Below are 115,343 nucleotides of genomic sequence, written 5' to 3'. Positions count from 1 at the left end.
TAAAGAAGGAAAGACCCTGTTTAGAACGGAGAAATTCGACAAATTGATAAGCTCCATTACCAGTATCCCGGATAGCATTTCCTTTGAAGAGAAACTGACTTCATTTTCCATTCAAGTAGATCGAACCATGGCCAATGCCTGGGTGGGCTACGAGTTCTGGTTAAACGATGAATTCAGCCATTGCGGAATCAACTCTTTTCAATTGGTCAACTTTGATGGGGAATGGAAAATTATTTATCTCATAGATACCCGTGGCAGGGCCGGATGCTTGGAAGAATAGGGAACACCATTCTCTAGATTGAAGTTTAGTTCATCTGGTAGGCTAAAGATTTAATGTCGCCAATGAGCCGATTCACATCATCAGTATCCGTTCCGTTATAGACACCCCGTATCTGTTTTTTTTGATCTACCAGAACAAAATTTGGGGTGTGAATAAAGTCTTGCAGACCACCATCGCCATAATCAACGGTAGCAAAATAGCTTTTTCTCGCTAGGTCGTAAATATGCTTTTTGTCTCCTGTGGTAATATTCCATTTGGATTTAAACACCCCATTTTTAAGCGCATATTCCTTTAAAACTGGAACACTGTCCATTTCTGGGGTAACCGACATGGATAGCAGCATAACGTCATCCTCATTTAAAAATTCCTGTTGCAGTTTTTGCATATTATTGGACATTATTGGGCATATGCTAGGACAGCGGGTGAAGAAGAAATCAGTTACATAGATTTTGTTTTTATAATTATCCTGGGTGATACGTTCCCCATCCTGATTGACCAGACTAAAGTCTGTTACCTTATGTAAAACCTTGGTGTTTTGGAGTTCTAAATCCACCAATTCGGGATTAAAATCTTGGGGACCAAAGACCGGGAGCTCCTTTTTCTGGTTAGGAAACAGGTATACCACCATCAGGGTACCAATAGCTATAACTGCTATTGGTACCTTGGATTGGTTGAGCCATTTGGAAAATTTCATAGGCTTTTGCTATAGGGTGGAGTTTTCAATTTGAATATCTGAATGAGCCCATGCTTGATCAAATTCTTGTTTGATTTTGGCCGCTTCTTCCATTTTTCCTTGTGCCTTCAAACTATTGTGCAAGCCCATTAATGACCAACCGTTTTGCCTAAGAACTTTCAAATCCTCACGATAGACTTTCTCTGCTTCCGAGTACTTTTTGGCAGCCATTAGAGTGGCTCCCAGGTTCTGACGGGTGGGAATATGCCATGCCGCTGGCTCCGTATAGGTCAAACCATCTTCAAATTTAACGGCGTTTTCCAAATGCGAAATGGCCTTGGCAGTATCCCCATTCAAAGCTGCCAACTCCCCAGCTACAACTTCATAGGCAATATTTGCTGAATTAATGGATGGATTATGGGCTGTGGCCACAATGTCCTTCAAGTCTGGGTCATTTTTAAGAGCGGCAATGGCATCCAATTCTTCTTGGGCTTCCTTGCTGTTTCCTTTACGGACAAATGCCATTCCTCGTGCATAATGTCGAATGAGGTTCAGGTGTTTGATTTCAGGATTAGGAGCTGGAATGGTCAAAATCTCGTTCCATTTGCCAAATCGCGTGTAGGCGAGTAATGGGGTAGAGGCAAAGTCTTGTAAAAAAGGAAGGTTGATTAATTCTCCTGTTGGAACTTTCTCTGCAGTTTTTTTGGCTGCGTCAATGGCAATTTCACTATCTCCCAGTAAACTTGCCGCCGACCATAGAAAATGAATGTTATGAGGATAATAACCCAGAGGATACAAACCTTGGGAATAACATTGGGAAATATAGTCTTCATCGGCCAAAATAGCAGCTTGGTTGGATTTTACCGCATCCAAATAACGCCCAACTCTAATGTATATGTGTGAAGGCATATGAACAATATGTCCTGCTGCTGGCATGAGTCCTCCCAACCTATCAGCGCTGGCAACGGCCAAATCAGGTTTTGGCAATTCCACCATGTGGATATAATAATGATGAGCTCCTGGATTGTCAGGATTTATTTCTATCGCCTTTTCCAATGCGGCCTTAGCTTCTGAAATGTTGGGTGAGGGATTCCCATTTTCGTCCCAATAATTCCAAGGTACCGTGTTCATGACCGAAGCGGCATATAGCACCTGTACTTCTGCATCTTCCGGAAATTGTTGCTGCACCTTTGCCATTTCATGCATATAGGCCATGTTGAGCTCGGCAACATCCTTGGATAAATCCTCGCTGTATCTGGCCGTTAACGCATTGATGAGAGCTTTTTCCTTTGCAGTGGCGTTGGCCGCAAATTTTTTTGCCTTGGCAAGAGCCTCATTGGTTTTTATTTTTCGTTCTTCAGGAGGAAGGGGGTCATTGATGTTAGGGCCCAATGCATATGCCTGGCCCCAATAGGTCATGGCGGATGTTGGATCCAAGCGTGACGCCTCCATGAAGGATCGGTGCGCTTCGGCATGATTGAAGGCGTATGTCAATCTTAATCCCTGGTTGAAAAAGGTTTGTGCCCGCTTATTTTGTGTTGTGATTTTGTACGTCAAATCGCCCAGGTTTTCAAAAAGAGGGGAAATTTGCTGTGTACTGTCAATTTCGTCCAGCAAGAACTTGGTTGGTGTACACTTAATAAAGCCAAAGGAAGCTTTTTGATAGTTTTCTGATGTTCCAGAAGAATTGTTTTTTGTCCATAAATGAACCATTGTTACCAATCCCAGCGCAAAAATGGCGAGACCTAATTTAGTTTTCATAGTGTTGCTGTTGTTATTGTTAAAAAGAGTCTATTCGATAACTATCCAGCCAATTTTTGTTTGGATGGACAAAGTTTATTGAACTCAACCAGGGGAAGTGTCGACAGTTTTTTGCAGCGAAAAACTGTAATTGGCTGACTTATAATGGTGTACAAGGTAAGAAATGTTCGCAAATGTTATTCCGAGAGTTGTGTAAATGGTTCTTCCCAAAGTATAATGGGTATGTTTTGTTGGAAAACTATCTTTAACCCGTCCTTATTTTGACTTCTTTTTTCTTTCCCGCCCCTTTCGTTTTTTTAAAAAATTAAAGGAGGTAGAAACGGTATGCGCCCTTAACCCATTGGAACGGGAGTAAAAGAAATACCGGAATGAGAAATTATGCAAACCCTTATTTTTACGGGTAGCCGGCCAATGGCGCCAACCCATTCCCACAGTAATGGAATTGACAGCGGATAGGTCATAATCTGAGGTATAAAATTCTTCGGAAGGGTCATGTTCTCCTTTAGGTGCAAAAAACTTGGATTCTTTTTGCGTATAGTATCTAAGGCTGGGTAGCAAGGTCCATTTGGGACTGAGCTTAATAGCGGTTTCATTATCCAAGGTAAGCCCCAGTATACCAAAATCATCCGTATATAGACCAACTTTGTTTTTTAGAATAACTCCTCCAGTGGTAAACCGGTTCCAGCGAAGGGAAACTGCCAACTTTCGCCTTTCGTCTGGAAATTGTTCAACTCCTCTTGAATTGTCTGAAAAGAAAATCCTGTGGAAGGGTGTTGCCAATAGTCCTTTTTGTAAACTAAGTGCTGAAAAAATGCCAATGGTGTTTCTTTGATCTAGCACTTGGGTGAAACCAAGGTTAAGGTTGTAGGAATCCCGTCGGTACTCATCATACCATTCCTGAAACCTAAGCTCAACCGGGTAGATTAAAAATTGGGGTTCCGACAGAAATCCATCATCGAGTCTTCCCCAACGTAAATCGTCATTAAAAATTTGGAGCTCCGCCGAATACGTTTGCATATCATTTTGGGAAGTTTTGGTGATTCCCAAATGTTTTCCGATTGAAAAGTAATCCGATTCTATGGAGCCGCTTAGCCCAGCACTTAAGGTCATTTTGCTCTTTTCCAGATAGCGCGTATATTGAAAACTAGTATAGCTGCGAGCGTCCAGGCGGGAGGCGGAAGATTTAATTCGGTCTATATTATCAGTGGAAGCTGAGGAAATAATGTCAGCACCAAGCTGAAAATTAATTCCATTTTTACCCAGTTTCTTTTTAAGATTGAAAGAGGGGCCATATACCGTCAGTCGTTCTGTTCCTTCTCCTCCAGTTACGGCAGAGTTGTCCCCATTCTGAAGATAGTGGTTGTACAATAGCTCCACTTCGGTCTCCTTTACCTTAAATTCGGATTTACCTCTATTCTGAGCTTTCGCCATCAACAGGGAAAATGCAAGGCTGCCAACAAGTAAAGTTCGTTTGTTCATCCTTTAACCCTAATTGCAGCCGCAACCCCCACTGCCTTTTTTTCCTTCAGCAGTTACGGAACCCTCCCTGATGGCATGTGCGTAATGTTGAAATTTATTGGCACTGAATCCAGTCATGGACATTTCAGGGTCGTTTATATATTGTCTTTCATAGGGTTTTAAAGCCGCGGAACAGGATCCCAAGCTTGCCAGGAGCAGGCACAAGGCGAAAATCTTAAGCAGGAATTGGTTCATATTGTAATTGCTTGGTAAAAAACACCTTGTTTTGATCATCCACGATAATACCGTGGGTTTGTGGGAGTTGATTCAAGAAGGAAAGCCCTTTGTCAACACCCATAGCATATACCGCTGTAGCCAGAGCGTCTGAAAGTTCGGCACTCGGGGAAAAGATGGAAACACTTTTGACTCCAGTTACCGGCAGACCGGTTTTAGGATTGATATTATGGGAAAATCGAACCCCATTGCACATAAAATGTTGTTCATAATCCCCTGAAGTTGCTAGGGAAGCATGGTTCAGTGGAATATGAAAAAGGGTTTGATTTCTATCATCCGGATTGGCAATACCAATCTTCCAAGCTTGTCCGCTCTCATCGGTGCCAAAAGCGGTCAAATCGCCACTGGCATCAATATAGCCTCCCTGCAACTTGTGATTTTTCCAAATCTGTTTGACCTTATCTGCGGCATATCCTTTTCCAATGGCGGCCATGCTGATGTGCATGTTTTCTTGTTCCAAACGGACAGATTGAGTGTCTGCATCCAGATGAATTTTGTCATAGCCCACTTGGTTTTTGGCTCTTTGAATATCCTTTTTACCGGGCATTGTGAATTCGGAGTTCTTAAACTGATACAGCTTTTTTAATGGACCTACCGTGATATCGAAATACCCTTGGGAAAGTTTCGAAATTTGTTGGCATCGTTTCAACAATTCCATTACCTCTGAATTTAGATGAACAGGTAATTCGGATGCCTTCGTATTGATTTTGGTAATAATGGAACCTCCTTTAAATTCCGACAACAAGTCCTCAATCCGTTGGATCTCCTTAACCCCTTCATCCAATATTCGATGTGCCTTGACTTTATCATCCGTTACCACGCCCAACTCAAAAGAACAGCCCATTAATTTTTGTTGTCTTTTGTAGCGTAGCATGCCTATGGTTTAAGGTTGGATGATAATTGAGCAATAAAATCGGAACAACTTTGGTCCAGATACTCCAAGGTTAGCGTTTCTTTGGTGTCGGCTTTTTCTAAAATGAGGGTGGGGAAGATGCCCTGAAAGTTATATTTCTCCGCCATTTCGGCATTGTATAACTGGGTGGCCTCGTCCAATTCCTTTCGTTGGGGAAAATCGATACGTTCAATGCTGATACCATGATTTTCCGCATAGGTGATAAAAGCGGCATTGCTCAGTACATTTTTTTCGAGCCGAATGCAGTTCACGCACCAATCCGAGCCTTCAAACAAGATTAGTCGATACTCACTTTCTTCTTCCCTATTTGGAGTGAAAGCAAGCAATAGAAAAACAAGCGCTACAAGTCCGAACGGAAAAAATCTTGAGGTTGCCATGGATTACGATTGAATTACTTGTCGAATATTTTTGGTTTAACAATCACTTAAAAAGACGCCAACAGCCAGCCCCCCTTCCGAAGTCTCCTTATACTTGGTATTCATGTCTTTTGCGGTTTCCCACATTGTACTGATTACTTTGTCCAAAGGTACTTTCGTATCTCTGGGGTCGGTTTCCAAAGCCAATTCCGCAGCATTTATGGCCTTGATTGCTCCCATGGAATTCCGTTCTATACACGGTATCTGCACCAGCCCTCCTATAGGATCACACGTAAGCCCTAAATGATGCTCCATGGCAATTTCGGCCGCAACCAAAACTTGTTCGGGGGTGCCCCCCAAAAGTTCGGTCAAAGCACCGGCCGCCATAGCTGAGGATACGCCAATTTCAGCTTGGCATCCGCCCATTGCAGCGGATATGGTTGCACCTTTTTTAAATATACTGCCTATCTCCCCAGCGACCAACAAAAACTTTTTAATGTGCTCAAAATTCGCCGAATGGTTTTCTATGACCATGTAGTACATCAAAACCGAGGGTATAACCCCCGCACTGCCATTGGTAGGTGCGGTGACCACCCTGCCCAAAGAGGCATTCACTTCGTTGACGCTCAAGGCAAAACAACTTACCCATTTTAAGATTTGGCGAAACCTAACCCTAGTTTTTCGAATGACTTCCAACCATTCCTGTGGGTTGGAATAGGGGAGTTCACCTTTCAATTTTTGATGCATTTCAAAAGCCCTCCGCCGTACGTTGAGCCCCCCGGGAAGCGTACCTTGGGTGTGGCACCCCAAATACATACATTCCAGCATGGTGTCCCAAATACGCTGCAATTCAGCATCTATTTCCTTAGATGTCCTCAGCGCAAGCTCATTTTCAAGTACTACTTCCGAGATGGATGCTTTTTTAGAATCGCAGTAAGACAAAAGTTCATCCCCCGTTTTAATGGGACAGGGAAATGCTTTGAACGTGGTTTTATTTTCTTTTGAATGGGCTAGATCTTCTTTTACAACAAAACCGCCACCTATGGAGTAATAGGTTTCTGAATGGCTCTGCCCGTCGTGGAGCTTTGCTTCAAATCGCATCCCATTGGCATGAAAAGGTAGAAATTCCCTTTTAAAAACAATGTCATCCGAGAAGGAAAAAGGAATTTGATGTTGATTGCCCAATTTCAGTTGCGTTGATGTTTTAATTTCTTCAACTGTTCCATCAATACTTTCAGTTGGAACAGTTTCTGGATCACTTCCCAGAAGCCCCATGATCACAGCTATGTCCGTAGCGTGTCCCTTTCCCGTCAAGGATAATGACCCATAGAGATAGACTTTAACCTCAGAAACGGCATCAAAAATCTGTTGTTCTTTTAGCTCTTGAATCCAGCGTTCTGCAGCCCTCCAAGGCCCAAGGGTATGAGAGCTGGATGGACCCACACCGATTTTAAGCATGTCAAAAACGCTAATGCATTCCACAGGCAAAATATTTTTCTCAAATATAAGAAGAGCGCAAGTACAATTTGTAGAGTTAGTGATTACTTAATGGTGAATTTGGAATCAAGCTCCAAACTCCTAACCCCAAACACCAAACATCAAACATCAAGCACCAAATTCCAACCGTCCAATACCACATACTCAATACCCTTTACCGCGTGAACTTAGTTCCGTTATGTCTGACACCTTGTCATATTCCAGCTCATGGCATAATCATTGTCACTTCTAGAGCGAGACAAAAATGAATTTTCAACAGATATAACTTTAAATAAAATGAGCAAAATTATAGGTATAGACTTGGGTACGACCAACTCCTGCGTCTCTGTAATGGAGGGAAATGAGCCTGTGGTAATCCCAAATGCTGAGGGGAAAAGAACCACCCCATCCGTCATCGCATTCGTGGAAGGCGGAGAGATTAAGGTTGGAGACCCGGCCAAGCGTCAGGCGGTAACCAATCCTCATAAAACAATTTACTCCATCAAGAGATTTATGGGAAATAAATTCTCAGAATCCAAAAAAGAGGCTGACAGAGTACCTTATAAAGTACAAAAAGGTGACAATGATACTCCAAGGGTTGACATTGATGGTCGTTTGTACACCCCACAAGAACTTTCAGCAATGATTCTTCAGAAAATGAAGAAAACAGCTGAGGATTATTTGGGACAGGATGTGACCAGGGCGGTGATTACCGTACCGGCATATTTTAATGACTCCCAACGTCAGGCTACCAAAGAAGCCGGAGAAATTGCCGGTTTGACGGTTGAACGAATCATTAATGAGCCAACTGCTGCTTCCTTGGCATACGGACTTGATAAAAAAGATACGGATCAAAAGATTGTAGTTTTCGATTTTGGTGGTGGTACGCACGATGTTTCCATCTTGGAATTGGGTGATGGTGTTTTTGAAGTATTGGCTACCGATGGAGATACCCACTTGGGAGGTGATGATGTGGATCAAAAAATCATTGACTGGTTGGCTGAAGAGTTTAAAAATGACGAAGGACTTGACTTAAGGGAAGATGCCATGGCGCTTCAACGTTTACGTGAGGCGGCTGAAAAGGCAAAGATTGAATTGTCGTCTTCCGCACAGACTGAAATCAACTTGCCTTATGTGACGGCTACAGCTTCTGGTCCCAAACACTTGGTAAGAACGTTGAGCCGAGCCAAGTTTGAGCAGTTGATTGGGGATTTGGTGAAGAGAACGATAGAGCCATGCGAAGCAGCACTAAAGGGTGCTGGACTTTCCAAAAGTGACATCGATGAAATTATTTTGGTAGGTGGGTCTACAAGAATTCCTGCTGTGCAGGAAGCCGTGGAGAAGTTCTTCGGGAAAAAACCATCCAAAGGGGTTAACCCAGATGAGGTTGTGGCCGTAGGTGCTGCTATCCAGGGAGGTGTATTGACCGGGGATGTTAAAGATGTTCTTCTTTTGGACGTTACCCCACTTTCTTTGGGTATTGAAACTATGGGAAGCGTGTTTACTAAATTGATTGAGGCAAACACCACAATCCCAACCAAAAAGTCACAGGTATTCTCTACTGCAGCTGATAATCAACCTTCGGTTGAGATTCATGTATTGCAAGGAGAGCGCCCAATGGCTGCGGATAACAAGACCATTGGTAGATTTCATCTGGATGGAATTCCACCCGCACCAAGAGGGACACCTCAAATTGAAGTAACTTTTGATATCGATGCGAACGGAATCATCAAGGTTTCTGCCACGGACAAAGCCACGAACAAATCGCAGGATATCCGAATAGAAGCTTCTTCAGGATTGACCGAGGAGGAAATCCAAAAAATGAAAGCGGAAGCGGAAGCCAATGCCGAAGCAGATAAAGCTGCCAAAGAAAAAGCGGATAAGCTGAACGAGGCTGATGGAATGATTTTCCAAACAGAAAAGCAATTGAAGGAGTTTGGGGATAAACTTTCTGATGACAAGAAAAAGCCCATCGAAGAAGCTTTGGAAGAGTTGAAGAAAGCATATGAAACCAAAGATGTAGTGGTTATTGAACCAGCTTTGGAGAAAATCAATGAAGCTTGGAAAGTGGCATCTGAAGAGATGTACAAGGCCCAAGCGGAAGCTGCCCAAGCCAATGGTGCTGCGGATGCCGCTGCTGGTGGGGATGCTGCAACAGGTGATTCTGCCGAAGGTGATAACGTTGAAGACGTAGACTTCGAAGAAGTAAAATAAGACATTAAATGTCCAAAATATAAAAGCCCGCTTTTAGCGGGCTTTTTTTGTTTGCCAGGGTATCAAGCTAGGCTGCATTCAGTTGCCGGACTTCCATCTCTTGGAGTTTCCTTAAAGCCTCAGACTTAGAGTTCACATTGAGTTTTACATAGATGTTCTGAATATGAAAATTCACGGCACTCGGGGTTACACAAAGCCTATCGGCAATCATTTTATAGGTATACCCATGGGTGAGGAACTCAATAATTTGATTTTCCTTTTTTGAAAAGCTCTCGAAGGTTTTGACCTGGAAGGAATGAATGATTTTCTTGGCCACCTCGTGCTCCAGAGCCACACCATGTTGATGCAGTTCCGCAATGGCATTGAGCAATCGGTTTTTGGCCAGGGGCTTGGTCAAAAAACCTTCCGCTCCTTTTCTAAAAGCTTCTTTTATGACTTCGAAGTCGCATTTCCCACTTATCATCAAAACCTTGGATGAGGTATTTTGTTTCTTGAAATATGAAATGCCTTCAATTCCGGAAATACCGGTCAAATGGACTTCGGATACCACAATGTCCGGTCTTGTTCGAACAGCGTTTGGAATAAATTCATTTACAGAAGTATGAATTGCTACCAATTCATACAATAACGAGTCGTTAAAATACTGTTGGTAGAGGGAGTGTAGTTTTTCGTCATTATCAATAATTACAATTTTTAAAGGTTCAGTTTTCATGGTTACTAAATTTGATTATCTGATTTTGTCATATGCCTCGTCATTTACCTTAAAATCAGGCAAAACACGTCCGGTCTGCACATCCCGCCAGAGAGAACATGGTAAACTAGAGCGTTCCGGACCTGGAACAGCAACTAACAGGTTTTACCAATATCCCATAGGGGACATGCTGATAATAATCCTAAAAAGGATTAAATCAATAGTAGTCTAGAAAAATTTAGGGGTGCTAGAAAAGTGCCTTTGTTTGGTCTGGGGGATTTGCTCTGACACTAAAATTAGTAGCTTTTTTCATGAGTCTAAGATTTGGGTTAATGTGTTATTTCAAAAATTAAATTAAGTTTTTTATTCATTCAAAAGAACAATTTGTAGTTTTTTTCGTTCAAATGCACATTTCCAATAATTGGAAACTTACATGATAATAACCCATGCAAATCTGGATAAAACAAAATAGGATGCCCTTTTGGAGCATCCTATTCTTGCTAAATTGGTCCGGTTGAAATAACACAACCCGCTTCTATGATAATTTTCGGTTCCCCCTGTTTAATTTACCATAGTTCAATAATGTTCTGTAATTGACAAAATCAGATAATCTTCAGGTAGTGGACCAATTTATACTATTGTTAATCTTCAAAGGTAGTACCCGTGTACTTGTGTGCTGAGTCCACGTTCAATGCAGCATTAAGATTTTTATCATTGTAGGCCACAACCGTATTGTCCATAGGTTGCCTTCTATACGCAATGGTTACCTGCTCAATCGTATGGTTAAGGCCTCTATTGGATACCACATAACTCTCACCCTTTTCAACATCCAGCTGTATGGCATAATCATCCCTGCTGCTGTTGATATGGCTTCCCAAGTTTACCGAAGGAGTGAGCTTATTATGGGTTACCTGGGTGGCATAGAGATCCAAGCCTCCAAAGCCATCGCGTCCTTCAGATGCAAAGAACAAAAGTGTTTCGTTATAGATATTCGGATATAGTTCGTCCTCTTTTGTGTTTACCTTAGGGCCAAGATTTTTCGATACCCCAAAACTTCCATCGGATTTGATGTCAGCGACATAGATATCATATTTTCCATAGCTTCCCCTCATATTGGACGCAAAGAACAAGCGTTTGCCGTCATCCGAAACTGTAGGGTGTTTGGCAGAGGCGTATTTGGGACATACTGCTATTTTGGTAATATTGCTCCATTTACCGTTGATGTTTTCGGCACGATAGATTTCATGTGTAAGTTCCTTTTTGGAAAACAATCCATACAACGGTTTTTGTTCAACGGATCTGCTAAAATAGGCAGTTGTACCATCCGCAGTCACCGACATCGAAGGAACGTAACCGTCTAGTGTAGATAAATGTCCATTACTATTGATGTCTTGGATGGTTCCCTTGGTGTTTTCAAATTTCATTGGGTCTTGGGCGACAATCTGTGCCATGCAAAACAAGCCAAGAAGTAAAATCAAACTGTAGGTTAATGAACGTTTCATGATGTATGGATTTGGGGGTTAATACATCACAAATTTGGAGAAAGTTTTTTGAGAATTACCTATTAATTTTTCATAGTTTTTGAATTATATCGATTAAAAACTGCATTTCATCGAATATTTTTTAATCTATTAACACTTCGATAGTGGTCAAATTACCAGTTAACGATGTTTTTGTGCATTTTAACCGATTGATTGCGAGAGCCTAATCGTATGTCTTGGAAGAAGTTGACATCAATTTGTTGATTTCCCTAAGTTCCTGCTCCGAGAGATGACGCCATTTTCCCACCGGAACGTCAAGATTCACATTCATGATTCTCACTCGTTTCAATTTTTTCACCCTGTAATCCAAATACTCGCACATTCTCCGTATCTGTCGGTTGAGACCTTGGGTAAGTATTATCTTGAACTGGTGTGAACCCATTTTTTCCACTTCACATTTTCGAGTTATGGTTCCCAATATGGGGATTCCATTTCGCATGCGCCGTATAAAGTCTGATGTAATAGGTTTATTGACGGTAACTATATATTCCTTTTCATGATTGTTTTTAGCCCTTAAGATTTTGTTCACGATGTCTCCGTCATTGGTCATGAATATGAGTCCCTCACTGGGTTTATCCAAGCGACCTACAGGAAAAATTCTTTTAGGATAGTTGATAAAGTCAATAATGTTGTCTTTTTCAACCCTGGTATCTGTGGTACAGACGATTCCAATGGGTTTGTGAAAAGCAAGGTACACGGGTTTGTCCTTAGGCTCTGATATTAATTCCCCGTCAACCCTGACTTCATCTGCAGGCTTGATTTTTGTACCCATTTCCGGAATTTTTCCGTTGATGGTCACTCTACCTTGGTCAATCAACTTATCCGCTGCGCGCCGGGAACAATACCCAACCTCACTCAAATATTTATTGATTCTTGTTTCTTTCATACATTTTCATTTTCCCTTCAAGAAACCTTATAAATTATTGGATTAAACGCCTTGGAAGCCACGATGACCGCATCCCCTATACCAAGATTTTTTACCTCGGATTCCTGGGCGATGATTTTGACCACTTCGTTATGAACTAAGACGGTAACAATATATACCACCTCATTTTTTTCAATATGAAGTACTTCCCCTTTGAATTTGAATTTACCACTTAGGTTTTGGTTTATAAAAATTTCAGATGGACTCCCTTGACGAACTACACTTCCTTCCTCCAAAACCACAACCCAATCCGATAACCGATGGATTTCCCCGATATCATGGCTGATGAGGAATGTGGTCAAGCCGTATTTGCGGTGTACCTGGAGCAGATAATCCTGCAATTTGAGCCGAATTTTTAAATCAAGAGCCGAAAGCGGTTCATCCAACAAAAGAATTTTGGGTTGCTGCACCAGGGCTCTGGCCAAAGCCACTCGCTGTTGCTGCCCCCCGGATAAGGTATCTGGTTTTCTGTCTTGAATGTTTTCTAGTTCCATGATTTGGATAAGTTCCTGGACAATTCCAGAATCCTTGTCCTTAGGTTGAGCGAATTTCAAGTTCTGCCGAACGCTCATATTGGGAAACAGGGCATAGTCCTGAAACACGTACCCAATTTCCCGATCTTGCGGTTTTAGGCAGATTTTTTCCGAAGTATCCAGCCAAGTACTATCGGCCACCATGATTTTTCCAGTTTCAGCTTGCATTAAGCCTGAGAGGATTTTCAGCGTGGTCGTCTTACCTGCTCCAGAAGGGCCATAAAGGGTAATCAATTGACCCATTGGAACCTGTAAATTCAGATCTAGAAGCATAGGGCCTTCAGGGCCATCCAACTGTTTTTGTATTTGGATGTTTATCATTTCCAAAACTTTTTAAGATGACCGCCATTGATCAAATACACCGTTAGTAGTATACCAAAGGTTATGACAAACAAGGTCAAAGAATAAAAATTGGCGCTGGCATAGTTCAGGGCCTCAACCTCATCGTAAATGGCAATGGATGCTACCTTGGTCTTTCCGGGAATGTTGCCCCCAATCATCAAGACCACCCCAAATTCTCCAACGGTGTGCGCAAAAGATAGCACTATACCGGTCAGCAGTGAAGGTTTAATATTGGGCAAAAGTACTTTGAACAAGGTTTGAAGCTTGGATTTTCCCATGAGGTAAGACGCCTCCCGAAGGGAGTTTGAAACTCCAGAAAACCCAGATTGAATGGGATGCACCATAAAGGGCAAACTGTACAGCAATGATGCCACTACCAGCCCGGGAAATGAAAATACCAATTGAATTCCCAAGGCTTCATTGAGCCAGCCTCCAAAAATGGTATTCGGGCTAAATGCAATCAAGAAGTAAAATCCCAAAACCGTAGGTGGAAGAACCAATGGCATGCTTACCAAAGTTTGGACAATGGGCTTGATTCGGGCTTTGGAATATGCCAACCAATAGGAGAGGGGTATGGAAACTGTCAACAAAGCCAGTGTAGTGACCAGGGCCAATTTAAAAGTCAATATCAGTGGTTCCCAACTCATAGTTTGGCCAACATTACTTCGTTCAGTTTGATCAATGCCGTGGCGGGGCTATTGTTTCTCAACTTCAGTTGATCTATTGCGCTGGAACTGATAATGGACGTGATTTCACCCATCTGGGTTTCCAAAACCACTTTTCCCAGCAAAGCTCCCTTATCCATGCTTTTTATGGTTCCAGTTATCCGGTTTTGCAAACTGATATGAAATGATTCACCTACCCCAATGACGACTTCTGTTTCTTTGAATAGCGTATTGATAGCCTGGCCTTTTTTAAGATAATCTGCAGATTCTGGTGTTTCCACCACAATGGCTTTAATGAAGGTCTTCGGATGTACTTCAACCGTCACAAGAGACAGCTGTCCACTAACCTCGATATCCACAATGGTTCCTTGCAAACTATTCATGTGTCGAATATCCGTATTTCTTCAAAATTTCTTGGGCTTCCTCCGTAAAAATAAATTCCAAAAACGAGAGGGAAGCACGGTCTTGAGCTGTATCATCCTCCAACATCACAATGCCCTGTTGAATGGGCGTGTAGCTATTCGTATCCAATGCTATCCAATGGCCCTGCTGTGATAAAGGAGTGCCGATTAAAGTAGATTTGGCTGTAAATCCCATTTGAGCTGCACCCGTGGACATAAACTGATTGGTCTGCGAAACGCTCTCACCGTATACTAGCTTGTCCTTGACCGAATACACCAACCCGTTATGCTCCAATACTTCCATGGCTGCCCTGCCATACGGGGCTGTTTTGGGATTGGCCAAAGCTATATGGGCAATACTATCGTTTTTAAGAAATTCCAACTTAGGGACAATTTCTTTATTGGAGGCAAACAGAACCAATTTCCCAAGCGCATAGATTTTTGGTGCAGCCTTGGCATGCCCTTTTTGATAGAGCATTTGGGGATATTTCATATCCGCGGACAGAAATACATCAAACGGAGCTCCTTCCATGATTTGGGCGGTGAGCTTTCCTGAGGAACCTACCACCAAATCGCAGGCTATTCCCGTATGTTCCGTATATTTTGCAGCGATTTCCTCTATGGAATATTGCATGTTGGACGAAACCGCAATGGTCAGTTTATCGGAATTGCCACGAGGATTGCACCCTAATCCTAGGACGAAGAGAATAGCTAGAAGTATTAAAAGATGTACTTTGTTCATATTCCATCTAAAGGTACTATAGCCGGAACAATGAAGCTCTTAATAGAGCTACAAAAATGAATTGTTACGGTTTTAAGGATAGCGATAGTGTCCTATAATCTTAAAATCGAACAGGCAATCTTCCAACACCTGCCCGCGCCCAATGTTATGAACAATTAGATATCGGCGCTCGACATGGGATTTTTTGCGGGACACAATTCCGATATGCGTGGTACCGCCACCCAGATTCCAGCAGACCACATCACCAGGCAAATAGTCCGCAGCTCGATTGGAAATAGCTAGGGAGGCTCCCTGACGTTTAAAATAGGTCATCAGATTTGGAACTCTCCGATGATCAATGTTGGTGTCTGTGGATTGCAACCCCCAAATTTTGGGATACTCCTGAAAATGCGCTTTCATATCCTGATGTACCCTTTTTTGGAGGTCAATGCCAATTTTGCGATATGCCCTTATAATGACATCCGTGCAAACCCCCTTATCACTTGGCACATCCCCGTTGGGATAAGCTATGGAAAAATAACTGGAGTCATAGGTAACCTGTTGTTCGGTGAGTTCCAAAGCTGCATCAGCCAATTCTAAGGTCTGCGTGTCTGCTTGGGAAAAAGAAAATTGACAGATGAACAGGACAAAGAGAAACATTAAAACCTTCATTGAGTACTATTCGTTCAAAGAAACCTTACTAAAAGCAGAAGGGATATGAAAATCCGCTTTGGGGGAGTCGGGGATGGTTTTGGTATACCAATTCACCTTTTTGCCTCCATGAAAATCCGCTCGGAAAACACCCATATAGCATTCATTTTGGATGCCAAAGGATTCGAGCTCTTTTCTTGAAATACTTCCCTCCACAATATAACCCCCTTCAATATCTTTAGTAGCCAGGGTAAGGGTTTTAAAGTCCCAGCCATGATCAATATTCCTTGGAAAACTTGCCTTAAAATCAAGTACTTCACCCTTTGGGGTCATTTCAGCTCCATAATATTCTGTCAACTCTTTATCCGAAGAGAAAAACAATTCCACCCTGTCCGCAGGAAGCAAGGAACGTTCGTTTACATATGTGATTTTGGTAGGGGTGGCATCCATGGTCTTGAAGTAAAAATAGAAGTGCTCAGGAGTGACCACATAATCAAAATGGGTTTGATCTTTGCCTTTAAGCTTCCATGGATCCGATAGTCCAAACAGGTAATGGTGTCTATCCCAATCGCCCAATTCGGCATCCACCAAAATCTCAGCATCATCTGTGATTGACTGAATAAAAGAAACTTCTTCCTCCTTGTAGGGCGAGCCATCTTCCCGTAAAACATCATGAAACCAAAGTTCCGGTTCCGCAGTGTATTCCTTTTGCCATGAATCCCAAGGATAAATGGTTTGGGATTTTCCTGAAACAAAACCCCAGCTGTAGGACGCTACCTTATGCTTTTTGAATATAGGGAGTATGTCCTGAAAAGTAGAATTTACAGATCGGGCCATGTATTCGGTACAGAATAGAGGCCGGTTGGCAGTGGACAAGCGTTCCACCATTTGCGCTGTGGCTTCGGCATTGGCATAGCAATGAAAATTGATGACATCTGAGTTTTCAAAGGCGAATTTGTCAATGTCACTCATCTCATTCAATTCTTTATTGACAGATGTCCAAACATCAATGCTAAGGGGTTGGGAGGGATTTACTTCTCTTGCCCATTGATACACCTTTTTCAATAGTCTTAACGAATGGATTTCTTTGTTCTCGGGTTCCAATTCCCCATAACTATTGCTATTGGGGTTGCCTGGTTCGTTATATAAATCCCAGATAATCACACGTGGGTCATCCTTAAAATGATTAAGCACACCCTTTACATAATGTTCCAATTTTTTATACTGAGTAGAATCTACCAAAACCTCATGTCCAGGACTTTGCACCCATCCAGAATTATGCACATGGGGATTGGGTTCGTGCTGTTTACCTAATTTTGGATTCGGGTCCCAAACATCATCCAGCAAAACAAACATGGTCTTAATTTGATGGCGATCCGCTATTTCAAGATATCTTTCCGCACGTTTAATAAATCCTTGGGCATCCTGTTCCCATAACAAGTCGTGCAAAAACACGCGCATGGTATTGAACCCCAAATCATGGGCCCAGGAAAGTTCTTTGTCGATTTTCAAAGTGTCAAAAGTATCATCCTGCCACATTTCCAATTGATTGATAGCAGAAGATGGGACAAAATTGGCACCGACCAGCCAAGTTTGATTCTCATACCAAGCGTTGATTCGTTCTTTTGTCCATCGCTGTGCTGTGGCATTGTTTGTTTTTTCCAGATTCTTTTGTTTTTCCTTACATGAGAGGCCTAGGCCAAATAGTATTGCAATGAGCAAAAGTGCCAATGGCCCTCTACTTGAAATTTTTGTTTCCTTGTTTTTTGAGGTCATTTTTCAAAAGGTAATTAGTACGTTTTTACTTGGTTTTAGTTTGTGTGTTCCAATACAAAGTCTACCACGGGACTATCCTCCCGCCCCAATTCATGAACCATTTGGTAGTGGTTAAGATGGTTGTATGCTTTGTATTCCATATCTGCTACTGACTTATTCTCTTCATAAAGGCTGTTGGATTGCTCAATAAAAAATTCCGTTTCATTAGTACCGACACTTATTGAAACTGGGCACTTTACAACGGACAGATCCTTGTTGATTATGCTATAATTCTCCACATCATGATCATTCAGTTGAAGCACCTCATTGAGGTAACTGTTTTTTATCGGGCCTAAATCAAAGATGCCACTGAGGCTACATATGGCACGGATGCTAGATCTTAAGGTCTCATTCATTAAATAGACCATTAACGCCAAATGTCCACCAGCGGAATGTCCCGAAAGAACAAGTTTATTGGGATTTCCATTATATCTAACAATCTGTTCCCTAATCCAGATTAACGCATTGCTGACATCCAGTAAGACGGTTTGCATATTCACTGAAGGAATTAGCCTATAATTGATTACACAGACAGTGAAATCATTTTTGACAAAGGGCTCCGCTACAAAATGATAACTCCTTTTATCCAACGCTCGCCAGTACCCTCCATGTATGAACACCAAAACAGGGGCATTTTCCACATTGGATGGGAAGATATCCATGGCTTGCAACACATCCAAGCCATATTTTTGATCCAAATGACAGCTATAGGATTTCTTGACTCTTAAGGATTCCCTTTCGTTGATATCCAAATATTTTTGATAATCTGGATGCCGTAGGCGAAGGTTGAATTGATTGGTTTTAACCATGACTGATTTTAGGAAAGGAGCTTTCTCTTGTTGTTATGACCCTTGCTTATTCATACACTTCGCTAATCTGCACTACAGGCTGTATGTTCGTATAGTTTGGAATGTCACCAACAATTTTCTCGGCATTGGGGCCAAATGAATTTTGATAGGCGGACAGTTGGTCAAAATACAAATATCCTATGGCTAAGTAAGGGATAGGTTCATCCGGTGTTCTTCCGCTAATCCCCTTATCAATGGTAAATAACTTAAGGGAATCGCCCAATACGTTGGCTACCATGGGCATGTGTTTATTGGAATAATAATCCATGTCAAAAGTTTTACCATCTCCGTTGGGGTACAGTATGGTTACTTTGGTCATCCCCTTTTTAATTTTGGAAGTTTCCTCAGGTTGGGTCCCCTGACAACTGGCAAAAAATAGAACCGCGCAGAGAATGAGAGGTAGAATTTTGTTTTTCATTTTGTTGGTATTTAATGACTTGCTTTAAAGGTAGTATTTTTATTGAGGGTTTTGGGGCATAACAAGGGATTCCCCGATGGCTTTATGCCCTCGATGCTCTAATTCATTTCCATAGGGTTTTACCAAATGTTTGGAAATCCCTTTATTTTTATCGGATAATCAAAAAACCCATGACCTAATGAAAAATTCACTGTCCTACCTCTTTTGCTTTTTCTTCCTTATCCAATATTCAATAGCCCAAGACCGAATTACCGGGGAGCCTTTTGCCACCCGTTCGGTGGTACTGGGACAAAACGGAATGGTGGCCACTAGCCATCCCTTGGCAACCCAGATAGGATTGGATATTCTTAAGAATGGCGGTAATGCCATAGACGCTGCCATTGCTGCAAATGCTGCTCTTGGATTGATGGAACCCACGGGATGCGGCATAGGAGGGGATTTGTTTGCTATTGTTTGGGATGGAAAAACCAAGAAGCTATACGGCTTGAATGCAAGTGGACGTTCACCGCAAAAACTCACCTTGGAATATTTTGAAAAACAAGGTATGGATAAAATCCCATCGCATGGACCGCTTCCTGTTAGTGTACCTGGAGCGGTTGATGGTTGGTTTGAATTGCACCAGAAGTTTGGATCAAAACCCATGACTGAAATTCTCGCGCCAGCTATTGATTATGCCGAAAAAGGTTTTCCATTGACTGAACTCATCGCGTGGTACATGCAACGCACCATTCCCTTTTTTGAATCCAAAGGGTTTCCGAATATTGAGGATACCTACAAAACCCAAAATGGAGGAAAATTACCCAACGAAGGGGAAATCTATAAAAATCCTTACTTGGCCAATACCTATCGAAAAATTGCTGAGGGGGGTAGGGATGCCTATTACAAAGGGGATATTGCCAAAACCATAGGAAAGTTCATTAAAGACCAAGGAGGCTTTCTGTCAGCCAAAGATTTGGCAGCGCACAAGTCGGAATGGGTAGAACCGGTATCCATCAATTACAGAGGATACGATGTCTGGGAGCTTCCGCCGAATGGACAAGGCATCGCTGCACTCCAAATGCTACAAATATTGAATGGTTTTGACTTTTCTAATATCGAATTTGGAAGTGCGGAACACCTTCATCTCTTTACGGAAGCCAAAAAACTGGCCTTTGAAGACCGGGCAAAGTATTATGCCGATATGGACTTTTTTGATGTTCCTGTTGAAACGTTGTTATCCGAAGAATACGCCGAGTCAAGAAGGGAACAGATAGGTAAGCGCGCCGGAACATATGCTGCCGGGGAAATCTCTGCCGGAGAGACTATTTATATGACGGTAGCAGACGATGAAGGCACCATGATATCATTGATTCAAAGCAATTACCGAGGGATGGGTTCTGGAATGGCGCCACCCAAATTGGGCTTTATGCTCCAAGATCGGGGTGAGTTGTTCAGCTTAAAACGTGGTCAGGCAAATACGTATGAGCCAGGAAAGCGACCCTTTCATACCATAATCCCCGCCTTTGTGACCAAAGATGGCAAACCCTATCTCAGTTTTGGTGTAATGGGAGGAGATTTTCAACCCATGGGCCATACGCAAATCGTTATGAACTTGGTTGATTTTGGAATGAACATCCAGGAGGCCGGTGATGCCCCAAGATGGGACCATACGGGTGGAGCAAGCCCTATGGGGGCGACCACTGAGAACACAGGGATAATACGAACAGAATCCGGGATACCGTATTCCACCACTCGAGGTTTAATGGATAAAGGCCACCGCATAGGTATTGCTCGAGGTGTCTATGGTGGCTACCAAGCCATTTTATGGGATGAAGAAAACAAAGTTTATCATGGAGCTTCCGAAAGTCGTAAAGACGGGCAGGCAGCTGGGTATTGAACAAACTTTAAAGCGGATTCTCTAAACAAATAGGGGCGTATGCCTAAAATTTTAGTAAAAGTACAGGCTTCTGTTAACTCAAATGACTTTGGACCATTTAAGAAAATAAAAAAACCGTAACCAAAGTTGCGCTTGATTGCGGAGAAAGAGGGATTTTGTTCCAACATCCCTTAATCTCCTATACTGCAAATGCAACCTTTAAGTTCAACGGAATTACCATCCTAAAAAATCAAAATCCCACACAAGCTGGGGCTTGGTGGGATTTATTTTTTCAAGCTGAACCAAAGTTGCGCTTGATTGCGGAGGAAGAGGGATTCTTTGCAAGACAGACATCCCAAAATGGAATCCAATACAAAGAAAAGCTCCTAACAGAGCCATTTTTATTTTCTATCGCAAATTGAAACCAATTTCGTTTGCTCTAAAAAATAAAAAAGCTTCACCATGGTGAAGCTTTTCTTTGCGGAGGAAGAGGGTCTTTTTTGAACTGGAAAAATCCACTGTTTTTAGGACTTTTCAAAGAATGAAAATTCCACTAACACCGAAAGGGACACTTGTTTAACTAAACTTTAACAATTGCGCCCTTTTTTCTTGTTCTTTGATTGTAAATCAAAACAATACAGTCTAAGCCTAATTGAAGAGTTCTAAAAATCGTTGGTTCCATTGGGCATTTGGTTTTTGAATTAAGAATATAGACCAGTACATAAGGCATCCAAAATCTGGGATGATAAATTAAATTGTACAATGTGGTAGATAGTTTACGGATTGAATAAGATTTTGGGTATGTAAAATGGTAGTTTTTGCTAATTACCCAATGCGCTTAATGAAGTTCCTTAAATCGAACATTTAAAGGGCTTTTTCTAGGTCCTAAGCCCCAAAATTTCCCAAATAAAGTAAGGTTGAAAGTTTCATCCATCTTTTTGATCAATATATCCATAGCCCAAAATCTCTATTGCTTTTAAGTTTGATCAACTGTATTAACTAAGCAATATTATGATGAAAAAACTAAACGTATTACTGCTCTTCCTATTTATGGGAACTGCAACCATTTCGTGGGCACAACAAGCCGTGTCCGGAGTGGTTTATGATGACCAAAATGTACCCTTGCCAGGTGCCAACATTTTGGAAAAGGGAACAAGTAACGGAGTGGTCACTGACTTTGACGGGAATTTTACCATATCGGTACAGAACGGCAATGCTGTACTGGTGGTCTCTTATATCGGATTTGACTCCAAAGAGATTCAGTTGGATGGATCTCCCAACTATTCCATTCAACTGGTGGCGTCAACCACTGGATTGGATGAGGTTGTGGTTATTGGTTATGGTACAACCACAAAGAAAGATTTAACCGGTTCTGTAGTTTCCTTGGGAAGCAAGGATGTGGTGGAACAACGAAAGACAGATGTGGCCCAAGCAATTCAAGGACGATTGGCGGGGGTAGATGTTAGAACTCTGAACAACAAACCAGGAGCGCCCCTTTCTATAAACGTTAGGGGTAACACGGCTTTGAGAAATGACAATACTGGAAACGATGGTATCAACGATGATCCCGGCAGGGATTTAGGACAGCCACTGTATGTAGTTGATGGGATCTTTTTTGATAATATTAATGCATTGAATCCGGCGGACATCCAACAAATAGATGTTCTTAAAGATGCTTCATCAACTGCCATTTACGGTTCTAGAGGTGCAAATGGAGTTGTCATTATAACAACCAAAAACGGATTTGAGGGGAAAGCAAGATTTACTTACGACGCCACCTTTGGGGTACGTAGTCCTGTAAATGTGCCAGATTTTTATGATGGGGATGAATATGTGGCATTTGTTAACGATGTTGTGCGTGCACGTGAGTTTGGAACGTTGTTTCCCGGAACTCCTACGGTAGCAGATTATGATGCCATCAACCCCGATTTAACAACAGAATTTATTGGAGATGAGGAACTGAACAATGTGGCGCAACGTAATTATACAGATTGGATAGACCTGGCACAAGAGACAGGAATCCAAACGAGCCACACGTTTGGTGTAACAGGTGGTGAAAATGGATTGATATATAACGCTTCCATAGGCTACCTTAAAGATGAGGGAGTTGTCGGTATCGAAGATTATGAACGTTATAATTTAACTGGCGCACTGACCAAGAAAATGAACGATAAGTTCAGCTTTGGAATAAAAACTTATTTGTCATTTTCAGAAAGAGAACAAGGAAGCCGTGAATTATTTAGAAGTTCTTTTAGATTGGCACCCACAGTTAATCCCTTTGAAGATGATGGTTCTATAGACCTAATTCCAGATGAGCAGGATCAAAGGTTTATTAATCCTATATACGAAATAGACGGAGCTTGGAGGGTAAATACCAAACGCTTTGATGTTATTGCCAATGTGTTCTTGGAATACAAACCATATCCATGGATGAACATTAAGACTCAGTTCTCACCAAACCTTAGCTCTACCAGAGACGGGGAATATCGAGGTCTGCTGACAAAAGCAGCAAGAAACGATCCAGGAAGAACCCGTTCTATTTACAACACTTTCACCGAAGTGGCCTATACCTGGGATAACATCGTGGATATGGAGTTTAATTTGATGGATGGGCATGATTTAAAAGCTACTTTGATTTCATCATTGTACCAAAGGGAAAGAGAAGGTAGTAATATTCAAACCCGAAATTTCAGTACTGACGATTTCTTATTCTTCAATACGGGAGAGGGTCTTGATGTTAGGGAATTTGATAGCAATTTTTTAAAGGAAAATATTGCCTCTTTTGCAGGTAGATTGAATTATTCTATCAAAGATCGCTACCTATTCACAGTGACCGGACGTTATGATGGTGCTTCCCGCTTAGCCCAAGGTAATCAATGGGATTTCTTCCCATCAGCAGCATTCGCTTGGAGAATTAGTGAAGAAAATTTTGTACAAGATGCCGATTGGTTAGATAATTTAAAATTGAGACTGAGTTATGGACGAACCGGTAACATAGAACCAGTAAATCCATATAGTTCATTCTCTTTCTTGGACGGTTCTACCTACTTGTTTGGTGATCAGGTAGTAAATGCACAGACCGTATCTGGACTTGCCAATCAGGAGTTGACTTGGGAAATTTCCAAAGAGACAAACATAGGTATCGATTTAGGGTTGTTCAACAATCGCATTGGACTTTCTGTTGATTACTACAATAAAGAAACCGATGGAAGTTTATTCCCAAGAACTTTATTTGATATTTCAGGTTTTGATAGTGCCATAGGAAATTTTGGATCTATAAGAAATCGGGGTATTGAAGTGGTATTAAACACTTTGAACATATCAAAAGGAGATTTTACGTGGAGAAGTGAATTCAACTTTGCTCGAAATAAAAATGAAATCCTTGAGCTTGACGGCGATTTGGAACAAATTCCATTTGGGCGTCACGGGGTATTGCAGGTTGGCCAGCCATCAGATGCCATTTTTGCCTATGAAAATGAGGGAATTTGGCAGTTGGATGAGGTTGCTGAAGCCGAATCTTTTGGATACTTACCAGGGCAGTTCAAATTTGTAGATCAAAACAATGATGGAGTGATCAATAATGATGATAAGACGGTTATTGGGTCTAACGCTCCCGATTGGATTGGTGGTATGACCAATACCTTTAGATATAGAAATTTGGAGGCAAGAGTACAGGTGAACACAAGACAAGGTACTTTGGGTCACTCAGAGTGGTACCAAAACTTTGCGCCTTACCAGAATGATGGTGCCAAATTCAACAAATTGAACTTGGACTATTGGACCCCAAATAACCCTAACGCTAGCAGACCTGCATTGGCCTACGGTCATCCTGGTGAATACTACTACGAGGAGTTTGATTTTGTTAAAATAGGGAACATTGGTTTTACCTACTCTTTTGAACAACCAGTTCTGGACAAACTAAAACTGAATGGATTAAATGTTTCGCTGGATATTCAAAATCCGTTCATTTTTACGGATTATGAAGGACCAGATCCTGAGACGGGTTTACAAAACTCGTATAGTAGTGCCTATTTGACCAAAGTTATTTTGCTGGGCCTAAACGTAACACTGTAAATCTTAAAAAATATTAGAAATGAAATCATTTTTAAAACTAAAATATGTGCTTCTTGGGATGCTTGCGACCTTGTTTTTGGCTTGCGAAGACTATCTTGAAGAGGAGTTCTTCTCGGATGTGACCGCAGAAAAGTTCATTGATGAAAATAATGCCGACCAATTAATTGCAGGTATTTATGCCAACCTTAGGGATATCTACAAAAGGTATGATATCAATATGTATGGTACCGATGTGTATTCTGCAAAATCAATGGTACAGGAGTTTAATAGCTTAAACGACTATTTCGGATTAAGTTCTGATAACGGAAATATTGAAGATTATTGGAGAGACAATTACGATCTAATTGCCGATGCCAACATTGCTATAAATCGTTATGAAAACCAAATTTCTTGGAATGATTCAAATCTAGGGGCTAGAGATTATGGGGTGGCGCAAGCCAGAGCCTTGAGAGCATTGGCATTTTATAATTTGGTACAGCACTTTGGGGGATTGGTTTTGGATTTGGAAGAAACCACAACCATTCGCTCAGATTATGCACGATCTTCCGAGGCTGACACCTATGCCCAGATTATCGAAGATCTTGAAGCTGCAATTCCCGGATTACTAGATGCACCAGATACTGGAAGATTTTCTAGAAGGGCAGCACAACATTTATTGGCCGATGTTTATTTGACCAGAGCATACACTTCCTTTGGAAATGCCTCTGATTTTGATACTGCGGCTTCCTTGGCGGAACAGGCTATCGGTTCCTATGATATCCGAAGCCAAACCTATGCGGAGGTATTTGATTTGGGCAACCAAGTAAATTCTGAAGTACTTTTTGCCGTACAATACGGGACACAAGGAAGTGATGCCGATCGCACAAATACCAAGCATGGCTTCGCGATGAACTCCATAGAAAATTATGCAGGGGTAGGTAGAAATAGTCAGTATGGAGCAAGTAGTAGTGGCGTAATGCCCACACCCTATTTTTATGGGTTGTTTGCGGACAATGACACAAGGGATGAGGTAACGCTGCATCGTGTGCTTTTTGCAGCTGAGGATGCTAGCTTTACTTCTGGAGATGGTCAGCCAGTTGATGATATTATTACTGGGGATACGGTAATATACTATCCCAAAAATGCGGTGGATGCAGCTGAACTTGCCGATAAACTCGATAGATATTGGGTTTACCAACCAGACCAATATCTTTTCGGACTACCTGATGATGTACCCGGTGCAGTGTACCAGTATTCATCTAACATCAACCGGATTAATTTTCCGATCTTCAAAAAATTTGATGATGTGGGTATTGACGGAGGAAGCGGTGGATCTAGGGACACCTTTGTTTTTAGAATTGCCGAGACCCATCTTATCGCAGCCGAAGCTTATTTGGGATCTGGCAATGCTGCTTCTGGACTACAGCATTTGAATGTAGTTCGGGAGAGGGCAACCGGTGATGCCAATTTCTATACTACTCTTGATATTGATACTATTTTGGATGAGCGTGCCATAGAACTGTCTGGAGAAGAGAATAGATGGGCAGTGCTTAAACGTACTGGCAAACTTGAAGAAAGAACCAATTTGTACAATCCGCAAAATGTGGATCATGGGGCATTTGACAGTAACATCCATCTTTTAAGACCAATCCCGGATAATGAATTGCTTCTGTCCGATGGCACTTTGGAACAAAATCCAGGATATTAGAATTCAGCCTGAAAAATTCTAGTTGTTTGAGTTTAGTTAATTTTTTGAGTTAGGTTGAGTTTACAAAAGGGCAGGTACAAAACCGAACCTGCCCTTTATTTTGCATAGTACCCCAACTATTTTGTAAGGCGTGCCCATTTTGGGATCCATTTTACCTATGAATCAATTCTAATTAAGATACAAGTGAAACTTATAACCATATCGTTTTGTTTGTTAATTGGTACATCCAGTCTTCTTGCACAAAGCAATGCGGCCGTGGAAAAGCAGAACGTTGATTACGTGGATCCATTTATCTGCACTGGGAGTGATCACGGCCAAACAGACCCTGCTGCTGCGGTTCCCTTTGGCATGGTAAAACCAGCCCCTGATACCTACCCTCTTGGACATTCGGGATATGATTACGATGCCATTGAAATTCTGGGTTTTTCCAATACTCGTTTTTCTGGTGTGGGTTGTAGGGGAGTAGGAGGAAACCTTAGGGTATTGCCCTATGTTGGTTCAAATTCACCATACCCGGAGCCACAACCCTTTAAAAAAGATTCGGAAAAAGCACATGCTGGATTTTATGCTGTAGAATTGGAAAATGGGATTCAATGCCAATTAACAGCATCCCGTCTAGTCGCTTTTCATAAATATACCTTTCCTGAAAGTGAAGCTTCCGGATTGACTTTGGACATGTCCAGCTCACTTTCCAAATTTTATAATGAAGTACATCAATTTCGCGCAGATGGCATATTAACTGGAGAAGTTTCCGGTGCCAATGTGTGTGATAAAGGGAAATATACTTTTTATTATGCACTATCCATCAACATGGAAAATTACAATATTGAGGAAGAAGATGGTAAACTCTCATTTTCTTTTAAAACATTTGCTGATCAAGAGGTTGAGCTTCGATGTGCTCTTTCGACGGTAAGCCCACAAAATGCCCTGCAGAACCTTCAGCATTTGGGAACCAAACAATTTGATGAAGTCAAGGAAGAGACTCGTCGGGAATGGGCTGATTTATTATCCGTTGTTGACGTGGTAGGTGAAAATGAAGAACACAAAACCTTGTTTTACACCCATCTTTACCATCTATTGCAAACCCCATTTCAAGTCCAAGACAAGGATGGTTCCTTTAAAGGCAGCGATGGTGAAACCTATTATACAAGTGGTAGAAGCCAGTATCATGGTTGGTCCATCTGGGATACTTTTAGAACCAAACTGCCCCTATTGTCACTGCTCTACCCAAAACAGTACAGCGATATAGTAAATTCTATAGGAAAGCTGTATCGTCAAGGCAAGGCGGATTGGGCCACCCAAACAGAACCCTTTATCACTGTACGGACGGAACATTCTAGCATTGTTCTTTTGGATGCCCATAAAAAAGGATTGCTGCCCATTTCTCTCAAAACCATTTATCTTCAACTTCAAGAAGAGGCAGGTCAACTACCCTTTGAAACACCAGATAATGTCTTGGAATCCTCCTATGATCTCTGGGCGTTATCGCAAATAGCCATGGAAATAGGGCAAACGAGAGATTATAGGAAGTATCGTGCACAAGCGCGTCAATATAAAAAAACATGGAAGGAAAAGTTCTTGATCATGGATGAAGCTTCTGATGTGATGCACGGGGATGGGCTTTATGAAGGTACCCTTTGGCAATACCGTTGGTTGGTTCCGTATGACATTAAGGGTATTCAGAGGCTTATGGGAGGAAAAAAGAAATTTGAGGAGCAATTGGACTATTTTTTTCAAAACGAATTATTCAATATAGGGAACCAACCAGATATACAGGTACCTTATTTATATGCTTATACCGATTCACCATGGAAAACACAGGAATTGGTAAATCGCCTGTTGACCAAAGAAACCAACAATTGGTATGGCACCCATAAGAAATGGGAAACTCCAAGTACGCGTAAAATATTTAAAGCGACACCTCATGGTTATATTAAGGAAATGGACGATGATGCAGGGACCATGTCCGCCTGGTTTGTGTGCTCTGCCTTAGGTTTATATCCTGTTTTCCCGGGGAGTACGGATTTAGTGGTAACCACCCCGCTATTTAAAAATATAATCATCAAAACAGTGGGAGAACCTTTGCAAATTATGACCAATGGACTGTCCGAAAAGAACATATTTATTAAACAGTTAAGCTGGAATGGTAGTCCCATAAATTCCAGCATTATCGACTTCAACCTGATAGCCGAAGGAGGTGTCTTACGAATTGAACTGGGGAACACGCCCCAAACCAACTGGGATTAAAATTATTAATTATGTTATGTAAACTTCGAGTTTCAAATATTACTATCTCCCTTTTGGCGAGTCTGTTTTTACTTGATGCATGTAAAGAAACTGCTTCCAAGGAGCACATGGATTCCCAAAACGTTGCCAGCAAAGAATACATCAAAAAGACTGATGACCAAGAATATGAAGTCACTGGTCATGGGGTGGTTGGTGACGGGCTTACCTTAAATACAAATGCCCTTCAAACCCTTATTGAACAAGTGGCACAGAAAGGCGGAGGAACCTTGGTATTTCCTGCAGGGGATTACCTTTCCGGCAGTTTGGAAATGAAATCAAATGTTAGCCTCTATCTTAAAAAAGACGCGGTGCTCTTGGGCAGTCCCAATCCCTACGATTATAAAGAAATTGTGATGGAAGGAAGACCAGATTCGCCCAAAAAGGACGACAATTCCCAAATGGCATTCTTGGTGGCCTACAAAGCCAATAACTTTAAAATTTACGGGCAGGGGAAGATTGATGGACAAGGGCGTGAACTGGCCTTAAGTATAGATAGTTTGCATCATACCGGGGAGCGAATCGACCCTAAATACAACTATCGCAGAATGCGACCCAATGAAACCGCTAGACCCAAGTTGTTCCGATTTTCCTCATGTAAAAATGTAGATATTCTGGATTTAAGCCTGTACAATGGTTCCTGCTGGGGACTTTCTTTTGAACTTTGCGAGAACCTAAAATTGGATAACCTAAAAGTGGTCAACAGAGCCTATTGGAACAATGACGGGATGGACATTACGGACTGTAAAAATGTGAAGGTGACCAATTGCGATGTAGATTCCGCTGATGATGGGATTTGTTTGAAATCCTACTATCCGGACCATTATAATGACAACATATATATAGCCAATTGTACGGTAAGAAGCAGTGCTAGTGCCCTTAAATTTGGAACAGCTTCCCACGGCGGATTCAAAAATGTGACCATAGAAAACATTGAGGTTTTTGACACCTTTCGTTCGGTTATTGCTATTGAAAGTGTGGATGGTGGGGTTATAGAAAATATCAAAGTGTCCAATATAGTAGCTAAAAATACGGGCAATGCCATTTTTATTCGTTTGGGACACAGAAGTGGGGAAACCCCGGGAATTGTAAAAAATGTCCATATTAAGGATATAAAGGTTGAAGTGCCTTTTGGCAGACCGGACATTGATTATGATCTAAGGGGACCGGAGGTGGATTTTTTCCATAATCCATTTCCTTCTTCCATTACCGGAATACCGGGTCATAAAGTTGAGGACGTGACCATAGAAAATGTGGAAATAAGGTTCCCCGGAAGAGCCTCCAAGGGAATGGCATATGTTCCAGTGAACAGATTAGATCAAGTGCCGGAGCAAGTAAAAAAATATCCGGAGTTTTCAATGTTTGGAGAATTACCAGCTTGGGGATTTTATGTGCGACATGCAACAGGTGTTACCTTTAAAGATGTGACTTTGACCTTGGATGACAAAGATTATCGCCCTGCCTATATCTTTGATGATGTGGAATCTTTGCAGATGGACAATATGAGCATTCCAACTGCATCGCATAAACAAATTATATTAAAGAACACCCAAGATGTGACTCAAGATGCTAATTTGGACAATTCAATTCTTAATATAGATTAGGCAAATGGGATGGGAACAGATTTTGGGATGACTAAAATGTTCCTTTTAATTGGGAATAATTATGGAGACTATCTTTTTTAAATTGCGAACAAAGCAACATTGGGGAATAGCTATAACTATGTCCACAATTGCATGTTGTTTGCTGCTAGGGTGTAAAAAGCAGGTCCAAACTTCCCAAACACAACTTGTTAGCTACGTCAATCCGTTGATCGGCACAGCGCCCGCCTCAACAGCAAGTGCCTTAAAACATGGACATGGGAAGGAGAACAACGCCCAAGTAGTGCCCTATGTTACGGTTCCATTCGGAATGACCAACTGGACACCCCAGACCAAGGCGACAGAAACCAAATGCCACGCCCCATACTATTATACTGATTCCATTATTCAGGGATTTCGGGGGAGTCATTGGCTCAGCGGTTCCTGTGTACAGGATTATGGAAGCATGACCCTCATGCCGATAGCTGGAAAGCTAAAGTGTCTTCCAGAGGAAAGAGGGTCCAAATTTTTACATGAAAATGAAAAAGCCACGCCCTATAGTTATGAGGTTAGCTTGGCGGATTACGATATAGAAGCTAAAATGACCGCCACCAAACGTAGTGGTTTGTTCCAGTTTACGTTTGGAACAACTGGGGAAGCCCATGTGGTGGTGAATCCCAATAGTGATGAGGGACAAGGATATGTGAAAGTTTTACCAGAATCCAATGAAATTATTGGGTATAATCCAGTACACCGTATATACCAGGGATGGGATGAACCGGCAGGTTTTAGTGGGTATTTTGTGGTGAAGTTTGATAGAAGTTTTAAAAGCTATGGGATTTATGACCAAGCTGAAATTTTGGAAAAGGTGGCCGAAATTTCCAACCAAAAGGACATTGGAGGTTATGCCACTTTTGATATCAGGCAAGGGGAGACGATCCAGCTTGTGGTGGGGTCTTCCTTTACCAGTATGGACCAGGCCAGAAAGAATCTGGAATATGAGACCCAACAGTTGGATTTTGAAACGGCAAAGACAAATCTAAAGGAGACATGGGAGAATCTCCTGAACAGGGTAAAGGTGGAAGGTAGGTCCGAAGCTGATAAGACCACCTTTTATACAGCCCTTTACCACAGCTATTTGCAGCCCAGGATTTTTAATGATGTTGATGGCTCTTATCCTAGTTTTGCTGGAGGAGCCCAAGTACTCAACACTGGAGGAACAGATTATTTCTCAGATTTTTCCATGTGGGATACCTACCGAGCATCCCATCCACTTTTTAACTTGCTTACGCCTTCTAAGAACGCTCAAATGATGAACAGTTTGTTTCTTAAGGCGGAACAGGGTGGTTGGCTTCCCATTTTTCCACTTTGGAACCAATATACATCTGCAATGATCGGTGATCATGTGATTGCAGCGGTGTCCGATGCGTATGTAAAGGAGGTCATTGACCTTACAGAACACCAATATAACTTCCTCCTAAAAAACGCTTTTGAACTGCCCCAAGACTTTGAGGAATACAAACAAGGGAAGGGCAGACGGGCTTTGGAGTCTTACCTTCAATATGGCTTTGTTCCTCTGGAAGATCCGGTGGCGGAATCATTTCATAAAAATGAACAGGTATCCAGAACCTTGGAATATGCCTTTGATGATTTTGCCCTGAGTCGCACCGCCAAAAAAATGGGCGATACGAAGCATACCGGTATATTAACCGAACGTGCTAAAAATTATCGCAACGTGTACAGTGCTAAGGACTCTTGTTTAAGGGGCAGATATGCCAATGGGGAATTTATTCCTGAGTTGGATAAATACGTCCGACAGTCTTATATCACAGAAGGAACACCCTATCAATATACTTGGTATGTTCCGCATGATGTAAGCGGACTAATGGAGCTTATGGGTGGCGAAGCTGGGTTTAATCGTAATTTGGACAACTTCCATAAAAAAGGGCAATACTGGCATGGCAATGAGCCTGGTCACCAAATTCCATTTCTATATAATTTTTCAGGGCAACCTTGGAAAACCCAGGAATTGGTGGATTACATTATGAAAACGGAATATAGTAATGAGGTGGGAGGTCTTAGTGGTAATGACGATGCTGGTCAAATGTCTGCATGGTACGTATTTGCGGCCATGGGCTTTTATCCGGTTTCTCCTTCGGTGCCTGAGTATGTGATTTCCGGGCCGCATTTTGATAAGATTACCATTACCCTGGACAATGGTAAGAAACTGATAATCAATGCCATGGGGGCCTCGGAGGAAAAAAAGTACATTCAATCTTTAAAAGTAAATGGTAAACCAACCTCCAAAAATTATTTGAACCATTTTGAAATGATCAATGGAGGTGTAATCGATTTTGAAATGGGAGATACCCCTAACACATCCTGGGGGATCCAAAGTGAGGATAGACCATTTTCCTTAACCAATTAGTCAAGAAAGATGGAACTTTTATTTTTCGAGGTAATGATCGGTCAAGGTTTTCCGTGTATACTCCTGATGGTCTCTCCTTAACGAATAGTCAAGCTGTTTGAGAACGGAATATATGAACATAGTTGGAATTAGTTACAGGCGTACGGTCACGGGATTTGCTTGCATACTGTCCTTTGTTATTTGCATCCTTGCTTGTGGTAAAAGAGAGGGATCTCACGCAGAGGGATTAAAAATCGCCTTTATGGCTGATGTGCATCTGCATGACATCCATGGAACATTTAGTGACACAGGTTATCGCGGGGTCCAAAATCCGGTTACTGGAAAATACAATACGATACGAACCATGGGAGCACAGTTGCGTTCCACGCGACTTTTTAACGAGAATTATTTTGCTTTTAAAGCTGCATTGGACGATGCGGCCAAGCGAGGTGTGTCCTATGTGGTGTTACCTGGTGATTTTTCCGATGATGGCCAGCCATTGAATGTTAGGGCAGTTAGGAAACTGCTGGATTTTTATACCCAACAACACGATATCAGTTTCTTTGCTATTACGGGTAACCATGATCCCGTACGGCCATTTGCCATGCCCTCAGGTAAGCTGGATTTTCTAGGAGAGGCAGGCCAGGAACAAGCTATTGTGAGTCAATTGGATTTAGCTCCCCAGAATAATTCCACACAGCTTCCGCCCATAGTAACCGCAGAGATACAAAACATGGGCTATGAGGGGATTCTGGCAGAGTTAAAGAACTTCGGATTTTCCCCTAGCGTAGACTACCATTATTGGGAAACCCCTTTTTCAGAATATGACCTAGACACTTATACGTACAACAAAGCACTGGAATCCGCAATCTTGGAAAATCGCATGTACACGGTTTACTCGGGGATTGCACTGCCGGATGCAAGTTATTTGGTTGAACCGGTAGAGGGACTTTGGCTATTGGCCTTGGATGGGAATGTTTACATTCCCAAAAAGGAACTCGCGGAGGAACCTTCAAGCCCTAACTATTATGGGAGTGCAAGCATTGGGTACAATCAGGTGCTTACACATAAAAAGCACCTGATTCCATGGGTAAAAAAGACTATGGCCTTGGCCAAAACACAGGGTAAAATGGTCATAGCTTTTAGTCATTATCCTATGATTGATTTTAACGACGACACCAGCTTGGAGTTAAGCGAGGTGTTTGGAAAAAATACATTTCAATTGCATCGGGTTCCCCAAGAATCTGTGGCGCAAGGTTTTGCCGAGGCTGGACTTAAAATTCATTTTGGCGGACATATGCATATCAACGACACCGGAGTCAGGACAACCAAGTTGGGAAATACCTTGGTGAATGTGCAGGTGCCATCCTTGGCGGCCTATAGCCCAGCCTATAAAATTGCTACCATTAAAACTAAAAATGAAATTGAAGTAGAGACCATACGAATGGATTCTGTGCAGAACTATAAAGAGCTTTTTCCTTTGTATGAGATGGAACATGCCTATTTGACGAATACCTCCACCCAAAATATTTGGAATTCCAATATTCTTTTATCAGAAACGTATAGGGACTTTACCCAATGGCATTTGAGGGAATTGGTTAGACTTCGTTTTTTGCCCCAAGACTGGCCGGATAGATTTATAAACGAGCTGTTATCTCTTAGTGGAGCGGAGTTGTTCGCTGTCTCGCAAATGGATTCGGGAACTTTTACGCAAAATGCTGCTTTGGATTTAGATGACTTGAGCCAAACTTTAACTGAGGTCATGAAGGAGAATCAATCCCTACCGTGGGATCAACTGCAATCCTGGAAAGTATTCGATTTAGTTTTTGATTTTTATAAAGTACGAAATGCGGATGAACTGGCCTTGGCCGATATTGATCAGGATCGTTTGCAACAATATGTATTGGTTTTGAATGCTTTCCAAGCCAACGAAAGTCAAGGGCCACAAAAATGGATGGGCAATTTAGGAAGGATTTTTGGAAAAATGTTGAATGGTAAACCTTCAGACCATTTTATGATAGACATGGAAAATGGTCAGGTTATACAGCTTAACGAGGAGAGGCCTCGTGATTTCAAACCTGACATCAGTTTAAATTAAGCAGCATTATTGTAGATTTATAAGGCAATGTATAAACTAAAGGCATTCATATTCAGTCTTTTAATTGGCCAGTTGCTATCTGGTCAGGACATTGTCTTTGAACATTATGGAGATGCAGATGGCTTGTCCCATAACTCGGTAAGATCCATTTTGCAAGACAAAAATGGCTTTTTGTGGTTAGGGACATTTGGTGGCGTCAATCGGTTTGATGGACACGATTTTAAAGTGTATCATGGGCAACAGGACAATCCCAACTATCTTCAGGACGATGACATTACTAAGCTTGCACTGGATAAAAAGCAAAAACTTTGGATAGGCACCAGTAAAGGACTTACCCGATTTTGTTTACGATCGGGATCTTTTCAAACATTTTTGCCAGATTCCACCAAACAAAATGGAATTAACGGAAGCAAAGTAAGAGCGGTGTTTGTAGATGACAATGATCGTGTTTGGGTTGGGACCAAGTTCAAGGGTCTTTGTTTTTATGACCAGACCAATGAACAGTTTGTCAAAATTAACATTGAGGATGTTCACCATGTTCGTGCAATTACCCAAACCAAGGATAAGAAAATATGGATCGGAACATTCAAGCATGGGCTCTATTCTTTTGATATTGATTCGGGTAACAACTTATCTAACCTAAAGAACTACCAGCTGCCCTATCCAAGTAAGACCAATGACATCAATCCTGGAGTTTATTTTATTTATGAGGATGACAAGGGGGACATTTTTGCAGGTTCCCAAGAAGGACTGAGCAAGTTGGATAAGACCAATGATATTTTTGAATTGGTGTCCCAAGAAGACCCTGATTTTTTCCGGTGCATAGCACAGGGTCCGGACAAAAAATATTGGATTGGGACCCAAAATGGAATTATCACATGTAATGCGTTGGAAGATATTGCTTTAGGTAAATATGACCGACATCTTCCGGACATGCTCAATGCCAATTCGTTGGTCAATAACTACATTTCTTCCATATTCTTTGACCAATCTGGGGTTTTATGGATAGGTACAGAAAACGGTCTAGATAAGTATGACCCTTACGGTAATCAATTCAAGCTCATTTCAGAGAGTGCATTTGCTACCCGGGTTCCACCAGTGGTGAGCAGTTTTGGAAAAACCTATGATGGGGAACTTCTAATAGGGACCCACTTTAATGGGGTTTATTTAGCTGGAGGAGAAGAAATTAAGAAAATTTTTGATGTAGAGGAACGGGTAGGGAGTATTTATTCCCTTGACCAGAAAGTCTTCTATATTGGGATGTGGGATGGCAAAGTGTTTTGCTATGATCATAGAAATCGAAGTATAAAGGAATTGCAATTGAGGTTTGAAAACGGCCCTATTTTCTCTTTCTACCAACGAGAACCGAATAAATTACTGATTGGAACCAAAGGGGAGGGGTTATGGCAGTATAACCTCTCCACCAATACATCTACCCCCATAGCTAAAGAAATCCTTGGAAATCAGGAAATCAATAAAATTGTAGGCTCCAGATATGGGTTGTTGTGGATCGCTTCGGAAAACGGGGTCTTCCGTTACGATGAAATAAATGGAGAAGTAAAACATTACGCCTATAAGGATGGAGCATCTAAGGGATTGACGAATGACAAGATAAAAGATATTTTGGTGGATTCTGATGGACGTGTTTGGGCTGCAACCCGACAAGGCCTTAACTATTATGACCCACAAAAGGATATGTTTTTGGCAAAGGAGACACCCAAGGAATTAAAGGACATTTGGGTAACGGATATGGGCATTGACTCCTTGGGTCAAATGTGGTTGAATATGAATTACAATCGCATAGCCAAATACAATTCGAAAACAGGGGATTTTCGGACATTTTTTGTAAACAACGGGGTGCGATCCAACATATACAACAAAAGAGGCTTTTTGTTTTATGATGATTCCCGTATTTATCTGGGTGGAGATAATGGGGTCATTTACTTTTCTCCCTTGGAATTGTCCGAAAACCATTCGGCTCCTTTACCATTGATAACCGAATTCAAAATTGCTCATAGGGATGTGCTACCGGGTACAGTGATCAACGGTCAAAAACTGCTCACGGAAGACTTGAATTATGGTAAAAAGATAGCACTGGACTTCGACAACCGGAATTTTTCACTCAAGTTTGCCATGCCCTCCTATGTGAGGGAACGTTCCAATCAATATGAGTATAAACTGGAAGGGTTTGACAAAGACTGGATTGCGGTCAACAGTACCTCAAGAACTGTACAGTACACCAATTTATATCCAGATGATTATGTTTTTAAGGTTAGGGCGGGTAACAGCAATGGATATTGGAGCAAAGAGAATTCATTTGACATCAGTATTTCCCCACCATTTTGGTTAACCTATCAAGCCTTGTTTGTGGTGATTTTCTTTATTTCTGTGGTTATCTTTTTTGTCCGAAGGGAGGTAAAAAACAGGCTGCGCTTGAAGCAGGAATTACTAATGGTCAAAGTAAAAAGGGAACACGATGAAAAACTGAACAATGAAAAATTGCGGTTCTTTACCAATATCTCCCATGAACTACGAACCCCTTTGACACTAATTTTGGGACCCTCCAAACAGTTATTGGAGGAAGGTGAGGAAAATGGGAATAAGTATCAATTGAAGCGTTTCAATCTAATCCATCAAAATGCAAATCGACTGTTGGGTTTGGTCAATCAAATTCTGGATTTTAGAAAGGCACAAACGGGCGAATTAAAGTTAAAGGTGACCCAAACCAATATTCTTCTTCACACGCAAAACGTGTTCGATTCCTTCCAACAATTGGCGAGCAACAAGAAGATACATTACAATTTAAGTACGGAAGAGAAGGAAATATTGGGATGGATAGACCAAGATAAATTCGACAAGGTCTTATACAATCTACTGTCCAATGCACTGAAATTCACCCCCAACTATGGTCATGTTGATGTTTTTATTGGCAAAAAGGATAGGCCAAAGGGCTGGCTGGTTGTAGAGGTAAGTGATGACGGAATAGGAATCCCTGCAGAGAGTCAGCGCAAGGTTTTCGGACGCTTTTATCAAGCTGCAAATAGCAAGGAAAATAATACGGGCACTGGAATTGGGCTGGCTTTGGTCAAATCCCTGACAGAGCTACACAAGGGAAACATAAACCTCCAAAGCGCACAGTCCAACGGGAGCGTGTTCACTTTAGAACTTCCCATTAACCGTAAATACTACAAAAAAACGGAGGTTTTCGAATATTCGTCCAAGCCCAAAGAAAAAGAATCCCTCCAGGTGGAATCTGCAAAAAAGATAATTCAGAGTACGCATCTAAAAGAAAAGATTCTGGTTATCGAGGACAATGAGGAACTCCGAAATTATATAGTGGATTACCTATCTGATTATTACAAAGTGTACAGTGCGGAAAATGGTGACAAAGGGTTGAGCTTGTGTCGTCAGATTAAGCCGATGCTCTGTGTGGCGGATGTTATGATGCCTGTTATGGACGGCCATGCCTTTTGTGTGGCGCTCAAAAATGATGAATTCATAAGTCATATCCCGGTTATTCTGCTAACCGCACTTTCTGAAAGTGAGGACAAAATCAAGGGATTTGATGTAGGGGCGGATGGTTATCTAGTAAAACCTTTTGATCCTTCGCTATTAAAATCGAGGATAGAAAACATCATTCGAACCCGATTGGAATTAAAAGCGAAATTTTCGGGAGAAGTGGAAAGTGAGGTGAGCCTTTTGACCCATTCGCCAGTAGATGAGGAATTTATGCGGAAGGTTACAGATTTGGTTCACGAAAACCTGAACAACCCGGACCTGACCACAACCTTTTTATGTAGGGAAATGGGGATGAGTTCTTCCAAGTTGTATAGAAAAATAAAGGAGTTGACAGATTTGGCTCCAAATGAATTCATTCGAACGGTTCGATTAAAAAAGTCTGCCCAACTGCTAAAGACCAAAAAATACAATGTTTCTGAAGTAACAGACTTCATTGGGTTCAATGATCCACTCTATTTCAGCAGGTGTTTTAAAAAACAGTTTGGATTTCCCCCCAGTAATCTCATTAAATAGCCAACGTATATTTGTTTTTAGGGGTGTCCCATGAGGTCTGTGTTAATCTGATTGACCTCAGGATTATGTGAAATGGCAGGTATGGTAGGCAATCTCTTAGCTTTCCATACGTAAGGCCGACTTAGTGACATTTGGACTATCTGTTTACCAACAAACACAAAGACTGTTTTGTGGAACATGTCTACAAGTAGGGATTCAAAGGGTTGAAGTTCATTTGAAAACATAGAAATTTAGGGTATGAATTCAGGTATAAATGGTGTCAATTCAGATATCGAACTCTCCAAAAGAATTAAAAATGCTGCAGAGCTATTTGAAGTAAAAGTTTTGGACCATTTAATCATTGTACCAAAAGGAAGCTACTTTAGCTTTTCCGATAATCATATTATTTGAAGATAATTGCTATGAATTACCTATATTCGGGTTTCACTAAATTTCGTAGATTTAAGAGCTCGGAACCCGACAATTTTTATGTTTGATTGTCCTATAATGATTTGACTTTCCTGATAATCACTTCCATCGAAAATTATACTTAAAAGCAACTGGCTATTTGGTCAAGTTGTTTTGTTTTTGGTCACGCTTTGGCGTGACGAAAAGGAAAAGCAAGAGGGTAACACGCTAACGCGATGTTACGTTTTTTAGTTAATTGATTTTCAATCAATTATGTGAAAACAAAATCTAACCAAAAAAAGTTTTTACTGTAAAAACCTCGGCAGGCCCAGTAAACATTGGAATTTTTTACAGTAAAAAATATTTGTTGCCACAGTTTGTATTCGTTTGGCAGATTGCTTTCATCAAGTCAAATCTGATATCGTTTATGGCTGTTTGAAAGTCTCACTTTTAGATTGAAAAAAAAGATATAAAAGGATATGGTAGGTGCGCCCTATTTCGATTTTACTTAACGCTTTTCTATCAGAACACTATAAAATCGAAACAGGATCCAAACGCAAAGTTTAGGGGTAAGAAATGGGACTTTAATTATGTGTTTCCAGATGCTACTTTTTTCTGAAAGCTCAACTTCTTTTTTAGTAACTGCATGTCCTCGCTAACTTTCCGATTTAAGATTTTTGCATAATGCTGGGTTGTACGAAGTGATTTGTGTCCTAACATCTTACTTACCGATTCAATGGAAACACCATTAGAGAGAGTTACAGTGGTTGCAAAAGTATGTCTAGCCAAATGTGTGGTCAAATGCTTTTTGATACCACTGAGGTCAGCTATTTCCTTTAAGTAGGCATTCATTTTTTGGTTGGTCAAAACTGGTAAAACCCTTTTATCAATTAATAAGGGACTATTCTCATATTTTTCGAGTATCATCATAGCTGTTGGCAAAACGGGAATATTACTTTTTGTATTTGTTTTGGCACGCTTGGTATTGATCCACAGCTCACCATCAATGCCTATCACAAAATCATTATGGGTCAGCTTTTTCACATCCGCATACGCCAACCCGGTAAAACAGCAGAAAACAAAACAATCCCTTACGTGTTCCAAGCGCTCATTTGAAAAAGGATGATCTATTAGTTGCTGAAGCTCTTCATTGGTCAAGAATTCCCGGTCAACAGTTTTCAATCTCGCCTTCCAATTGGCAAAGGGGTCTTTGGTAATCCAACCATTGGCATAGGCAATCCGAATGATCTTTTTGAAATTGACCACATACTTAATGGCAGTATTGTAACTACATTTTCTTTTTGTCTTTAAGTAATATTCGAACCCTGATATAAAGGTATGATTCACATGCTGTACTGGAATATCATTTCTTCTATGCTCTTTTTGGAGGTATTCCTTAAGATGACTCATTGCCGTGCGATAGCGTTCGGAGGTACCAGCTGCAAAATCCCTTCCCACCAAACTCTCTACTTGATTGTTGTGTTCTTGAAATATCTCTAAGAGCATTTTGTTGGGCTTATCCAATCCCAAATAGGATTCTTTTAGAGAAACTGCTGTAAGTGTTTGGCCTTGACCTTTCAATTTATCCGCATGTAAGTAAAGGTCGGTACGTATCTTGCTTAGATATGAATTCAATTGTCGTACTTCTTGGGAAAATCCCAATACCTTTCCGTATGCGGCATCCCAAATACTCGGATGTACTTTTCGACCTGAACTGAATTCAGAACGTTTTCCATCAATTGTAATTCTTACATAAATCATTGACCTGCCAACTCGGTCGGATTTGTATTTTCTAAGATAGAATAGGAGAGATACCATAAAGTGACACCGATTTTAACATTATTTGCCTTGAAATTAGAAAAAAAATATCAAATAAAAATGAATGTAAAATACTGATTAACAATATTTTAAATCATAATAGGTGCCCCTTTTTGATGAGATTTGAAAGGGCACCGAAATGGGCACTTTTTGGTATGATTTCAAATGATATCATTTGACACCCTAAAAAACAAAAAACCTGTAAATCAATAATTTACAGGTTTTAATGATGTGATATAAACAATATCAGCGGAGGAAGAGGGATTCGAACCCCCGGAGGTGTGACCCTCAACAGTTTTCAAGACTGCCGCATTCGACCACTCTGCCATTCCTCCGATATTTGCGGGCTTGCCCGCCCTTTGCCATCTTTTACCATCGCAAAGGCGGGTGCAAATATAGTAAGCTTTTTCATTTCAATAAAAACCTGAAGACTTTATTTTATTTCAGATTTACATTTCATTTATACCACTTACATTTGCCCCCATGGATCAGTGGTACCATTATGTGCTTTTGGTTGTGGTGGGTTTTGCCGTAGGCTTTATCAACACCATTGCAGGAGGTGGGTCTCTTCTGTCGCTTCCAACCCTGATTTTTCTAGGCTTGCCCCCGGCTGTGGCCAATGGAACCAATAGAGTGGCCATTGTGATACAAACGGCCATAGCCACCGCTGGATTCAAGAGTAAAGGTGTCTCGACATATCCCTTCAATATTTATCTTGGAATTTCTGCCTTTTTAGGGGCCATCCTAGGGGCTCGGATTGCTGTGGATGTGGATGGGGAGACATTCAATAAGATTTTGGCCATGGTGATGTTGGCCGTGGTTTTGATTATCATTTTCAAGCCTAAACTGAAATTGGAGGAAATGCAGGAACGGCTCACCGGAAAATACCTCTGGCTGAGCATCGTGGTCTTCTTCTTTTTTGGAATTTATGGAGGTTTTATAAACGCCGGCCTTGGTTTCCTCATGATTTTGTTCATGCATTTTGTAAACCGTATGAATCTGGTTCGAGTCAATGCCACCAAAGTGGTAGTGGTCTTTGTTTATATGCTGTCCGCCTTGGCTGTTTTTGCTTTCAATGATAAAGTAGACTGGAAAGTTGGACTTATCTTGGCTATAGGGAATGGCACAGGTGGGTGGATTTCCAGCCGTTTTTCTGTCAAAAAGGGCGATGGATTTATCAAGACTTTTTTGGTGGTAATGGTGATTATAATGGCGATAAAACTGTGGTTTTTTGGTTAATCAGCAATCAGCAATCAGCAATCAGCAATCAGCAATCAGCAATCAGCAATCAGCCGTCAGCAATGAGCAATGAGCAATGAGCAATGAGCAATGAGCAATGAGTATAGGAGTATAGCTGCGGGTTTTAAAAGAAACGAAATTGGGATTTTGTAGTTTCAATAACCAATAACAAAATACAATATGCCTGGATTTGAACTTTTTGGAGATAAGGAACGAGCGCAGGTCCAGGACGTCCTGGATTCTGGGGTGCTGATGCGCTATGGCTTTGAGGGAATGCGAAATGATCATTGGAAGGCCAAAGAGTTGGAAGTAGCCTTGGCGAAAAAAATGCGGTCAAGTCATGTGCATTTGGTGAGTAGCGGAACGGCTGCGCTGACCGTGGCTTTGGCAAGTGCAGGCATTGGGGCAGGAGATGAAGTCATTATGCCCACCTTCACTTTTGTGGCCAGTTTTGAATCGATTCTGGCATTGGGAGCAATTCCCATTTTGGTTGATGTGGATGATACTTTAACTCTGGACCCTAAAGCTGTTGAGAAAGCCATTACCCCAAAGACCAAGGTCGTTATGCCTGTGCATATGTGCGGTTCCATGGCAAATCTGGATGCACTACAAACTATCTGCGATCAGCATGGGCTGTTGTTGTTGGAAGATGCCTGCCAAGCCATCGGGGCAACCTACCATGGAAAACCATTGGGGAGCATCGGGAATTTGGGCTGCTTTTCCTTCGATTACGTGAAAACCATAACCTGTGGCGAAGGAGGTGCCATACTTACCAACAATGAAACCTATTATCAGAATGCCCATAAATACTCCGACCATGGGCATGATCATATAGGAAACGATAGGGGAGCAGAGGCGCATCCGTTTTTGGGCTATAATTATCGCATTTCAGAGCTGAATGCTGCAGTGGGATTGGCACAGTTATCCCGTTTGGATGAATTTATTGATATTCAAAAGAAAAATTACATTTTACTGCGGGAGGCGTTAAGCAAAATTGATGGCGTCCAATTCAGAACAGTGCCAGAGGGGGGCGAGGAGAATTATTCCTTCCTTAGTTTTTTCCTTCCTACAGAAGCATTGGCACTGCAAGCTCAAAAAGCCTTGGGTGATGCAGGAGTGGATGGTTGTTTTTATTGGTACAACAACAATTGGCATTACTACCGTAAATGGGAGCATTTGACGCATAAGAAATCGTTGGGCAAATTACCAAAGGATGTTCTGGAAGCTCTTCCAGATTATGAAAAGGCAGATTTCTCTTCATCCGACCATTGGGTGGGGCGTAATATTTCCTGTTTGATTAAACTGGGTTGGACAGCGGACGATGTTAAGCAGAGGGCCCAAACGATGTCCGATGAGTTACAGAAAATTCTGTAGGCACCATTCTTCGACTTTAAAAGGGTAATTCCATAACGGATTGCAATTTTTTTGGTTTTCATGTCATATTTTCAAATGGCATGTAACTAAACCAATAAAGGCTGCAATCCTAATGAACAAAGATTTAGAGCGTACCTTCCTGAACGCCTTGGACGAATCCCAAGAAAAATTACTTCGTGTTTGCTATTCATACGCGAACAATACAGAAGAAGCCAAAGACCTATTTCAGGAGGTATTGGTAAACATCTGGAGAGCCCTGCCCAATTTTAATGGAGACTCATCTCTGACTACTTGGATGTATCGGATTACCCTAAATGTGGGGCTTCGATACCGTTCCAATCTATTGCGGGATAAAAAACGGATTTCCGAGATTGGAAGCTTTTGCATTGAACAGATTGGTGGGCATCAGGAAGAGAGCGGGAGTCGACACAAATTGGAATTATTGAGGCAATGTGTTAGACATCTTAATGAAATTGATAAGGCCATCATCACCCTTTATCTAGAGGAGTTGCCCTATAAAGAGATTGGCGCCATTATGGGATTAAAGGAAAATACGATAGCCGTCCGCGTTAAACGCATCAAAACAAAACTGTTGAACTGTCTAAATGAAAAGTTATGATTGAGAACGAGTTGATCCAGATATGGCAGTCCTCGCCAAAGCACGAGCGCATTAAGTTTGAAAAATCGAAGTTGATGTTGGACGTGCAAACCAAATTGAACAGTTTTGATAGGGCTGTTAAAAGACGCGATTTCGTAGAAATTAGTGCAGCAATACTAATGACCCCTCTTTTTTTGTATCAAGTTTATAGGCAGCCCAATATATTGGCAAAAATCGGTGCGTTTTGGATAGCGGTCTATTGTGGGTACGTGATTTATAAACTTTTGAAAGTCAAAAAGACTAAGCCCAGTGAGACTAGTACTTATCTTGACTATTTAAAGGAGAGCAAGGATTATCTGGAAAAACAAAAGAAACTGCTTGAAAGTATTTTATACTGGTATATTCTTCCCGGTTTAACAGGTTGCACCATTTTTTTGATCGGCTCTTTGGATTTGCCGAATAAAACCTGGCAGGAAATTATAAAAATAAAGAAAGTATGGGTTGGCCTGTCGGCATTTACTGCTGTTGGAGTATTCACATACTGGTTAAATAAAAGAGGGGTCAAAAAAGAATTTATTCCCCGGTTGAAAAAGGTAAATGAGCTGATACGGTTAATGGAGGAAGATTAAGCCTTTACCTTGGGTCTAAAGTCCAAAGTCAAACAATTAGTAGCCGACATATTCCACAATCTCCAACCCATAACCTACCATGCCCACCCGTCTGGTCTGCGCAGAATTCGTCAATAGTCGAAGTTTAGAAATATTCAAGTCATGTAAAATTTGTGCCCCAATTCCGAAATCTTTAGTGTCCATATCTATTTTTGGAGCCTTATAAATGCCCTCAGCTTGCAGATTCTTTAATTCTGCCAACCGACCCAACAAATTCATGTACCGGTTGCCCTGGTTGATAAAGATCATCGCTCCCTTTTCTTCAGCATTTAAGGCGTCAAACATGCGTTGCAATCGCTCATCAGGGTTGTTGGTAAGGGTACCCAACATATCATTATTCACCAAAGTGGAATTGATTCTAGTAAGTACAGGCTCACCCGTTTTCCAATGTCCTTTGGTCAATGCAATATGCACTTGGTCATTGGTGGTTTGTTTATAGGCACGCAAACGGAAGTCCCCAAATCGGGTTTTAATGTCAAAGGCCTCCTTCCGCTCAATCAAGCTATCATGTTCCATGCGATAGGCAATCAGGTCCTCGATGGAAACAATTTTAAGATCAAACTTTTTGGCCACTTCTCGTAGCTCTGGCAATCTTGCCATGCTGCCATCCTCGTTCATGATTTCGACGATAACCCCAGCAGGTTTCAGGTCGGCCAAACGGGCAAAATCTATGGCTGCTTCCGTATGTCCTGTTCTGCGGAGTACCCCACCTTCCTTGGCAATTAAAGGGAAAATGTGACCAGGTCTTGCCAGATCATGTGGTTTGGTACCCTGCTCGGTCAATGCAATAATGGTTTTGGCCCGATCACCAGCTGAAATACCCGTAGTAACTCCATTTCCTCGTAAATCCACCGAAACGGTAAAAGCTGTTTCCAAGGGGTCGGAATTATGACTAACCATTTTATGCAAGCCAAGATCTTCGCAACGTCCTTCGGTCAAAGGGACACAGATAAGCCCTCTGCCATGGGTGGCCATAAAATTTACCGTTTCCGGCGTAATGAGCTCAGCAGCAGCCAAGAAATCCCCTTCATTCTCACGGTTTTCATCATCTACCACAATAATCACCTTGCCTTGTCGGATGTCCTCGATGGCTTCTTCTATGGCATTGAGTTGAATTTTTTGATTGTCTATGTTCACAAGCATTAATTAACGAATTGTCTTCAATTCTTCTTTGATATCACTCTTATAGTAGAAGACAAAAATAATATAGAAAACGGCACCAAACACATAGATCAAAAAGGGTATGACCTTGATGCTGTTTTTAACTAGACGGTATAATCTAGTATAGGTTATACCTCCTAAAATTATATAGGCAAGAGTTGCAAGTGAAAGTATTGGACTTACAATATCGAAAATTACATCGATGTATTTGAACTCTGGCAGAAAGGCTGCTATTGGAATAATAGCCATGTTCGTAATGAAAAACACAAAAGCCATTTTTGAATTCCGTTCAAATTCGCTCAATAATTTTTTACCTTCTCGGGACTTGGGGTTACTTAACTTCCCGGTCATACGCAATTCGTCTAAGGAAATCCCTCTTGCCCCCAGAATTTTAATTGCCGTGTTTCGAACCTCTGTGCCATAATTGTACTGTTCATAGCGTTGGACAATGTCCATCAATTTTTGATTGTCGTGTCCATGAAGTTTTAGATATTCAGGGGAAGATTCAATTAAAGAAGTTTCATAATCTACAGATTCCTCCTCTTGGTCTTCATCCTTTTTCTTGAACAGGTTCTTTATTCCATCCATAATATGTCCAAACCCAATCAGCCCTCTGTCCGCTGTGGCTCGTCGGGTAAGGGAAATTCCCATGGGGAGCATGATCAAGGTAGATAACCAGGCACCCAATATAGGGTGTATATTGTTCTCCTTGGAGTAGTTCCCTGCAAACACCCCAATAAAATAATAGGCCAAAAACAGGATAATGGCAATCACCATGGGCAATCCCAAACCACCCTTTCTAATAATGGCACCCAAGGGAGCTCCTACAAAAAACAGGATAATACAGGAGAATGCCAGGGCATATTTTTTATGCAGGGATAGAATATGGCTATTATAGAACTTAAAACGTTTTTGCAACTCTTCCTTTTTGCCAATAACCGTGGTCAATATACTCTTGGTGGAGGTGCGGGCAGAAGTAACAATTTGCAACTGTTGCCACTCCGGAAGGGTTTTGATAAACTCCTTAATGGTAGAAATGCTATCGTACTGGGCTTTTTTCTTTTCGGTTAGGTCAGGTTTGTCAAGCTTGGCCCTTTGCGCTTTTTGGATGCTGTCTTGTTTGGTGGGAACAGGGAAGGCCCCCATTCGAGTGATAATGTTCTTTGAAAAGGCCTCTACTTTTTCCAAATTGTTCTTTTCCAATGAATCAATATCCTTGACCAAGCGGACAACGTTTTTCATTTTGTCCGTGGTGATGTTTCCTTCCTCCTCCAAATCCTGGTTGTTCAGTTCGGAAATATCGATGTTGATGGTGTAGGTCTCAAACTTTGCTTTGGCAAAAGGATGTTTCCTTTTTTCCTCACTTCTTTTGGGTTTTATTTCTTTATAGTAGTTACCATCTTTAAGCACCAACTCAATAATATCAGAATCCTCACTACTGATCAGTTCCCCTTCTTTTGCTTTTATGACCGTGGTATTTACCGCCTGTTTGTCCTTGATGTGGATGATTACATTGTCCAGAAAGCGGTCTTGCTCCCCATATTTTCTATCCACCTTAATGTTCATACCCTCACCGGTACCCTCGAAATCGCTGAACACGCCCTCGGTTATGGCCGCAGCAGGCTTAACCTTGGCAATGTTACGCCTCAAGTTGAACATCTTTTGTTCGGATTTGGGGATGATATTGTTGGCAAAGAAAAAGGTAACCACGCCCAAAAAGAGCACAAAAACTATCAAACTGCGCATCCCCCTTTGAAGGGAAATACCGGAGGCCTTCATGGCGGCAAACTCATAGTTTTCCGCAAAGGTTCCAAAGGTGAGAATGGATGACAACAATACAGTTAGTGGGAGTACCTTGTCCACCAGCGTGGGGATAAAATAAAAAATGAACTTGGCTATGATTACCACGCCAAGTCCCTTTCCTGCTAAATCATCTATAAAAAGCCATATTCCTTGGAAGATGAATATGACAATCAGGATGCAAAAGGAGCTAAAGAAGTTATAGAGAAACCTATATAATATATACCGGTCAAGTATCTTCAATGCCTAATTTCTTATGATATAGTACCCGTCGTCCTCGAATTTTTTCGCATTAAAGGTAAACAGTGTACTTGACAATGGCTGATTGGTTTTGAAAGAATTAACGGTAATCGTTGTTTTAGTGCTGTTCTTACCGGTTTGGATAAGCTTGTAGATATGCTTGGTTCCCATGTCCACTCCCAAAAGAATGGACGCTATTTCGGTGTTGGAATCGATGGGAGTTAATTTCACGTATTGGATTTTTCTTCCGCCCACATTTTGAAGGATATCCCAGGCGTAGTTATGTCCGGAGCGATAGAAAGTCAACATTTTGGAAGGAGTAATGTTGTTGTCGTCTTCTGAAATAGCCTCAATGGTGACTTCTTCGTTTTCAGGAACAATAGTGTAAACTTTGGAACCATCACTCATCACTTGGGCGCCCAAATAATCCAAGAGATAGTTGTCACCACTTAAGGTCACGTTACCACTGGATTCCTGTTTTAGGTTGGCCTCTGAATTTTCAAGACCATATTTAAAATCAATATGAATGTTATCGTAGCTTTTGGCCTTGCCATACACCTCTTCCAAAAGCGCTTTGGCCTTGGTTGCATTCTGTGCATGGGCAAAGAAACCCATGGCAAAAAGCCCGATAAAAAGAAATAGTTTTTTGAACATTGTGCTATTTTGTTTCATTTTCTAAAAGTTGATCTAGGGCCAAGATATCAGGAACCAATACTTGTCTTGCTTTACTTCCTTCAAAAGGACCAACAATTCCTGCTGCTTCCAATTGATCTATAATCCTTCCTGCCCTGTTATAACCTAATTTTAATTTACGTTGGATCAGCGATGCGGAACCTTGCTGGGCATTAACGATGACTTCTGCAGCGTCCCGAAACATGGCATCCCTGTCTGCTATGTCATAATCAATCCCCGTGCCAGAATCCTCGCCTACATATTCTGGCAGTAGGTGGGCATCTGGATAGGCGCGTTGCGACCCAATATATTCGGTGATTTTTGCTACTTCCGGGGTGTCCACAAAAGCACACTGAAGTCGGGTCACATCATTGCCCTGAGTAAAGAGCATATCCCCACGTCCAATAAGTTGATCAGCTCCTTGGGTGTCCAAAATGGTTCTAGAGTCTATTTTAGAAGTCACCCTAAACGCAATCCGCGCCGGGAAGTTGGCTTTGATAATACCGGTGATCACATTTACAGAGGGTCTTTGGGTGGCTATGATCAAATGAATTCCAATAGCCCTTGCCAACTGGGCCAAACGGGCTATAGGAGCTTCCACTTCCTTGCCTGCCGTCATAATCAGGTCGGCAAATTCATCGATGATCAGAACAATATAGGGTAAGAACTTATGACCGTCGTTGGGATTCAGCTTGCGGGCCTTGAATTTGACATTGTATTCTTTGATATTACGCACCATGGCCGTTTTCAACAGCTCGTAGCGGTTGTCCATTTCAATACAAAGTGAATTCAGGGTATTGATCACCTTGGTGTTGTCCGTGATAATGGCGTCCTCGGAATCCGGAAGTTTAGCCAGGAAATGTCGTTCAATCTTGTTGTACAGGGTCAGTTCCACTTTCTTGGGATCCACCAGTACAAACTTAATTTCCGCTGGATGTTTTTTGTACAAGAGGGAAGTGATCACAGCATTCAAACCCACAGATTTACCCTGACCGGTGGCACCAGCCATGAGCATATGGGGCATTTTCGCCAAATCCACCACAAAAGTTTCGTTGCTGATGGTTTTTCCAAAGGCAATGGGCAATTCCATTTCGGCCTTTTGGAATTTATTGGAGGCAATTACGGAACGCATGGATACCACGGAAGCATTTTTATTAGGCACTTCAATACCGATGGTCCCTTTGCCAGGGATAGGGGCGATAATACGAATGCCCAAAGCGGCCAACGAAAGCGCAATATCATCCTCTAGATTTTTGATTTTGGAAATTCGAATCCCTGCTTCAGGCACAATTTCATATAGCGTCACGGTGGGACCTATGGTTGCCTTGATCTGAGCAATGCCAATCTTATAGTTCTTAAGTGTGCTAACGATTCGGTTCTTATTCTCCTCAAGCTCTTCTTGGTTGATGGTAATTCCAGCAGAAGCTCCATGGGGTTCCAAGAGGTCAATTATGGGAAATTTGTAATTGCCCAGTTCCAGCTTTGGGTCGAACTCCCCAAAATCCTTCACCAATTTTTCCGCCTTGATATCCTTTTCTTCTTTCTCCTCTTTTACAGTTTCTACTTTCAGGGCAATGTCGATTTCTTCCTCTTTCGGGAGGTTCACATCCAAACCGGCTTCCGGATTTAAGGAAGGAATGTCTTTTTTATGGGTATAGGTATCCACCAAAACAGGTTCTTCCTCTGTACTTAGTTCGATGCTGTTGGTATCGGCGTCCAAAACTTTTGTTGTTGATTCTTTCTTCTTAAAATCAGTTTTAAGGTTTTGTCTTTGGTTCCTAAAGAAGTTGCCTATTCCTTCCGGACTAAAATTGAACAAGCGAACCAAGATGACCATCAAGACAAAAATCAAAATCAGGAACACCCCAATTTTACCGACATAATCCTGAAGGAAATCATTCATTTCATAGCCAATGAGTCCACCTAAAAGAGGTTGCTCCATGGCGAAAAAACCAAGGGCAATGGATACCCAGATGATACCTATCAATCCCCAAATCCATTTTCCTACCAGCCCTTTGCTGTTCAATCCCAAAAAGAGATAGAGTCCGGTAACCGCCAGTAGCAGTGGAAATACAAAGGAGGCCAAACCAAAACCTTTGTACATAAAAAAATGACTTATCGCAGCACCAAACTTGTTGAGCAAATTGTTGGCTTCTGCGTTGCGGTCCCTAAACTCGGTAAGTAAACTTTGATCCTCCTGCCAAGTGAAATAATAGGACATAAAGGAGAAGAACAGGGCAATACTGAGCACAATGAGCAAACTGCCCAAAATAATCTTGTTCTGTTTGGACGGTTTAAGCGATAATTTTTTTTTGGCGGATTTAGGTTTGAATTTTGTCCTCTTCTTGGCCATGCAAATGATTAATAACGGGGCTAATTTACAAATTTACGATGCTTACCACGGAAACAGATGTTCCTATACCAATTTTGGCACATAAATAACAAGTCCAACGATGCAAGCAATAATGGATACTATCATAACGGCTCCGGCAGAGATATCTTTTATAAAACCAATTTTTGGATCTTCATTGGGTTGAATATAGTCCGATATTTTTTCCACGGCTGTATTCAAGCCTTCTACTCCCATAACCATACCAATAGATAATAACTGTGCCATCCATTCCCCAGCTGAGATTTCAAAATAAAAGCCAGCCGCGGTCATGAGGAGAGCAATTACAAATTGGATTTTAATACTGGCTTCTGTTCTTAAAAGCAGGAACAGCCCTTTAAAGGCAAAGCCAACACTTTTTATCCTATTGACAAAGAAGGGTTCCTTAGGCATCCATTAAGGCTTCTAAGGCGGCTTTATAATTGGGTTCGTCTCCGGTTTCCTGAACTTGCTCGGTGTAAATTACCTTTCCTCCTTCATCCAGAACCACAACACATCTTGACAACAAGGACTCAAAAGCAGAATCTGCAAAGGCAAGGCCATAATCCTGACCAAAAGAACCTGTTTTATAATCGGAAAGCATCTCCACATTTTCAATGCCCTCCGCTCCACAAAACCTATTTTGGGCAAATGGTAGATCCTTGGAAATACAAAGCACTTTTACGCTGTTAAGCTCAGCAGCTTCTTCATTAAACTGTCTTACGGATTGCGCGCAGGTACCTGTATCCACGCTTGGGAAAATATTTAAAACCACTTTGCTTCCTTGATAGTCCGAAAGTGTTTTGGTGGACATATCGGATTTGGTGAGCTTAAATGCTGGTGCTTGGGAATTTACTGAGGGAAGGTTTCCAACTGTATTGGCGGGATTTCCGCCTAGTGTTATTGATGCCATATGAAAAGTTTTAAGAAGGGTGAAATTACTAAATAATCCAAAGTCCGTGGCAAAAAAGGAAGCCCATTGAAAAAGTTTTTCCAATGGGCCTGTCTTATTTCGATATGTTCCTTCGTTTTTATGGCCAGGAACAGGTCAATCCCAGAGTTTTGTATCCACTTTATGGAATTAGTTAGCGTGCTTGGATAGGTATTCTGCTACACCACTTCTGTCGGCATGCATAGCTTCTTTACCACTATTCCAATTGGCAGGACAAACCTCGCCTTTTTCTTGTACATGGGTATACGCATCAATTAGTCTAATGAACTCGTCAATGTTTCTACCAAGCGGCATGTGGTTCACACTTTCGTGAAAGATGGTTCCTTCTTCATCAATCAAGTAGGTGGCTCTATAGGTTACATTATCACCTTCTACAGTGAAAACCTTGGTCTCCTCATCATATTTTTCATCAGTTATGTCCAAGATACCCAGTGTAGAGGCCAAGTTTCGATTACTATCTGCCAACAGGGGATAGGTAACACCTTCAATACCTCCATTTTTCTTTTCGGTATTCAACCAGGCAAAATGCACCTCTGCGGTGTCGCAAGAAGCACCGATGACAAGGGTATTTCTTTTTTCAAACTCTTCCACTGCATTTTGGAAAGCATGCAATTCTGTTGGACACACGAACGTGAAATCCTTGGGGTACCAGAATAGCACCACTTTTTTGTTCGATTCTTGTGCTTTTTTAAGAATGTTAAGCTTGGAAGTAATACCGGATTTGTCAATTGCATTGACTTCTAGATTTGGAAATTTTTTGCCAACTAATGTCATAATTTGTTTGATTTATGGGATGACAAATTTAGCCCTTGCATATCAAAACTTGTTCGTTTTTGAATCTTAATTTGCTGACAAAAACACGTATTTCCATTTGTGTAAAAAAGGAGGGAAATTATTGAACGAACTGAAAGAATCAAGCAAATAGAAATATGAACTCATAATGTATCAACTATATTTCTGATAATTTTTTAAACGTGTTAAGATTTAAAGGCAGCATAGGCTACATCCGTAATGCATTTAGGTAATATTGACATTAATGTAGCCGAGTTTCGACAATCTTATCTGTTCCAAAAACTTGATTTTACACCCAGTTTGTCAATACCCCATTATTTTCTTGTAATTTGATTCAAAGTTGTGCATATTTCAATTTACTGGCATAGAGCAGTTTGCGCAACTTTTTCTAAACAAACCACAACTAAAAACTAAAGAAAAACAAATCTTCAAATGCACAATCATCAAAAAAGGACTAAGAGTCAAAGTCTTATTTTAAAATTAGCTAAGGTTTCTATACTTATCATGGTTTTAGGTTTTACCGTTTCCTGTAAAGAGGAGTTCTCTGGGCCTATTACTGAGCAAATCACAATCAACGATATAACGGTTCCCGAAGGCTTTAACATAGAGAAGTTATATAGCCCCGGTGAACATGAGCAGGGATCTTGGGTGAGCGTAGCCAAAGATGATAAAGGACGTTTGTATGCTTCGGACCAATTTGGAACTATTTACAGAGTAAGCTTGCCTGGGTCAGAAAACAAAGTAGATAGCATTGTTGTTAAAGAGGTTAATATTAAAATAGGGATGGCGCAAGGTTTACTCTGGCATGAAAATACGTTGTACGCCTTGGTAAACGCAAGCAGTGAAAACGACTTAAACATTCAAAGTGGTTTTTATAAAATTACGGATACAGATAATGATGATGAATTTGACACGGTTACCGCCTTAAGATTATTTAATGGTTGGGGAGAGCATGGTCCGCACAACATAACTTTGGCACCGGACGGACAATCACTGTTTATGGTTTTAGGAAATCATACCGATATTCCAGAAGATATTGGAAGTGTGATACCCAAGAATTGGGGCGAAGATAATTTATTACCAGTGATTAAAGACCCCAGTGGTCACGCCAATGATGTAAAAGCTCCTGGTGGTTGGGTGGTTAAAACTGATTTTGAAGGTAAGGAATGGACACTTTTAAATGTTGGACTTAGAAATACGTACGATATAGCCTTTAATTCGGATGGAGAACTATTTGGGTTTGATTCTGATATGGAATACGATATGGGAATGCCCTGGTATAGGCCTATTAGACTGTGCCATTTAACAAGTGGTGGCGATTTTGGTTGGCGTACAGGAACAGGTAAGTTTGATGCTCTATTCCCGGATAACTTACCCGGTGTTGCAAATTTAGGGCAAGGATCTCCAACGGGACTTTTGGAAGGCGAAGGCTTGAAATTCCCAGAGTATTACCAGAATGGATTTTATCTTTTTGATTGGAGTTATGGTACCATGTATTTTGCAAGTTTGACCCCCAAAGGAAGTAGCTATATGGCTGAAGTTACTGAGTTTATTTCAGGAGTGCCCTTACCCTTGACCAATGGGATTGTGGGAAATGATGGAGCCATGTATTTCTTGACAGGAGGCAGGCGCTTGGAGTCCGCTTTATATAAACTATCCTATACAGGTGCGTTGAATAATGAAGTTAAGATGCCAACTCCAAACGAATTGGGTGAAAACGAAAGAAATCTTAGAAAAGAAATTGAAAAGTATCAAAGCATAAAAAATCCAAATCAAATAGATTTTCTTGTTGAAAATTTAGATCATGAGGATAGGTATATTCGATTTTCATCTAGAGTAGCTTTAGAAAATCAAGACGTTACTGTTTGGAAACACAAAGTATCTCGGGATGCAAGTGTTTTAAGAAAAATTGCCTTAGCGATTGCCATTGCCCATCAAGGTGAAGACACCGATAGAGCAATGGCATTACAAGCTTTAATAAAATTGGATTGGACAGATTTAACCTCAAATGAGAAGATAGACTTCTTAAGAGCCATAGAATTATTGCTGATCAGAAGCAGTCAAAACACTGATGAATCTTTACAAAGAGCTATTGCCACTAAATTATTACCGCATCACTTAAAAGAATCAGAACATCTTAATAAGGAAATAACAAAGTTGTTGAGTTACCTGGATACATCTGAAATTTTGGAGGCTACAATTTATAAAATGGAGAATGACACCATTACGTCCAATCTAAAATCAATTTATTTATCGGGGGATATTACCAAAAGGAGTGATCAGTATGGTAAGGACGTAGAAAACATGCTCAAAAATATGCCCAATCAGCAAAATATCAGCTATGCCAAAAGTCTAAGCGAAGTGAAATCTGGTTGGACAAAAGCACTTCGGGAGCGTTATTTTAGATGGTATAATAGAGCGTTAAAAAAGTCTGGGGGTAAACAGTATGCTAATTTTATAAAGGCCATTCAACGTAAAGCTTTGGATAATGTTCCTGATGAGGAAAGAGCGTATTTTGAATCTTTGTCAAGCGAATCCATGAATCAACAAGTAGATTTGATGAAAGATGTTAGAATGCCAGATGGTCCTGGAAAAAACTATACAGTCGCTGCGGTGGAGAAGGCGTTTACCGAAAATAAAAAGGATGCAAACTTTGCTAACGGAGAAAATTTTTATAGAGCCTCATTATGCGTTGCATGCCATAGTATAAAAGGTGTTGGAGGCAATTCAGGACCAGAGTTGACACAAATAGGAACACGTTTTTCAATTAAAGACATTGCAGAAGCTATTGTCAATCCTTCTAAAACAGTTTCAGACAGATATCGAAACACCATTTATCATTTAACTAATGGCAATACCATTAGAGGAAGGGCAGTGGAAGAAAGAGACGACGAAATTATGGTTAGTATAAATGCCTTCTCTCCCGATATGACAAGTACCATAAAAAAATCTGATATAGCTAAAGTTGAAGAATCTTCGCAATCTGCAATGCCCGCTGGTTTAATAAACAGTTTAAACGAGAAAGAACTAAGTGATTTAATGGTCTTTCTGATTGCTGGCGGAGACGAGAACAATAAAATCTACAACTAGCTTTCTGAATCACCATTGGGCGACCAAGAGGTTCTTATTTATAAAGCGTTTTACTTTGTGGTTAATTGCTTGATCTTGATTTTGAAAGCCGCAAACAACAAGGTCATAAATGGGCTTAACCAGTTGAAAATGGCAAAAGCAAAATAATCTATAACGGGAACCCCTAGTACGCCACTATGATAGGCACCACAGGTGTTCCATGGCACTAGGACGGAAGTTACCGTCCCTGAATCTTCCAATGTTCTACTTAGGTTTTCTGGTGCAAGCCCACGTTCCTCGTAGGCTTTGGCGAACATTTTCCCGGGAACCACTAGAGCTAGATATTGATCAGATGCTGTTACATTTAAGGCAAGACAGCTGCCGACGGTGCTGGCAAACAAACCAAAAGTGGTCTTGGCCATATTTAAAAGGGACTTGGTAATTCGCTGCAAAGCGCCAATACCATCCATGATTCCACCAAAAACCATAGCGCAAACAATCAACCAAATGGTGCCGAGCATTCCGGCCATTCCCTTTGATTTAAACAGCTTACTATATTTCTCTGGAGCTTCCAGTTGGGTTTCAACCGTAATGGCATTGAGTACTCCTTTGTACCCAGATTCAAACGAAAGCCCATTTCCGCCGCCAAGAGAACTCACAATACCCGGTTGAAAAATAAGGGCAAAAACCCCGCCAAGCAATGTTCCGATTAAAAGGGCCACCAATGGTGGTGTCTTTTTTATAATCAAAAAGATGACGACAATAGGAACTATGAACAGCCATCCGTTTATATTAAATCGTTCCCCGATGATCCCAAGAATTTCGGAAGCGTCTGTTGGCCCCGTGGATTCTATGGAAAAGCCAATTATGATGAAGATTAACAAGGTTACCGATATGGTAGGAATTGTGGTAAGTGCCATATATCGAATATGCGAAAAAAGCTCACCTCCGGCCATTACCGGTGCCAGATTGGTGGTATCGCTCAAAGGCGACATTTTATCTCCGAAATAGGCACCAGAAAGCACCGCTCCGGCTGTCATACCCAATGAAATGCCCAACACATCCCCAATACCAATAAGTGCGATACCTACGGTTGCTGCCGTAGTCCAACTACTTCCGGTGGCAATGGAGATAATAGCGCAAATAACCACACAGGCAGCAAGGAAAATTGTCGGATTCAGAATGTAAAGTCCGTAGTAGATCATGGCGGGGATAATTCCGCTAATCAACCAAGTACCTGCCAATGCCCCCACCATCAGGAGAATTAATAAGGCTCCTGTGGTCGATCTCACATTTTCGGCAACTTCGGCCAACATTTGTTTGTAGGAAACTTTGTTTCTAAAACCAACAATGGCAGCGACAGCTCCACCAAGCAAGAGAATAAACTGATTGGACCCCTCAATGGCACTATCACCAAAAACAAAAACGTTGTAGGCCAACATGGCCACCAAGGCGAAAACTGGAATCAGCGCTTCCCAAATGTTGAGTTCTTTATTTTCTACGATGTTTTCTGCTTCTCTAAACTTGGGTTTTTGGGCTTTTTCCGCCATGTAGTCTGGTTTTGTTAACGAGTAATATTACAACATTGCATCCTGTTCTGCAAACCATGAGGTTAAGCAGCTTTTAAACAAGCACTTTACCTGTCTGCAAAACTCCTAGCCGCTCCATGCATGCACGCATGGTCAAATAGGTTTTGTGAATATCGTTGTCCAAACCAATAGAGAAGCGAATCAATCCTTGGGATAATCCCAATGCCTCCTGTTCCTGTAAAGGGATTTCGGAAGAAGTAGAAGTGCCCGGAGCACTGAAAAGCGTTTTGTAAAACCCGAGACTCACGGCCAGGTACCCTAATTTTTCACGTTGCATCAATTCCATCAAAGCATTGGCCATGTCCAGTGAACCCACATCCAAAGTGAGTAATCCACCATATCCAAATTCAGGATTGAACTGGGAAGTCATGGTTTCATGTCCAGAATGTGATTTTAAGCCTGGATAAACCACGGTTAAACCATCTTTTTCAAATTGTTGGGCTAGATATAGCGCATTTTGGCTGTGCTTTTTGATTCTGATATGAAGTGTCCGCATGTTTTTAAGAACCGATGCAGCCCGAAGACTGTCCATGGTACTTCCCAAAAGCATGCCAGCTCCGTCATTGACATCTTTCAAACTCAAACAAAAATCTTTGGAAGCACATACGGCACCAGCTACACAATCGCTGCTTCCATTAATGAATTTAGTGAGACTATGTACAACAATATCAGCGCCCAGTTTGGCTGCACTGATGGAAAGGGGTGAAAAAGTATTGTCCACTACCAAGGGCATCCCATGTTTTTTGGTCAAAACGGACAAGGACGGCAAATCGGCAACCTCAAGCAATGGATTGCTGACTGCCTCACAATAGATCATTTTGGTCTTTGGGGTGATGGCAGCTTCAACCGAGTCCAATTTGGTGATGTCTACAAAGGAGGTAGTTATATTGAATTTCTTCAAGAAGTTCTTCAATAGGGCATAGGTGCCCCCATAAATGGTTCTGCTGCAAACAATGTGATCTCCAGCATTACACAATTGTAGGATAACGGCACTGATGGCGCCCATCCCACTGGCATAAACATTGGCTGATTCGGTACCTTCCAATTGGGCCATGGCTTCTCCCAAATACAGATTGGATGGAGAGGAGTGTCTACTGTAAAGGTAACAACCTTCCGTATTGCCCTCGAAGGTGTCGAACATCGTCTTGGCCGATAAAAAGGTATAGGTGGATGAATCGGAAATGGAAGGGTTTACCCCACCAAATTCCCCAAAATATTGAAGATCCTGAATTTTGTCTGATGCTTTGTAGCTCATTTGGTAAGTTTTGCAGTAAAAGTACCTATGGGTGGATAAAAAATCAATAAAGATTAATAATTTTAGAACATAGTTCCATTTTTATGTATATTTAAGAATATTAATCATTAATTTTCGTTATAATTTAAGATTTACGGAAAAAAGGTCGGTATGGGATTGGATGAAATTGATAAAAAACTAGTACAACTCCTTCAAGAGGATAGTAAAAAGACCACCAAGCAATATGCAGATAGCCTAAACTTGTCTAAAACCGCAGTTTATGAACGTATTCGAAGGCTGGAACGGCAAGGGGTGGTTACCGGTTACGTGGCCCTTGTGGATAAATCCAAGATCCGACGAAACTTCACCGTGCTTTGCCATATTAGATTGGCCCAACATATCAAAGAGAACGTACTTCGATTTGAACGGGAAGTTTTAAAACTGCAGGAAGTTTCAGAGTGTTTTCACGTCAGTGGGGATTATGATTACATCCTAAAGATTCATGTGGAAAATATGGAAAAGTACCGTGAATTTATGGTGACCAAACTTACCGCTATCAGCAATATTGGAAGTACCCAAAGCTCCTTTGTAATCAGCGAAGTGAAGCATAGTACAGCGATTCCTATTTAGCAAAGTTTAACGTAAATCGATGTTAAAGTGGATTCCATTTTCCCGGGATATTCCTAATTTTTTGGTCAAATCAAGAAACGAACCACAATCAAAAAACATCCTTTTACTCATGAATTCGCGTACACGGGTTTTACTCACGGTGCTTTCCACGGTCATAGGGGGGCTCTCTCTAATACTTTATACCACCATCTCACATAACATTTTGTTCAAAGGCTTAAGTTTTTGTACGTCTTCCATGCAAGAATTATTTTTTGGAAGCACGGCCTTTTTTCTTTCTGCGGTAATCGCTGGATTTATTTCGACTTTGATTGTCGTCAAGGATAATTTTTTACCCTTATTTTTAATTTCACTTTTCATTATTGGGGAGTTTCTGGTCCTTACATCCAGCGGGCACTGGCACGGTCCTGTTTGGTTTGAAACCGGACTATATCTTTCCCATATTGGTGGTCTTTGGATAGGGTGCTATGGTGCCGTTAAATTCCCTTTGGCCCCAATGTAAAATTTTTCTAAAGTGACTTTACGTAGGAGGCCATTTTTTCCCGGGTTTCCCTATTTGGGATTCTGCCTAGACCAGCTCCCATATTATCTATCATATGATGCGGTTTGGAGGTACCGGGAATAACACAGCTTACATTGGAGTTGGAGAGTATGAATTTTAAAAAGTACTGCCCCCAACTGTGAATATCCCACTCCTTGGTCCAAGCAGGAAGTTCTTTACCCCGTACAGCCCTAAAAAGAGAACCACCCTCATACGGTTGGTTAATTAAGCTGGCCACTTGGTATTTCTCAATGGTTTTGAACAAGGATTTTTCCGCATGTCTGGATCTGATGGAGTAATTGAATTGGACAAAGTCTGGACGCTCCGAAGCAATAATGCGTTCCAGGGATTCATGGGAGGAATCCACATAGTGGGTAATTCCCCAATAACGAATCTTACCCTGGGCTTTCCAATCTTTCAGCGTTTTTACATGCGTTCTCCAATCCACAAGATTATGAATTTGCATTAAGTCCATTCTTTTGACCCCCATTTTATTGAAGGAGGAATCCATTTGCCGTATTCCTGCCTGTTTTCCAGAAGTCCAAACTTTGGTGGCGTAGAACAACTCTTTTTGAAAATCAAGTTGCCCGGTTAAGTCACCAACTACTTTTTCTGAGCTTCCGTACATTGGGGAAGAATCGATTACTGAGCCTCCAAACCCGTGTAATTGGTTCAATACTTCGGTTAATAATTTGCGTTTCTCAACTGAGGTGCCCACGTCAAAAGTCTGCCAGGTACCCAAACCAACAACGGGTAATGCTTCACCTGATTTGGGTATGGGTCGAGTTCGGACTTTGTCCTTGGAGTTAAAAAATCCATAGGAGGGCTGGAGCGAAAGTCCCAATCCGGCTAACAATGACAATTTCAAGCTGTCTCTTCTACTATACATGTTCTTCATACATCTTCTTTTTTAAAGTTAAGTCATTCTCCCTAACAAGCTGCATTTTACCTAATCGGAAACCGACCAGACTCCAGATAAATGAAAGAGGAATGGTTGCCAGGGCAATGAACCCAAGACCCCAACCAAGGGAAGCCACTCCGGCAAAAAGCCACCCCACTAGTGCATCACCGCCGCGATAGATGGCAGTATCTATAAAGTTTTTGGATTTAAATTTTTCCTCAAATTCGGTTACCGTAAACAAAATTTCACGTCCTGGTCTTAGTAGCATAAAATTGCCAGCGCGATGAAGGACCAAGAGCGAAGCGATTATGGTCAAGGTCGGGTTTTGACCTAAAAAAATCAATCCAAGCCCTACCAACAGGGGCACAGAAGCCAAAACTATGGACAATCCAATCTTGCGAATGATTTTGGCGGTTAGGAAGAATTGTCCAAATATGGCAATGGCGTTGATAGTGAAATCCAACCTTGAAAAGTAGCCAAGACGGGCGGCACTGGATAATAGCTCCTTTTCCACAATATGGGCTTGCTCAAAATACAATACCGTAGATATAGAGGTATATAGCAGCACAAAGCCTACTATGCCCAAAAGGTATGGAGATTTGGCAATGTATCGTATGCCTTCAAAAAGCTGGGAAGAGGTTAGTCTAGGTGGGTTGGTCTTAACGGCCCTTTTGGTTTTGTGGGGCTGAAGTTTTAGAATGAAATGAATACAACAGACCGCCATCAACAAAAAACAAGCAGAAACCAATAAGAGGATTCCGATGGAAAAGTTGCTCCCGACCACGTTGGCGATAACCGGCCCCACTAGCGCGCCTAGACTTCCTCCAGAAGCAATAATACCAAAAAAACGTTTGGAGGACGCGCCGTCAAATACATCGGCCATAAAACTCCAGAAAAGGGACACAACAAATAAATTGAAAACACTAAGCCAAATAAAAAAAGCCGCAGCCATTCCTCTTGAGGAGCCAAACAAAGTGAATAGGAAATAGAACACTATAATGTTGACAATGCAGAACCCATAGGAATACAGCAACAGCTTACTAATAGAAAACCTGCTCACCGCCCATCCAAAAACAGGAACGACCATCAACATGGCCACGAAAGTTCCGGTAAACAACCATTGCATGTTTATAGCCCCGTTTAAGATGCCCATTTCGTCCCGGAGGGGACGGAGGATAAAATAACCACAGAGTAAACAGAAGAAGTAAAATGCGCATAATGCCACAAGTCTTTTTTCCTGAAGTCCGTGCGAATTGTCTTTGTGCAATTTATAAGGTCTAAATAAATGGTTCATCCAGTATCCTAATTGGAATACCAAGATGTGAACGCTATTGGGATTAGGCTATGCGATAAATAAATTAGTGTGACAGATTTATAAATCCTTAAGAAGAAACCTGTTCCTTTTGAAATTTTGTTGGAGTGGAACCAGTAGCTTTTTTGAAAGCGGAGTTGAAGGCAGAGAGCGTATTAAATCCACAATCATATGCGATACTGGCTATCTTGGTATGCTTGTAATCGGGGTGGATAAGTCTATCTTTAACCGCCTCCACTCTATAAGAGTTGAGGAAATCCGGAAATCCCATTCCTATCACCTTATTGACCACATAGGAAACCAAGTAGGGTTGCATGCTGGTGGCTTTGGCCACCTTAGTCATTGTACAATCAGGATCAAGGTATAGTTTTTCGAATTGCATAGTTTTTTTGAGTCGGTCGGCCAGTACACCTAGTTCCTCTGCCGATAGTTTAGGGCCACCATTTTTATGGGGGGTCACATGCTGTAGGATCTTTGGATTTTTGAACAATACAAATGCCAAGAAATAGATGAAAGGTAAATACAGCAGGGGACCCAAGAGGTACGGGGTAATCCCTAAGATATAATTGGAAAAATAAAGAAACTGGAGGGTAGCAGTACCCAGTATCAAGGTGATAAGCCAAATTTTGGCTCCCTTGGTTGGTTGGACACGTAACGGTTTTTTTCTAAGAAATATTCCCAGAAGAACCAAGCCACCCAATGCATAAATCATTTGATGGAATAGCAATGCCGAGTAACCACCAACATACCAAAACCCATCTCTGGTTAAAAAGTTGATAAAAAGCAAGAGGAGCAGGCCAGGAACAAAATGAAACCAATTCCAATGGGACCATTTTTTTTGAAAAAGAAAGTGCCAGACATACAATAGGAGCGCAGGGCCGGTAAGGGCATGGGCTGCAAACCCCAAGTTAATAAACCAGATAGGACTGGTATCCAGATAGACCCAAAGTATGGATTTGGTCAATCTTATGGTGATGGCAAAAAAGAAAAGAGACAGCAACAGGTTCCTAAAATCCCATTTGCGTTCCAACAAGCTGTAAACGGAAAGAAACAGGCTTTGCACAGCACCCATCCCTGCCACAAATAGCTCAAGTTCATTTTGTAATCTAAGCGTACGCATAAAACAAAAACCCTTGAATTTAAACAATTTTTGTGGCGTGGATCACCCCTTTAACACAACATTGTCAGAATACCCATGTGGGCTAAATCAAATCGGAAAAAGAAAAGGCTTTTCAAAGAAACATTGTTATTTTTGTACTCATTATCAAAACGAATTAAATCCCTAATAAATAGATATGAATCAATACGATGTGGCCGTTATTGGCTCTGGACCTGGAGGCTATGTGGCGGCAATTCGCTGCGCACAATTGGGAATGAAAACCGCAATCATTGAGAAATACGCAACCTTGGGCGGAACCTGTCTCAATGTTGGCTGTATTCCCTCCAAGGCCCTATTGGATTCTTCCCATCATTACGAAGATGCTGTCAAACATTTTGAAGAGCACGGTATTGATATCCCGGGTGAAGTAAAGGTAAACATTGAGCAAATGATTGCCCGTAAGCAAGGTGTGGTTGACCAAACCACTAAAGGCGTCCAATTTTTGATGGATAAAAACAAAATCGATGTGTATCAAGGCTTAGGGAGTTTTAAGGATGCTACCCATATCAATATTGATTCTGAAGGTGGTAAAACTGAGACGATTGAGGCTAAGCACACCATTATTGCCACAGGCTCCAAACCGTCTACTTTACCCTTTATCAAATTGGACAAGGAGCGAATAATTACTTCCACGGAAGCTCTAGAACTAAAAGAAATTCCAAAGCACATGATTGTGATAGGCGGTGGTGTTATTGGATTGGAATTGGGTCAAGTGTATAAGCGTTTGGGTGCTGAGGTAAGTGTTGTGGAATTCATGGACCGAATCATTCCTGGCATGGATGGCGGACTTTCCAAAGAGCTTATGAAGTCCTTGAAAAAGCAAAAGATGAAATTCCATTTGTCCCACAAAGTGAAATCTGTGGAACGCAAAGGAGATGAAGTGATTGTCAAAGCAGATGACAAGAAAGGACAGGAGGTCACTTTTACTGGGGATTACTGTCTGGTCTCTGTAGGAAGAAGACCTTATACGGATGGACTTAACACTGAAGCCGCAGGGGTGAAATTGGATGACCGCGGTAGGGTAGAGGTCAATGAACATCTACAAACTAATGTGTCCAACATCTATGCTATTGGCGATGTGGTACGTGGTGCCATGTTGGCCCATAAGGCAGAGGAGGAAGGAACTTTGGTAGCGGAATATTTGGCTGGTCAAAAACCACATATCAATTACAATCTGATTCCTGGTGTGGTTTATACCTGGCCAGAAGTAGCTGCGGTGGGTCAGACGGAGGAGCAGCTCAAGGAAGCGGGAGTTGACTATAAAGTTGGCCAATTTCCAATGAGGGCATTGGGAAGAGCAAGGGCAAGTATGGATATTGATGGATTTGTGAAAATTCTAGCTGATAAAGCCACAGATGAAGTTCTTGGAGTACACATGATTGGAGCGCGCTGTGCCGATTTGATTACCGAAGGAGTAACTGCCATGGAGTTTAGAGCATCAGCAGAAGATATGGCACGAATGAGCCATGCGCATCCTACCTATGCCGAAGCGGTCAAGGAAGCTGCGTTGGCGGCCACGGAAAACAGGCCTATTCATATTTAAAATAGAAAGTCGCTTATTTGGCGGTTTTAAGAACCCGGTTCAAAAACAGTTTCAATTTCATTGAAGCTTCTTTGAGCACGGGTTTTCCATTTTGGTAAAGCTCAAGGCCCTTCACTTTTAGGACGGAAACACCATTGGACCATTGGGACTTGATCTCGGCCTCATGCTTATTGTAAGCCAAGGCGAGATAAGTACATACGAACATAAACACTATGGCTCCGGAAATTACGACTACTGGACTGAAGCTGTATTTGAAAAAACGATAAAGCCCCATACCTGTAAAACTTCCGTAAAGGATAATGAAGTGAATTACATAAATGGAAAGGGTGCTGGCACCAATTTTTAAAATTGTAGGGTTGGTCAGGAATTTTCGAATGATCATGAAAATGGCAAAGACCACAAATACATCCCCTAGCCGAATAAAGAGATAATTGTTGGATTGAATCATGTGGAACAATTCAATTCCGGTGAGTTGGAAGAGGGATACAAATCCGGAAGAAGAATAAAAAATCAAAGCTGAACCCACTATTGCCGCCATGGAAATCGCAACAGGATATAGGTACTTAAAATCCTTGAACCGTGTAAACAGCACCGCCAAAAAACCACCTACCGTAGCATAGCCCAACCATGGGATTATGGTAAATACGGAACCATTGGCCTTGGTAAAATAATTGGCCAATATTTCTGGCAAAAAGCCAAAAGACCACTGCTTGTAAACGGGCTCAAACAAAAATAAAACCAAAGTTATTCCCAACAATAATACTGGAAACACATAAGATTTTCTTTTAACAGCAAAGAGATAGACTCCTATTACCGCCAAAATGGAAAGACCAATACAGTGCAGAACATCCACCAGATAAAAGGAACCATAGATATTTCCGCTTAATAAACCAACAAAGTTGGTACGGAGTAAATAGCCAATGAGCAACAATTGCAAACCACGACGAATCCCTTTTTTAACCCTCGGATTATCAAACCCTTTTTGGGGAACCCTGATGAGCAGGTATGTAAAGATAAATCCAGATACGGTAAAGAATACGGGGGCAGTAATTCCACGGAAATAAAGCCAGGTTTTAAAAACCATATTTTCCCTGTCCCTGAAAACGGGATCTAAGAGGCCATCAATGAAGTGTCCTTGTAGCATCATCAAAATGGCCCAGGCCCTAATGGCATCAATAAAAAACAATCTGGTGGACTTGGCATTCATTGACAAACAATTTCCCTATATACTTGCCTAACAGCTAGTTTGGATGTTCAACGCGTCAAAATTAGACAAAATACTCGCATGGAATGGCCTTTTGGGGTATTTTAGCGAAACAAACAAAGTTTTTTCCCTATGGCTACAATTTTGGCATTTGCCGGAAGTAATTCTTCCACGTCCGTCAATTATAAGTTGGTACAACATACCACATCATTGATTGAAGGGCATCAGATTCAATTGTTGGACATGACCAGATATCCGTTTCCCATGTTTAGTGAGGACGAGGAGAAACAAAAAGGGTATTCCAATTCTCTGGTAGAGCTAAAGAATGATATCCAACAGGCAAATGGCCTTGTTCTTTCCGTAAACGAACACAATAGTAATCCCTCTGCTTACTTTAAGAATGTATTGGATTGGCTATCCAGATTGGAGCGTAAATTCTTGGACAATACCAAGGTTCTATTAATGTCGGCCTCTCCTGGCGGACGCGGAGGTATTGGCGCTTTGGGGGTTACCGAAGCCCTGTTACCCAGATTTGGCGCTGAGATAGTGGGTACCTTCTCCTTACCTTCATTTCACCAGAATTATGGAGAAGGTGGAATAATGGATGCCGAACTGAGGGAAGCGCACCAAAAGGCGCTGACCCAATTTCTGGATTCACTTAAGTAAAATCTTTTGCGAAAGCAACGCTCTTTTTCTGTTTCCTCCCCTGAATATTTCAAGACCGCGCTATTGGAATGGTCTAAAACCTTTACTAATGTGGTTTGGCTGGATAGCAATAATCACGTGGATGCATATGGAAAATACGATGCAATTTTGGCAATTACTGCACAGACCGATGAGTCTAATGAAATGCTTCAAAACACCGATGAAGTATCGAATTATATCGACAAAGAGAAAGATTGGTTGTTTGGCTATTTTTCATACGATTTAAAAAACCAATGGGAAGACCTGGATTCCAACAATCATGACGGGCTAGTATTTCCATTGCTCCATTTCTTCCGGCCCGAAAAAATCGTGACTATAAATGGGAATCAAGTTAAGTTGCTGTATCTGGAAAGTCGCGACTCGGAGATGGAAACAGATTTTGCTGAAATACAAGAGTTGTCCCAAAAAAGAACTATTTCTGAGCTCCATCAATCTGTTCGAATAAAACTGCGTATCCATAAGGATGCATATTTTGAAAAGGCCAACAGGTTTTTAGAACATATTCATCGTGGAGATATTTACGAGGCCAATTTTTGTCAGGAATTTTATGCGGAAAATACCGAAATAGACCCATGGGATACCTATAGAAACCTCAACCAAATTTCTTCGCCTCCCTTTGCGGCATTTTTAAGGTTGGACGATAAATATCTTCTTTGTGCTTCCCCAGAACGCTACTTGCGCAGGGAAGGGGAGAAGGTGATATCCCAACCCATAAAGGGCACGGCACCAAGGAGCACTGATCCGAAGGAAGACCACGAACTGAGAAAGCAACTGCAGCAAGACCCTAAGGAGCGGACAGAGAATATCATGATAACCGATTTGGTGCGGAATGATTTGTCAAAAAGCGCATTAAAGGGCAGTGTGAAGGTAGAGGAGTTGTGTGGGGTTTATGCTTTTAAGCAGGTACATCAGATGATTTCGACCATAACCGCCCAAGTGCCCAAAAGGTTGAATTCTATGCAACTAATCAAAGACACATTTCCTATGGGAAGCATGACGGGAGCTCCAAAAGTTTCTGCCATGAAAATCATTGAGAAACAGGAAGAGACCAAGCGTGGATTGTATAGCGGTGCCGTGGGTTATTTTGATCCCAATGGGGATTTTGACTTTAACGTGGTCATCCGCAGTATTCTCTATAACCATACCTCTAAATATGTTTCTTTTTCCGTGGGGAGTGCCATCACCTCTAAATCGGATGTGGAAAAGGAATACCAAGAATGTCTGCTAAAGGCCAAGGCCATGCGCAGTGTACTGGAGGGAAGCTGAGGTTTATTGCTACTTTTGCCAAATGCAAGCTCAATTTGAGACCCATATTCAGAATCATTTTCCCTTTTTAAAGGAGGGTAAAGTGCTTGTGGCTTGTAGCGGAGGCTTGGATAGTGTTGTTCTGGCACACTTATGCAATCAAGCTGGTATGTACATTGCCTTGGCGCATTGCAATTTTAAGCTTCGTGGGGACGAGAGCGACGGGGACGAGGAATTTGTTAGGGAATTGGCTGAAACCTTAGAGGTAGAGGTGCATAAAAAGTCTTTCGACACGGTTAAATATGCAGAAGAGAACAGAGGTTCCATCCAAATGGCCGCCAGAAAACTTCGCTATGACTGGTTTGAAGAGCTGATGGAAGCCCATGGATTCCAATATGTATTAACGGCACATCACGCTGATGATGCCTTGGAGACTTTTCTAATCAACCTATCCAGAGGAACAGGTATAGATGGACTTTCTGGGATTCAAGCACAAAACGGGAATGTTATTAGGCCGTTGCTTCCATTTTCTAGACAGGCAATCCTGGATTTCGCCCAAAAAGAGCATTTGGAATGGCGGGAGGATAGTAGCAATGAAGACACCAAATACCTTCGGAATAAAATCCGGCACCAACTGGTACCTAAATTGAAGGAACTGCATCCTACGTTTCTTCAGAACTTTGGCGTAACCCAAGAACATTTAAATCATTCGAGAAACCTGATTTCAAACTATATAGATTCGGTCAGAGCGGATTTGTTCGAAGAACGGGATGATGAGATTCGAATTAATATTGAAAATATGTTGCAGCTTCGTCCTTTGGAGAGTCATTTATATGAACTATTCAAAGAATACGGATTCGTTGTATGGGAAGATACCAAGGCATTGTCAATGGCTTCAAGCGGGAAGGAATTGCATTCCAAAACACATAGATTATTAAAGGATCGGTCACACTTGATTCTTTCCAAAAATGGAAACGCGGTCAACCAAAAATACTGGATTGTAAATCAGAAAAGTTTGGTCAAATTTCCTGTTCCCTTGAAATTTGAACATGCAGATTCCATTGAAAATTCTTCTCCCCAGGTGATTTTTGTTGATAAGGAAAAGTTAAACTATCCGTTATTATTAAGGAAATGGGAAAAAGGCGACTATTTTTATCCTTTTGGAATGCAAGGCAAAAAAAAGCTGTCCAAATTCTTCAAGGACGAGAAAATGGACGTTTTTTCCAAGGAAAAACAATGGTTGCTCTGTTCAGGCGATGCCATTGTGTGGGTTTTGGGCAAAAGGCTTGATGAAAGGTTTAAGGTGGAAACCACGACCCAACAGATACTTAAAATTTCGCTTCTTGTATGAGAAAGTTAGTACTACTCTTAGGTTTGTTTGCGTTGAGCTCTTGGCTTTATGGGCAGACGGATAAAGAACCGGCACTTTGGTCGCATACGGTTAACAAAATATCCGATACCGAATACGATCTTGTTTTTGAGGGGATAATCATGGACGGTTGGCATGTGTACTCCCAATACACGGCCGAAGGAGGTTCATTACCCAGCGAATTCACTTTTGAGAAGGCCGGAGTAGACTATGAGTTGGTAGGCGAGACCCAAGAAAGTGAAACGATAAAAGAGTACAGCGACATTTTTGAAGTTGAGGAAACCTTCTTTAAAAAAGAGGCCATTTTTACCCAGCGTATTAAACTTTTGAACCCTGAGGTTCGCCAAATTTCGGTGAATCTGTTCTATCAAATTTGTAAAGAGGTCTGCATACCTATGGACGAACTCTTCCAGGTTTCCTTGGATGGAAATGGTTTTGTGGCTTCGGAACAACAAATTGATGAGGAAAGTTTGGCTATGAGTGCCAACTTGAAGTTGGATTTAAAGAACAAGGAGTTATTGAACCAGGGTGGGTTGACCCAGGCCAAGAAAAAGTCAGGATTGTGGATGGTTTTCGGATTGGGATTCCTGGGAGGTCTGATTGCCTTGCTGACCCCTTGCGTTTTCCCCATGATTCCATTGACGGTATCTTTTTTTACCAAACAATCGCAACAAAAGGCCAAAGGCATAACCAATGCCATGCTCTATGGTTTTTTCATTGTGTTGATTTACTTTTTGTTGAGTCTCCCATTTCATTTGTTTGATTCTATTGACTCACAAATTCTGAATACCATAGCTACCAATATCTGGCTGAATGTGTTCTTTTTTGCCATATTCGTCTTTTTTGCCTTCTCGTTTTTTGGCTATTACGAACTGACCTTGCCGAGTTCTTGGGCCAATAAAATGGATGCTGCCTCGTCCAAAGTAGGAGGGGGATTGGGAATTTTCTTTATGGCATTAACCCTGGCCATTGTTTCGTTCTCCTGTACGGGACCCATTTTGGGCGGATTATTGGGTAGTACCACCTTGGCAGAAGGTGATGTAGCGGTAAACTTATCCGCTGGAATGGTAGGTTTTGGCTTGGCCTTGGCTTTACCTTTTGGCTTGTTTGCCTTGTTTCCCGCTTGGCTGAATTCGTTGCCAAAATCAGGAGGATGGATGACCACCGTGAAAGTAGTGTTGGGCTTTTTGGAATTGGCTTTGGCGTTTAAATTTTTATCCAATGCTGATTTGGTGGGGAATTGGGGCATCTTCAAACGCGAGATATTCCTTGGTATATGGATATTGATTTTCGTTCTGATGGCGCTCTACCTGTTTGGCATTTTCCGCTTCCCGCATGATGGCCCCAAGCAAAAATTATCCATCGGCAGAAAATTGGTAGGTGTGCTCAGTACCACCTTTGCTACCTATCTGATATTGGGTTTGCTCAATATGACCAGTCTAAAGTTGTTGAGTGGTTTCCCACCACCTGACTTTTATACCTTGAGTACGTCAGAAAGCAATTGCCCCCTGGGCTTGGATTGTTTTAAGGACTTTGATGAAGGCGTGGCCTATGCGCAAGCAGTAAACAAGCCCATTTTGTTGGATTTTACGGGGTGGGCCTGCGTAAATTGTAGAAAGATGGAAGAAAATGTATGGAGTGATCCAAGCATTTATCCCATGCTCAAAGATGAATATGTTTTGATATCACTTTATGTGGACGATCGCAAGGAACTTCCAGAAAACCAAAAGTTCGATTTCCAATATGAATCTGGACGTATTAAAGAGATTAATACGGTAGGGCAAAAATGGGGGACATTTCAGACCATCAACTTTAATGCTGCTTCCCAGCCGTATTATGTACTACTATCCCCTAATTTGGAAATCCTAAACGATGCTGTCCAATATGTGGATGTGGAGGAATATGGACAATGGCTAAAATCTGGTCTTGCCACCTACCAGTTGTCCATGAATAAATAGTTATTCTTACTTCCATTTTTTAGGCTTTTTGGAAAATAGCGTACCTTAGGGTAACTATTTCAATTAACCAAAGCCCCAGTGAAGAAACTTAAAAAAGTACTTTTAGTACTAGCTGGCCTTGTACTTATTGTGGCTATAGGCGTCTTCGTATTTGTACAAAGTCTAAAACCGGACTATGATGGAAAAATATCTCTATCCGGTATTTCCAATGAGGTAAATGTCTATTTTGACGATTACGGAATTCCCCATATTTATGCCAATAATGAAAGAGATGCCACCAAGGCTTTGGGTTATGTCCATGCCCAGGACAGACTATGGCAAATGGAGCTGTTGCGTCGTGTTGCCAAAGGCAAACTCTCCGAAGTCTTTGGAGCCGATTTGGTAGAAACGGATAAGTTCTTTCTTTCCTTAGGGATTGATGATAATTCGGTACAAGCGGTTTCCGAAATGGATCTGGAAAGTGAGGCGGTGATTTTGGCACAGGCCTATCTGGAAGGTGTAAATCAATTTATTGAAGAAGGCCCAACCCCCATTGAATTTTACCTTACTGGGTTGGAGAAAAAACCCTTTGAGCTTAATGACATTATGGATGCCATGGGGTATATGGCCTTCAGTTTTGCCATGGCACACAAAACAGATCCGCTTCTAACCGACATCAAAAATGAATTGGGCGAGAAATACATCCAAGATTTGGCCGTGTACTCGGATACCACCACAACATGGATAAAGAATTACAGAAACACCAAAGTTGACAGTTTGGATTTGGATATTACCGCTGGAGTGTTCCAAGCCCTGAACAAACTACCTGTTCCTCAATTTGAGGGAAGTAACAGTTGGGTGATATCCCCCAGCAAGACGAAGACGGGGAAGGTGATTTTGGCCAATGACCCACATATTTCGTATGCCCAGCCTTCGGTCTGGTATGAGGTCCACATAAGTACTCCAACCTACGAGAAGTATGGATATCACCTGGCTGGAGGGCCGTTTCCAATGCTTGCCCATGACAGAAATGTGGCGTACGGTCTTACGATGTTTGAAAATGATGATATCGATTTTTATCTGGAGCAAACCAATCCTGCGGACACTACACAATACAAAACTGAAAATGGCTGGGAGAACTATGAATATATCACCAAGGAAATCAAGGTAAAGGATGCCGAACCGATAAGTTTTACCGTTAGAAAAACCAGACACGGACCATTGGTAAATAACGTTGCTAAACAAATTAAGGGAGATACTCCCATTGCCATGTCATGGATTTATACCCAGAATAAAAATAAGGTGCTGGATGCGGTATATGAAATGAGCCATGCCAGCAATCTGGAGGAATTTGAAGGTGCGTTGCCCAAAATCCACGCGCCAGGTTTGAACGTGATGTATGGTGATGCGGAAGGAAATGTTGCCTGGTGGGCCACCGCACAACTGTATCAAATGCCGGATAGTGTCTCTACCAAGATGGTTATGGATGGTGCTTCGGGCAAAGACGAACCTGTCCGTTATTTGGATTTTTCCGAGAATCCGTCTGCCATTAATCCGCCATGGAATTATGTGTATTCTGCCAACAACCAACCGGACTCCATTGCAGGCATGCTTTATCCGGGGTACTACCTACCGGAGAACAGGGCCTTGCGCATTGTTCAATTGTTGGAAAGTAAAAATGATTGGGACAGAGAATCTACCTCACAAATGATTTTGGACGCTACCTCTTTGGTGAACCCTGCATTGGTGGCAGAATTGATTAAGCTACTGGATGTTTCCCATTTAAATGAGGAGCAATTGGTCCAGGTGGATGCACTTCGAAATTGGGACGGAACCTATACTTTGGATGGAACCAACCCCACTTTATACCATAGATGCGAGTATTTTATGGTAAAGAATACTTTTTTGGACGAGTTGGGAGAAGAGAAATTCAAACAATTTATTGGTACCCATGTATTCAAGCGGCAAATTGCTTTTGGCGCCCAAATGAAAACTGGAATTTGGTGGGACAATATCCTAACTGAGGATAAAGTGGAGACCAGAGAAGAAATAGTACTTCAATCTTTTGCAGAAGCTTGGCAGTCCTTGGTTGATGATTTCGGGCCTGATGCTTCCCAATGGACTTGGGATAAAGTGCACACTTTGGAACATCCCCATCCCATTGGTCAGGTGGAATCACTACGGAGTTTTTTCAATGTGGGTCCCTTCCCGGTCAACGGTACAAGGGAAGTGATAAATAATATGAGCTTTACTTATGACGGTACTGGATTCCATAAGGTAAATGTGGGTCCGTCCACACGCCGTGTTGTCGATTTTTCAGACATTGAGAATAGCATGAGTATACTTCCCACAGGACAATCTGGAAATCCTTTCAGTAAGCATTATAAAGATCAGGCAGAAATGTTTGTGGAAGGGAAATTCAGAAAAATGATGATGAACAAAGAAGAAATTCAAAACAATTCACCTTCCCAATTGGTTTTTTACCCAAACTAGCTTAGGACTATTAAACATTCCTTGTTAAAAATTGTTAAATCGCAAGTAAAATTTTTGTTATTTAACCAGAATGATAAAATTCTATGAATTTTTAACAAAAATTTAAAAATTATCACATTATGTGGTACTTTAGGTCAAGCTAATTCAATTAAACAAACGAACCTCACACATCAATCAAATAGTAGGATGCTTAAATTTTATCGGAAGCCATTAAGGGCATTGTTTGTCCTTGGTTTAGTTGTGTCTGCGCACGGCCAAGAGTCGCATGAAGTTGCGTATTATAATCAATTTGACAAAGAGGTGGGTATAGAGAACACCGGTCTATACCAAGGTGAAATCCACGCGGTTAAGTACAGGACCATAAATGAGAATACCCAATACTTCAAAAACAGGGATTTTCTTAAAGGGGATGTATGTTACGAAGGGCAGTGCTACTATGGTTTAGATCTTAAATATGATGTTTTTGAAGATCAGGTACTGCTTAAACTGATTAGCACAGCAGGTGGGGGCACCTTACAGCTTTTCAAAGATAAAGTGGAAAGTTTTACCATAGCCGGAGTGGATTTTGTCAAGCTCGAACGGAACCAGGTCCAAGGGCTAAACCTTTACGGGTTTTATGCAGTGGCCTATAAAGGACCTTTATACACCCTTTATACCAAATACACCAAGAAAAGTTTTGACCGAAAAGATCGAAGTGCCATCTACTATGAATTCTTGGATGGGCAAAGTGAACAAGTCCTTCTCTATCAGGGCAAATACCATATCGTTAATACCAAAAAGGATAATATTTTGGTGTTCCCACAATTGAAAAAGGATATAGATAGATTTTACAATCTAGCTAGGGGACTCAGGAAATCAGATCCAGACGGTTTTCAGGTAAGTCTTTTAAAACGTTTGGAAATCTTATTGTCCCAACCTAAAAACACTTCCAAGTAATGAAGAAAATATTGATAGCGTTTATGCTTCTTGTAGGCATACAGCATGCGTTGGCCCAAGAAGAAATACCTAGGATTTCAATTTCCTTTACCAATGTGGATGTTTTGGACGCTCTGCAATCCATTGAGAGCAAAACAGCATATAGATTTTACTATCTGGATGCTTGGTTGGAGAATATTAAGGTAAGCGGTAGTTATCAAGATACCCAGGTGAGCTTGATCTTGGATGACCTGTTTAAAAATACCGTCCTTAATTTTTATATAACCGAAGACAATAGAATTTTCCTTCTTCAGAACAATCAGATCTATGAATCACTTCCCGAAGATTTTTTTGGAAAGAAAGATGCTGTAGCGGATGACGGACCCAGCTATGATGACATCCAAGATTTGGGGCCTTTGTTTGTCAATGCAGAGGACTCCGGTGTATCCAGGGGAATGCAGGTGGTTAAAATTGGGAAGGAGAATCGAAACAACAGAAAAAGGGCGTTTACCTTAAATGGAAAAGTAACCAATGCCAGAACAGGGCAACCCATTCCGGATTTGGCCATTATTGTGGAGGGCAAAGATCTGGGAACATCCACCAATGCAAATGGTAATTATAGCCTGGAACTTCCTGTAGGTGAAAACATCATCCGAACACAAGGCCTCGGAATCCAGGATTCCAGAACCAAAGTAATCCTGTACAGCAATGGTGTTTATAACTTTGACCTCAATGAAAGCGTGGAAGCATTGGATGAGGTTGTGGTTCAGGGTAATTTGGATAGAAATGTGGAAACCGCGATTACGGGAGTTACCCTTATTGAGGTTGAAAAAATCAAAAATATCCCCTTGGTATTGGGTGAACGAGACATCTTAAAGGCTGCCATTACCCTTCCCGGAATAACAACCGCTGGAGAAGGAGCCGCCGGATACAATGTTAGAGGGGGGAGAACAGACCAAAACCTGATTCTTTTGGATAATGGGGTCATTTATAATCCTTCCCACTTCTTTGGGATTTTTTCGGCCATAAACCCTTTTTCCACGGGGTCAGCAGAGATTTACAAGGGAAATATCCCAGCAGAATTTGGGGGAAGACTCTCCTCCGTATTCGATATCACTACCAAAGATGGAAATACGGAAAAATTCTCGGGGGAAGCATCCATAGGACCGGTGACCAGCAATATTGTGTTGGAAACACCAGTGGTAAAAGATAAGTCAGCTTTATTGATCGGTGGTCGGGCTACATATTCAGATTGGATTTTGAAAGCCCTGGATGACGAGCAACTGAACAACAGTACGGCTTCCTTTTTTGATGTGGTGGCCAAGTATAACCACACCATAGACGATAAAAACGAGATCAAGGCAACAGGGTACTTTAGCCGGGATGAATTTAGTATTACGTCTGATTCCATTTTTGATTATAGCAATCGACTAGTGTCTTTAAAATGGGATCATAAATTTAGCGAGAAAACTACCGGAAGTCTCATCGCGTCAAACAGTGAGTATCGATTTGGCATTGAGTTTGACGGGGAATCCAACGACGATTTTGACTTGGGATACAAGAATAATGAGACCGAGATCAAATTGAAGATGAAATACCTGCATAGTGATAAGCACAAGTTCGATTTTGGCTTGTCGAGCAAACTCTATGTGGTGGACCCGGGAGATATTGTGCCCTTGGGAGGCGATTCGGAAGTTACCTCCTTGACCATACCCCAAGAAAAGGGATTGGAATCGGCCGTATTTGCTTCTGATAGTTATGAGGTGAATGATAAGTTACTGATAGATATTGGGCTCCGCTATTCCTTTTATGCTGCTTTGGGAGCATCGTCGCAGCGCATTTATCAAGAAAACGGACCAAAGAACAGTGGTACGTTGGTAGAGACACAGGATTTTGATAAGAATGAGGTTATTGAAACTTACGGAGGACCTGAGGCCAGGGTTTCTGCAAGGTATTTTCTTGCTCCTGATTTTTCTATAAAGGCCAGTGTCAACAATGCTTACCAATACATACATACCCTTTCCAGCAACACCACGGTTTCACCTACGGATACTTGGAAGCTTTCAGATTTGAACATCAAACCACAAGAGGCCTACCAAGGCTCTTTGGGTTTGTACAAGAATTTTGGAGGAAACACCTTTGAGTTGAGTTTGGAAGGTTATTATAAGAAACAGACCAATCTATTGGATTATAAGGTTGGGGCACAGTTGTTATTGAACGAAGCCATAGAAACCGAGGTAATCCAGGGAGACGGGAAGGCCTATGGGGTAGAGTTTTTGATCAAGAAAAATGAAGGGAAACTCAACGGATGGTTAGGATATACCTACTCCCGGTCCTTTGTAAAACTAGATAGCCCCTTTGCAGAAGAAAGGGTGAACAATGGTGAGTTTTTTCCATCCAATTTTGACAAGCCCCATGACATTAGCCTTGTAGCCAATTATAAGTTTACCCGAAGGTTCAGTGCTTCGGCTAATTTCGTATATCAGACGGGTAGACCGGTAACTTTCCCTATTGGGAGCTTTTCTTTTAACAATTCCGAATTTGTCTTTTACAGCGATAGGAACAAATTTAGGATTCCGGATTATTACAGACTCGATTTGAGTTTCAATATGGAGGGTAATCACAAGATCAAGAAATTTGCCCATAGCTTCTGGAGTTTTTCCATTTATAATGTTCTGGGAAGAAACAATCCCTATTCCGTGTTTTTTGTAACGGAAGATGGAGATATCAAGGCATATCAAAGCTCGATATTTTCGATTCCTGTACCGACAATTACATACAATTTCAAGTTTTAACAGGTGCAACTGGCTCAAAAAGACATAGTAATGGTATTGGTCTTCACGGCGGCATTGGCTTCTTCGTGTGTTGAGCCTTTTGAAGTGGATTCCGGTGAGTTTTTGAGCGCTTTGGTAATAGATGCCACCATAACGGATGAAATGGGACGACAGGCCATCTACCTTTCCAACACCTACGGTTTTGAGGAAGAACCTGAAACGGTATCAGGAGCATCTGTCAAAGTCATTGAGAATGAAACCAATGAAATTCTCTTCGTTGAAACAAACCCTGGCGAATATAGGTCGCAGCAGGAATTTGCCGCGCAGCCAGGAAGCAGTTATGCATTAAAGATCACCACCGGGGATGGTTCGGCCTATAGTTCACAAAGTGCTTCCTTGCCACAAGCGGTGGCATTGGATAGCGTTTATGCCGACAGAATTACCAGTGACTTGGGAGAAGACGGTATTGCAATTTTTGTGGATAGTTTTGATGCCACTGGCAATTCCCAAAACTTCCGCTACGAATTCCAAGAGACCTATAAAATTATAGCCCCAGAGTGGAATGATTTTGACCTTTTGAGTACCGGTATTGAATGCGGGGTTGATGTTATTCCCAAAATTGTACAAAATCGGATATGCTTTGCAAGCGATAGATCTACTGATATTATTTTGACGAATACGACAAATTTGAATGAAAACAGGGTGCAAAGGTTCATGGTACGTTTTATGGATCGAAACAATTATATCATATCCCATCGCTATAGTATAGAGGTCACTCAATATACCCAATCCAATGATGCCGCTTCCTATTTCAGTTCATTGGACCAGTTCTCCAGTACCGAAAGTATTTTTTCCGAAAGTCAACCTGGGTTTTTGGTTGGAAATGTTTTTTCGGAGGAAAACCAAGATGAAAAGGTGCTAGGTTATTTTGAGGTGAGTGCAGTTTCCAAAAAGAGGATTTTCTTCAACTACGATGATTTTTATCCTGGAGAAGACTTGCCAGATTATGTTAATCCATGCATGGAAATTGCGCCTAAATTAATAAGCCAGGGTGGTGCACGTTGTATTTTAAGTGCTATGGTAGAGGCCAATCAGGTTAGTTACCTAAATATTAATGACGACCCTCCGTTTGAAGAAGGCCCCTATCTGGTAGTACCACGGGAATGTGGGGACTGTACCGTTTTAGGAAGCAACCAAACCCCGGAATTTTGGACGGAATGATTAATATGAAAAAGAAAATTATCAAGATAGGATTATATATACTGGCTATGGCTTTTATGCCGATATCTAGCTGCATTGAACCCATTGATGTAACTTTTGAGGATTTTGAAAGTGCCATAGTTGTGGAAGCCACAATAACAGATAAAATGGAGGTTCAACGGGTCTTTCTTACGCGTACCTTTGAGTTTGAGGATGACGGCCCGTCAGCGGAACCTAACGCAACAGTCAGTATCAATGGCGGCGGGAACACCTTTTTGTTTGAAGAAAGTTCTCCCGGGGTTTATTTGTCCCAGCAGGCCTTTGCGGCCCAACCCAATACTCCATACCTATTATCCATACAGACCCAGGACGGAAGGTCATATAATTCCACAGAAATGACACTTACCCAGGCCACCCAGATTGATGAAATAAGGGCGGAAAGAATTACCAATGATTTTGGGGAGGAAGGCGTAGGGATTTTTGTGGATAGTTTTGACCCTACAGGGAATTCTGTGAATTACCGGTATCAATATGAGGAAACCTATAAAATAATAGCCCCTTTTTGGACCCCAAATGACTTGGAGAAAGTTCCAGCAAATGAAGCAGAGGTTTTTTGTGAAGTACGATTGATTCCAGATACGGTTTCGGAGGAGACCTGTTTTACTACTGATTTTTCAAATGCCATAATTCAAACCAACACAAGTGACCTGAACGAAGATAGGGTTAGTAACTATATGGTACGATTCATTAACCGGAACAACTACATAATTTCACACAGGTATAGCATCTTGGTTAGGCAGTTTGTCCAGTCCAATTCAGCCTTTGAATTTTACGAGACACTTAATGAATTTTCAGGAAGCGATAGCTTCTTTTCCCAGACCCAACCCGGTTTCTTGGAAGGAAACATCAGCTCAACTACAAATACGGAGGAAAAAGTATTGGGCTACTTTGATGTGGCCACCGTACAGGAACAGCGACTATTTTTTAATTATGCGGATTTGTTCCCCGGTGAAGACTTGCCTCCTTACATTGATCCTTGTGCAACATCATCACCGCCCTTAGCAGTAGGTGTACCCCCAAGATGTGTACTAAGCACCCAGGTTGAAGAAAACTTGGTTCGATATGTAGGGAATAACGATAGCCCTGAGCAAACGGAAGGACCTTACACCATTGTGCCTACGGTATGTGGAGATTGTTTGGAATTGGGAAAGGTTGCCGTACCGGAATTTTGGATTGAAGATTAACTGGATAAGCAAGAAATGAAGAGCGTTTTGTCTCATATAAAATATTTTTTTGCCGTAAGCTTTTCGGCCTTAATCCTGTATGGTTGTATAGAGCCTTTTGATGGTGAATTTGTAGATTTTCAAAGCGCATTGGTCATAGAGGCCACCATTACCAATGAGTTAAGGAATCAGCAGGTAATACTTTCAAGAACCTATGAATTTGAAGCTGATGGACCCATAGCGGAGTCCAATGCCACGGTGAGGTTGATGGCCAATGGAAACACCATCGCGTTTCAAGATTCTGGTGACGGGGTCTATATTTCCGAAGAGGCATTCGCGGCCCAGGCCGGGGTTGAGTACCAACTGGATATCACCACCGATGACGGAAGAACCTACGGTTCCCGTATGACCCAACTGACTGCTACCACATCGTTGGACGAGGTTAAGGCAGAACGAATAACCAACGATTTTGGCGAAGACGGGATGGGTATTTTTGTGGATAGTTATGATTCTACCGGAAGTTCTAAAAACTACCGCTACGAGTACATAGAGACCTATCGGGTAATAGCTCCTACTTGGTCCCCAATTTCACTTATAGGTGATGCAGCAGGTGGATGTAATGTGATTAAGGTTCCCAATACCACGGATGAGGAAATCTGCTACGCAACGGACTTTTCCAATGAAATAATTCTTACTTCCACCGAGGATTTGGAAGAGGATAGGGTGAGCAACTTTATGGTTCGGTTTATTAGTAGGGACAATTATATTATTTCGCACAGGTACAGTATCTTGGTAAGGCAATATGTGCAATCCAATGCTGCTTATACTTTTTTTGAGACACTGAATGAGCTTTCCGGATCGGAAAGTTTGTTTTCACAAACCCAACCCGGATTTTTGGAGGGCAATGTGTTTTCAAAAGAAACGGAGGAGGAAACAGTCATTGGATTTTTTGACGTGGTCTCGGTAGATGAAAAAAGATTGTTTTTTAATTTCAATGATTTTTACCCAGGAGAACCACTACCTCCTTATGTAGAAAACTGTAGACCAAGCGCTCCCCCGTTGGTTTCACAAGGAGGAACCTGCGTATTACGGCCCATTATTGAAAGTGGTTTGGGAGTTTATGTAGCAGACAATAGTCCACCTGCTTTGGGTGAAGGGCCTTTTCAAATTGCTCCCAGGATTTGTGGGGATTGCAGGGAATTGGGAACCACGGAATTACCTGATTTTTGGATAGAATGATGATTGGAAAACCTGTATATATAACCCCTTGTATAGTCTTATTGATGCTTCCAAATTACGGATGCATAGAGGAGTTCAATGCAGAGTTTATAGATTTTGAGAGCACCTTGGTCATAGAGGCCACCATTACTGATGAGTTTAAGCCTCAGGAGGTACTATTGTCAAGAACCTATAGGATTCAGGATGAGGAAATCGAAATGGAATCTGGTGCAACTGTTTCCGTGATTTCAAGTGATGGACAGGAGTTCCCTTTTCAAGAGCAGGACCAGGGAACGTACGTTTCAAATACCTCCTTTGCTGCCTTACCTCAACTAACATATCAATTGGCAGTTGAAACCCAAGATGGGAAATCTTATAGTTCCACGGCTATGGGTTTGCCAGAAGTGGCAAAGTTGGACAGTGTTTATGCCAAACGTTTTACCAATGACCTTGGGGAGGACGGAATGGGAATTTTTGTTAATGCCTCGGTTGCAGCTGGTACGGCATCTGGATTTTACAGATATGAATATGAGGAAACCTACAAGATAATAGCCCCATTTTGGGATCCAGTGGAATTGGAAGTTGTGGAGAGTACTCCGCCAAACATAATAAAGGTACCAAGATCACTGGATGAAAGGATATGCTATGCAACCTTTGATTCCAACAGAATAATTCTTGCGGACACCGAAGATCTTGATGGGGACAATGCAGAAAACATATTGGTTCGGTTTATTCCAAGCAATGACTATATCATCAGTCACAGATACAGCATTTTGGTTAGGCAATACTCTTTATCTATACAAGCACATGCTTTCTTTGAAACGCTAAATGAGTTTTCAACGAATGAAAGTTTGTTTTCCGAATCGCAACCTGGATTTTTGGAAGGCAATGTCTTTTCCGAAAATAGCAGCAATGAAAAAGTTTTAGGTTATTTTGATGTGGTAAATGTGGATGAAAAAAGAATCTTTTTTAACTATTCGGATTTTTATCCCATGGAAGATTTACCTCCTTATGTAGATCCTTGTCAGTTCAATACTCCGACTATTGGCTTGATTGATTTGGTGAGGTGGGATTGGGTGAAATATATAGATGACAATTACATTGGTTCGGGCTTGGGGTCGGGACCTTATATAACTGTCCCTCAGGTATGTGGGGACTGCACAGTACTAGGTACTTCAGAAGTGCCAGATTTTTGGATTGAATAAAATATTATTATGAAATACAATATCATCACATTGTTGTTAAGCGTATTTGCGTTATCTGGTTTTGCCCAAACCTCAAACTCAACAGTTCAAGGAGAAAGGTTGAAAAACGTTCCCCAAGAAAAAGTGTTTGTGCAAACCAACGAATCACTTTTATTCTCAGGTGAATACTTACGCTATAAAATATACTGTTTGGAAACTCAAGGGAGGCAACTCACCAATATTAGTAAAATAGCCTATGTGGCCTTGGTGGATCATGATGGCGAGTTGGTATTCACCCATAAGATTAGGCTTGATGATGGTGCGGGATATGGAGACTTTTTTGTCCCGACCTCAATCCCGACGGGCAGTTATAAACTATTGGGTTACTCCCAATGGATGCAGAATTTTGGTACAGATTCTTACTTTCAATCCGATGTCCATATCATTAATCCTTACCAGCCAGTTCCGGAATCTTATTTGGATGTAGTACCTGATTCATCCCAGCATGTCATGATGGTTCAAACTCCAAAGGTTATGGCCGAAACAATTACAAGTACTGAGGATGCGGTCAAGGTTACTTTGGACAAAAGTGAGTTTGGACTCCGGGAGAAATTGATTATACGTGTCGATGCGGGTAACACCGAAACAAAAAAAGGGAATTATTCTATTTCTGTTAGAAAACAGGAAGATTTTCCTGTCCCGCAAAAAATGAGTGCGGTGGAATTTGTGAAACGCTATTTGAATGGAGGTTCCAATACAGGTGTAAATTCCCAAAAAGTGAATTTACCGGAACTTAGAGGAGAAGTAGTTTCAGGAACCATCATTAACAAAGAAACCAAGGAACCTGCAGAAGATGTGAGGGTTTCCATTTCACTGCCAGGGGATAGGTATCTATTTAAAGTTGCGTCAACAAATGAAACCGGTAAGTTTAGATTCCTTTTTGACCAGGAGTACAGCAACGTAACTGCGGCTTTGCAGATTTTGGCTGATAATTGGGATGTTTACGAAATCGTGATGGATGAGGCACCGAAAAAGTACTCTGGAATTCAAGTTGATGATTTCAAGATTTCCAAAGCCATGGAAGATTACATTCTTCAAAAAAGTATCCAGAATCAGATAGAAAATGGTTTTAGGGAGGTGAAATCCGATTCCGTTATTCCTGCCAGCCATGAACCACCTTACTATCGCAAGTTTACTGTGAACTACAACTTGGATGATTACACCCGCTTCAATACTATAGAGGAGACCATTGTTGAGGTTGTGGATCAATTATCCGTTAGGAGACTCCAGAATGGTGACCGTGCTTTTGAAATCAGGCCAGAAGAGGGGTTTACGGACTTGGCACTTTTGCCCATGGTATTTGTGGACGGACTTTTCATCAAAAAACACGAGGATTTCATGGACTACAGTGCCAAAAAGATCCATAGTATTGAATTTTCCCGTGACAAGGTGATATTGGGTCCACATGTATTTCAAGGGGTGCTTCATTTTAAAACTATTGAAGGGGGCTTTTATAATGACTTTTTTACACCTCACATTGTCAATGTTGATTTGTTCAAGCCCCAGGTCCGCAAAGACCACTTCAAGCAAGCATATAATACCAGCGATTTGCAGAACCGTGTTCCGGACTTTAGACACCAACTTTTATGGGAGCCGGAATTGGATTTATCCCAGGGTTCTGAAGAGATTGTTATATACACTTCTGATGTCCCGGGAACCTATCAGTTGATCCTAGAGGGCTTTTCGTCAATTGGAAACCCGGTATCCGTCAAACGGGAGTTCACAGTTAAGTAGGTCCTTTCTATTTTGTAGGCATAGAGCAACAAAAGCTCTGATAGAGAACTATGCTTATAAAAATATTCGGCAGCGCCATATTTGGGGTAGAGGCCCAAACCATTATTGTAGAAGTCAATGTAGATCAAGGAGTAGGGTATCATTTGGTAGGTTTACCAGATAACGCCATTAAGGAAAGCAATTATCGTATTGCAGCCGCATTGCAAAACAATGGTTATCGCATACCCGGAAAGAAAATTACCATAAACATGGCCCCGGCAGATTTGCGTAAAGAAGGTTCAGCGTATGACCTTACTCTGGCATTGGGAATCCTTGTGGCTTCCAGCCAGATCAAAGCAACTGATATTGACGAGTACCTCATAATGGGCGAGTTGTCCCTGGACGGCACGGTTAATCCTATAAAAGGAGCACTTCCTATTGCCATTAAAGCCAAGGAAGAAGGTTTTAAAGGATTTATCCTACCCAATGAAAACGCCAAGGAGGCAGCCGTTGTGGACGGTTTGGAGGTTTATGGGGTTAGCAGTATCCAGGAGGTTATAGATCATTTCCATTCCGGAAAATGTTTAAAGCAAACGGAATTGGATCCGCAAAAGGAGTTTTATCAAAATTTGGATTATCCTGAATATGATTTTTCTGATGTTAAAGGGCAGGAAAGTATCAAACGTTGTATGGAGATTGCGGCCGCAGGAGGGCACAACATTATATTGATTGGACCTCCGGGTTCTGGAAAAACAATGTTAGCCAAAAGACTACCTTCAATTTTGCCTCCCATGACCCTTCAAGAAGCATTGGAAACCACCAAAATACATAGTGTTGTGGGCAAAGTAAAAAATTCTGGTTTGATGAGCCATAGACCCTTTCGAAATCCGCATCATACCATAAGCAGTGCAGCTTTGGTAGGAGGAGGGAGCTACCCCCAACCGGGAGAGATTTCCCTTTCGCACAATGGGGTACTTTTTTTGGATGAACTACCAGAATTTGAACGAAGGGTACTCGAAGTAATGCGACAACCCATGGAAGATAGAGAGGTTACCATTGCACGGGCTAAATTCACGGTAACCTACCCCAGCAGTTTTATGTTAGTGGCAAGTATGAACCCAAGCCCTGGAGGTTATTTCAATGATCCAGATGCTCCGGTGGTTTCATCTCCTATGGAAATGCAGCGTTATTTGGGAAAAATATCGGGCCCCTTGCTGGACAGGATTGATATTCATATTGAGGTTGCCCCGGTTCCTTTTGAAAAGCTGACGAACGACCAAAAAGCGGAGAGCAGTTTGGAAATTAGACGTCGGGTTATGAACGCTCGGGACATTCAGACAATGAGGTTCCAAAATTTGGAAACGGTGCACTACAATGCCCAAATGAATACGAAACAAATTAGGCAACATTGCATGTTGACCCTGGAAACCAAAGAGCTGTTGCGGAGTGCTATGGAGCGCTTAAACCTTTCAGCTCGCGCGTATGACCGTATTCTTAAGGTGGCTCGAACCATAGCAGATTTAGAGGGGAATATTGAAATCTCTTCCAGTCATATCTCTGAAGCCATTCAATATAGAAGCCTTGACCGTGAAGGATGGTTGGGGTAAACCTACTTATAGGTTTTTAGTAAAAAGGTTCTGTGATATTTTTTTAATAAGGCTATGGAGAGGTATAACTGTAATGGTTCTGCCCCAAGCTTTTTTTTGAATTTATGAGTTGACTTGTTGAGATAATCAGATATACTATAGAATGTATCAACTCCCTCTTCTTTAAGCAAATCATAGGTTGCATGCCTTAGATAAGGAGCAAGGTTTTTTCCTCTGTAATTCTGAAAAGTGTACATGTTGAGAAGATAGGCCTCGTTTTTTTTCAGTTTCATTTTTTTACCCTTGAAAACAAAATCCCTTTGTTCCGCACAGTGAAAAGCTGCTATTTGATTATTATGTTTTAGACCTATTAATTTGGTGCCTTTAAATTTTCGTATAGACCCCCTTTTCATAGATTTTACTTCCTCGTCGGATAAGAAACTAATCGTGTATTTTTCTTTATCATCATTTATCTGAGGAGACTTATATGCATTGAAATCTTCCTGTACCCAATAATATGGTGCAAAGTCCAAGCCCAATCTGGACATAAAATTCTGCAACATATGCAGAAATAAGCCATGCCTAATATTTGAGAACAGCAACTTATATTTGTAATACTTGCCACTTTCCTTGGTGTCCATTTAAGTCAATTCATTTAAGGTTCTACCGTATATGCCTTTAGTACCTAGTTGCAGATGCTGACGTAGTTCAGATGGAGGCATTATTTTTCTTTCATTGGCTTGGGCAAGGGTATGGATTCTTTGGATTAAATCCTTGTTCGAAGCCAGTTTGGTACGCTTGGTATCATACCAGATATTATCTTCAATTCCCACACGAACACCACCATCCATAGCTATTCCAATAGAGTTCATCTTCAACTGGGCGTTTCCAATTCCCGCCAAACTCCAATAGGATTGCTCCGGTAAATCATTTATCATAATACCCGCATTTAATAGATTTGCCTGGGCACAGGCTATATTGCCAAGAATTAGATTGAAGTAATAAGGAGGTTTGATCAAACCTTTTTTCGCTAGATATTTTGCGTAATTTATCATGCCTATATCGAAAGCTTCGAGTTCTGGAACAATTCCCTTGTCCAACATCTCTTTGGCAAGTTTTTGTATCATTTCTGGGGAATTGGTACTTGCGGTGGCATTAAAATTCAATGAACTAAGAGTCAAGCTTCCCATATCCGGTTTAAGAGAATCCTCTAAAAACAAAGGTTCCGAGCGTTTCTCAAATTCAGAAAAATTCCGGCCACTTAGGGAAACACAAATCACCAACTCTGGATTGTATTTTCTAATGCCTTCTATGATTTGACCATATATTTCCTTTTTATAGGTGGGTACTCCGGTTTTTGCATCACGGGCATGCAGATGCACCATTGTGATTCCCAGTTCTGAAGCTTCGAGAACCTGATCAACTATTTCGGGTACTACCACAGGAACATGCGGGGTCATTTCCTTGGTAGGAATCATTCCGGTTGGTGTAAAATTTATCACTAAGTTTCTATCCATAGCTTTTATATATGTGGATTCTTATAAATATAGAGGGTGATTAGAAAATGACATAGAAAATCGGTTGGCCGTTGATTTTTTGGGATATATAGCGTTTTTGGGCCTAAAAAATTAATACTATTCCATAATGGAAACACCTCTTGACTCATCATCGTGCTGTTTAAGAGCAACCTAATCAAGCTACTAGATTATGAATGAAAAGAACTGGCTGTATAGTGCGATTTCCTTTTAAGCAAAGCCAATATATTTTACCGTATATAATTGATTTTAAACGATTTCTTTATTTAGGCACTATAATCTTGATTACTTTCAACAGCTACAATGGATAATTAACCTTAATCAACCTTTGCCAAAATGAGCACGAAAGTTTGTGTAATTGGAGCTGGCCCTTCCGGATTGGTCGCAGTAAAAGAGCTGTTGAAGCAAAATATTGAAGTAGTATGCTATGAAGCCGAAGATAGTTTTGGCGGAGCTTTTAGGGACATAGATAAAGGAGGTAGATCCTATGATTCCTTGGAGCTTACAGTTTCCAATTATTTTATGGCCTATTCTGATTTCATGCCTGATCCCAAGGAAGAAAGAAGGTTTTGGAAGGTGTCGGAATATCGGGAGTATTTAAAAGACTACATCCAGCATTTTAGTTTAGAGAAATACCTGCACTACGCCCATAAGGTACTTAGCACTGATATTCAAGGAAATTCGGTTGTTGTTGAAGTGGAGCATCACGGTGAAGTCCGTAAAGAAAAATTCGACCATATAGTAATTTGTACAGGGAGCAATTTCATTCCCTACTCCCCAATGTTCAAAGGTCAATCCGATTTTGAAGGCGAGATTGTTCATTCTAGTGAATATAAGAATGGCGATTCGTTTAAGGATAAAAAAGTAGTCTGTATTGGAATAGGTGAATCTGGAGCGGATATCATACATGAAATTTCACAAACAACCTCGTGTAGGGTGCTAGTAAGGGAATTTCCAAACATTGTTCCTAGATGGTCTGCCGGATACACCAGTGATTCCTATACTTCGCACAGTCTAAATTCCATGGGAAAGAAAGGCGTGGATCATTTCATGAAATTCATGGCATGGAAGTATCTGAAGTTTGGAAAAAATATTGGATCCACGGAAAGACTGGTGCAACAATGGGTTTATGATAGAAAATCCTTCATGGGTAAGTTCCTAACCAAGAGTGACGTATTCCTTCAAGATATCCTTGATGGACGATTGGAAATAACTCGGGACGAAATAGATTATTTAACCAAGAATAGCATAGTCACCAAAGGTGGTGAGACCATCGAAGCTGATGTTCTTGTGTTGAATACAGGCTATGAAACAAAATTTGAGTATGTGAAGGAGGGCATGGACTTTGAAAACCCAAGAAATCTCTACAAGCATATGATACATCCAAAACATGGATTGCGGATAAGCTTGATCGGTTGGGCTAGACCTACTCAGGGAGGACTTCCCGCATGTTCGGAAATACAAGCCCGTTATATAGCCTTGCTGCTATCAGGAAACAAAAAACTTCCGGATGCTGTAAAGATGAAGGATAGTATAGAAAGGGATAGGCGTTTCAATGAAAAGTTTTTCTCAGATAGCGTGAACATCAAGTCATTGGTCAACTATCATGACTTTATGAACGACATGTCCAAATTGGTAGGCTGTAGGCCCAAGTACTTTAACATTAGGGATCTTAAGTTTTCTACAAAACTGTTTTTCGGATCACATTTGCCTGCTTTTTATAGACTTAATGATCCAGCTTATGCCAGTACGGCTAAAAAAACGATAAAACTTCTACCCACAGCATACTCGGCCAAAAGAAGTTCCATCATGTTGTTGATTTTGTTTAGCCATAAACCCTTTGAACAGCTTTCAAGGTTATTTTCCAGAACTTTTGGAGTCGGTCATTCCAAAACTTCGGATCAAGCTATGATGTAGCATCGCTATTCATAATCTACTTTTTTAAACAGCTGTAGGTCAATGCTCTAAAAAAAGAGCTAAAAAAATCTTTTTCTTCTAAAGAATAAGTTAAATCCTACATCAATCCTATTTTCTGACAAGAATAGGCCGTAATTTTGCGCCCGTTTTAAGAAAATTGAGCTATGCAGTGTGTGGAATTGAATCCCGTGGGCAACTTTGATCCTTGGGACCAAAAAATGATAGATGAACTTCTCCATAATGATGTCAGGGAATCTCTTGGTGATCGATTGGTATTCGAAAATGAGACCGTGAAGTTATGGGACATACGATTGGAACCCGGCGAAAGACTTCCTTTTAGAAAGCACAACGTCAATTACAATTGGGTTTGCGTTACGGGAGGACTGGCTCTTACCCGTCATGGTAATGGTAAAATTAGTATGGTCAAGTTAGAACCAGGGGATACCGAATATTGGGAGTTCAGGGGAAAAAACTACACCAATGATCTTGAAAACATTGGAGATAGAACCATTGCCATCAATGTGTTGGAATACAAAGAGATCAATACAGACTGGAAGCCTGCTTATTCAAACTAGATAACTTTGATGTTGGCCTTTAGTCCATCAATGATTCCCAGGATATTTTGAACCGTATCCTCCAAATAGTACTTAATGGCCAAGTGTGGTATCCGTATCGTAGTAAATCCATTTTTAAAGGAATGCATGGCTTCCTCTAGGTCGCTAATGGCCTGTTCATGAGTTATTGTGTCGTAATCCTTATCGATTTCAATATTCAGTTTTACTCGGGATATCGCTAAGTCCACTGATTTTTTTCCATCCCACCATTCCAACATCGGATGGGCGCCTGCTTCTTTTAAAGCATAGAAAAGATGAATAGCTTCAACGGGGGTATTGTTGTTTAAGATAATTTTCTTGATAAGTTTGGAATGACGCTCGCATAGCGCAACACCTAGGGATTCGGTGGACGCTAAATGCTGCTCATGTCCAATTTCTTTACCACAGTCTTTACAGATCATGAGTATCGGTTAAGTTTAGGTCAATTATTTGATTTGGGATTATTATAACTTCAAGATTTTTATAATCGTATACAAAATCGATGTAAAACATGCCATTTTTAGATGAAATGCATTTTTTTGGATGAAATGCATCTTTCTGATGAATTCTACTTATTTTGAAAACCAATAATCAAACCCGTTTATGTTCAAAAAAATAGGACCTGGAATACTTGTTGCGGCGGCCTTTGTGGGCCCCGGAACCATTACGGTGTGTACCCTTGCTGGGGTGCATTTCGGCTACAGCATGCTTTGGGCGGTACTGGTATCGGTGATAGCTACCATAATTTTACAGGAAATGTCCGGTAGAATTGGCGTGTTTACCCAAAAGGGACTTATGGATGTGGTAAAGGAGCAAATAGGGATCAAATGGGTAAAGCATTTGGTAATTGCCCTGGTTTTGTTGGCCATTTTGGTTGGAAATGCAGCGTATGAAGCTGGAAACATTGGTGGAGCCACCCTGGGCCTGGAGGGACTTTTTGGTCCTTCACGGTTTTATCCTCTGCTTATTGGTGCCATGGCTTTTGTTCTGCTCTGGTTTAGCGGTTACAAAACGTTGGAAAAAGTGTTTGCGGGACTTGTAGGATTCATGGGGTTGTGTTTTTTAATAGCAGCAATCTTGACCAAGCCTTCCCTTTTGGACATTGGTAAGAATTTGTTCGTCCCCAACCTGCCCGAGGGGGGCATTTTGACTGTGGTAGCCCTTGTGGGGACTACGGTTGTGCCCTATAATCTGTTCCTTCATGCATCGTTGGTCAAGGAGAAATGGAAATCAAAAGATGAGTTGAAAGCGGTTAAATGGGATACTGTGATTTCCATAGGTTTGGGCGGTTTGGTTTCCATGGCCATTCTAATAACCGCAGCCTCGGCTCCTTTGGAGGATGTTAGAAATGCAATGGATTTGGCTGTTGGGCTGGAACCACTCTTTGGGAAAAGTGCTATTTACTTCATTGCTTGTGGGCTTTTGGCCGCGGGAGTCACTTCTGCAATTACAGCTCCATTGGCGGCAGCATTTGTAGCTAACAGCTGTTTGGGTTGGAAGGGTATGCAGGATAAAAGATTCAAAATGGTTTGGATGGTCATTCTCTTTTTGGGGGTATTCTTCTTGTCCTTTGATATCAAACCCATTCAGGTTATTCAATTTGCGCAAGTTGCAAACGGAATGGTGTTACCTATAATGGCAATCTTGCTGCTTTGGATAGTAAATAGAACATCCGTAATGGGAAAGCATACGAACAGCCTCTTCCAAAACATTATTGGGTTTGCGATCATTACTTTTTCTATTTTTTTGGGTGCTAAAAGTATCATGAAAGTTATTGGACTGGTATAAATGAAAAATTGGGCAATAGATATTAACTGTGATGTGGGTGAAGGTGTGGGAAATGAAGCCATGATTTTTCCCTTGATAAGCTCATGTAATGTTGCTTGCGGAGGTCATGCTGGGGATATTAGCACTATGACCCAAGTTGTAAAACTTGCCAAAAGACATGGAATAAAGGTAGGTGCGCATCCCTCATACCCAGATAAGGCCAATTTTGGAAGGGTGGCCATGACCATTTCGGATGAAGAGCTTTATAAAAGTATATTAAATCAACTTCAGGATTTTGAAAAAATTCTGCGTCAAGAATCTGTTAAACTTAAGCATATCAAAGCGCACGGAGCGTTATACAACGAATCGGCAAAAAATGAACGAGTGGCCCGTTTGTTTTTGGATGTGATAAAAGCATATGGGGTAAAAGTTCCTTTATATGCTCCATTTGGCTCTGTTATGGCCAGCATTGCCCAGAAGAGTGGCTACGAAGTACACTATGAGGCCTTTGGGGACAGGAGTTATAATTTGGACCTAAGCCTAGTGTCCAGAACATTACCGAATGCAGTGATTCAGGACCCAACCAAGGTACTGGAACAAGTGCTTCCCATCATAAAAAAGAGCAAAATTGTGACAATATCTGGAGAAACCGCAGATATAGAGGCCCAAACCATTTGCATTCACGGTGACACCCCTTCAGCTTTTCAAATATTAACGTATCTTTCACAACAATTGCCCCAACACGGGGTGGAAATACAAAAGTGAAAAAACTCCCCATCAGTATAAAACCGTTTGGACAAAGGGCTATCCTTATTGAATGGCCAAGCGAGGTAAGCGAATCCGTATTAGGGGAAATTCTGGAATTTGTGGATTGTTTTAAAAGTATGGAACTTCCAGGGTGGGAAATGTCTATTGCTTACAACTCCTTGACCATGGTGAATTCCATCGCGGATGTGGATTTTGAATCCGTTGAAAAACAGATTTTGGATTGCCAGAATGGCCAAAAAAAGATTAAAAAAAAACGGGGTCGATTTTTATGGAAGATACCAGTCTGTTATGACTCCGATTTGGGTATTGATTTGGATGAAGTATCCACGGTTTTAGGAATTTCCCAAACTCAACTGATAACACTTCACACGGCCCAAGAGTATATTGTATATGGTTTAGGATTTCTTCCGGGTTTTATGTACTTGGGCGGTTTGCCAGAGGAATTGGAAATCCCAAGAAGAAAAGAACCCCGTTTGCATGTGGCCCAAGGCTCCGTGGGATTGGCGGGCAAACAGACCGGAATTTATCCACAGGATTCGCCAGGGGGTTGGAACATTATTGGGAGCTGCCCCACACCAATTTTCAATCCGAAGGCGGAAGAGCCATGTTTTGTTAGCGTGGGAGATAAAATCAAGTTTAAGGAAATTTCCAGAGCTGAATACAATCTGAAAAAAATAGAAGCCGAAGTGGGTATTTTCAAACCTGAAAAAATAGCGTTGGATGATTAAGGTGCTCAAATCAGGTTTCTTTATGACGGTTCAGGATGTGGGCCGGTTTGGCTACAGAGATATTGGTGTTCCAGTTTCTGGTGTCATGGACAACGATTCAGCGGCAAAAGCCAACAAATTATTAGATAATCCCAAGGAGGCTGCCCTCTTGGAAATAACAATGACAGGGCCCACTTTGCAATTCGAGGCTCCCACATATATCTGTCTTTCCGGAGCTTTTTTGTCACCTACACTCAACAACGAACCTATAGGTAACTATCAGGTGATTCAGGTCACCAAAGGTGATATCTTATCCTATGGCAGGCTGGAAAAGGGGTTTCGCTCCTATTTAGCTATAAAAGGTGGGATTCAAACAGATATAGTAATGGGCAGTAGATCTCAATACCATCCGGTTACACCCAATAAATGTCTAAAGGATGGCAGCTCAGTCGCTTATGAAGAAACAGTTTCATTCGAACCTGCAATTTCAGGGCTGAAGGTAGATAGGAAATTTGAAGAAGAAACCCTGGAAGTTTATAAGGGCCCTGAATTCTCTATTTTGTCAGATGCCCAGTTGGGTTCTTTATTTGGGAAATCATTTTCCATTTCGGAAAAAAATAACCGCATGGCCTATCAGTTGGGAGAATTGATTCAAGGTCATAAACATTCCATGCTCACTTCAGGAACCATGCCTGGGACGGTGCAGTTTACTCCTGCTGGAAGATTGATTATCTTAATGAAAGATGGACAAACCACGGGGGGTTATCCAAGAATTTTGCAATTGTCCGAGGATTCCATTTGTCAGTTGGCCCAGAAAAAATTTGGGGACACCATTTCATTTAAACTACTATAAAGTTTATTTCGAATTTGGTTTTTTATCACAAATTTTTGTACTCTTGAACTGTGAAAGCAAAAAATCTAATTAATAGCGTCGTCATTATTATTCCAGCCATGGAGTGATACAGATGTCCTATTGATTTAGAAAAAGCCTGTATCCAATAAAAGATACAGGCTTTTTTTATGGTCCAAAAAAGAAATGGATATGGGATTTTAAATCAACTTAAAGTGTTGATTTCCATAGAGATAAAGGTATATTATTTTAAATGGATTTAGAAGGTGTAAAACTGTTAAAAATATAGGGTTTCTGAAACATCTATCTTTGAATGATATAGTAAATTCAACAAGATTCCCGATCTGAAAGAAAATTAATAATGGAATTGAACAAACATAGTAAGAACGTTACCCAAAATCCTTCGCAACCGGCTTCACAGGCCATGTTGTATGCCACAGGTTTAAAGGAGGAGGATATGAAAAAGGCGCAAATTGCCATTGGTAGTACGGGCTACGATGGTAATCCCTGCAACATGCACTTGAACAGTATAGCACAGGAAATAAAAAAGCATGTTATCGAGACAGGACAAGTGGGATTGACGTTCGGTACTATTGGAGTATCCGATGGTATCTCCATGGGAACTCCGGGCATGAAATATTCGTTGGCTTCCAGGGATATCATTGCAGATTCAATGGAAACTGTCATGAACGGTATGTCCTATGATGCATTGATCGGTGTTGTTGGATGTGATAAAAACATGCCTGGGGCAATTATAGCTATGCTGCGGCTTAATAGACCCTCCATTATGGTATATGGTGGTAGTGTTGCTTCAGGAAACTATAAAGGTCGAAAGCTGAATATTGTATCTGCATTTGAAGCTTTGGGACAGAAAATTGCCGGGGAAATTGATGAAGCTGAATATAAGGAAATCATCAAAAGAGCAATTCCCGGGGCAGGTGCCTGTGGGGGTATGTACACGGCAAATACTATGGCGTCATCCATAGAATGCATGGGAATGTCCTTACCCTATAATTCATCTATTCCAGCAGTCAATCCCAACAAACTTTCGGAGGCGGAACGAACTGCCCAAACCATAAAAAATCTTTTGGAACTCGATTTAAAACCAAAAGATATCGTTACAAAAAAATCTATTGAAAATGCAATCACCTTGGTCAACGCCCTGGGAGGATCCACCAATGCGGTATTGCATTATTTGGCCATTGCATATGCTGCTGATATTGATTTTACTTTGGAGGATTTCCAACGGATAAGCGATAGAACACCACTTATTGGGGATCTAAAGCCTTCAGGAAAATACCTAATGGAAGATGTCCATGGTATTGGTGGAACCCCAAAAATCATGAAGTACTTGTTGGAACAAGGCTTTTTGCATGGGGACTGTATGACGGTAACCGGTAAGACCTTGGCTGAAAACCTGGAAGATGTTGAAGCCATGGAATTTGAGGAGCAAGACTTGTTGTACAGCGTGGACAAGGCTTTGAAATCTTCAGGAAACTTACAAATACTAAAAGGAAATTTGGCAGAAGAAGGCGCTGTAGCAAAGATATCCGGGAAAGAGGGCTTAAAGTTTGAAGGAAAAGCTGTGGTGTATGATAGTGAACCCGAAGCCAATGAAGGTATATCAAAAGGTGAAGTGGAAAAAGGAAATGTAGTCGTTATTCGCTATGTAGGACCCAAAGGAGGACCAGGGATGCCCGAAATGCTAAAACCAACATCCATGATCATGGGTGCAGGTTTGGGAAAATCGGTGGCATTGATTACCGATGGCCGTTTTTCTGGAGGAACCCATGGTTTTGTAGTGGGTCACGTCACCCCAGAAGCCCAAGAGGGAGGGGCCATTGCTCTTGTGAAGACAGGTGATCTAATTACCATTAGCGCCTTGGACAATTCCATTACCTTGAATATTTCAGATGAGGAAATGGAAAGTAGAAGAGCCAAATGGCAAGCTCCACCGTTAAAATTTACCAAAGGAATATTGTACAAGTACGCAAGATCTGTTGCATCAGCTTCCGAGGGATGCGTTACGGATAAATATTAAAAAAATTTTCATTTCTGCCAATGCAGGAATCTCATCATTCAAAGTTGACATTATGAGCACGGAAACTTTAAAAAAGAAAGAAAACAAAACAACCAAGGCCATACGCATAAGTGGAGCCGAGGCCATTATACATTGTCTTTTGGCAGAAGGGGTAGATTTGATTTATGGATACCCTGGAGGTGCAATCATGCCGGTGTATGACGAGCTTTATAAATTTCAGGATAAACTGACCCATATTCTTACCAGGCATGAACAGGGAGCTACACATGCGGCTCAAGGGTATGCAAGAGTTACCGGTAAGGTTGGTGTAGCGATGGCTACATCTGGCCCTGGAGCAACAAATCTAGTTACTGGTATAGCTGATGCTCAAATTGATTCCACACCAATGGTATGTATAACGGGGCAAGTACCCAGACATTTGTTGGGATCTGACGCGTTTCAAGAAACTGACATTGTAGGTATCTCAACTCCAGTTACGAAGTGGAATTATCAAGTGACCAAAGCCAGTGAGATTCCTGAGATTATGGCCAAGGCTTTCTATATAGCTCGGTCGGGTAGGCCAGGTCCGGTGTTGGTGGATATCACCAAAAACGCGCAATTTGATGAACTGGATTTTGTGTATGAAAAATGTACAGGGGTCCGCAGTTACAAACCGGTGCACAAACCGGATTTAAAAGCTATTGAGGCTGCCGCGGAAATGATCAACAGTGCAAAAAAGCCCTATATCGTATTTGGACAAGGGGTTATTTTAGGCCATGCAGAGGAAGAATTAAAGGCTTTGGTCGAAAAAGCTGGAATTCCCGCAGCTTGGACTGTACTGGGACTTTCCGCAATGGACACCGACCATCCGCTGAATGTGGGTATGGTGGGTATGCACGGAAATTATGGCCCCAATGTATTGACCAATGAATGCGATGTGCTTATTGCAATAGGAATGCGTTTTGACGATAGGGTTACAGGCAGTTTGGACACCTATGCCAAACAAGCCAAGGTGATACACTTTGAAATAGATCCTGCCGAAATCAACAAAAATGTAAATGCAGATATAGCGGTTTTAGGTAACGCCAAGCAAACGCTGGATTTGTTGCTACCGCTTATCAATAAAAATGAGCACAAAGAATGGTTGGCGGAATTTGATAAAAAATATCAGATTGAATACGATACCGTTATCAAAAAAGATATAGAACCTACCAAAGAAGGTCTTACCATGGGTGAGGTCATTGAGCAAATCAACAAGGCCTCTGGCCATAAAGCCGTGGTGGTCACCGACGTGGGACAGCATCAAATGATTGCTTGCAGGTACGCTAAATTCAAGCAGTCCAAAAGTAATGTCACCTCCGGTGGTCTTGGAACCATGGGTTTTGCGTTGCCAGCTGCCATTGGAGCCAAAATGGGCGCCATGGACCGTGAGGTGGTGGCCATTATTGGGGATGGAGGATACCAGATGACCATTCAGGAACTCGGTGTGATCTTTCAACATAATGTTCCGGTAAAGATTGTGGTATTGAACAATGATCACTTGGGAATGGTTCGCCAGTGGCAAGAACTTTTCTTTGAAAGTAGATATGCATCAACGGTGATGACCAATCCGGATTTTGTGAAGATTGCGGAAGGTTACCACATCAAATCCAGAAGGGTTACGGAGCGTTCGGACTTAAAAGATGCTGTTGAGGAAATGATTACATCCAAAGACCCATATTTCTTGGAGGTTAGAGTAGAGAAGGAAGACAACGTATTTCCAATGATTCCATCCGGAGCCTCAGTATCAGATATTCGATTAAAGTAACATGAACCAAGCTAATATCGTGGATACACCCAATGTGTATGCTGCCTTACTGAGCAAATCTGATGAAATTGGATTCACCATGCCATCAGATATGTATATAGGTACATTTCTAAAGACCTTGGTGGCTTCCAAACCTGCAGGGCGCTTCTTGGAACTGGGAACAGGTATGGGATTGTCCTTGGCATGGATGCTGGAAGGAATGGATAATGCATCCAAGTTGATCAGCATAGACAACGATATGGACCTCATTCAAATTGCTATGGGCTTTTTCGGTAATGATGATCGTCTCCAATTAGTTTGTGCGGATGGTGAAGATTGGATAGCTCAAAATCAGGAAGAAAAGTTCGATTTGGTCTTTGCTGATGCTTGGCCTGGAAAATATAGCCTTTTAGAAGAGACGTTGGGTTTAATCAAGGTAGGAGGGTTCTAAGTTATTGATGATATGACAGAGCAACCCAATTGGCCAGAAGGACATTCAGCGTATGTATCCTCTCTGGTTGAACAATTAGAAACAAGACAAGATTTTACAATTACTAAAATGGACTGGTCAACGGGAGTGATCGTTGCAGTTAAAATAAAATAAGCATGGAAAAACAATGGTATACCATTTCGGTTTATTCGGAAAATAACGTAGGACTATTGAATAGAATATCTGGAATATTCTTAAAGAGACACATTAACATAGAGAGTTTAAATGTCTCTAAATCAGAAATTGAAAACGTTTCAAAATTCACCATTGTGATTTTTTCAACTGAAGATTGGGCACGCAAAATTGTGGGTCAGATTGAAAAGCAAATTGAAGTGATCAAGGCCTATTATCATACTGATGATGACACCATATTTCAAGAATCTGCTTTGTTCAAAATAGCTTCGGACTTATTGTTTGACGAGCGCCAAATCCAGAACATCATCAAAGAGAGCAACTCGCAAATTGTAACTGTGGCGCGCGACTTTTTTGTTTTGGCAAAAACGGGACGAAGACACGAAATTGATGAAATGCATGATGCCCTGGAGCCTTACGGAATTATGCAATTTGTCCGTTCCGGAAGGATTGCTGTAACCAAGGCAACAATGCCTATTACCAAAATTTTAGAAGAATTTCAAAATCAATAAATAGCATTAAATAAAAACCAAAAATGACAAATTACTTTAATACGCTGTCCCTTCGCGATCAATTGACCCAATTGGGAAAATGTAGGTTTATGGAAGCCAGCGAGTTTGTAGATGGCGTTACCGCGCTAAAAGGAAAAAAGATTGTAATCGTAGGTTGCGGTGCCCAAGGCTTGAACCAAGGCCTGAACATGCGCGATTCCGGATTGGACATCTCCTACACCCTTAGAGAGGCCGCCATTAAGGAACAAAGACAGTCGTACAAAAATGCTACGGAAAACAACTTCAACGTTGGTACCTACGAGGAGTTGATTCCTGTTGCTGATTTGGTAATCAACTTGACACCGGACAAGCAGCACACCAGCGTTGTTAGTGCCGTAATGCCATTAATGAAGCAGGGAGCTACCTTGTCTTACTCCCATGGCTTTAATATTGTAGAAGAAGGGATGCAAATCCGTGAGGACCTTACTGTGATCATGGTGGCGCCAAAAAGCCCGGGTTCAGAAGTGCGGGAAGAATACAAAAGAGGTTTTGGTGTGCCAACCCTAATTGCCGTCCACCCGGAAAATGACCCCGAAGGTAAGGGATTGGAGCAGGCCAAAGCGTATGCCGCAGGAACAGGAGGACACAGAGCTGGGGTTTTGGAATCTTCTTTTGTGGCCGAAGTAAAATCGGATTTAATGGGAGAACAGACCATTCTTTGTGGTTTGCTGCAGACCGGTTCCATTTTGTCTTTTAATAAAATGTTGGAAAAGGGTGTTGATGCAGGTTATGCCTCAAAGCTTATTCAATACGGATGGGAAACCATTACCGAAGGATTAAAACATGGCGGAGTTACCAATATGATGGATCGTTTGTCCAATCCTGCCAAGATCAAGGCTTACGATCTTGCCGAAGAATTAAAGGATATTATGCGTCCCTTGTTCCAAAAACATCAAGATGATATTATGAATGGTCATTTCTCCAAAACCATGATGGAAGATTGGGCCAATGGGGATAAAAATCTGTTGACATGGAGAGCTGCCACAGGAGAAACGGCTTTTGAAAAGACTCCTGCTGGGGATGTTGAGATTTCCGAGCAAGAATACTACGATAATGGTGTGTTGATGGTCGCCTTTGTAAAATCTGGGGTGGAGCTGGCCTACGAGACCATGACTGAATCCGGAATCATTGGAGAATCTGCTTATTACGAGTCCTTGCACGAGACGCCTTTGATTGCAAACACCATCGCCAGAAAGAAATTGTTTGAGATGAACCGTGTTATATCTGATACTGCTGAGTATGGTTGCTATCTGTTTGATCACGCTTGTAAGCCGCTTTTGGAGGATTTCATGAAAACAGTTGATATTGACGTTATCGGAACCCATTACGGAGCAGATAAGGACAATGGGGTGGACAATGTGAAGCTTATTGCGGTTAACAAAGCACTTCGTGAGCATCCCGTGGAGATTGTGGGAACAAGGTTAAGAGAATCTATGACCGCAATGAAACCTATCGTTTAAATTGTAGACTTCCATTTAGGAAGTAAAATGGTGTTTTTCCATGAAAAGCAACACAACATCAAGCATAAAAAAGGGGGCGCAACATGTGCCCCCTTATTTTCCTCAGCTAAAGGATATTCAGCAGGCAGCCAAGGTTATTGCGCAAGTGGCTGACGAAACTCCTTTGCAAAAGAGTATTCGGTATTCCAAGCAATTGGAGGCCAATGTATGGTTGAAGCGCGAGGACTTGCAACGGGTTCGTAGTTATAAAATTCGGGGCGCTTTCAATAAAATCAATTCGCTTTCCCCTGAATCCCTGAAACAAGGAGTGGTCTGTGCCAGTGCTGGGAATCATGCCCAAGGGGTAGCTTTTGCCTGTAACCACTTGGGGGTAGAGGGGACTATTTTTATGCCCGTGGTTACTCCAAAACAAAAGATTGACCAAACTAAGATGTTTGGAGGTGACCGTGTGCAAGTGGTTTTGGAGGGGGATACCTTTGATGATTCGTACAAGGCTTCCAAGATTTTTTGTGAGGAAGAAGGAAAAACTTTTGTTCATCCTTTTGATGACCCAAAAACCATTGAAGGACAGGCCACTATTGGATTGGAACTTTTACACCAAGCTCAAGAACCTATTGATTACGTCTTTGTGGCTGTTGGTGGGGGTGGATTGGCATCTGGTTTATGTGCCACGTTCAAGGAACTGTCGCCCAACACCAAAATTATTGGTATTGAACCAGCAGGGGCACCTTCCATGAAAAAATCCATGGAAAAGGGAGAGCTGGTGGAACTTTCACAGATTGACAAGTTTGTGGATGGGGCTGCAGTGCAAAAAGTAGGCGCATTCACCTTTCCCATCTGCTGCAATCACTTATTTAAAATGGAAACTGTTCCCGAAGGGAAGGTCTGCCAAACCATTTTGGAACTCTATAACCGGGATGCCATTGTAGTAGAACCTGCCGGAGCCTTGACCATAGCAGCACTGGATGATTTCAAGGACGAAATAAAAGGTAAAAATGTGGTCTGTATTATCAGTGGTAGTAACAACGACATCACTCGTACTGCCGAAATTAAGGAAAGAGCTTTGCTCTATGGAAATCTCAAACATTATTTCATTGTGCGTTTTCCTCAGCGACCGGGGTCTTTAAAAGAATTCGTAGTGGATATTTTGGGTCCTAATGACGATATTACCCATTTTGAATATTCGAAAAAGTCCAGCCGGGAAAATGCACCGGCTGTTGTGGGTATTGAATTAAAGTCTCCCGAAGATTTGGAACCCTTGATTTCTAGAATGAAGGACAATAATTTCTACGGAGATTATTTGAATAACAAGCCAGATTTGTTCCAATATTTGGTTTGATTCCATCACAATTGAAACTTCTTTTTTTAAATAGGCCTTACTTAAACGTTTTCGTTGTTATCCCTTGATAAATAAGGTCTTTACAAAGTTTTTTTGTATTAGCTTTGTCATTTGCTAGACTAAAAAGCAGCACAACCTAATACTAAAATCTAGGATATGCCATCTAAGACAACCATACCGGAAGCATTGCAGATTACCTCACAAATTCATCAAAAAATATTTTTGGTGGATGGGGAATTACGTGAATGGAAAGGAGAAAATACAGAAGTGATTTCTACCATATCCTCAACCGAGGAATATGCCCATACCGTTTTGGGAAGTATCCCAAATATGGGAGAAGCAGAGGCGCTCGAAGCATTGGATGCGGCCATTGGAGCATTTGACCAAGGACAGGGACTTTGGCCTACCATGAAGGTGAAAGACCGAATAGAGTGTATGGAATCCTTCGTTAAAAAGATGGAGGAAAAGCGGGAAGAAGTGGTTAAACTGTTGATGTGGGAAATAGGGAAATCTATGCCTGATTCTTATAAAGAATTTGACCGAACAGTGGAGTATATTTATGATACCATTGAGGACTATAAGCAACTAGATCGCAATTCTGCCAAGTTTTCCAAACACGATGGGGTTTATGCCCATATCCGAAGAGGGCCGCTCGGGGTGGTGCTTTGTTTAGGGCCATATAATTATCCATTAAATGAAACTTTTGCCCTGTTGATTCCCGCCATTATCATGGGGAACACTACCATCTTTAAACCTGCCAAGCATGGGGTGCTTTTGATTACTCTGCTTTTGGAGGCTTTCCAAAGCAGTTTCCCCAAAGGTGTGGTGAATATTTTATTTGGTAGGGGCAGGGCAGTAGCGGCACCAATCATGAAAACTGGAAAGGTGGATGTGTTGGCATTGATTGGAAATAGTAAATCGGCCAATGCATTGCAAGACCAGCATCCAAAAAGCAACCGTCTACGACTGGTACTGGGATTGGAAGCCAAAAATCCAGCTATTATCCTTCCAGATGCCGATTTGGACCTCACCATAAACGAATGCATAGCAGGAACCCTTTCCTTTAACGGACAGCGTTGTACCGCCTTAAAAGTGGTATATGTGCATGAGGATGTAAAGGATGAATTTTTAAAACGTTTCTCGGAAAAAGTGGATGCCTTAAAGTTTGGTAATCCATGGGATGAGGGAGTTAAGTTAACTCCATTACCAGAACCCGGTAAACCAGACTATATCCAAGAGTTGTTGGATGATGCCAAGGCCAAGGGAGCTAAGGTAAAGAACAAAAAGGGCGGAAGACGCTCCGACAACTATATCTGGCCTGCGGTACTTTATCCTGTGACCAAGGATATGCGGGTATATGAGGAAGAACAGTTTGGCCCGATAATTCCGGTGGTGTCCTTTACCGATATTGAAGAGCCTTTAGATGACATGGCTGAGTCCAACTACGGGCAACAGGTAAGTTTATTTGGGAAGGATGTTTATACGCTATCTCCGCTGATTGATACCTTGGCCAATTTGGTTTGCCGAGTGAACTTGAATAGTTCATGCCAGCGTGGGCCGGATGTTTATCCTTTTACGGGGCGAAAAGATTCAGCACAGTCTACCTTAAGCGTACATGATGCTTTACGTTCCTTCTCAGTACGGACGTTCGTTGCTTTTAAGGACAACGATTTAAACAACGAAACCATTGAACAACTACTTGAAGCTAAAGTGAGCAATTTTTTGAGTACGGATTATATCCTTTAAGTCTTATCTGCTTGTTGGGATTTTTGGATTCCTCTTGGTGTGTAAAATAGCAAGGATTACAATTCGTTTTTGGTCAGTGCCAGTTATGAAATAAATGGCGTACGGAAACCTCTTGACCAATGCCATTCGCAGTTCTTTGTGCCGTTTTTGGAACTGATATGGATTTTGGGCTATAAGATTTACTTTTTCCTGAACGGATTGCCTGAACCTATTTCCCAATTCTTCACTGATGGAGGCGTACCAGTTTTGAGCACTTTTAAAGTCTTTATGTGCATCAAGGATTAGCTTAATGGCATATACCATGTTTTAATCCTTGCTCGAAGTTTCCCAGTCCATAAGGTCATCTGGGTTATTCAGGTAGATTTCAAGTCTTTCATTAAGAAGATTAAGATTCTCTTCTGAAATTTGATAGTTATTTTCGATGACTTTATCTAAGGTTTGCTCAAGTATATCCATGGCTTTCTCATTTTGTATAGTGATTAGCTTCTGAATAAAATTGTATTTGCGCAAATCGATGTCCATAAGCAATTGTTCCTTTCTAGAATAAAGATACGTTTTTGATTCCATAACTTATTTTAGGTATGTATGACTTAGAATTAGTGGAAAAGCCTTGGAAATTTCCAAGGCTTTTTTTGGTTGGTTAAGTTGGGTTTGCGGCTATTCTTGAACTAGAACCATATCGCATTTATAGTGAGACAACAGAATCTCCTTTTCAGGAATTCTGGCTACCCCAAAAATTTGGATAGTTTTGTCCTCAAAATTGAGTGTACACCAACCATAGTCATCATCTGAATCCATGCTTACTCCATTGGATTGATATGCCCCAAAGTCAGCTCTTTCCCAAGTTATATCACCTTCATGTGGATGGTAACGGTAGTAACCTATGCTAGTTTCTTGATTCCATGTTGCTGTTTGGGTACACGGATTAATGGTAATGTATAGAACCTCAGTGACATCAAGCTCATAATTGGACCAGAAACTTATCAGTTTAAGAACGTTAGGCTGTCCTTCTACATCTTCAACGGTGCATCCGAAGTTTGAAATTGTACTGGTACCATTAAATTGATAATTTGTTCGTTCTACATTATAAGTGCCAGTCCATTCTGATGCGATAAAGGGGCCAAGATTGTCATCGCAATCAGAGTTATTCAAAACATTACCTTCAAAATCTACACAGTTTTCAACAATTATAGAGGAATGTGGGTCTCCTAAACCATCCCCATCGGCATCTGCATAAACCGTAACACCTAATTTGTTTATTTGTGAGTTATCATCAGTGCAATCCGAATTATCCATAACGTAACCCGTAGGAATATTCACCCCTGAGCACTGGGTAATGGAATTGTTGTGGTCACCATAACCATCTTCATCTTCATCACGATATAATGTAACCATCTCACAATCTGAGGTTATGTTTCCATTAGTATCATCTGGGTCATCATCATTTTCAACATACCCGTCCAATTCATCACAGGTGTTTTGGCAATTGTTTGAATCGCCTTCTCCATCATTATCAGAATCTTTACATAAGTTCTTTTTATCAGCTTCTGGGCATTGTTCTGTTGGAGGGGTGGTGATGGCATCTTTACCACAGGAACTGACAGTGAAAAGAATATAAATAAGCACTAAAAGACAATAAATAAAAGGTCGAAAGGCTGAAGCTTTTAGCTTAAAAGGTTTTGGGTCAGAATTTTTCATACTAGCGTTTTTTTATTTAGCTAGTTTGAAAATAGTAAGGTGATGGTTCTTGGAAGGGGCTCAATTGACGGATGGCCCTTTTGAGTTGACGGATAGGTTGTTAGACTTGAGAGATGAGATTTTAGAGGTAAGATGTAGCATGCTGGATGCTGGGTGGTCGATGTTTAGATTATTTGGATTGTTAGATGTTAGATGTTGGATGCCGGGTGGTCGATGGTTAGATTATTGGATTGTTAGCTAACTAGTCTTGATTCCTGACTCTTGATTCTTTGTTATCAGTGTCTATTATAAAATTTGCACTGGAACTTGAATTTTGTGTTTGACTTTGCCTCGCTATGAAAAACAAAAAAGCCCCAGGATTCCCCAAGGCTCATAGAGTTTATGTGGTTGCTTATCTAAATGTTCGAGGCAAGCCAATCACCAACTTCGCTGGTCTTATAAGATTTTCCGCCATCGGCTAAATCTTCGGTGACAATCCCTTCTGCCAAAGATTTGTTCACCACATCCCGAATAGTCTGGGCTTCGTCCGTCAAATTCAAATCCTCAAATAACATAGCTGCAGAAAGCACCGTGGCTAGCGGATTGGCAATGTCTTTACCTGCTGCTTGCGGATAGGATCCATGAATGGGTTCGTAAAGGGAAACTTTGCTTCCTACGGAAGAAGAGGGCATCAATCCCATAGATCCAGAAATTACCGAAGCTTCATCCGTAAGAATGTCCCCGAATAGATTGGCGGTAATGATTACGTCGTAGCCTTTGGGCCATTGAATTAATCGCATGGCAACGGCATCCACAAATTCATAGGTGACCTCCACATCCGGATATTCTTTTTCCAAAGCCTGTACGGTTTCTCTCCACAATCTGGAGGCTTCCAAAACATTGGCTTTGTCCACGCAACATAGCTTTTTGCCCCGTTTTAGGGCCATTTCAAAACCTTTGCGCGCTAAGCGCTCCACTTCAAAACGTTGGTAGGTCATGGTGTCGAAAGCAGTATCTCCATCGTCCTTTCTTCCTCTTTCACCAAAATAAACACCTCCTGTTAGTTCGCGAAGGATAATCAAATCTGTTCCTTCAATTCGATCTCGTTTTAGGGGAGATTTGTCGATTAGGGAAGGGAAAGTGAACGTGGGTCTGACATTGGCAAATAATCCCAGTTTTTGACGCATTTTCAACAAGCCCTGCTCTGGACGGACTTTGGCCGAAGGGTCGTTGTCAAAACGTGGATGGCCAATGGCTCCAAACAAAACGGCATCTGCATTGGCGCAAACTTCATGGGTTTCATCGGGATAAGGTACTCCAACAGCATCTATGGCCGCCGCTCCTGTTAGGGCAGGAGTCCAGCTAATTTCATGGTTGAATTTCTTGGCTACAGCATTGGATACTTTAACGGCCTGGTCAATTACTTCGGGGCCTATTCCATCTCCAGCTAAAAGGGCAATGTTCAGTTTCATATGTTGATTCTCGGTTTTCAGTTATCGGTTATCAGTTGTTAGAGATGAGATTTCAGATATCACAGTTGCTGTTTTGTAGCTGTATGAATAGTCTTGAATCTTGTTTCTCTTAATCTTGAATCTATTTTAAAAGAGGTTAAGCATTTTTTCTGTGGCTTTTATGGCTGATACTGTTTGATCAGAGTCCAATCCTCGAGTCGTGAAATCCTTTTCTTCGGTTTGCCAGGTAATTATGGTCTCACAAAGGGCATCAGAATTACTTCCCGGGGGGATACGCACAGCGTAATCGACTAATTTAGGCAAAGCCACCTTTTCTTTTTGATAAATTTTCTTGAGAGCGTTTATAAAAGCGTCGAACTGTCCATCTCCTTGGGCGTTTTCCTCATAGGTTTTTCCATCAATTTCAATGGAAAGGGTAGTGGAGGGTTTGAGTCCTTTGGAATGGGTCAGCACATACGATTTTACAATCACCCGCTTTGGATGCAATTCTGAATCCAGCACATCGGAAATGATAAAGGGTAGATCTTCCTTGGTTACCCGCTCCTTTTTATCTCCAAGCTCAATAATCCGCTCTGTTACTTTTTTTAACTCCTCATCATTTAAGGTAAGGCCCAACTCTTGCAAATTCTTTTGAATGTTGGCTTTTCCAGATGTTTTTCCTAAGGCATACTTGCGTTTCCTACCAAATCGCTCTGGTAGTAAATCATTAAAGTAAAGATTCTTTTTACTATCTCCATCTGCGTGTATTCCAGCAGTTTGTGTAAAAACATTATCTCCCACAATAGGTTTGTTGTAAGGGATACCAAAACCTGTAAAAGCAGAGACCAGTTTACTCACCTTGTACAAGGAAGATTCCTTGACTCCAATAGTGATTTTAGGCATAAAATCGTTAATGACTGCAACCACACTGGCTAGTGGAGCATTTCCTGCACGTTCACCCATTCCGTTAACGGTAAGGTGCAACCCATGACATCCGGCTTTTAAGGCTTCCATCACATTGGCTACACTCAAATCATAATCATTGTGTCCGTGAAAATCGAAATGGGAATTGGGATATTTCTTAATGATTTGATGGATGAAGCTAAATGCCTCCTGATGGGTCAATATTCCCAAGGTATCCGGCAGCAATATGCGTTTGACCGGTTGTTGCGTCAAAAAATCCAGAAATTCAAACACATAATCTGGCGAGTTGCGCATCCCATTGCTCCAATCCTCCAAGTATACATTGGTGGTAATGCCCATGGATTCAGCTTGGGCTATAACCTCGGCTATTTCCTTGAAATGTTCTTCAGGGGTTTTCTTGAGTTGGTGGGTCAGATGGTTCAAAGAGCCTTTGGTCAGTAAATTTTGAACCTTGGCTCCCGACTGTTCCATCCAATTGAGGGAAACACCTTTGTCCACAAAGGTCAAAACTTCCACTCGGTCTAAATGACCTTCAGTTTCTGCCCATTCCGTGATGTTCTTTACAGCTGTAAACTCCCCATCAGAAACCCGTGCGGATGCCACTTCAATACGGTCTACCTGTAGTTCTTCCAATAACAATTTGGCCAAGGTCAGTTTCTCCGATGAAGAAAAAGAAACCCCAGAGGTCTGTTCACCATCCCTAAGGGTGGTATCCATTATTTCGACGCTCCGCTGTGCCATAGGTTCTCTCTTAAGTGTTGTTAAAGCGGAGTATTCTGGGCAAATTTCTCAATATTGGTTTTGATGTTCAACAAAAAGTCAATATCATCAAACCCATTGAGCATATTCTCTTTTTTATAATCGTTTATGGCGAAGCTCTCCTGTTCTCCAGTTTCCAATAAGGTAATGGTTTGCTCGGGAAGGTTGATTTCCAATGCTGTATCAGGGTTAGCCTCTATGACCTTAAAGATTTTATCCAAAAACTCTGGACTCACCTGTACTGGAAGGACCCCAATGTTTAAACAGTTGTTTCTGAAAATATCAGCAAAGAAGCTGGATACCACACAACGGAATCCGTAATCGTAAACAGCCCAAGCGGCATGTTCTCTGGAGGATCCAGAACCGAAATTCTTTCCGCCTACCAAAATTTTTCCGCTATAAATGGGATTGTTAAGCACAAAATGCTCCTTAGGGGTATCATCGGAGTTAAACCTCCAGTCCCTAAAGAGATTATCTCCAAAACCTTTTCGCTCAGTAGCTTTAAGAAAACGAGCTGGAATGATTTGGTCCGTGTCCACATTTTCTATAGGAAGTGGAACTGCGGAACTTTTAAGTATGTTGAATTTATCGTAAGCCATTTTTTTCAATTAACAATGATCAATAATCAGTATACGGATTGGTTATGCTTCTTGTAATTCCATTAATTCTCTTGGGTCGGTTACTTTTCCAGTAACTGCTGCCGCGGCTGCCACCAAAGGACTCGCCAAAAGGGTACGTGCACCTGGCCCTTGTCTTCCTTCAAAGTTTCGGTTGGAAGTACTCACCGCATATTTCCCAGCGGGGATTTTATCATCATTCATGGCCAAGCAGGCAGAACAGCCAGGTTCCCGCAATTCAAATCCAGCTTCATGCAAAATATCCAGAATACCTTCTTCCTTAATGGCCTCTTCAACGCGATGCGACCCAGGAACCAGCCATGCGGTAACATTGTCCGCTTTTCTCCTTCCCTTGATAATGGAAGCGAAGGCTCTGAAATCCTCAATTCTACCGTTGGTACAACTTCCAAGAAAAACAAAATCGATTGGCTTGCCAATCATGGCATCCCCTTCATTGAAAGCCATGTACTCCAAGGACTTTTTGTAGGTAGCGGCACCGCCTTCAACGGCCTCGGCTTGGGGAATATCTTTTTGGATACCCATTCCCATACCGGGATTGGTTCCGTACGTAATCATAGGTTCTATTTCCGAAGCATTAAAGGAAATTTCCTTGTCAAAGCTTGCACCCTCATCGGTGTGCAATTGCTCCCAGTATGCCATGGCTTTGTTCCAAGCTTCGCCTTTTGGGGCATATTCCAGCCCTTGAATGTAATTGAAAGTCTTTTGGTCCGGAGCGATCATACCGCCTCGAGCTCCCATTTCTATACTTAGGTTGCACACGGTCATACGTCCTTCCATGGACATGTTTCGGAAAACTTCACCTGAATATTCCACAAAGTAGCCTGTGGCCCCGGAAGTGGTCAATTTGGATATGATGAACAGGGCAACATCTTTGGGCGTCACAGCTCTGTTCAATTCCCCATCAATGTTGATGCGCATGCTTTTCGGCTTTGGCTGCATAATACACTGCGTGGACAGGACCATCTCAACCTCACTGGTTCCAATTCCAAAAGCAATGGCGCCAAAAGCGCCGTGTGTGGAAGTATGGGAGTCCCCGCAAACAATTGTTGCTCCAGGAACAGTAATTCCGTTTTCCGGACCTATCACGTGAACAATACCATTTTTCTCATGTCCAAGGCCCCAATAAGGAATGTTATGGGCTTTGGAATTTTCCTCCAGAGCTTTAAGCTGGTTGGCCGAAAGCTTATCCTTAACGGGCAAGTGTTGGTTGATGGTCGGTGTATTGTGATCCGCAGTTGCAAAAGTGCGCTCAGGGTAAAGCACTTTGATGCCTCTGTTTTTAAGTCCAAGGAATGCCACAGGACTAGTGACCTCATGAACCAAATGTCTATCTATAAAAAGTACATCGGGACCATTTTCAATATGTTGAACCACATGGGAATCCCAAACCTTATCAAATAGTGTTTTACTCATCGTTGCATTCAATAATTAATAAGCTGGTAAATTTAAAATATGAAAAGCAAAAGCTTCATTTTTAGTTTGGAAAATTACGATGTTCAAGGCAAGTTTTTGCTATGGAAACTGATGGATTGCGTGTGTTTTTCGATTTAAAACAAAAACAATCCTGAATGTTAACTGGGAAGTACATAACATCAGAATGTTCTTTCAAAACCAAAGGGTAAAGGGTGTTCCCGAACTTGTTTTACCTGTCAACCCAAGATTTAAATCTGCCTAGGTATTGGCACTGAACATCTTAGCTGTAAGCTTCTGAATTTTAACACGTTTGCCTTTATTTTAACATTGTTGTAACGCTATTGGAACGATGAGGTTTCTACCTTGGGAGTCAACCTAGAAAGTTTATTCATTAACTCATCAAAAACGAACAAATGAAAAAAAGTTACACGGCCATTTCGGCCATGATTCTCATCGCTGCATTCTGTATTTCCACAAGTAGCTATGCCCAGCTTACCTTTCTGCCCAGAGGTAGTCAAATGGCAAAAGTTTCTCAGCGTATTGGAACTACGGATGTCACTATTGTTTACTCTAGACCCAGTGTGAACGATAGGGAAATTTGGGGCGCACTGGTCCCTTATGGCATGAACAATTTGGGATTCGGAACGGCTACCGAATCACCATGGAGGGCAGGTGCCAATGAAAACACTATTTTCAAGACCAACCATGATTTGACCATTGGAGGTAAAACACTTCCAGCTGGCAAGTATGGTTTACACATGATTGTCAACGAAGACAATTCGGCAACTGTGATTTTTTCAAAAAACCATGGGGCTTGGGGAAGTTATTTTTACGAGCCGGGAGACGATGCCCTTCGTGTGGATGTTACCACCAAGGAGATTGCGCATGTGGAACAGCTCACTTTTAATTTTGATGAAGTTGATGCCACTTCTGCAGTAGCTTCCCTTAGCTGGGAGAAAAAACAAATCCCATTTAAGGTAGAAACCAATGTAACCGAAAATGTTTTGGCTCGGATTCGTCAGGAATTGCAGACCAACCCAGGATTTAGTCGTCAAAGCTGGGAGCAAGCGGCCAATTTTGCCCAAAACAACGGAGGTGATTTGGACGAGGCCCTAGGCTGGGTTGATGCCGCAATTGCGGGACAGTTTTTCAGCCAAAAGAATTTCAATAATTTGAGTATTAAATCCCAGATTTTGGCCAAGCAAGGAAAAACTGCTGAGGCGGAAGCCCTAATGCAGGAAGCCTTACCGCTGGGAACGGTTTTCCAAGTACATGGCTATGGAAGACAGCTTATTGGACAAGGCAACACGGATAAAGCGCTTGAAGTATTTAAATGGAATGCCAAGAACCACAAAGGTACATGGCCAGTGCATTATGGATTGGCCAGAGGATATTCCGCTTTAGGGGATAATAAGTCTACTGTTAAGCATCTAAAGTTAGCATTGGAGAATGCGCCCGCCCAGGTAAACCGCGATCGCGTTCAAGCCAACTTGGATAAAGCTGAAAAAGGGGAAGGAATTAACTAAACCAATTTACTTAGGGAATTAAATTAGGAAAATGCCTAGCGAAAGCTGGGCATTTTTTTTAGCTGATATACCCCCAAATATCTTTCCCTTTGGACATCATGGTGTAGGCCGACCGAATGGGAAGATTTTCAGGTTTCTCCAATCTGGGGTCATCTTTTAAAAGTTGAATGGCGTGATATCTGGCGGTTTGCAATATCTGGTTGTCCTTTACGATGTCCGCTATCTTCAAATTGAGCAGCCCACTTTGTTGGGTACCCATCAAATCACCAGGACCACGGAGTTTCAGGTCCACTTCTGCAATTTCAAATCCATCATTGGTGCGGGTCATGGTTTGCAAACGGGTTTTGGCATCTTCGGATAGTTTATGGCCCGTCATCAGAACACAAAAGCTTTGTTCTGCGCCACGGCCTACGCGTCCACGAAGCTGATGCAGTTGTGAAAGTCCAAAGCGTTCGGCACTTTCAATGATCATCACGGAGGCATTGGGGACATTTACCCCCACCTCAATAACGGTAGTAGCTACCATAATGTGGGTCTCACCACGAACAAATCTTTCCATTTCATAATCCTTGTCCGCCGGTTTCATTTTTCCATGAACGATGGAAATTTGGTAATCGGGAAGCGGAAAGTCACGGACAATGCTCTCATAGCCGTCCATCAAATCCTTGTAATCCAAAGCTTCGGATTCCTGAATTAGGGGATAAACTATGTAAACTTGCCTTCCCTTCCTGATTTCATCTTTAAGGAACCCAAAAACTTTTAATCTGTTATTGTCAAATCGATGAACCGTTTTGATGGCCTTTCTTCCGGTAGGTAGCTCATCAATTACGGAGACATCCAGGTCCCCATAAAGACTCATGGCCAAGGTTCTAGGTATGGGTGTAGCTGTCATCACCAGAATGTGGGGAGGGGTTTCATTTTTATGCCACAATTTGGAGCGTTGTGCCACCCCAAATCGGTGTTGTTCATCAATAATGGCCAGCCCAAGGTCTTTAAATTGTACTTTATCTTCCAAAACAGCATGGGTGCCCACCAAAATATTGAGATTCCCATTTTCCAATTGGTTGTGCAACAAAGTACGTTCTGATTTTTTTGTGGATCCCGTCAACAGGGCAATCTTCACCTCCATTTTGCCCAACAATTCCTTTAAGCCGTTGTAATGCTGCTGGGCCAAAATCTCGGTAGGAGCCATTAAGCAAGCCTGATACCCATTGTCTATGGCCAACAGCATACACATGAGGGCCACAATGGTTTTTCCAGAGCCTACATCCCCTTGAAGCAAACGGTTCATCTGGGCATTGCTGCCCAAATCGTTCCTGATTTCCTTGATGACTTTTTTCTGTGCATTGGTCAACTCAAAAGGAAGATGGTGCTCAAAAAAAGTATTGAATTTTGTCCCTACTTGATCAAAGGGTAAACCTTTAATCTTTTGCTTCCTGATTAGTTTTTTGGTAATCAGTTGGAGTTGCACAAAAAACAATTCCTCAAATTTGAGTCGAAATTGGGCCTTGACCAACAATTCCTGACTTTTTGGAAAGTGAATGTTCAAAAGCGCTTCGCTCTTTGAAATCAAGCGGAGTTCATCTAAGATACTGGGGGAGAGTGACTCCGCAAACTGTCCTTTGGACTCTAACAACAATTGTTGCTGCATTTTACTGACCACCCTATTGGTGATTCCCTTGGCGCTTAATTTTTCTGTGGAAGGGTAAATGGGCTGCATGGCTACCTTTAGACCTTGCTGATGCTCCGCAAGCAATTCCATTTCAGGATGGGGCATGGAAAAAGAACTCCCGTACCTATTGATTCTTCCAAAGACCACATAAGGCTCATTCAATTTCAGATTGTCCCTTATCCATTTTTGCATTCGGAACCATACCAGTTCCATCTCGCCCGTATCATCTACAAATTTGGCCACAAGACGTTTGCCCCGCTTTTGTTCCACGGTTTTTATATGGACTATTTTCCCCACCACTTGTACATCCGCACCACTGGCATGGAGCTGGGCAATTTTGTAGTACTGGGTTTTGTCCAGATATCGATTGGGAAAAAGGTGTAATAAGTCCCTGTAGGTTTCAATGCCCAATTCTGTCCGAAGGGTCTCGGCTCTGTTGGGGCCAACTCCTTTCAGATAGGGGATGGGAGTTTGGAGAAAATTGGGATTCATCAAACTAAAATATGTAATTTGGAAAGACTTTTGTGATACTGTTGCCATGAAGCTTGCCCCTGTGCTTATTTTTTTTCTTTTGACCCAACTCCTTTCCTCCCAAATTCAGGATAAAGTGGATTTTGTTAGGGGACAAATTTTGGTGCAGGCTGACTTCGAACAAGCAAAAATCCAAGGAAGTGTTGACTACTATTTTAAAATTTTAAAACCAGTAGATTCCATCTTCTTGGATGCCAAGGAAATGAAGTTCGAACAAGTGCAGTTGAATGGTAAGCCAATCAACTATAAAACCGATGGTCAACATTTCGTGGTAAAAAAACAGTTTAGAAAGGATGACCATCATTTAAAATTTAACTACAGTGCATTTCCCAAACAGACAGTCTATTTTATTGGAGATGGAGACACTGACAAAAAGCAAATGTGGACACAAGGACAAGGAAAATACACCAGTCATTGGTTACCGAGTTTGGATGACATGAATGACAAGATTGAATTTGATCTGACTATAGTCGCCGATCAAAGCCAGACGGTAATTTCCAATGGGGAATTGGAGGAGATTGTCCCACAGGATGGTATCAATGTTTGGAGATTTGATATGGAACAACCCATGAGCAGCTACCTCGTGGCATTTGCCATGGGTAACTTTGAAAAGGAAATACTGCACTCTAAAAAAGGAATTCCCATTGAACTCTATTACGAACCTAAGGACAGCCTTTGCGTTGAACCTACCTACAGACATACCCAACGGATGTTTGATTTTTTGGCGGATGAAATTGGAGTACCATACCCTTGGCAGAACTACAAGCAGATTCCCGTACAGGATTTTTTATATGCGGGGATGGAGAATACTGGTGCCACCATTTTTTCCAACACCTTTATGGTGGATTCCACCGCTTTTATAGACAAGAACTTTGTCAATGTGAATGCCCACGAATTGGCTCACCAATGGTTTGGGAATCTGGTTACCGAACAGAGTGGCTCCCATCACTGGCTTCATGAAGGTTTTGCCACCTTTTATGCCTACTTGGCTGAAAAAGACATTTTTGGAGAGGATTACTTTTATTGGAGATTGTTGGAGACGGCGAAAGCTTTGGATAATTTTTCCGGGGATGGCCACGGAGAGGCACTTACCAATGCTAGTGCTGGCAGCCTTACTTTTTACGAAAAAGGAGCATGGGCCTTAGTTATACTTCGGGATAGGGTAGGAGACATGGCTTTTAGGGAGGGGATACAAAACTACCTGACCAAGTTCGCATTTCAGAATGTGA

At 41.6% G+C, this 115,343-nt stretch carries 89 protein-coding genes, 1 tRNA gene and 1 pseudogene (2 of these 91 only partly in view); 47 read left to right on the top strand and 44 right to left on the bottom strand.

What is annotated here, in order from left to right:
* Nucleotides 1-280 carry the 3' portion of a nuclear transport factor 2 family protein gene (locus FGG15_RS04240; RefSeq protein WP_138833546.1) on the top strand. It extends 203 nt beyond the left edge of the window, so 280 of the gene's 483 nt are visible here — the last part of the coding sequence; its start codon lies off the left edge, out of view; it ends in the stop codon at nt 278-280.
* Nucleotides 281-305: 25 nt separating this feature from the next.
* Here FGG15_RS04240 and FGG15_RS04235 read toward each other — a convergent pair whose 3' ends face one another.
* The 7 genes from FGG15_RS04235 to FGG15_RS04205 all read right to left on the bottom strand — a co-directional run bounded on the left by FGG15_RS04235 (nt 306) and on the right by FGG15_RS04205 (nt 7,217).
* Nucleotides 306-974 carry an SCO family protein gene (locus tag FGG15_RS04235; protein WP_138833544.1) on the bottom strand — a complete coding sequence of 223 codons (669 nt, stop codon included), beginning with the start codon at nt 972-974 and terminating at the stop codon, nt 306-308.
* Nucleotides 975-983: 9 nt separating this feature from the next.
* The gene (locus FGG15_RS04230; protein WP_138833542.1) at nt 984-2,714 is read right to left on the bottom strand and encodes a tetratricopeptide repeat protein; all 1,731 of its coding nucleotides are present in this window, start codon (nt 2,712-2,714) and stop codon (nt 984-986) included.
* Between the two features lie 255 nt (nt 2,715-2,969).
* Nucleotides 2,970-4,193: a DUF3570 domain-containing protein gene (locus FGG15_RS04225; RefSeq protein WP_138833540.1), complete on the bottom strand. Its 1,224-nt coding sequence runs from the start codon at nt 4,191-4,193 to the stop codon at nt 2,970-2,972.
* A 9-nt stretch (nt 4,194-4,202) separates the two neighbouring features.
* Complete coding sequence (locus FGG15_RS04220) at nt 4,203-4,427, bottom strand: DUF4266 domain-containing protein (RefSeq protein ID WP_161991919.1); 225 nt, start codon at nt 4,425-4,427, stop codon at nt 4,203-4,205.
* Nucleotides 4,408-5,340: an FAD:protein FMN transferase gene (locus tag FGG15_RS04215; protein WP_138833536.1), complete on the bottom strand. Its 933-nt coding sequence runs from the start codon at nt 5,338-5,340 to the stop codon at nt 4,408-4,410. The genes FGG15_RS04220 and FGG15_RS04215 overlap by 20 nt, the downstream gene beginning before the upstream one ends.
* A 2-nt stretch (nt 5,341-5,342) precedes the next feature.
* Nucleotides 5,343-5,756 (bottom strand): thioredoxin fold domain-containing protein, encoded by a 414-nt coding sequence (locus FGG15_RS04210; RefSeq protein ID WP_138833534.1) that lies wholly within the window; start codon nt 5,754-5,756, stop codon nt 5,343-5,345.
* Between the two features lie 36 nt (nt 5,757-5,792).
* Nucleotides 5,793-7,217, bottom strand: coding sequence for an L-serine ammonia-lyase (locus FGG15_RS04205; protein WP_138833532.1), 1,425 nt, complete (start codon nt 7,215-7,217; stop codon nt 5,793-5,795).
* 291 nt (nt 7,218-7,508) lie between these two features.
* Here FGG15_RS04205 and dnaK point away from each other — a divergent pair, with 291 nt between their 5' ends.
* Nucleotides 7,509-9,425, top strand: a complete 1,917-nt coding sequence (gene dnaK, locus FGG15_RS04200) for a molecular chaperone DnaK (RefSeq protein WP_138833530.1) — start codon at nt 7,509-7,511, stop codon at nt 9,423-9,425.
* A gap of 67 nt (nt 9,426-9,492) precedes the next feature.
* On the opposite strand, the gene FGG15_RS04195 is transcribed toward dnaK, so the two are convergent.
* From FGG15_RS04195 to FGG15_RS04145, 11 genes are all read right to left on the bottom strand, one after another.
* The gene (locus FGG15_RS04195) at nt 9,493-10,137 is read right to left on the bottom strand and encodes a response regulator transcription factor (RefSeq protein ID WP_138833528.1); all 645 of its coding nucleotides are present in this window, start codon (nt 10,135-10,137) and stop codon (nt 9,493-9,495) included.
* 620 nt (nt 10,138-10,757) lie between these two features.
* Complete coding sequence (locus FGG15_RS04190; protein WP_138833526.1) at nt 10,758-11,618, bottom strand: TolB-like translocation protein; 861 nt, start codon at nt 11,616-11,618, stop codon at nt 10,758-10,760.
* 202 nt (nt 11,619-11,820) lie between these two features.
* A complete protein-coding gene (rluF, locus tag FGG15_RS04185; protein WP_138833524.1) occupies nt 11,821-12,543 on the bottom strand; it encodes a 23S rRNA pseudouridine(2604) synthase RluF in 723 nt (240 codons plus the stop codon).
* Between the two features lie 17 nt (nt 12,544-12,560).
* The gene (locus FGG15_RS04180; protein WP_138833522.1) at nt 12,561-13,436 is read right to left on the bottom strand and encodes a sulfate/molybdate ABC transporter ATP-binding protein; all 876 of its coding nucleotides are present in this window, start codon (nt 13,434-13,436) and stop codon (nt 12,561-12,563) included.
* The gene (modB, locus tag FGG15_RS04175; RefSeq protein WP_138833519.1) at nt 13,433-14,104 is read right to left on the bottom strand and encodes a molybdate ABC transporter permease subunit; all 672 of its coding nucleotides are present in this window, start codon (nt 14,102-14,104) and stop codon (nt 13,433-13,435) included. The genes FGG15_RS04180 and modB overlap by 4 nt, the downstream gene beginning before the upstream one ends.
* Nucleotides 14,101-14,505 (bottom strand): TOBE domain-containing protein, encoded by a 405-nt coding sequence (locus tag FGG15_RS04170; protein ID WP_138833517.1) that lies wholly within the window; start codon nt 14,503-14,505, stop codon nt 14,101-14,103. Before FGG15_RS04170 ends, modB begins: the two co-directional genes overlap by 4 nt.
* Entirely contained in the window at nt 14,498-15,265 is a 768-nt protein-coding gene (modA, locus tag FGG15_RS04165) for a molybdate ABC transporter substrate-binding protein (protein ID WP_138833515.1), read from the bottom strand. The genes FGG15_RS04170 and modA overlap by 8 nt, the downstream gene beginning before the upstream one ends.
* Before the next feature lie 72 nt (nt 15,266-15,337).
* A complete protein-coding gene (locus FGG15_RS04160; protein ID WP_138833513.1) occupies nt 15,338-15,916 on the bottom strand; it encodes a DUF1287 domain-containing protein in 579 nt (192 codons plus the stop codon).
* Between the two features lie 6 nt (nt 15,917-15,922).
* Nucleotides 15,923-17,671 (bottom strand): sugar-binding protein, encoded by a 1,749-nt coding sequence (locus tag FGG15_RS04155; protein WP_138833511.1) that lies wholly within the window; start codon nt 17,669-17,671, stop codon nt 15,923-15,925.
* Between the two features lie 35 nt (nt 17,672-17,706).
* Nucleotides 17,707-18,519: an alpha/beta hydrolase gene (locus FGG15_RS04150; protein ID WP_138833509.1), complete on the bottom strand. Its 813-nt coding sequence runs from the start codon at nt 18,517-18,519 to the stop codon at nt 17,707-17,709.
* Between the two features lie 46 nt (nt 18,520-18,565).
* Nucleotides 18,566-18,976 (bottom strand): EthD family reductase, encoded by a 411-nt coding sequence (locus FGG15_RS04145; RefSeq protein WP_138833506.1) that lies wholly within the window; start codon nt 18,974-18,976, stop codon nt 18,566-18,568.
* 178 nt (nt 18,977-19,154) lie between these two features.
* On the opposite strand from FGG15_RS04145, the gene ggt reads away from it, so the two are divergent.
* The 9 genes from ggt (at nt 19,155) to FGG15_RS04100 (ending at nt 39,382) form a co-directional block, all read left to right on the top strand.
* Nucleotides 19,155-20,852 carry a gamma-glutamyltransferase gene (ggt, locus tag FGG15_RS04140; RefSeq protein ID WP_138833504.1) on the top strand — a complete coding sequence of 566 codons (1,698 nt, stop codon included), beginning with the start codon at nt 19,155-19,157 and terminating at the stop codon, nt 20,850-20,852.
* 990 nt (nt 20,853-21,842) lie between these two features.
* Nucleotides 21,843-24,905: a SusC/RagA family TonB-linked outer membrane protein gene (locus FGG15_RS04135; RefSeq protein WP_138833502.1), complete on the top strand. Its 3,063-nt coding sequence runs from the start codon at nt 21,843-21,845 to the stop codon at nt 24,903-24,905.
* A gap of 19 nt (nt 24,906-24,924) precedes the next feature.
* On the top strand, nt 24,925-26,592 hold the full coding sequence (locus FGG15_RS04130) for a RagB/SusD family nutrient uptake outer membrane protein (protein WP_138833500.1): 1,668 nt from the start codon (nt 24,925-24,927) through the stop codon (nt 26,590-26,592).
* A 255-nt stretch (nt 26,593-26,847) separates the two neighbouring features.
* The gene (locus FGG15_RS04125) at nt 26,848-28,839 is read left to right on the top strand and encodes a glycoside hydrolase domain-containing protein (RefSeq protein ID WP_138833498.1); all 1,992 of its coding nucleotides are present in this window, start codon (nt 26,848-26,850) and stop codon (nt 28,837-28,839) included.
* Nucleotides 28,840-28,850: 11 nt separating this feature from the next.
* Nucleotides 28,851-30,479: a glycoside hydrolase family 28 protein gene (locus tag FGG15_RS04120; protein WP_237561740.1), complete on the top strand. Its 1,629-nt coding sequence runs from the start codon at nt 28,851-28,853 to the stop codon at nt 30,477-30,479.
* 118 nt (nt 30,480-30,597) lie between these two features.
* Nucleotides 30,598-32,883 carry a GH92 family glycosyl hydrolase gene (locus FGG15_RS04115; protein WP_138833496.1) on the top strand — a complete coding sequence of 762 codons (2,286 nt, stop codon included), beginning with the start codon at nt 30,598-30,600 and terminating at the stop codon, nt 32,881-32,883.
* A gap of 112 nt (nt 32,884-32,995) precedes the next feature.
* Nucleotides 32,996-34,960, top strand: coding sequence for a metallophosphoesterase (locus FGG15_RS04110; RefSeq protein WP_138833494.1), 1,965 nt, complete (start codon nt 32,996-32,998; stop codon nt 34,958-34,960).
* A gap of 27 nt (nt 34,961-34,987) precedes the next feature.
* Entirely contained in the window at nt 34,988-38,992 is a 4,005-nt protein-coding gene (locus FGG15_RS04105; RefSeq protein WP_138833492.1) for a hybrid sensor histidine kinase/response regulator transcription factor, read from the top strand.
* 237 nt (nt 38,993-39,229) lie between these two features.
* On the top strand, nt 39,230-39,382 hold the full coding sequence (locus FGG15_RS04100) for a JAB domain-containing protein (RefSeq protein WP_138833490.1): 153 nt from the start codon (nt 39,230-39,232) through the stop codon (nt 39,380-39,382).
* 585 nt (nt 39,383-39,967) lie between these two features.
* Here the strand turns inward: FGG15_RS04100 and FGG15_RS04095 are convergent.
* Nucleotides 39,968-41,197, bottom strand: coding sequence for a site-specific integrase (locus FGG15_RS04095; protein WP_138833488.1), 1,230 nt, complete (start codon nt 41,195-41,197; stop codon nt 39,968-39,970).
* A gap of 250 nt (nt 41,198-41,447) precedes the next feature.
* Nucleotides 41,448-41,532 (bottom strand) — tRNA-Ser (locus FGG15_RS04090).
* A gap of 148 nt (nt 41,533-41,680) precedes the next feature.
* Here FGG15_RS04090 and FGG15_RS04085 point away from each other — a divergent pair.
* The 4 genes from FGG15_RS04085 to FGG15_RS04070 all read left to right on the top strand — a co-directional run bounded on the left by FGG15_RS04085 (nt 41,681) and on the right by FGG15_RS04070 (nt 45,037).
* Complete coding sequence (locus FGG15_RS04085) at nt 41,681-42,436, top strand: sulfite exporter TauE/SafE family protein (protein ID WP_138833486.1); 756 nt, start codon at nt 41,681-41,683, stop codon at nt 42,434-42,436.
* A 180-nt stretch (nt 42,437-42,616) separates the two neighbouring features.
* Nucleotides 42,617-43,810 (top strand): DegT/DnrJ/EryC1/StrS family aminotransferase, encoded by a 1,194-nt coding sequence (locus tag FGG15_RS04080; RefSeq protein ID WP_138833484.1) that lies wholly within the window; start codon nt 42,617-42,619, stop codon nt 43,808-43,810.
* Nucleotides 43,811-43,922: 112 nt separating this feature from the next.
* Nucleotides 43,923-44,429, top strand: coding sequence for an RNA polymerase sigma factor (locus tag FGG15_RS04075; protein WP_138833483.1), 507 nt, complete (start codon nt 43,923-43,925; stop codon nt 44,427-44,429).
* Nucleotides 44,426-45,037 (top strand): hypothetical protein, encoded by a 612-nt coding sequence (locus FGG15_RS04070; RefSeq protein ID WP_138833481.1) that lies wholly within the window; start codon nt 44,426-44,428, stop codon nt 45,035-45,037. Before FGG15_RS04075 ends, FGG15_RS04070 begins: the two co-directional genes overlap by 4 nt.
* A gap of 36 nt (nt 45,038-45,073) precedes the next feature.
* On the opposite strand, the gene ribB is transcribed toward FGG15_RS04070, so the two are convergent.
* The 7 genes and pseudogenes from ribB to FGG15_RS04035 all read right to left on the bottom strand — a co-directional run bounded on the left by ribB (nt 45,074) and on the right by FGG15_RS04035 (nt 53,043).
* Nucleotides 45,074-46,219, bottom strand: coding sequence for a 3,4-dihydroxy-2-butanone-4-phosphate synthase (gene ribB / locus FGG15_RS04065; protein WP_138833479.1), 1,146 nt, complete (start codon nt 46,217-46,219; stop codon nt 45,074-45,076).
* Between the two features lie 564 nt (nt 46,220-46,783).
* Nucleotides 46,784-48,280: pseudogene (locus FGG15_RS04060) on the bottom strand (LptF/LptG family permease); the annotation flags it as partial.
* A gap of 3 nt (nt 48,281-48,283) precedes the next feature.
* On the bottom strand, nt 48,284-48,931 hold the full coding sequence (gene lolA1, locus FGG15_RS04055; protein ID WP_138833475.1) for an outer membrane lipoprotein periplasmic chaperone LolA1: 648 nt from the start codon (nt 48,929-48,931) through the stop codon (nt 48,284-48,286).
* A gap of 4 nt (nt 48,932-48,935) precedes the next feature.
* Nucleotides 48,936-51,302, bottom strand: a complete 2,367-nt coding sequence (locus tag FGG15_RS04050) for a DNA translocase FtsK (protein WP_138833473.1) — start codon at nt 51,300-51,302, stop codon at nt 48,936-48,938.
* Nucleotides 51,303-51,365: 63 nt separating this feature from the next.
* Nucleotides 51,366-51,731, bottom strand: a complete 366-nt coding sequence (locus FGG15_RS04045) for a diacylglycerol kinase family protein (protein WP_138833471.1) — start codon at nt 51,729-51,731, stop codon at nt 51,366-51,368.
* Nucleotides 51,724-52,230: a thiol peroxidase gene (gene tpx, locus FGG15_RS04040; protein ID WP_138833469.1), complete on the bottom strand. Its 507-nt coding sequence runs from the start codon at nt 52,228-52,230 to the stop codon at nt 51,724-51,726. Before tpx ends, FGG15_RS04045 begins: the two co-directional genes overlap by 8 nt.
* Nucleotides 52,231-52,398: 168 nt before the next feature.
* Nucleotides 52,399-53,043 (bottom strand): peroxiredoxin, encoded by a 645-nt coding sequence (locus FGG15_RS04035; RefSeq protein ID WP_138833467.1) that lies wholly within the window; start codon nt 53,041-53,043, stop codon nt 52,399-52,401.
* A 450-nt stretch (nt 53,044-53,493) separates the two neighbouring features.
* On the opposite strand from FGG15_RS04035, the gene FGG15_RS04030 reads away from it, so the two are divergent.
* Entirely contained in the window at nt 53,494-56,151 is a 2,658-nt protein-coding gene (locus tag FGG15_RS04030) for a c-type cytochrome (protein ID WP_138833465.1), read from the top strand.
* A gap of 50 nt (nt 56,152-56,201) precedes the next feature.
* Here the strand turns inward: FGG15_RS04030 and nhaC are convergent, their stop codons facing one another.
* The gene (gene nhaC, locus FGG15_RS04025; RefSeq protein WP_138833463.1) at nt 56,202-57,680 is read right to left on the bottom strand and encodes a Na+/H+ antiporter NhaC; all 1,479 of its coding nucleotides are present in this window, start codon (nt 57,678-57,680) and stop codon (nt 56,202-56,204) included.
* A gap of 73 nt (nt 57,681-57,753) precedes the next feature.
* A complete protein-coding gene (locus FGG15_RS04020) occupies nt 57,754-58,974 on the bottom strand; it encodes an aminotransferase class I/II-fold pyridoxal phosphate-dependent enzyme (protein ID WP_138833461.1) in 1,221 nt (406 codons plus the stop codon).
* A 150-nt stretch (nt 58,975-59,124) separates the two neighbouring features.
* Between FGG15_RS04020 and FGG15_RS04015 the strand changes: the two genes are divergently transcribed.
* The gene (locus tag FGG15_RS04015) at nt 59,125-59,583 is read left to right on the top strand and encodes an Lrp/AsnC family transcriptional regulator (protein ID WP_138833459.1); all 459 of its coding nucleotides are present in this window, start codon (nt 59,125-59,127) and stop codon (nt 59,581-59,583) included.
* A gap of 109 nt (nt 59,584-59,692) precedes the next feature.
* Nucleotides 59,693-60,082 (top strand): hypothetical protein, encoded by a 390-nt coding sequence (locus FGG15_RS04010; protein WP_138833457.1) that lies wholly within the window; start codon nt 59,693-59,695, stop codon nt 60,080-60,082.
* A gap of 7 nt (nt 60,083-60,089) precedes the next feature.
* On the opposite strand, the gene FGG15_RS04005 is transcribed toward FGG15_RS04010, so the two are convergent.
* From FGG15_RS04005 to FGG15_RS03995, 3 genes are all read right to left on the bottom strand, one after another.
* Nucleotides 60,090-61,019 (bottom strand): aldo/keto reductase, encoded by a 930-nt coding sequence (locus FGG15_RS04005; protein WP_138833455.1) that lies wholly within the window; start codon nt 61,017-61,019, stop codon nt 60,090-60,092.
* On the bottom strand, nt 61,003-62,316 hold the full coding sequence (locus tag FGG15_RS04000; RefSeq protein WP_138833453.1) for an NTP/NDP exchange transporter: 1,314 nt from the start codon (nt 62,314-62,316) through the stop codon (nt 61,003-61,005). Before FGG15_RS04000 ends, FGG15_RS04005 begins: the two co-directional genes overlap by 17 nt.
* A gap of 88 nt (nt 62,317-62,404) precedes the next feature.
* Nucleotides 62,405-63,454, bottom strand: a complete 1,050-nt coding sequence (locus FGG15_RS03995; RefSeq protein ID WP_138833451.1) for an AraC family transcriptional regulator — start codon at nt 63,452-63,454, stop codon at nt 62,405-62,407.
* 175 nt (nt 63,455-63,629) lie between these two features.
* Here FGG15_RS03995 and lpdA point away from each other — a divergent pair, with 175 nt between their 5' ends.
* Nucleotides 63,630-65,036, top strand: coding sequence for a dihydrolipoyl dehydrogenase (gene lpdA / locus FGG15_RS03990; RefSeq protein WP_138833449.1), 1,407 nt, complete (start codon nt 63,630-63,632; stop codon nt 65,034-65,036).
* A gap of 13 nt (nt 65,037-65,049) precedes the next feature.
* Here the strand turns inward: lpdA and FGG15_RS03985 are convergent, their stop codons facing one another.
* On the bottom strand, nt 65,050-66,243 hold the full coding sequence (locus FGG15_RS03985) for a heparan-alpha-glucosaminide N-acetyltransferase domain-containing protein (RefSeq protein WP_138833447.1): 1,194 nt from the start codon (nt 66,241-66,243) through the stop codon (nt 65,050-65,052).
* A 129-nt stretch (nt 66,244-66,372) separates the two neighbouring features.
* Between FGG15_RS03985 and FGG15_RS03980 the strand changes: the two genes are divergently transcribed.
* The 13 genes from FGG15_RS03980 (at nt 66,373) to FGG15_RS03920 (ending at nt 85,883) form a co-directional block, all read left to right on the top strand.
* Nucleotides 66,373-66,906 carry an NADPH-dependent FMN reductase gene (locus FGG15_RS03980; protein ID WP_138833445.1) on the top strand — a complete coding sequence of 178 codons (534 nt, stop codon included), beginning with the start codon at nt 66,373-66,375 and terminating at the stop codon, nt 66,904-66,906.
* Nucleotides 66,907-66,912: 6 nt separating this feature from the next.
* Complete coding sequence (locus FGG15_RS03975; RefSeq protein ID WP_138833443.1) at nt 66,913-68,211, top strand: chorismate-binding protein; 1,299 nt, start codon at nt 66,913-66,915, stop codon at nt 68,209-68,211.
* A gap of 22 nt (nt 68,212-68,233) precedes the next feature.
* Nucleotides 68,234-69,541 (top strand): tRNA lysidine(34) synthetase TilS, encoded by a 1,308-nt coding sequence (gene tilS, locus FGG15_RS03970; RefSeq protein ID WP_138833440.1) that lies wholly within the window; start codon nt 68,234-68,236, stop codon nt 69,539-69,541.
* Nucleotides 69,538-71,517 carry a protein-disulfide reductase DsbD family protein gene (locus tag FGG15_RS03965; RefSeq protein WP_138833438.1) on the top strand — a complete coding sequence of 660 codons (1,980 nt, stop codon included), beginning with the start codon at nt 69,538-69,540 and terminating at the stop codon, nt 71,515-71,517. Before tilS ends, FGG15_RS03965 begins: the two co-directional genes overlap by 4 nt.
* A 78-nt stretch (nt 71,518-71,595) precedes the next feature.
* Nucleotides 71,596-73,989: a penicillin acylase family protein gene (locus FGG15_RS03960; protein ID WP_138833436.1), complete on the top strand. Its 2,394-nt coding sequence runs from the start codon at nt 71,596-71,598 to the stop codon at nt 73,987-73,989.
* A gap of 186 nt (nt 73,990-74,175) precedes the next feature.
* Complete coding sequence (locus tag FGG15_RS03955; RefSeq protein WP_138833434.1) at nt 74,176-74,925, top strand: hypothetical protein; 750 nt, start codon at nt 74,176-74,178, stop codon at nt 74,923-74,925.
* Nucleotides 74,925-77,699 (top strand): TonB-dependent receptor, encoded by a 2,775-nt coding sequence (locus tag FGG15_RS03950; protein ID WP_138833432.1) that lies wholly within the window; start codon nt 74,925-74,927, stop codon nt 77,697-77,699. Before FGG15_RS03955 ends, FGG15_RS03950 begins: the two co-directional genes overlap by 1 nt.
* A gap of 30 nt (nt 77,700-77,729) precedes the next feature.
* Nucleotides 77,730-78,899 carry a DUF4249 domain-containing protein gene (locus FGG15_RS03945; protein WP_138833430.1) on the top strand — a complete coding sequence of 390 codons (1,170 nt, stop codon included), beginning with the start codon at nt 77,730-77,732 and terminating at the stop codon, nt 78,897-78,899.
* 5 nt (nt 78,900-78,904) lie between these two features.
* On the top strand, nt 78,905-80,122 hold the full coding sequence (locus FGG15_RS03940) for a DUF4249 domain-containing protein (RefSeq protein ID WP_161991917.1): 1,218 nt from the start codon (nt 78,905-78,907) through the stop codon (nt 80,120-80,122).
* A 15-nt stretch (nt 80,123-80,137) separates the two neighbouring features.
* The gene (locus FGG15_RS03935; protein ID WP_138833426.1) at nt 80,138-81,340 is read left to right on the top strand and encodes a DUF4249 domain-containing protein; all 1,203 of its coding nucleotides are present in this window, start codon (nt 80,138-80,140) and stop codon (nt 81,338-81,340) included.
* A 44-nt stretch (nt 81,341-81,384) separates the two neighbouring features.
* Complete coding sequence (locus tag FGG15_RS03930; RefSeq protein ID WP_161991916.1) at nt 81,385-82,524, top strand: DUF4249 domain-containing protein; 1,140 nt, start codon at nt 81,385-81,387, stop codon at nt 82,522-82,524.
* A gap of 9 nt (nt 82,525-82,533) precedes the next feature.
* Nucleotides 82,534-84,297, top strand: a complete 1,764-nt coding sequence (locus FGG15_RS03925) for a hypothetical protein (protein WP_138833422.1) — start codon at nt 82,534-82,536, stop codon at nt 84,295-84,297.
* A 50-nt stretch (nt 84,298-84,347) separates the two neighbouring features.
* Complete coding sequence (locus FGG15_RS03920) at nt 84,348-85,883, top strand: YifB family Mg chelatase-like AAA ATPase (RefSeq protein ID WP_138833420.1); 1,536 nt, start codon at nt 84,348-84,350, stop codon at nt 85,881-85,883.
* Nucleotides 85,884-85,885: 2 nt separating this feature from the next.
* Here the strand turns inward: FGG15_RS03920 and FGG15_RS03915 are convergent, their stop codons facing one another.
* Both FGG15_RS03915 and FGG15_RS03910 read right to left on the bottom strand, forming a co-directional pair.
* On the bottom strand, nt 85,886-86,503 hold the full coding sequence (locus tag FGG15_RS03915) for a GNAT family N-acetyltransferase (RefSeq protein WP_138833418.1): 618 nt from the start codon (nt 86,501-86,503) through the stop codon (nt 85,886-85,888).
* The gene (locus tag FGG15_RS03910; RefSeq protein WP_138833416.1) at nt 86,504-87,379 is read right to left on the bottom strand and encodes a beta-keto acid cleavage family enzyme; all 876 of its coding nucleotides are present in this window, start codon (nt 87,377-87,379) and stop codon (nt 86,504-86,506) included. It lies immediately after the preceding gene.
* Nucleotides 87,380-87,733: 354 nt separating this feature from the next.
* Between FGG15_RS03910 and FGG15_RS03905 the strand changes: the two genes are divergently transcribed.
* Nucleotides 87,734-89,314 (top strand): flavin-containing monooxygenase, encoded by a 1,581-nt coding sequence (locus FGG15_RS03905; RefSeq protein ID WP_138833414.1) that lies wholly within the window; start codon nt 87,734-87,736, stop codon nt 89,312-89,314.
* Nucleotides 89,315-89,478: 164 nt separating this feature from the next.
* Entirely contained in the window at nt 89,479-89,889 is a 411-nt protein-coding gene (locus FGG15_RS03900; protein ID WP_138833412.1) for a hypothetical protein, read from the top strand.
* Here FGG15_RS03900 and FGG15_RS03895 read toward each other — a convergent pair.
* Complete coding sequence (locus FGG15_RS03895) at nt 89,886-90,329, bottom strand: hypothetical protein (protein ID WP_138833410.1); 444 nt, start codon at nt 90,327-90,329, stop codon at nt 89,886-89,888. The genes FGG15_RS03900 and FGG15_RS03895 overlap by 4 nt on opposite strands.
* A 181-nt stretch (nt 90,330-90,510) precedes the next feature.
* Here FGG15_RS03895 and FGG15_RS03890 point away from each other — a divergent pair, with 181 nt between their 5' ends.
* The 11 genes from FGG15_RS03890 to FGG15_RS03840 all read left to right on the top strand — a co-directional run bounded on the left by FGG15_RS03890 (nt 90,511) and on the right by FGG15_RS03840 (nt 103,523).
* Entirely contained in the window at nt 90,511-91,695 is a 1,185-nt protein-coding gene (locus FGG15_RS03890; protein ID WP_138833408.1) for an Nramp family divalent metal transporter, read from the top strand.
* On the top strand, nt 91,696-92,439 hold the full coding sequence (pxpA, locus tag FGG15_RS03885; protein ID WP_138833405.1) for a 5-oxoprolinase subunit PxpA: 744 nt from the start codon (nt 91,696-91,698) through the stop codon (nt 92,437-92,439). It begins immediately after the preceding gene.
* On the top strand, nt 92,436-93,170 hold the full coding sequence (gene pxpB, locus FGG15_RS03880; RefSeq protein WP_138833403.1) for a 5-oxoprolinase subunit PxpB: 735 nt from the start codon (nt 92,436-92,438) through the stop codon (nt 93,168-93,170). Before pxpA ends, pxpB begins: the two co-directional genes overlap by 4 nt.
* The gene (locus tag FGG15_RS03875) at nt 93,163-94,002 is read left to right on the top strand and encodes a 5-oxoprolinase subunit C family protein (RefSeq protein WP_138833401.1); all 840 of its coding nucleotides are present in this window, start codon (nt 93,163-93,165) and stop codon (nt 94,000-94,002) included. The genes pxpB and FGG15_RS03875 overlap by 8 nt, the downstream gene beginning before the upstream one ends.
* A 358-nt stretch (nt 94,003-94,360) precedes the next feature.
* Nucleotides 94,361-96,040, top strand: a complete 1,680-nt coding sequence (gene ilvD / locus FGG15_RS03870; protein ID WP_138833399.1) for a dihydroxy-acid dehydratase — start codon at nt 94,361-94,363, stop codon at nt 96,038-96,040.
* Nucleotides 96,041-96,092: 52 nt separating this feature from the next.
* Nucleotides 96,093-97,826 carry a biosynthetic-type acetolactate synthase large subunit gene (gene ilvB / locus FGG15_RS03865; RefSeq protein ID WP_138833397.1) on the top strand — a complete coding sequence of 578 codons (1,734 nt, stop codon included), beginning with the start codon at nt 96,093-96,095 and terminating at the stop codon, nt 97,824-97,826.
* A 1-nt stretch (nt 97,827) separates the two neighbouring features.
* Nucleotides 97,828-98,256: an O-methyltransferase gene (locus tag FGG15_RS03860; RefSeq protein ID WP_237561739.1), complete on the top strand. Its 429-nt coding sequence runs from the start codon at nt 97,828-97,830 to the stop codon at nt 98,254-98,256.
* A gap of 155 nt (nt 98,257-98,411) precedes the next feature.
* A complete protein-coding gene (gene ilvN / locus FGG15_RS03855; protein WP_138833395.1) occupies nt 98,412-98,939 on the top strand; it encodes an acetolactate synthase small subunit in 528 nt (175 codons plus the stop codon).
* A 23-nt stretch (nt 98,940-98,962) separates the two neighbouring features.
* Nucleotides 98,963-100,438 (top strand): ketol-acid reductoisomerase, encoded by a 1,476-nt coding sequence (ilvC, locus tag FGG15_RS03850; protein ID WP_138833393.1) that lies wholly within the window; start codon nt 98,963-98,965, stop codon nt 100,436-100,438.
* A 40-nt stretch (nt 100,439-100,478) separates the two neighbouring features.
* Nucleotides 100,479-101,777 (top strand): threonine ammonia-lyase IlvA, encoded by a 1,299-nt coding sequence (gene ilvA / locus FGG15_RS03845; RefSeq protein WP_138833391.1) that lies wholly within the window; start codon nt 100,479-100,481, stop codon nt 101,775-101,777.
* 156 nt (nt 101,778-101,933) lie between these two features.
* Complete coding sequence (locus tag FGG15_RS03840; RefSeq protein WP_138833389.1) at nt 101,934-103,523, top strand: NADP-dependent glyceraldehyde-3-phosphate dehydrogenase; 1,590 nt, start codon at nt 101,934-101,936, stop codon at nt 103,521-103,523.
* A gap of 3 nt (nt 103,524-103,526) precedes the next feature.
* On the opposite strand, the gene FGG15_RS03835 is transcribed toward FGG15_RS03840, so the two are convergent.
* The 7 genes from FGG15_RS03835 to leuC all read right to left on the bottom strand — a co-directional run bounded on the left by FGG15_RS03835 (nt 103,527) and on the right by leuC (nt 110,385).
* Nucleotides 103,527-103,826 carry a type II toxin-antitoxin system RelE/ParE family toxin gene (locus FGG15_RS03835; RefSeq protein WP_138833387.1) on the bottom strand — a complete coding sequence of 100 codons (300 nt, stop codon included), beginning with the start codon at nt 103,824-103,826 and terminating at the stop codon, nt 103,527-103,529.
* A gap of 3 nt (nt 103,827-103,829) precedes the next feature.
* A complete protein-coding gene (locus tag FGG15_RS03830; RefSeq protein WP_138833385.1) occupies nt 103,830-104,090 on the bottom strand; it encodes a hypothetical protein in 261 nt (86 codons plus the stop codon).
* 90 nt (nt 104,091-104,180) lie between these two features.
* Nucleotides 104,181-105,221 (bottom strand): hypothetical protein, encoded by a 1,041-nt coding sequence (locus tag FGG15_RS03825; RefSeq protein WP_138833383.1) that lies wholly within the window; start codon nt 105,219-105,221, stop codon nt 104,181-104,183.
* Nucleotides 105,222-105,616: 395 nt separating this feature from the next.
* A complete protein-coding gene (leuB, locus tag FGG15_RS03820; RefSeq protein WP_138833381.1) occupies nt 105,617-106,672 on the bottom strand; it encodes a 3-isopropylmalate dehydrogenase in 1,056 nt (351 codons plus the stop codon).
* A 126-nt stretch (nt 106,673-106,798) separates the two neighbouring features.
* On the bottom strand, nt 106,799-108,316 hold the full coding sequence (locus FGG15_RS03815) for an alpha-isopropylmalate synthase regulatory domain-containing protein (protein WP_138833379.1): 1,518 nt from the start codon (nt 108,314-108,316) through the stop codon (nt 106,799-106,801).
* Nucleotides 108,317-108,336: 20 nt separating this feature from the next.
* Complete coding sequence (gene leuD / locus FGG15_RS03810) at nt 108,337-108,933, bottom strand: 3-isopropylmalate dehydratase small subunit (protein ID WP_138833377.1); 597 nt, start codon at nt 108,931-108,933, stop codon at nt 108,337-108,339.
* A 42-nt stretch (nt 108,934-108,975) separates the two neighbouring features.
* Nucleotides 108,976-110,385, bottom strand: a complete 1,410-nt coding sequence (gene leuC, locus FGG15_RS03805; protein ID WP_138833375.1) for a 3-isopropylmalate dehydratase large subunit — start codon at nt 110,383-110,385, stop codon at nt 108,976-108,978.
* Nucleotides 110,386-110,798: 413 nt separating this feature from the next.
* Between leuC and FGG15_RS03800 the strand changes: the two genes are divergently transcribed.
* Complete coding sequence (locus FGG15_RS03800; RefSeq protein ID WP_138833373.1) at nt 110,799-111,911, top strand: DUF2911 domain-containing protein; 1,113 nt, start codon at nt 110,799-110,801, stop codon at nt 111,909-111,911.
* Between the two features lie 58 nt (nt 111,912-111,969).
* On the opposite strand, the gene recG is transcribed toward FGG15_RS03800, so the two are convergent.
* Nucleotides 111,970-114,075 carry an ATP-dependent DNA helicase RecG gene (gene recG, locus FGG15_RS03795; protein ID WP_138835382.1) on the bottom strand — a complete coding sequence of 702 codons (2,106 nt, stop codon included), beginning with the start codon at nt 114,073-114,075 and terminating at the stop codon, nt 111,970-111,972.
* Between the two features lie 46 nt (nt 114,076-114,121).
* On the opposite strand from recG, the gene FGG15_RS03790 reads away from it, so the two are divergent.
* Nucleotides 114,122-115,343, top strand: partial view of a M1 family metallopeptidase gene (locus FGG15_RS03790; RefSeq protein WP_138833371.1) — the 5' portion only. Its footprint extends 854 nt past the window's final position; 1,222 of the gene's 2,076 nt are visible here — the first part of the coding sequence; its start codon is at nt 114,122-114,124; its stop codon lies beyond the right edge, outside the window.

Source organism: Flagellimonas algicola, from assembly GCF_005937185.1.
Taxonomy (GTDB): Bacteria; Bacteroidota; Bacteroidia; order Flavobacteriales; family Flavobacteriaceae; genus Flagellimonas; species Flagellimonas algicola.
The sequence above is the reverse complement of the archived record's forward strand: the minus strand, read 5'-3'. Positions and strand labels throughout refer to the sequence as shown.

Coding starts and splice junctions, on each gene's coding strand:
- FGG15_RS04235 (WP_138833544.1), bottom strand. CDS start 974: ATGAAATTTTCCAAATGGCTCAACCAATCCAAGGTACCAATAGCAGTT.
- FGG15_RS04230 (WP_138833542.1), bottom strand. CDS start 2,714: ATGAAAACTAAATTAGGTCTCGCCATTTTTGCGCTGGGATTGGTAACA.
- FGG15_RS04225 (WP_138833540.1), bottom strand. CDS start 4,193: ATGAACAAACGAACTTTACTTGTTGGCAGCCTTGCATTTTCCCTGTTG.
- FGG15_RS04220 (WP_161991919.1), bottom strand. CDS start 4,427: ATGAACCAATTCCTGCTTAAGATTTTCGCCTTGTGCCTGCTCCTGGCA.
- FGG15_RS04215 (WP_138833536.1), bottom strand. CDS start 5,340: ATGCTACGCTACAAAAGACAACAAAAATTAATGGGCTGTTCTTTTGAG.
- FGG15_RS04210 (WP_138833534.1), bottom strand. CDS start 5,756: ATGGCAACCTCAAGATTTTTTCCGTTCGGACTTGTAGCGCTTGTTTTT.
- dnaK (WP_138833530.1), top strand. CDS start 7,509: ATGAGCAAAATTATAGGTATAGACTTGGGTACGACCAACTCCTGCGTC.
- FGG15_RS04195 (WP_138833528.1), bottom strand. CDS start 10,137: ATGAAAACTGAACCTTTAAAAATTGTAATTATTGATAATGACGAAAAA.
- FGG15_RS04190 (WP_138833526.1), bottom strand. CDS start 11,618: ATGAAACGTTCATTAACCTACAGTTTGATTTTACTTCTTGGCTTGTTT.
- rluF (WP_138833524.1), bottom strand. CDS start 12,543: ATGAAAGAAACAAGAATCAATAAATATTTGAGTGAGGTTGGGTATTGT.
- FGG15_RS04180 (WP_138833522.1), bottom strand. CDS start 13,436: ATGATAAACATCCAAATACAAAAACAGTTGGATGGCCCTGAAGGCCCT.
- modB (WP_138833519.1), bottom strand. CDS start 14,104: ATGAGTTGGGAACCACTGATATTGACTTTTAAATTGGCCCTGGTCACT.
- FGG15_RS04170 (WP_138833517.1), bottom strand. CDS start 14,505: ATGAATAGTTTGCAAGGAACCATTGTGGATATCGAGGTTAGTGGACAG.
- modA (WP_138833515.1), bottom strand. CDS start 15,265: ATGAACAAAGTACATCTTTTAATACTTCTAGCTATTCTCTTCGTCCTA.
- FGG15_RS04160 (WP_138833513.1), bottom strand. CDS start 15,916: ATGAAGGTTTTAATGTTTCTCTTTGTCCTGTTCATCTGTCAATTTTCT.
- FGG15_RS04155 (WP_138833511.1), bottom strand. CDS start 17,671: ATGACCTCAAAAAACAAGGAAACAAAAATTTCAAGTAGAGGGCCATTG.
- FGG15_RS04150 (WP_138833509.1), bottom strand. CDS start 18,519: ATGGTTAAAACCAATCAATTCAACCTTCGCCTACGGCATCCAGATTAT.
- FGG15_RS04145 (WP_138833506.1), bottom strand. CDS start 18,976: ATGAAAAACAAAATTCTACCTCTCATTCTCTGCGCGGTTCTATTTTTT.
- ggt (WP_138833504.1), top strand. CDS start 19,155: ATGAAAAATTCACTGTCCTACCTCTTTTGCTTTTTCTTCCTTATCCAA.
- FGG15_RS04135 (WP_138833502.1), top strand. CDS start 21,843: ATGATGAAAAAACTAAACGTATTACTGCTCTTCCTATTTATGGGAACT.
- FGG15_RS04130 (WP_138833500.1), top strand. CDS start 24,925: ATGAAATCATTTTTAAAACTAAAATATGTGCTTCTTGGGATGCTTGCG.
- FGG15_RS04120 (WP_237561740.1), top strand. CDS start 28,851: ATGTTATGTAAACTTCGAGTTTCAAATATTACTATCTCCCTTTTGGCG.
- FGG15_RS04115 (WP_138833496.1), top strand. CDS start 30,598: ATGTCCACAATTGCATGTTGTTTGCTGCTAGGGTGTAAAAAGCAGGTC.
- FGG15_RS04110 (WP_138833494.1), top strand. CDS start 32,996: ATGAACATAGTTGGAATTAGTTACAGGCGTACGGTCACGGGATTTGCT.
- FGG15_RS04105 (WP_138833492.1), top strand. CDS start 34,988: ATGTATAAACTAAAGGCATTCATATTCAGTCTTTTAATTGGCCAGTTG.
- FGG15_RS04100 (WP_138833490.1), top strand. CDS start 39,230: ATGAATTCAGGTATAAATGGTGTCAATTCAGATATCGAACTCTCCAAA.
- FGG15_RS04095 (WP_138833488.1), bottom strand. CDS start 41,197: ATGGTATCTCTCCTATTCTATCTTAGAAAATACAAATCCGACCGAGTT.
- FGG15_RS04085 (WP_138833486.1), top strand. CDS start 41,681: ATGGATCAGTGGTACCATTATGTGCTTTTGGTTGTGGTGGGTTTTGCC.
- FGG15_RS04080 (WP_138833484.1), top strand. CDS start 42,617: ATGCCTGGATTTGAACTTTTTGGAGATAAGGAACGAGCGCAGGTCCAG.
- FGG15_RS04075 (WP_138833483.1), top strand. CDS start 43,923: ATGAACAAAGATTTAGAGCGTACCTTCCTGAACGCCTTGGACGAATCC.
- FGG15_RS04070 (WP_138833481.1), top strand. CDS start 44,426: ATGATTGAGAACGAGTTGATCCAGATATGGCAGTCCTCGCCAAAGCAC.
- ribB (WP_138833479.1), bottom strand. CDS start 46,219: ATGCTTGTGAACATAGACAATCAAAAAATTCAACTCAATGCCATAGAA.
- lolA1 (WP_138833475.1), bottom strand. CDS start 48,931: ATGTTCAAAAAACTATTTCTTTTTATCGGGCTTTTTGCCATGGGTTTC.
- FGG15_RS04050 (WP_138833473.1), bottom strand. CDS start 51,302: ATGGCCAAGAAGAGGACAAAATTCAAACCTAAATCCGCCAAAAAAAAA.
- FGG15_RS04045 (WP_138833471.1), bottom strand. CDS start 51,731: ATGCCTAAGGAACCCTTCTTTGTCAATAGGATAAAAAGTGTTGGCTTT.
- tpx (WP_138833469.1), bottom strand. CDS start 52,230: ATGGCATCAATAACACTAGGCGGAAATCCCGCCAATACAGTTGGAAAC.
- FGG15_RS04035 (WP_138833467.1), bottom strand. CDS start 53,043: ATGACATTAGTTGGCAAAAAATTTCCAAATCTAGAAGTCAATGCAATT.
- FGG15_RS04030 (WP_138833465.1), top strand. CDS start 53,494: ATGCACAATCATCAAAAAAGGACTAAGAGTCAAAGTCTTATTTTAAAA.
- nhaC (WP_138833463.1), bottom strand. CDS start 57,680: ATGGCGGAAAAAGCCCAAAAACCCAAGTTTAGAGAAGCAGAAAACATC.
- FGG15_RS04020 (WP_138833461.1), bottom strand. CDS start 58,974: ATGAGCTACAAAGCATCAGACAAAATTCAGGATCTTCAATATTTTGGG.
- FGG15_RS04015 (WP_138833459.1), top strand. CDS start 59,125: ATGGGATTGGATGAAATTGATAAAAAACTAGTACAACTCCTTCAAGAG.
- FGG15_RS04010 (WP_138833457.1), top strand. CDS start 59,693: ATGAATTCGCGTACACGGGTTTTACTCACGGTGCTTTCCACGGTCATA.
- FGG15_RS04005 (WP_138833455.1), bottom strand. CDS start 61,019: ATGAAGAACATGTATAGTAGAAGAGACAGCTTGAAATTGTCATTGTTA.
- FGG15_RS04000 (WP_138833453.1), bottom strand. CDS start 62,316: ATGAACCATTTATTTAGACCTTATAAATTGCACAAAGACAATTCGCAC.
- FGG15_RS03995 (WP_138833451.1), bottom strand. CDS start 63,454: ATGCGTACGCTTAGATTACAAAATGAACTTGAGCTATTTGTGGCAGGG.
- lpdA (WP_138833449.1), top strand. CDS start 63,630: ATGAATCAATACGATGTGGCCGTTATTGGCTCTGGACCTGGAGGCTAT.
- FGG15_RS03985 (WP_138833447.1), bottom strand. CDS start 66,243: ATGAATGCCAAGTCCACCAGATTGTTTTTTATTGATGCCATTAGGGCC.
- FGG15_RS03980 (WP_138833445.1), top strand. CDS start 66,373: ATGGCTACAATTTTGGCATTTGCCGGAAGTAATTCTTCCACGTCCGTC.
- tilS (WP_138833440.1), top strand. CDS start 68,234: ATGCAAGCTCAATTTGAGACCCATATTCAGAATCATTTTCCCTTTTTA.
- FGG15_RS03965 (WP_138833438.1), top strand. CDS start 69,538: ATGAGAAAGTTAGTACTACTCTTAGGTTTGTTTGCGTTGAGCTCTTGG.
- FGG15_RS03955 (WP_138833434.1), top strand. CDS start 74,176: ATGCTTAAATTTTATCGGAAGCCATTAAGGGCATTGTTTGTCCTTGGT.
- FGG15_RS03950 (WP_138833432.1), top strand. CDS start 74,925: ATGAAGAAAATATTGATAGCGTTTATGCTTCTTGTAGGCATACAGCAT.
- FGG15_RS03945 (WP_138833430.1), top strand. CDS start 77,730: ATGGTATTGGTCTTCACGGCGGCATTGGCTTCTTCGTGTGTTGAGCCT.
- FGG15_RS03940 (WP_161991917.1), top strand. CDS start 78,905: ATGAAAAAGAAAATTATCAAGATAGGATTATATATACTGGCTATGGCT.
- FGG15_RS03935 (WP_138833426.1), top strand. CDS start 80,138: ATGAAGAGCGTTTTGTCTCATATAAAATATTTTTTTGCCGTAAGCTTT.
- FGG15_RS03930 (WP_161991916.1), top strand. CDS start 81,385: ATGCTTCCAAATTACGGATGCATAGAGGAGTTCAATGCAGAGTTTATA.
- FGG15_RS03925 (WP_138833422.1), top strand. CDS start 82,534: ATGAAATACAATATCATCACATTGTTGTTAAGCGTATTTGCGTTATCT.
- FGG15_RS03920 (WP_138833420.1), top strand. CDS start 84,348: ATGCTTATAAAAATATTCGGCAGCGCCATATTTGGGGTAGAGGCCCAA.
- FGG15_RS03915 (WP_138833418.1), bottom strand. CDS start 86,503: ATGGACACCAAGGAAAGTGGCAAGTATTACAAATATAAGTTGCTGTTC.
- FGG15_RS03910 (WP_138833416.1), bottom strand. CDS start 87,379: ATGGATAGAAACTTAGTGATAAATTTTACACCAACCGGAATGATTCCT.
- FGG15_RS03905 (WP_138833414.1), top strand. CDS start 87,734: ATGAGCACGAAAGTTTGTGTAATTGGAGCTGGCCCTTCCGGATTGGTC.
- FGG15_RS03900 (WP_138833412.1), top strand. CDS start 89,479: ATGCAGTGTGTGGAATTGAATCCCGTGGGCAACTTTGATCCTTGGGAC.
- FGG15_RS03895 (WP_138833410.1), bottom strand. CDS start 90,329: ATGATCTGTAAAGACTGTGGTAAAGAAATTGGACATGAGCAGCATTTA.
- FGG15_RS03890 (WP_138833408.1), top strand. CDS start 90,511: ATGTTCAAAAAAATAGGACCTGGAATACTTGTTGCGGCGGCCTTTGTG.
- pxpA (WP_138833405.1), top strand. CDS start 91,696: ATGAAAAATTGGGCAATAGATATTAACTGTGATGTGGGTGAAGGTGTG.
- FGG15_RS03875 (WP_138833401.1), top strand. CDS start 93,163: ATGATTAAGGTGCTCAAATCAGGTTTCTTTATGACGGTTCAGGATGTG.
- ilvD (WP_138833399.1), top strand. CDS start 94,361: ATGGAATTGAACAAACATAGTAAGAACGTTACCCAAAATCCTTCGCAA.
- ilvB (WP_138833397.1), top strand. CDS start 96,093: ATGAGCACGGAAACTTTAAAAAAGAAAGAAAACAAAACAACCAAGGCC.
- FGG15_RS03860 (WP_237561739.1), top strand. CDS start 97,828: ATGAACCAAGCTAATATCGTGGATACACCCAATGTGTATGCTGCCTTA.
- ilvN (WP_138833395.1), top strand. CDS start 98,412: ATGGAAAAACAATGGTATACCATTTCGGTTTATTCGGAAAATAACGTA.
- ilvC (WP_138833393.1), top strand. CDS start 98,963: ATGACAAATTACTTTAATACGCTGTCCCTTCGCGATCAATTGACCCAA.
- ilvA (WP_138833391.1), top strand. CDS start 100,479: ATGAAAAGCAACACAACATCAAGCATAAAAAAGGGGGCGCAACATGTG.
- FGG15_RS03840 (WP_138833389.1), top strand. CDS start 101,934: ATGCCATCTAAGACAACCATACCGGAAGCATTGCAGATTACCTCACAA.
- FGG15_RS03835 (WP_138833387.1), bottom strand. CDS start 103,826: ATGGTATATGCCATTAAGCTAATCCTTGATGCACATAAAGACTTTAAA.
- FGG15_RS03830 (WP_138833385.1), bottom strand. CDS start 104,090: ATGGAATCAAAAACGTATCTTTATTCTAGAAAGGAACAATTGCTTATG.
- FGG15_RS03825 (WP_138833383.1), bottom strand. CDS start 105,221: ATGAAAAATTCTGACCCAAAACCTTTTAAGCTAAAAGCTTCAGCCTTT.
- leuB (WP_138833381.1), bottom strand. CDS start 106,672: ATGAAACTGAACATTGCCCTTTTAGCTGGAGATGGAATAGGCCCCGAA.
- FGG15_RS03815 (WP_138833379.1), bottom strand. CDS start 108,316: ATGGCACAGCGGAGCGTCGAAATAATGGATACCACCCTTAGGGATGGT.
- leuD (WP_138833377.1), bottom strand. CDS start 108,933: ATGGCTTACGATAAATTCAACATACTTAAAAGTTCCGCAGTTCCACTT.
- leuC (WP_138833375.1), bottom strand. CDS start 110,385: ATGAGTAAAACACTATTTGATAAGGTTTGGGATTCCCATGTGGTTCAA.
- FGG15_RS03800 (WP_138833373.1), top strand. CDS start 110,799: ATGAAAAAAAGTTACACGGCCATTTCGGCCATGATTCTCATCGCTGCA.
- recG (WP_138835382.1), bottom strand. CDS start 114,075: ATGAATCCCAATTTTCTCCAAACTCCCATCCCCTATCTGAAAGGAGTT.